This is a genomic window from Pseudoalteromonas sp. NZS127 (assembly GCF_015864805.1).
Lineage (GTDB): Bacteria > Pseudomonadota > Gammaproteobacteria > Enterobacterales > Alteromonadaceae > Pseudoalteromonas > Pseudoalteromonas nigrifaciens.
Genome location: NZ_JADYWN010000004.1, coordinates 1 through 115,343 on the forward strand (window position 1 = coordinate 1; position 115,343 = coordinate 115,343).

Consider the following 115,343-nt stretch of genomic DNA (forward strand, 5'->3'; position numbering starts at 1 on the left):
CGCATGCCTAAAAAATGAGTGAAAAGTAGATAAATACAGCGTTATTTGAATAAGCAAAGGGATTTTAAAAATTAAGGATGCTTTTAAGCCTAGCAATGTTTGTTTAGATAAACACCAAAGGGATTAATTATTAGGGTGGGTGTCATTCTATGTTTTCTATGCTCTGTGAAAACACAGTATTTCGCATGCCTAAAAATGAATAAAAACAGCGTTATTTGAATATTATTTAAATAAGCAGAGAGATTGTCAAAGCTAAGGGGATTTTAAGCTCAGCAATGTTTTTTTAGATAAACACCAAAAGGATTAATTATTAGGATGGGTGTCATTCTATGTTTTTTATGCTTCGTTTCATTATAATATTGCTAATTGTTAGAAACGGAAAAATATCAAATTAAAGGACTATAAATGAAATTTATTAATCACATAGTATTTTGTTTATCTCTACTTTTTACATCGAACACATTCGCGCTTGAGAAAAAATATCACGAGTTCATTTTACCTGTTATTGCTGCCTTTGAGGGTGACGATAAAGCAGCTATTGCCTCGCTTGTTTATTACCCATTAAAACGACGATATCCCATACCTGACATTAAAGATGAGGCTGAGCTTATTAACCGCTTTGATGAAGTGTTTGACGATGAACTCACCGCAGTTATTGCCAGTTCAAACATTGATACCGATTGGGATAGTGTAGGTTGGCGCGGCATTATGCTCAATAACGGCGTTATGTGGGTAGATACCGACGGTAAAATTATTGCTGTAAATACCCAAAACGCTAAAGAGCAGGCACTTGCTAAAAGCTTAATAGAACAAGGTAAGCAATCTTTGCATGCAAGTATCAATACTTTTGAAAAGCCAGTACTTGATTGGAAAACAGCTAACTACCATATTCGTGTGGATGATTTAGGCGATCATAATTTTCGTTATGCAGTATGGGGTATTGATAAAAAGCCAAGCGACAAGCCTGATATGGTTTTACTAAATGGCGATATTACATTTGAAGGCAGTGGTGGCAATCATAATTATACGTTTAAAAATGGTCGTTATAGTTATGTGTTACAGGTAACTATTATTGGTTGCGATACATCCCCGCCAGGCTGGCTCGAAGTATATAAAGGCGATGAGCTACTATTAGCTGAAGATGTGATAAGTGCTCATTAATGTTTGGCCAAAAACAAAACCGCCAACAAAGGCGGTTATTTTTAAGTAGCTAATAGCTAAAATTAATGGTCTTTTTCAAATTCATCAACTTCGCGTTCGGCTTCTTCTTTCGACTTACCGTATTGCTGTTGAATTTTGCCAACTAACTCTTTGCGGCTACCTTCAATTTTATCTAAATCATCGTCGGTTATGTCGCCCCATTTACGTTGCGCTTTACCTTTAAGTTCTTTCCAATTACCTTTGATACGATCGCTGTTCATAAGTAGCTCCTTACTTTAGATTAGTGAAATTAACAGTCAACTATAAAGTAGCAAGTCGTATACCAAAAAAAGCATAAATATTTTTTGTAATTAATATCAGTAGCTTAATATCAATCATAAATAGAGTAAGGCTAAAAGGTGGGTGTAATTATGTGGTCCTTCTTTAAATGCATACAAAATATACATAGCAGTTTGTAATAATTGCTTATCCAATATAGGTTTTAAGTTATTATGTTGCGATAAAACAGACGGTATGAGTGAGTTATGGATACTAAAGTGTGTGAATATGGCGTAGGAGATTGCTCTTACAAAATGGCGGGGGAGTTAGTAGGTATTACCCAGCTGGTTGATGCATTTTATGATTATATGCAACAGTTAAAAGAGGCTAAGCACATAAGAGATATGCACAGTAAAGACTTGTCGCAGTCGCGTAAAAAGTTAGCTTACTTTTTGTCAGGTTGGACGGGCGGACCTAAGCTGTACGCGGAGCATTTTGGCAGCATTAACATTCCCCAGGCGCATAAACACTTGGCGGTAGGCGTTGCCGAAAGTGAAGCTTGGCTATTATGCATGCAAAAAGCCGTAGATGATCAGCCTTATGCAGAGTCGTTTAAAGTGTATTTAATGCAGCAATTGCGCGTACCCGCAGAGCGAATTAGAATGGTATCGGGTAGCTAGTAGAGAGTTAATAGGTAGAAAGTGGGTAGCTAATGGGCAACCTATTGAGCTTAGTTGCTTGTAAAAGAGTATTAATTATTAAACATCAACCGCAGTCACGCTGCGGTTTTTTGTTACAATGCCGGTAAAGCAATTTAGGGTAAATAGCTGTGCTGCCGGTTCAAAACATATATCAACAACTCGTAATAACATTACAAAGCAACCCAATTACGCTACTGCAAGCGCCGCCGGGTGCTGGTAAGTCTACTTGGTTGCCGCTGCAACTTATGCGTGATGGGCACTTTAAACGTATTGTAATGCTAGAGCCGCGTCGTTTAGCTGCGCGTAATATTGCTAGTTACTTAGCAAAGTGTCAAAACGAGAGTGTTGGCCAAAGTGTTGGCCTGCGTATAAGAGGTGAGAGTAAAGTAAGTGTTAATACGCGCCTTGAAATAGTTACCGAAGGCATGCTTACTCGTATGCTGCAAAACGATCCTGAGCTTAGCGATGTTGATTTACTGATATTTGATGAGTTTCATGAGCGCTCTATTGCAGCCGATACTTCATTGGCATTTGCGTTAGAGACCCAAAGTGCGCTGCGCGAAGATTTAACCATAATGTTGATGTCGGCAACCCTTGATACCCAGCGCTACACTGAGTTTTTTGCTTGCCCTGTAATTCAATCAAATGGGCGCAGCTATCCAATAGATGAAGTATATATACCCATAAAAGATGAAAGCCGCTGGCTTGATGCAATCCCCACTATAATAAAACAAGCACTGAGTGAGCAAACAGGCAGCGCGTTGGTGTTTTTACCAGGGCAGCACGAAATACTCAGGGTACAACAAGCACTCACTGACTTACCAAACAATTGTATAGTGGCAACGCTATTTGGCGAGCAAGATAAAGCCAACCAGCAAGCAGCTATTGCTCCTGCGCCTGAAGGGATGCGCAAGGTGGTACTTACTACCAATGTGGCCGAAACTAGCTTAACCATTGAAGGCATAAGGATTGTGATTGATAGCGGTAAACGCCGCGCCGCGACCTTTAATTTAAAAACCGGTGTTACTGAACTCACAACACAAAGCATATCGCGCTCATCGGCAGTGCAGCGTGCAGGGCGTGCAGGGCGAATAGAGCCAGGTGTGGTTTATAGGCTTGGCTCTAAGCAAACTTTTGAGCGCCGTAATAGTCACGACAATCCCGAAATACTCACATCAGACATAAGCCAACTAATGCTAGAAGCTAAGCAGTGGGGGGCAAGCATTGAGGAGCTAACCTTGCTTGATAAGCCTACCGAGCAGCAAGGCATACAGGCAAGTAACTTACTTAGCATGCTTGAAGCCATAGACAGCAAAGGCAAGCTCACACCGCTTGGCAGTAAAATGTTAGGCTTTGGCGCTGATATTCGTTTGGCGCATATGCTATTAAAAGCGCAGGCATTAGAGCAAGCACTCCCCGGTATTTATCGACTCGCTATTTATTTGGTGGCATTACTTGAAAGCCGCGTAAATACGGCTAATGAGCTAAGCTTAGCGCTGCATAGCCAACAACAACGGCCACATCCGGTATTCAAGCAGCAATTAAAATATTGGCAAAGTCGCTTAAAAGTAAAAGAGTCAAATGGCGATTTAAATACCGAGCACTTAAGCTTGCTGGTGGCGCTTGCTTACCCCGATCGAATCGCGAAAAAGCGTGGCAGTGGATACTTACTTGCCAATGGTGCAGGCGCTGAGCTAAACCGCGATTACTGGCATAACGACGACTATCTTGCAATTGCCACTATGGGCGGGCACAAAGGCGGGCGTATTTTTAGTGCCACATCACTTAGCCCATTTGAGCTGCAAGCCTATTTGCCGCATTTATTTAGCATGCAAACTCGCTGTGAGTTTGATGAAAAAACCGCACGCTTTATCCATCAAGACGAAGTGAAACTTGGCGCTATTACGCTTACTAGCCAGCCAAGTGCGCAAAAACTCGATAAAAGTGAGCGCGCCAAAGCATGGTTAAATTTATTTACTAAACATGGCTTTGCACTGTTTAATGAACAAAAAGACGCTGAGCAACTATTAATTAGAATGAGCTTAGCAAGTAAGCTAATGAGCGAAAAGTTTCCGAAAATTAACGAGCAACAACTTATTCAAACGGCACCGCAGTGGCTAGGTGTATTTTTACAAGATATTAAAACCCTGGAGCAGCTTAAAAAGTTTAACTACTTTGAGGCATTACAAAATTGTTTTGACTGGCAACAACAAAGTGCCTTAAAAAGCTTACTGCCACTGCGTTTAACGGTAGCGAGCGGCTCTAATATTAGGATTGAATATCAGCTTGAAGGCCCTGCAAAGCTCAGTGTACGTATGCAAGAAGTATACGGTATGACCAGCACGCCGTTGTTGGCGCAGGGGAAATTGCCACTGCTGATGGAGTTATTGTCGCCGGGGAAACGCTCGTTGCAACTTACTCAAGATTTAGCGCACTTTTGGAATACCAGTTATCGCGATGTACAAAAAGAAATGAAAGGGCGTTACCCCAAGCATTTTTGGCCCGATAGCCCTGCAACCAGTATTGCAACTAACAAGGTGAAAAGTAAAATGTGAGCGTGTACTTAGTTGGAGTAATAATATTAACCTCACAGTTAAATTCGAGATTAATATTATTCAAATACGTAAATACTAACTAAGATGCTTTGCTAAATAGTCGACCAATAACCTTATTTTTGGCGATAAGTGACGATTATGAGGGTATATGGCCCAAATGCCTTCATCAGGCACCCGATAGCTATCTAATAAGGTAATTAGTTCACCACTTTGCAGGTGATTTTGCACGTAGTAATCGGGCAGTTGTACTATTCCTAATCCTTTTAATGCTGCATCCGCTAGGCTATAGCCACTGTTGTATCTTAGCTTACCGGCAACGCGAATGTTTTTTTCTTTTCCCGATTCCATAAAGTGCCAATAATCAAGCGTGCCTAGTAGGCAACTATGTTTACTCAGTTCAGAAATTGCATGTGGTATGCCGTGTTTTTCCAGATATTCTGGCGATGCGCACACATAACTGGTTCTGGTTCCGAGTTTTTTTGCCATCATTGACGAGTCGGCCAGCTTACCAATACGTATAGCTAAATCGTATCCGCCTTCAACTAAGTCAATTTGTTGATTACTCAAGTAAGCAGAAACCGCGACCTCACTATATTGCAGCATAAAGTCAGAAACCAAAGGCAGTACTTGCTGCTCTCCATAAGTTACCGAAGCCGTAAGCTTTATTTTACCTTGGGGCGTTGTTTGTAAATTAGTTATAGCCCGCTCTGCAGCATCTAAGCCATCAAGCACACTGCGGCAATGCTGATAAAACACTCGGCCTTCTTCAGTTAACGACACTTTGCGCGTAGTACGATAAAACAGCTTCACATTCAGCCGGTTTTCGAGCGCACTAATTTGCCTGCTTACTTGCGCTGTAGATATTGCCATTTTTTTTGAGGCTTGCGTAAAGCTGGCATTTTCAGCAACGTGTACAAATTCACTAATACCTTCCCACTGCATGATTGTTACCTATATGTACAAGTTAATTTCAAAAATAGCATATTATCATTTTTACAGAAACAAATATAATAGCAGCCATCAACACAAACATGCTGTGAATAAGTTAAATCGTCGATATAACGTTATCGACATTAATACAACAGCTCGCAAAATAAATAGGAAAAAATATGAGTTGGGTGTTTTTATTTTTAGGTGTTATTGCAGAAGCAATGTCGCATGTGGCATTAAAACAAACAGATGGCTTTACTAGGTTACTGCCCAGCATAGTGGTGTTATTGGGCCATTTGGCTGCGTTTGTTTTTTTAGGCCAAGCAATGAAAGGCATGCCTGTAGGTATTGTGCATGCGATGTGGGCAGGGTTAGCTATTGTTACCGTTACGCTACTATCTACCCTTGTATATAAACAGCATTTAGATCTATCCACTTGGTTAGGAATGGCATTGGTGGCCATAGGCATTGCAATGATTAACCTATCGCAAGGGCATAGCCATTAATTGCTTTAAAATAAATAGCATAATTCTAAGCCAAAAATAATATGCAGCAGCGCATTATTAAGGTAACTGAACTAAACTAAAATACGTGTTTACGTTCATTTATATTAAATAATTTATTAATTAAGAGAGAACGAGATGTCAGATAAGTTTATAAAATCGAAAGCCGCCATAGCATGGGGTCCAAAACAGCCTTTATCTATCGAAGAAATTGACGTAATGCTGCCGCGCAAGGGCGAAGTATTAGTTAAAGTTATTGCCTCTGGAGTTTGTCATACCGATGCTTTTACTTTGTCTGGCGATGATCCTGAAGGGATTTTTCCGGTTATTTTAGGCCACGAAGGCGGTGGTATCGTTGAGCAAGTTGGCGAGGGCGTAACGAGTGTAAAAGTTGGGGATCACGTTATTCCTTTATATACACCAGAGTGTGGCGAGTGTAAGTTTTGTTTATCGGGTAAAACTAACTTGTGTCAAAAAATTCGTGAAACTCAAGGTAAAGGCTTAATGCCTGATGGCACCACTCGTTTTTACAAAGACGGCCAGCCAATTTTTCATTATATGGGTTGTTCAACTTTCTCTGAATACACGGTATTACCAGAAATTTCGTTAGCAAAAGTTAATAAATCTGCACCATTAGAAGAGGTGTGTTTATTAGGCTGTGGTGTTACAACCGGCATGGGCGCGGTAATGAATACTGCAAAAGTTGAAGAAGGCGCAACAGTAGCCATATTTGGCCTTGGTGGCATAGGCCTGTCGGCAGTTATTGGCGCAACTATGGCTAAAGCGAGCCGAATTATTGCTATAGATATTAACGAAAGTAAGTTTGAATTAGCAAAAAAACTAGGCGCTACCGACTTTATTAACCCTAAAGACTACGACAAACCAATTCAAGATGTAATTGTAGAGTTGACCGATGGCGGTGTTGATTACTCGTTTGAGTGTATTGGTAATGTTAACCTAATGCGCTCTGCGCTAGAGTGCTGCCATAAAGGCTGGGGCGAGTCTGTGGTTATTGGTGTTGCTGGTGCGGGGCAAGAAATTTCAACCCGTCCGTTCCAATTGGTAACGGGTAGAGTATGGAGAGGTTCAGCATTTGGTGGGGTTAAAGGTCGCAGCGAATTACCTGATTATGTAGAACGTTATTTAGCGGGTGAATTTAAGTTAAGTGACTTTATTACCCATACAATGGGACTTGAAGATATTAACGAATCGTTCGATTTAATGCGCAGAGGCGAAAGTATTCGCACTGTTATTCATTTCGATAAATAACGATAAACAGCAGCACTATGGTTTAATTAAACCATAGTGCTTTTTTTGTTTAATTTATAGTTACTAATCAACAATCCATCCGTTTTAAAAAAGTAGATCCAGCCAAAAACACTTCAAAATATATAAGCATTGTTTTTAAATTTCTTTACCGCCGTGTGTTTCGGCTAAATCGTCAAGCTCTGCAACTGTGTAGTCAAAACCACTCTCGTCATAGTCATAATTAACCTTTACGCAATTGCCGCCATTAAATAATTTTGTTTTTACATCATTAATGGGCCAATTTTTAAGTAGATGTATAAATCGGTTGGCAACTTGAGAAGATTCAAAACGATAGCTAATTTCTGTTTTCATAAATAATAAGGCTCTGGCTAGTTTAACCCCCGTAGTTTGTGCATTTTTGCTAATTAGTCAAGTTTCGGTTACAAAAAATAAAGAGTAAGTATGTAATTTTTATGTTTCAATTGATGTGTTAATTGCAGTAAGCACTGTTGTGCTTTAATTAAAGGTGAGAACAAATTTACATGTACTATAGAACTTTTTTACTAGCAAGCTCTGCTTTGTTTATCAGTGCTTGCGGTGGCTCTGGCTCAGATGAGACACCAGTTATAAGCACAAATAAAATCCCCTCCCTATCAATAACCAATATCAAAAACGATATAGTTAAAGGTCAAACTATTGATTTAAATGCAACAGTTGGCGATGCCGATGGCGTTATCAGTAGTGTTGTGTGGGAACAAACTGCGGGGCTTAAAGTACTTAATGCGCCTGTAAATGCCAGTAGTATCACTATTACTTTACCAGATGCGCAAAGTCATGCAGCAATGGAGTACGCTTTTAGCGTAACGGCAACCGATAATGAAGGGGCTACCAACGTTAAAACTGTGAGTTTTGTTGCGCGTAATAGTATGGATGAAACTGCTGCCGCACGTATATTACAGCAAGGCAGTATGGGCCCCACATTAAGTGAAATACGCCAAGCTCAAGGGTTAAGCGAACAGCAGTGGCTTGAGCAACAAATGGCGTTACCAATTAACTACCATCGTAGTTATTTAGTGAAAAGCCCTGATGAAAACAAATTTCAGTATATTAATAGGATTGATGCGTGGTGGAAGGGGGTGTTGCATAGCGACGATCAACTACGCCAACGTGTTGCCTTTGCATTGAGTCAAATATTGGTTGTGTCGGATGCAAGTAGTAATGTAGGTAATCAGCCCGAGGGCATGATCACTTACTACGATATTTTGCTTAAACATGCTTTTGGTAACTATAGAGAGCTACTAGAAGACGTAACGCTGTCGCCAATTATGGGTACTTTTTTAAGCCATTTAGGGAATGAAAAGGCAAATGATGAGCTTAATATTCGCCCAGATGAAAACTACGCCCGCGAAGTAATGCAGTTATTTACAATAGGCCTTGAAGAGTTAAATTTAGACGCTACTCCAAAGCTTGATGCGCAAGGTAATACAATTGCCACCTACGGTCAGGCTCAAATAGAAGGATTTGCGCGCGTTTTTACTGGGTGGACATTTGCAGCTAGTGAAACTTTTAAGAAAAAAAAACGTGATTATGTAAATCCAATGAAAGCGTTTAGCGAGTATCACTCTAGTAAACAAAAAACATTGTTAAATGGCGAAATTATCCCCGAGGGCTACGGACCAGAAGAAACACTGCAAATAGCGCTCGATAACCTATTTAATCACAATAATGTAGCGCCATTTATTAGTAAACAACTCATACAGCGTTTAATTACCTCAAACCCAACACCGCAATATGTTACCCGTGTTGCTCGTGTTTTTAATGATAACGGCGCTGGAGTACGAGGAGATTTAGCCGCGGTAATAAAGGCTATTTATTTAGATGATGAGGCACGCCATTTTGGCAGTGTTTTAAATTATCAAGGGAAACTAAAAGAGCCACTGATAACCACAATACAGTTTTGGCGAAATCTAGATGCTAAAACCGGTAACGGTTATTACAACACGTGGGGTTTATACAATACCTATGGACAGGGGCCAATGAAGTCGCCCTCAGTATTTAACTTTTACAGGCCCGATTACCAACCTGTTTATTTACGTAGTGATGGCTTAGTTGCTCCAGAGTTACAAATAGCAAATGACTCTACAATAATTGGCATAATGAATAAGCACTTTGCAGATTTAGTGTGGAATGCGGCTGAAGGAAAAACATCTTTAAGTCCAAAATTACTATACGTCTATATTAAAAACGATATGAACCATCTAAAAAATTATGGCATAGAGTCGTTACTTGATCAGTACAATGTGTTGTATTTTGCCGGTTCAATGAGCCACGAAACACGCCAGGCGTTACTCGATTTAAGTGCCTATTTTATTGATAATCAAGATCGTCAGCGGGTATCGTATTTACTTTATATGATTGCTATTTCACCTGAATTTAATTTGCAGTATTAGGAGAGGCATAATGAGCATAAATAGAAGGCAATTTTTGTCATTATGTTTAAAAGGCGGGGTGTCGGCAGCGGCGCTAACCAGCTTACAACTTCAAGCATTAACGGGTTCAACAAATGCTATTGAATTGGGTGATTATAAAGCCCTAGTATGTATATTTTTATATGGCGGTAACGATTCACTAAATATGCTAATGCCGTTAGAGGGCGAGCAACGAAATTTGTATGAAAAAAGCAGGCAAAATTTGGCGGTTGCTTCGCCTATTGCGCTTAATACTAATTCGTCGTTTGCTGGTGGTGTAGGGCTGCACCCAGCGCTTGCACCCATGCAAAGTGTGTTTGATTCGGCTAACTTGGCATTTGTTGGCGGAGTAGGTACTTTGCTTGCACCAACCACGCTTGACGATTATAAAAATAAAGCAGTACCGCTGCCTCAACACTTGTTTTCACATAACAATCAACAAGCAGCGTGGATGTATGGTCGTGAAAAGGAATCGCTAAATAATGGTTGGGGAGCGCGTTTGCTAGAGCGCTTAAATCAGCAAGATCAGTTTGCTGCAAACATATCGCTCGATGGCACCAATCTTTGGCAAACAGGCGCGCAAACTAAGGCGTTTTCGCTTAATAAAAGCGGTATAAGTAAAGTAAACGCTTTTGGCGGTTATCAGCCAAGAACTGAGCATGTAACCAATATTATGAACCGTATAATGGGTAATACGAATCATCCATTAACGGGTGCTTACGCTAATAGTTTTAATTCGGCGATTAGAAATACCCAAACAATGAATAGTGCGCTTGAAGCCGCCCCTGAACTTATTACCTCATTTAGCGATACAGGGTTGTCGAAGCAACTAGCTGCGGTAACTAAGGCGATTAGTGTGCAAGCAAAGTTAAGTACGCAGCGCCAAGTGTTTTTTGTTTCTATGGGAGGGTTTGATACACACGATAATCAATTGAATACTCACCCTGCATTGCTTAGCACACTAGCACAAGGACTTAACGAGTTTAATAGTGCGATGAATGAGCTGAATATGGCTGACAAAGTAACGTCGTTTACTATGTCGGACTTTGGCCGTACGCTAACATCTAATGGCGATGGCACGGATCATGGTTGGGCAGGAAACCAAATCGTTATGGGAGGCGCAGTTAAAGGCGCCAATATATATGGGGAGTTATTAACTCAACATTTAGGCGGACCACAAGATACCGGCCGAGGGCGATTAATACCAAGTGTTGCAAATGAGCAATATTTTGCCACACTAGCTAAGTGGTTTGGTGTTCCTGCATCAGAATTAGGTGATATATTTCCAAATTTAAGATACTTTAATCAGTCGACATTAGATTTTATGGTTTAATTCGTTATTAATGTAACCCAAATTCCATCGCAAACAGTATAAAACTGTTTGCGAATAAAAAATTCATGTAATGGAGTAAATTAATGAAAGTTTTAGTAAGTTTGGTGAGTTTAATCGCCTTTTTAATGGTTGTATTGCCCGGGCCATTATATAAATTTGGCGTTGTTGAATTAGGCACTGCGTTTGCTGGATTTAGGTTTGGTGTTTACGTGGGAGGAGCTGCGCTTGTATTACTTTTAGTGCAGGTCATATTTATGCGTAAAACAGCCACTGTAAGTAGTACTATAGTGGCCGTTGTATTTGCGGGTATTGCTATTTTTATGCCACTTAATATGATGGATAAAGCGAAAAGTGTGCCGCCAATTCATGATATTTCGACAGATGTAGTTAATCCACCAAAGTTTGTAGCTATTGCACCACTGCGTGCCGATGCGCCAAACCCAGTGGCTTATGCCGGAGCAGAAACGGCTGCGCAACAGCTTAAAGCTTACCCAGAACTGACTACCCTTAATTATGCTTACCCAAAAAGTGAGCTAGTAGTGGCTACAGTGCAAGCGATTAAAAATTTGGGTTGGGAGTTAGTTAATAGCGATGCCAGTCAAGGGATTGTTGAAGCCACCGAGACAACCACCTGGTTTGGTTTTAAAGACGATATAGTGGTGCGTATTAAAGATGAAGGCTCTCAGCGTTTTGTTGATATTCGTAGTAAGTCGCGTATTGGTCGCAGTGATTTAGGTAAAAATGCAGAGCGTATTCATACATTTGTAGATGAATTAAACGCGGTACTGGCAAAATAATTAGGGCAAACCTAAATGTTAAGTTACTAACAATTAAGTTACCAACAATCAAATGGAACCCAAGCGTACGGCTTGGGTTTTTTATCATCAGTTAGTGTTCACAGCTAAGCAAGTATACTTATTTGGTATTTATATTTTTAACATACTATGGAGTTATTATGAAAACAGTAGGATATGCAGCAAAAAGCCAAGGTTCAGAACTCACCGAGTTTTCTTTTGAGCGCCGCGATTTACGAGATAACGATGTAGAAATTGAAATATTATACTGTGGAGTTTGTCATTCAGACTTACACGCGGTACGTAATGATTGGGGTGGTAGTCGCTACCCGTTAGTACCCGGACACGAAATTGTTGGTAAGGTTATGTCGGTAGGTAGCGACGTTACAAAATATAAGCAAGGCGATACGGTTGCTGTTGGCTGTATGGTCGACTCATGTAAAAGTTGCGATCAGTGCGATAATAACGAAGAGCAGTTTTGCCGTGAAGGCATGGTAGGCACATACGCAGGAACAGATCGTGTTAACGGCGATATGACCCAAGGTGGGTATGCTAAACATGTTGTAGTGCGTGAAGAGTTCGTACTCTCAGTACCTAAAAACTTAGAGCTGTCGCGTGTTGCACCGCTGTTGTGTGCAGGCATTACTACCTACTCGCCATTACATAAGTGGGGCGTTAAAAAAGACAGTCGTGTTGCTGTAGTTGGTTTAGGTGGTCTTGGCCATATGGCGGTTAAAAACGCTGTCGCTATGGGCGCAAGCGTTACGGTAGTTGGCCGTAGTGAGTCTAAAAAAGACGATGCGGTTAAACTAGGTGCCCAGCATTATTTAGTGTCGTCAAACGATGATGCAATGAAAAGTGCGCAGTCAGCCTTCGACGTTATTATTGATACCGTACCGGTAAAGCACGATCTATCTATTTACACACCACTGCTAGATATTGATGGTACGCTGGTTATTGTTGGTCAGGTTGGCCCGGTTGATGAGCTAAGCACAGTGCCATTATTAATGGGGCGTCGCCGTATTGCAGGCTCACTTATTGGTGGTATTGCACAAACGCAGCAAATGCTTGATTTTTGTGGCGAGCATAATGTCTTACCCGAATGTGAAATGATCAATATTGATGAAATAAATACAGCTTATGAGCGAATGGAAAAGTCTGACGTTCGTTATCGTTTTGTTATTGATATGGCATCGTTAAGTGTTTAATTACACTTAGTAATTAAAAATAAAAAGAGCCGCAAATTAGCGGCTCTTTTTAGTTAACTATTAAGCCTCTTTTGCTACAAACGATTTATTGCTCATTTGTAAGTAGCTAAGTAACCACATAATAAACCCACCAACAAAAAGAGCAGCGGCAACATAGCCTGTTTGATTTGGCGCGGCACCTTGCGCAATTGCAATGCCTCCAACCCAAGGGCCAATTGCATTAGCAACATTAAAAGCACACTGTACTAACGCGCCTATCATGGCATGCCCATTAGGAGACACATCCATTAGTAAGGTTTGTACTAGCGTTGCTAAACCTAAACTGCAGCCAATAAAAAATATAACCCCATAAAGCAGCCAAATGTTATGGCTTGCGGTTACATAAGCAAAGGCAAATACAATAGTGCAAACCAGTACTAAGCCAGTCGTTTTAATTGCTGATTTATCTGCCGCTTTACCTAATACATAATTGCCTAATGTTGAGCCAATACCAAACATCACCATAGCAATCGAAATGGTGTAGGGCGCTGTTTCGGTTACTTCTAAAATAGTATCGGCAACATAGGTATAAATACAAAATACCCCACCAAAACCAATAATTACAATCCCCAAAATAGACCAAACCAGCTTGTTTTTTAATACTCCAAACTCATTAAGTAAATTAGATGGTTTAGTGTTTTCAATATTTGGTACTACTCTATATACAAAAATAAAAGCAATAAAAGCTAAAACACCTGCACCGGCTAAGCAGTAACGCCAGCTTAAGTTTTGCCCTACTAAAGTTACCACAGGTACGCCAACAATGGTGGCAATGGTCAAACCCATAAAAACTTTCGACATAAAGCTTGCGCGCTTACCTGCAGGGGCAATTTCAGAGGCTAATAAAATAGCTGCACCAAAATAAGCACCATGGGGCAAGCCACTTAAAAAGCGAAACAATACCAATTGCTCAAGTGACGTTGCAAAAGCGCTTAAGCTATTAGAAATACACATTAAGCTTAAAAATATAAGCAGCGCTTTGCGTTTTCTCATATTCGCAGTAGTTAACATTAAAATGGGCGCACCAACAACAACACCTAAAGCATAAGCGCTTATAGCGTAGCCACTTTGCGAAGGCGTTGAGCCAAAAGTTTCACTGATCAGTGGCAGCATAGGCATCATCGAAAATTCAGATAACCCTAAAATAAAAGTACCGAGCGCAAGCACGATTAATATAGCTGTTCGGTTAAGTTGATTAGATGGCGGCGCTACATTAGCGGTCATAAAAATCCTTTGAGATTAATGTTTAATTCATAAAAACTAGGGCAACAAGCAAACTGTAAAGTGTTGTTGCTGCGAAAAAAGCAAAAGAAGTGTTGTTGTAAATGCTGGGAATAAATAGGCGGCCATTTTAAGCCAAATAACATAGGGCGTCATCTATTAGCTGGCCGTTAAAGGTAAATTAATTACTTTAATAAAATCTTAATGTCGTGTGGTTAATTTAGAGAGGCAAATAACCTAATATAAAAAGATAAGCTTGGCTAAAAATACTGATTATAGTTAATAAAGTGCGACATTATGTCGCGCATGCAAGTAAGGTGAATCCAGTATAATTACGTCATTAATAATAGCAGTCCAAAGAATAAAATAATGGCGCATAAAATAATATACCGTACACCTTACTTACTCTCACCTTTAGTGTTTTTAACAAGTGGGCTTTTATCACCTTTAGTATTTGCCGACGATACATCTTTAGAAGTGATTGAAGTACATGGGGATGCTCAAAATAAACATTTAGCACTTGGCTCTACAGAGTCGCTATTAAGTGATTTAGGTGTCGATTTTTCAGCTGCTGGTGGCGTATCTAATTTACCTATTTTAAATGGTTTAATGGGCGACAGAGTAAAAGTATTAGTTGATGGCGCAGAAATAACGGCGGCATGCGCTAATCAAATGAATCCGCCGTTGTCTTACATTTCGGCGAACCAAGTTACGTCTTATCATGTGGTTGCCGGTGTATCACCGGTAAGTGCAGGTGGCGATAATATAGCAGGTGTAATAAGTGTTAACTCTATTGCACCGCAATACACTCAAAATAGCGATTTATCATGGCATTCTGGTTATGTATCGGCAAAGTACAGCACTGCTGACAATGGTCGTAATTTTGGAGTAGGTGCACGTTTAGCAAGTAATACACTTAGCGTTAATTATCAGGGCTCGTTTAGTGATGCAAACAGCTATGAAGACGGGAACGGCGATGTAGTGCTTGATACGTTGTATCGCGCCCAAAATCACAGTTTAACCGCAGCTATACGCGACGATAAACAGCAGGTTGTAGTTAAGCTTAGTCATCAAAAAATTCCGTATCAAGGCTTTGCTAATCAGTATATGGATATGACAGATAACACCAGTTACGGGGTTACAGCGCAATACAAACGAGCATTTGCGAGCAGCGAGTTTGCAGGACAAGTAAATTGGCATAGCGTAAAACACGATATGGGATTTTTTAGTGCAGAAAAAATCGGCATGATGCCAATGAAAACCGACGCAGAAGATATAAGCAGCCAGTTAAAATGGCGTATAAATTTAGATAACGATAGCAGCATATTGCTAGCTCAAGAATATTACCATTATAGTATTGATGATTGGTGGCCAAGTATTACAGGCTCGGCCATGATGGGGCCAAACGACTATAAAAATATTAATAATGGAAAGCGTGAACGCATTGCACTTGTTGCAGAATATGAAAGCCAAAATAGTAAAAAACTATGGTTAAACACGGGTGTGCGTATTGAAAATATAAATACCCAAGTAAGTGAAGTACAGGCATATAACACAGGTATGCACATGGGCGGTATGCATATAGGGCCAAGTGACGCTATAGCAGCAAATACGTTTAATGCAGGGAGTAGAAATAAAACCGATACTGTAGTTGATGCAAACGTATTAATTAATTACCAAATAACTAACGTTGATGAACTGCAACTTGGTATTGCTCGTAAAAATCGCGCGCCAAACTTATACGAGCGATACAGTTGGGGGGGTAGCAATATGGCAACCACCATGATTGGCTGGTACGGCGATGGTAATGGTTATATTGGCACCCCAGATCTTGGCGTTGAAACCGCACATACAATGAGTGCTACTTATACTAAATTGGCAAAAGACGACAGCTGGCGTTTAAGCACTAATATTTGGTATACCGATGTGAGTGATTATATTGATGCTGACATAGTAAGGAACTTTAATAGTTCAGGCATTGACGGTAATAGTCGCAATATTTTGCAGTTTACTAATGTAGACGCCATTTTATATGGCGCTAAAGTAGATTTAAGTGCCAGTATTTATCAATCTGAACAGTTAGGTCAGTGGCAGTTAAAAGCAAATATAACTAACACCCGTGGCAAACGCGACGGTAACTCTAGCACTCAGCCGCTTTATCAAATTAAACCATTGCAAACCCAGCTTGGTATTAGCCAGCAAGTTGGTAATGTTGAAAACTCACTTTTATGGCAATGGGTCGATACTAAAACGAGAGTAGATAACAACCGCTTTGAAAACCAAACCGATAGCTATCATTTAGTTAATTTAAGTTCTAAAACAGTGTGGGATGCATTTACGCTAAGTGTTGAGGTAACAAATTTATTTGATCAGTATTACCAACTACCATTAGGTGGGGTTAGCATTGCTGGGTTTAAACAAGATAACGCAACCGGCTTTACACAATTAGCAGGACAAGGAAGATCATTAAATTTAGCATTAAGCTACGCGTTTTAAGGTTGAAACGGTAAATAGAAAGGCTATATAAATTTACTATGGCTTTTAAATTAATAGTTACCACTGTGGTAGTAGGTTATTGAGCGATACGCTACTTTTACCACAATAGATCCGTAAAAACTTAAAGCAATAAGCGCCTAAAAGCGCTTATTGTTGCTCAGCTTCAGCTTCAGCGGTTTGCTCAGTTGTTTGTTCTACTTTTTCGTCAGTAAGTTTTTCAAGTTTTTCGCGCTCAGCTTTTGATACATAACCTGGCTTTTTGCTTTTATGTAATTTGGCATTGGTGCGCTTGTCTTTCTTTTGAAATTTAGTAACGATTTTTTTGCGACGGTTCATGTTTAATACTCATAATTTTAAGGCGCGCATTATATAGCACCAAGTATAAAAGCAACTATATAAATATTTAACTAATTGCACTGGTTGTTATGTGACTTTACCGCAAAGCGCTGTTTGTGTGAGATGCACAAGGTTATAATTATGTTTCTTAGTGATTAATTAAATGGGAATTGTTTTGAAAAAGTTAGCGTTAGCCAGTGTTGCATTATTTGCGTTTAGTGCCCAAGCACAGTTAAATAAAAATATTGATAGTGTTGCCAATTATGCCGTAAATACCTACCAAAGCGCCCAGGTACATACACTAACCAATTTAGTATCATTTCCTACTGTGAATAAAAGCGATATTAGCGCACCACAAAATCCCGACTTTATTGGTTTTAAAGCCTTACTCAAAATGAAAGCGGCCGAGCTGGGTTTAGATTATCAGGATTTAGGCTACACAGTATTAATTGGACTTGGGGAGCAAAGCGATAAAGTAACCGTAGTAACACACGGCGACGTGCAACCAGCTAATGCGAGTAAGTGGCAGCAAAGCCCATTTATTATTGATACAACATCAGAGCCTGGGCGCTTAATTGGCCGCGGTACCGAAGACGATAAAGGCGCAATAGCGACAGCGCTTTACGCCATGAAAGCCATTAAAGATAAAGGCATAACGCTTAATAACCGTATTGAGTTAATGATTTACCTTGCTGAGGAGTCTGATTGGGGCCCGCTTACTGAGTTTATGAAAACCTATGAGCAGCCAAAGTACGCAGTAACAATTGATGCGTCATACCCGGTAGTGGTGGCTGAAAAAGGTTGGAGTTTAATTGCGCCAACGTTCAATGCTACCTCGGCAAAAACAGGCGTTTATGTTAGTGATGTTGCAGGTGGTGCATTTGTAAGCCAAATACCAGAAGACGCCAGCCTAGTACTGCATAATGCCGATGCTAAGTTACTTACTCAATTAAAAGCCAAAGCCAGTACGCTTAAGCAAGTAGAGTTTAACTTTGCTCAGCAAAGCGATACTGCTGTCGCAATTAGTGTAAAAGGCGTATCGGCGCATTCATCAGAGCCAGAGTCGGGTGTTAACGCAATTGCTTATTTAGCCGAAATATTTAAAGGTCTAGTGCTTGAAAATAATAGCGATGGGCAGTTAATTAACTTTGTAAATCAGCTGATTGGTTTAGGTATTCATGGCAAACAGTTTGGCGATATTGCCTATAAACATGATTTTATGGGGCCAATGACAGTGGCACCTACTGTGATTGAACGAGAGGGAAATGCCCTAACGCTTAGTGTAAATGCGCGCCGCCCTATGGGCAAAGAAGAGTTGGTGTTAAAGCAGCAAATAGACAGTGCACTAGCAAAATGGCAAGCCACTAACAATGTAACACTAAGTGATGTTAAAACTATTATTGGTACGCCTATGCTACTTGATGACGCGCCGCATGCGCAAAAATTACTTGATATTTTTAAGCACTTTACGGGTGATCAACAAGCCGGCTTTGTCTCTATTGGTGGCGGTACTAACGCTAAGTTATTTGATAATGCGGTATCGTTTGGCCCATCAATGCCAGGTAAGCGTTACACCGGACACTCTGAGCATGAGTTTATTACCCTTGAGCAGCTTAAGCTTAACTTGCGCATGTACACTGCGATGATGATAGAGCTAGGTAATATGTAACTTTACTCTCCTTAGTATAAAAGGAGCATAAAAATACCGGCTAAATATAAATATTAGCCGGTACTTAAATTACTGACTTAAGTTAGTAATTTAAGTCAGCAAAGTTTACATCTGGTAAGCTTTCAAATCCCGGTTTAGCAAACAAATACCCCTGCATAAGCTCAATACCCGCATTTTTAAGCCATGTATATTCTTCTAATGTTTCAATGCCTTCGGCCAATGTTATAACTCCCAGATCGCGAAACATATTTAAGCAATGAGTCACAATTGTTTGGCGTTTTGCATCTTTATCTATATCGCGTATAAGTGCCATATCAAGCTTAATAATATCGGTTTGAAAATCGGCTAATAAATTTAAGCCAGAATAACCCGATCCAAAATCATCAGTGGCTGTTTTAAACCCAAGAGACTGATAATAGTTAACAACGCGTTTTACATGGGCGGTATCTTCAATTTTTTCAACTTCGGTAAATTCAAATAAAATATTTTTTGTTGGGAAGTTATACTTTTCAGCGGCTTCTAATGTAGTGCGAATACAACGCTCAGGTTTATAAATAGCATTAGGAAGAAAGTTTATACTTAAAATGGAGTCTATTTTTAATTTTGCCGCTAATGCAATGGCTTTTATACGGCACAGTTGATCAAACGTATAGCGATTATCGACTGTAATTTTAGAAATAATAGAATAAGCCGACTCATTATTTAGCCCTCTAACTAATGCTTCATAACCGTAAATACTTTGGGTTTTACAGTTAATAATAGGTTGAAAAGCCATGGTAAAATCAAATCCGAGCTCATCTAAATCTGCGCAATTACTACATGAGACTTTTTCACAATTTATTGCTTTATCATCCATTATTATAGTCCTTTCAATTTAGAGGGGGTAATTACTGTGTTATGCTTTTATCTGTAGAAGAGCTGGTGGAGCAAGTGTAATAAAAATTGCTATATACGAAGGTTATTCGAAAACAGCTTTAATAAAAAGTAACAAATTTACTCAGTATTAGAAAGATCATTTTTATTTAAGTAAATCTACCTTGTATCAATTATAACTCCGCAAAACATAATAAAAGTACGAAAAGGTATTTACTACTTTAGTGAGTTAATTGTTTAATTAATCAAAAGGTTAATTAATAAGGTGATTAACTAGGAAGTAGACCAAGCATAATGCTTGGCCTATTGGTGTAATTATTTATGTAATTACTAGCAAGCTAGGTTAAGGGCTTTAAAGTAAGTTTGCTGTGAGTGATATTTCAGCATTCATTAGTTTAGAAATAGGGCAGCCTTTTTTGGTTTGATCGCATAAAGCTTGAAACTGCTCGTTTGCAATATCAGCAATTTTAGCATTAACTTCAAGCGCAATGTGGGTAACAGCAAAACCATCGTCTACTTCATCTAAGCTAACTACCGCTTTGGTATCAATGTTGTCGGCGGTAAACCCTGCTTCACCTAATGCTAGCGATAATGCCATACTAAAGCATGCACTGTGCGCCGCAGCTACTAATTCTTCAGGGTTTGAGCCGGGTTTATCTTCAAAGCGGGTATTAAATCCGTAGGGTTGATTATTAAGCGCGCCACTTTGCGTAGAAATACTCCCTTTACCTGTTTTAATATCACCAGACCATTTTGAGTTTGCAGATTTTTTAATTGTCATCATCTTCTCCTTATTGCATTGGCGGTAAGCTTTTCATACTAGGTGAGTGTTATTTGCAAAAATAATCACAAAATAGCTAAAAAGCGTTGTATTTATAAGGTTAATGCAAGATGAGCGCCAGCTATTATTGCTTATTGCACTTACAGCGCTTTGAGCAGTAAATAACATTGTCCCAGTCGCGTTGCCATTTTTTACGCCACGTAAAATGTTTATTGCAAATGGGGCATGTTTTTTGAGGTAAGCTTTGCTTTTTATGAGCCATCGTTAGTGGTTTTATTTTTTACTTGGCTTGTTTTTGCTGTAATTGCTACGTGCCTTCTAAGAATACTTCCTATGGCGCGTTTAACATCTGCTCGCTCGCGGTATTGCCATAAACGTTCGCGCGCTGCTTTTGAGGCTGCTGTTAAATCAAGCATGGGCTCGGGGTAATCTTCCCCTAGCTTAAAATCGTTAAATAGCGCTTCCATAGGAGTTTGTTGCCAAGGCTGGTGTAAATATTCAATAGGGAGTTTTTCAAGTTCGGGGCACCACTTTTTAATAAACGCGCCTGTTGGGTCTTGATCTTCCGACTGCTTTATTGGGTTGTAATGCCTAATGGTATTAATGCCAGTTACTGAGGCTTGCATTTGAATTTGCAGGTAGTGAATTCCTGGTTCAAAATCTAAAAAGTAATTAGCAAGAGGAAAGCTTGCTTGCTGCCAGCTTATATTTAAATGATGTGTTACAAAGCTTACAAGCATGGCGCGCATTCTAAAGTTTATATAACCTGTGGCTTTTAAACAGCGCATGCAAGCGTCAATAATTGGAATACCTGTTTGACCTTGCGCCCAGCGTTCAATATCGCTTTTTACATGTTCGTCATCACGATACGGAAATACGTGATAACCCGGATTAAGTGCTAAAAACTCCATAGAGCATTCGCTTTCAAACTTTTGCATAAAGTGGCAGTGCCAATGCAAGCGCGATACAAACGCAGCAAGTGGGCGCTTCCAGCCTTTTTTATCAGGATGTTTTGAATGATATTCGTCAAAGGCCATTTGGTACACTTGCCTAAGACTAATGTTCCCCCAGGCTAAATACGGCGAGAGCCGAGAGCAATGTACTTGGCTCAAACTTGGGCTTGATATTCCTTTTTGATAACCTTTACCGCGCTCGGCAAAAAAGCTCTGTAATACAGTGCGTGCTTGCAGCGGGCCGCCTTGTTGAAAACTGTCGTGATTTTGGGTGTAAGCGCTTGGCAGCTCAGGTGCTTGGTAATTATTGAGGGTAATTGTTTTTATACTTTTCCAATTAGGAACCGCGATAGGTGCTTGCATTGTTTGCTGCCAGCGCTCGTTCCAATTATTACGATTTTTTTTGCCGCGAATTACTGCGCCTGTTTGCGACTCCTGCCAATTAATGTGGTTATGTTGGCACCACACTTTAATGGCTTTATCGCGCTCAAAGGTATTGTTTAAACCTATTTCTTGATGGCTAAAAATATTAACTATTTCAAACTGCGTCTTTAACGATTCAAGTAAGTCACCCATGTTTAAATTAAATATATAAACGCAGGCATTAAAGCGTGTTAGTTGATTATTTAACTCAACTATTGATTGATATACAAAGCGCCAATGCCGCTCATTGTAGTGTGCATCTTCAAGCATTAATGGCTCAAAGTTATAAAGTAGTAGGGTAGGTAAGCCGTTACTAAATGCATTTTTTAATGGTTGATGATCGCTAAGACGTAAATCGCGTTTAAACCACACTATGTTTATTTTCATATAATTTGTTTATTGCTTTAAATGGAGATAAAAATTAGTTTGTTATTTAGCTAAGTCAGCCAAGCCTATACGTAACTACTTTGAATTAAGATTTAGTTTTAATGTATTAAAGGGAAAAGTATGTTTTTAGATCTCACCGAAAATACCAACCAAAATGTTTACTCTTACTTAGTAGGCGGTATCAGCCCAAGGCCTATCGCATGGATAAGTACATTAAATAGTGAAGGTATTGCAAATATTGCGCCTTATTCATTTTTTACTGTGGCTAGCTGCAAGCCAGCTGTTTTAAGTGTTACGCAAGTAAACCCTAGTGATAAAACGAATAAAGATACGCTCAATAATCTAATGGCAACTAAAGAATGCGTGGTTAATATTGTCAGCCAAGAGCTAGTTGAAAAAATGAATCAAAGTTGTGCAAATTATCCTAGCGATATAAGCGAATTTGATGCAGCTAACATCGCCCAAGCTCCAAGTAAGTTAGTTAATGCGCCAAGCGTTGCCGATTCAAAAGTACGGTTTGAATGTAAGTTGCGCGAAGTTATTAGTATTTCCAATGAGCCTGGCGGCGGAAAAATGATGTTATTGGATGTAGTGGGTATTTGTATAAACGATAGCGTGATGAGTAATGGCTATATTGACCCTGAATTATTAAATGCAGTGGGCAAAATGGGCGGCGATTACTTTAGTACAACCAAAGATAAATTTGTGCTCAAAAGGCCACAATTGTAATTTTAATGTAGATTCTTCCTTAGTTTGTGCACATTGTTTGCACTTTCACTTGTTAACTTTGTTTTATTAAACGTTAATGTAAAGGTTCAAACATTGAAAACGCACTCTAAAACAAAAACCTCGAATGTAGCTAAGTTATTCGCATTAAGTGCACTTTGCATCGCTTTAAGCGCATGTAATAGCGATTCAACAAGTGCAACTATTGAAGGCGAAATAGTCAGTAATGCAGCTCCAACAGTTAATGCGGGTATTGATCAAATAGTTAATGCGGGTGATACCGTTTATTTAAACGCTACGGTTGAAGATGATGGTGAAGTATCGGTTAGCTGGTCGCAAACATCGGGCACAACCGTTAGTTTATCTTTAAGTACTGCAACGTCAACAGAGTTTGTAGCACCTGAGGTATTAACCGACGAAGCACTGATATTTGAACTCAGTGCAGATGATGGCACTAATGATGTTGTTATAGATAGTGTAACAATTACTGTGCGTGCATCATCAGATTATACTAGCAATACCAGTGCAAAGCTTGCTAGTTGGCTAATTAACAAGGATACAACTTCTACTTATATACAAAATAATGGTGCAGTGGTTGAAGATGTGCAATCAGTTGAAGTTGTTAGCGTTGCACAAGATGATGCTGACGTTGAATACATGTACGTGCAAACCACAGATATTCCAAAATATGACGTAACGCTTACACAAGAGCAAGTAGACGCGCTAAATAACCGCCCACGTGCAGCCACCGATTTTTATAACGGTGTAACCTCAGCAGCAGTAGGGCAAACAATCTCTTTTGGTGAAGACATAGGTTATAACAGCAGCACTGAAAATTGTAATGATACAGGCGGTGCAGGCTATTGGCCTCCAGGACCTGGTTGTCCGACTGAACAAGCTGTAGAAGCGTACTTTCCAATAACACCCACCGATTTACCTGACACCGAAACCTGTGAAACTGGCCTAGGTACAGTTGGTTTAATGGTTAATGGCACCAGCATATTTAATTGGGGCGATGGTATGAGCTACGGTAATAATGTTTGGTATACGTTAGCGCCAATTGCCGAACAATACGATGTGGATGTATGTGGCGGACACGCTGCTAACGGAGAATATCATCATCATTTTTACACGAGCTGCTTAGCTGATTTACTTGAAGATGATGGCGATGCGCATTCACCAATTTATGGTTTTGCAGCTGATGGCTACCCACTTTATGGCCCTTATGAAAGTAACGGGCAACTTGCATTAAGCGGTTGGGAAATGCGCGATTATGGTGCATCAACAAGCGAGGGCGGTTGTGGTACGCAAGGTGAGCGAAGCTGTACTTTAGTCAATCAATACGATATTAGCCAAGGTACACAAATAAGCGATACAGGCCCAGCTATTGGCGCAGAAGTAACAACACTTTCAGGTAATACATTAAATGCCGACGACGGTTATTATTTTGAAGATTATTACTACGCCCAAAAAACAGTAGCAGGTGCACAACTTGATGAGCATAACGGCCACGATACCAACGATGGTAAAGGTTATCACTACCACATAACACTTTCGTTAGACAGCGATGGTAAATTACAGCCTTCGTTCCCTTATCAAATTGGGCCACGTTTTAAAGGTCAATTAGCTGATAATTCAATTGGTCGCTGTGATACGGGCGAAACAATGGGTCCACCACCAAGAAGGTAAGGAGTAACTATGCGTTATTTTAAATACGCATTGATCCTAACTACTGCTGTGCTATTGAGCTTTAAGCTCTTTGCGCAGCAGGAAATGATGGATCATAGCCATATGCCTATTGCAGTACCAAACGCTGCACCCACACCGGCACTGAGCCTTAAGTTATTAAAAGATAGTATGTCGGGTTATAACTTAATTCTAGATACACAGCGTTATGATTTATCAGTGCCTCCTGAGGGCGCCATGAACATGCAACAAATGATGAGCGCGACAACAAACGAAAATACCGGTTTTTTACAAGGCCACGCTCATTTATATATTAATGGCGTTAAAATACAGCGAATTTACGGACATGCATTGCATTTACCTGCTAACTTATTTAAAAGTGGTATAAATACCGTATCGGTTACTTTAAATAATCATGGTCACATGTATTGGACCGCTCAGGGCAAAAAAATAGTTGCTACGTTGTATGTTAATGATCAAACCAAAGAGTTTATAACATACCGATTTGAAAGCTTTCCTAGCAAGGTTAAAAATACGCATTAATGAAAATTCATAATAAACTTTTTTTAATACTATTTAGTTTTACCTTTAGTGTTATTGCAGGGATGGTAATACTTATACAGTGGAGTATAGGGCAAGGCGTTATTGATTTTGTTAATGCAAAAGAGATAAAAGCATTAGAACCACTTACGCTACAACTTGCAAAGCAGTATCAAAAAACGCCCTCGTGGGAGTTAGTTATTGGCGGCGACAAAAACTTTAGAATGCTTATAGAATCGCAACTAGAAAACAGCCAGTTTTTATCTAAGTTACCAAAAAGCCCTGATCCAAGAGGGCGAATGATGCGCCGGCCACCACCATCCGAGCATATTGTTTTAGGCGCGCGCCGACCACCTCCTGAAAATATTGCTCATTATGCTTTGCTTGACGAAAATAAACAGCGAATAGTGGGCAGGTATTTAAGTAATTTAAACTATATGACTACAGCCATTACAGTGAATAATAAAGCGGTTGGTTATTTAGCTGTATCCAAAAGAGATAGCTTAGTTGATGGCTACGAACTTGATTTTTTACAGCAGCAAACAAACTACTTATGGTTTATTGCTTTAGCGGCGGTACTGCTTACATTACTGGTTACCTTTTTATTATCTCGGCATTTAGTTAGCCCAGTAAAACAAATAGCTAACGGTATGCACCGCTTAACGCAAGGCAATTACGAGACTAAGCTGACCCTAGATCGAAAAGACGAACTAGGGCAGTTAAGCGAGGATTTTAATACGCTTGCATTTACGCTCGCCAAAGACGAGCAAGTACGTAAACGCTGGCTTGCCAATATTTCTCATGAGCTTAGAACGCCAATGAGCATTTTGCTTGGTGAGCTTGAAGCTATGCTACTTGGCATACGCGAGCCAAATGCAAAAAATATAAACTCGGCCAACGACGAAGCCCTGCATTTAAAGCGCTTAATAGACGATTTGCATATGCTCAATAGCGCAGAGTTAGGGGGCATGCATTACACTATGCAAGCTACTGATATGGCATTGTTATTAAATACTATTGAGCAAAAATATCAGGTTATACTTGAGCAACATAATATAAAGCTCTACCTATTAAATGCTGCAAAAAATATAACCGTTCAAGCAGATAAAACACGCCTTTTACAGTTATTCGATAATATTTTAATGAACGCAGTGCATTACGCACAATGCTCTACTATTTCATTAACGGCGAGTAATATAAGTATTAAAGGGCAAATGTATTTACAGCTTATTATTGAAGATAATGGCGTGGGGGTTGAGCCATCGCATTTATCGCACTTATTTGAGTATTTATACCGAGTAGATAGTTCGCGAAATCGCCAAGAGGGCGGTTCGGGTTTGGGGTTATCTATTTGTCAGCACATAGTTAAAGGTCATAAAGGCGAGATTAAAGCTGAAAAATCTAGTTTAGGCGGTCTTGCTATCATTATTAAATTACCCTTATTTAAAGCTTAGAGGACACTATGCAAGAGCAAATACTGATTGTAGAAGATGAGGTTAAGCTGGCTAACTTAATAAGCGATTTTTTAACAAGCCATCATTACATAACGCATCAAATACATCATGGTAATGAAGTACTACCTTGGCTTGAAATTAACAAGCCTAGTGTGATTTTGCTCGACATAATGCTACCTGGTCAAAGCGGAATTGAATTGTGTAAAGCAATTAGGCAGTTCTCTAATGTGCCTATCATTATGGTGTCGGCAAAGGTAGAGGAGATTGACCGATTACTTGGGCTTGAATTAGGAGCCGATGATTATATTTGTAAGCCTTTTAGTTATGCGGAGCTGGTGGCGCGTGTTAAAGCTATTTTAAGGCGCTTGAATAACGTTGAGCCAAAAACCAATGTTATGCAACTTGATGAAAGCACCTACAGTGTAAAATACAAAGCAGCAAGTATTGAGCTTACCAATGTTGAGTTTCAGTTATTTAAGCCCTTGTTTAACAACCCTAACCGTATTTATTCGCGCGATAGCTTAATGGATACTATGTACGCCGATCAACGTATTGTGAGCCAGCGTACTATTGATAGTCATATAAAAAAATTGCGTAAAAAGCTGGACGAATTAACCAAAACCGACAGCGTTATTCAATCGGTTTATGGTGTTGGTTATCGCTTTGTAAATCCACAGCAGTGTAATTAACAACAAAATGTTTGATTAATTAGCATAATACGATGCGTTAACGTAAGTAATTAATAACCACTTTAGCTTTTTACTCGCATTGGCATTTTGCTATCATTTTAAATTTATGCATTAGCGATATACATTATTTTGACTTCCTCATTATTTGCACATTATTTGCATTTTTACAGCGTAATCTTTTGTTATTAATTAAGCAAAAGGTTACGAGCATGAAACACTTATCATCACTTACAATTATTACACTATTGTCGGTTGCTTTTTCAGTAAATGTTGCAGCAAGAGGCAGTGATAGCAAACCACCTAAACCTGATTTTTCAAGCATGGATACCAATGGCGATGGCGTAATTAGCTATGCAGAGTTTAGCGCTAAAAAACCACCACACGGCGAAGACGCACAAACAATTTTTGACGAAATAGATTCAGATGGTAATGGCGAAATTAGTGAGCAAGAAGTAAATGATCATAAACCACCTCGTCGTAAGCGTTGAAAGGATACTGTAATGATTAATAATATTAGCAGTAATTCTGCAAGCCTGGTGCTGCAACAAAGTAGCCAAACCGCAAAGTTAACAACAGCACAAAGTGACTTTGTAAAACAAACACTCGCTGAATTCGATGCCGAAAATTTAACGGCAGAAAACGCGCTAAGTATTCAAGCTGCACTTAAAGAGCAAGGTATAGCGCCAACAAAAGAGTTGGCTGAGCTAATGGGCGAGTTGGAGTTTGACGCTAAAAGCATAGGTGATGATGCTCGACCTGAAGGTCAGCGCCCGCCACCACCGCCTAAAAATTCAATTGAGCAAGTAAATACTAAAGATGTAGTTAGTTATTTAGATGAGTTGTTAGCGCAGTATTCAAGCCAGTTAAATGACGAAGATAAAAGTTCTATTTTATCGGCGGTTCAAGAAAAGTTTGCTTTATCACAAGGTGATTCGATACTGAGTGTTAAAGCGTAATTATAAATAAGGCAACACCTAAACTAAAAAATCAGCTATTACAGCTGATTTTTTAGTTTATCAATAACAGCAAGGTTAAAAGTCACTACTACTGTGGCGCTCTGCTAGTTGCTCTTCTTCAGGTCCCCATGTGCGGTTAACGCGACGACCACGTTTTACGCCAGGGCGTTTTGAAACCTGTTTAGCCCAACGTACAACATGAGTGTATGAGGCAACATCTAAAAATTCAGCTGCATCATAAATGTCGCCAAGCACTAAAGAGCCATACCAAGGCCAAATTGCGATATCGGCAATTGAGTACTCAGCTCCTGCCATGTATTCGTTTGCACTTAAATGGCGGTTTAGCACGTCAAGCTGGCGCTTGGTTTCCATGGTGAAACGATCAATAGGATATTGCATTTTAGTGGGTGCATAACTATAAAAGTGGCCAAAGCCACCACCTAAGTACGGCGCTGAGCCCATTTGCCAAAATAGCCAGTTACGACATTCAGTTTTAGCTTTTAAATCTTTAGGTATAAGCACATCAAACTTTTCTGCTAGGTATTGCAGTATAGAGCCCGATTCAAAAATACGCGTTGGCGGCGTGGTTGAATGATCCATTAACGCTGGAATTTTTGAATTTGGATTAATATCAACAAAGTCAGAACCAAACTGATCACCATCACCTATGCTGATTAAATATGCGTCGTATTCTGCATCGGTTAAGCCCAGCTCTAACAGCTCTTCAAACATAATAGCGGCTTTTTGACCATTTGGTGTAGCAAGCGAATAAAGCTGAAATGCGTGCTCGCCAATAGGTAAGGTTTTGTCATGAGTTGCGCCGGCAATGGGGCGATTAATACTGGCAAATTTACCGCCACTCTCACTGTCCCATGTCCAAACTTTGGGTGGGGTGTATTGATTTTGATCACTCATAAAAATAACCTCTGTTTAAATGAAATACATATAAAAAAATATATGTATTAATAAATGTGGCCATTAAAATAAATTAAAGGCGAATTTTTTGACTTTTAAGTTTGTCGGATTTTGCTAATTTATAGCCTAAAAACAATCCGCTCAATGCTCCAAATAAGTGGCTTTCAAACGAAATATGCAAGCGCTGTGGTAGTACACCCCAAACAAATCCGCTGTAAAGTAGGGCAACGACAACAGCAATAACAATGGATTTAAATGAACGTCTAATTACGCCATAGCAAAGTATAAAACCCCACAACCCATATATAACGCCACTTAAACCAACATGAATATTACTACGACCAAATGCCCATACTAAAAAACCACCTACTAATGCGGTAAAAATAAATACGTTATAAAAACGCTTAACGCTGTATTGGCAAATCAACCAACTTAAAACCATAAAAGGCAGCATGTTACTGGCAAAGTGCCACCAACTGCCATGTAAAAATGGCGCGCTCAGTATGCCAATTAAGCCATTAATGCTGCGCGGATAAATGCCAAAACCATTAAGATTAATGCCAGGTAAGCTATTAATTAGCTGTAAAACAAAGCAAATTGTAACAATACTAAAAATAGCGAAGCGTTTGCTTGTTAGTAATGACCGTGTGGTTGGCTTGGTTGCCATATAATCGTCCTAGTTGAGCTTAATAGTTGCCAGTATAGGAATTGTATTTGCTAATGCAAAGCAATTAAAAAAGCACAGCATTAAATGCTGTGCTTTTTACTTATAAATCGTTATTAACCTAGTTTGGTTAGTAGCTTTTTAGCAGCAAGTTCTGAGCTTGCTGGGTTTTGACCGGTAATTACTAGGCCATCTTCGAGTACAAGTACACCCCAGTCATCCGTTTTTTGATAGTCGCCGCCTTTTTTAATCAGTTCGTCTTCTACTAAAAACGGCACTATGTCGGTAAGTTGTACTGCCGCTTCTTCACTGTTAGTAAAACCAGTTACTTTTTTACCAGCAACAAGTGCATTACCATCGGCATCTTTAGTATTCAAAAATACGGCACTGGCATGACAAACAGCCGCTACTGGCTTTTGCTCTTTAATAAAGCTTTCAATAAGTGCAATAGAGTCGGTGTTTTCTACTAAGTCCCATAGTGGGCCGTGGCCGCCTGGGTAAAATACCGCGTCAAAATCTGTCGAATTTACTTCACTAAGCACTTTGGTATTGGCCATTAATGCTTGTGCGGCGCTGTCTGCGTCGTAGCGTTTAGTTGCATCAGTTTGAAAATCAGCAAGAGTACTTGTAGGGTCTATCGGGGGCTGGCCGCCATTTGGCGATGCAAGAGTGACTTCAACGCCTGCATCTCTAAATGCGTAATAAGGGGCTGCGAATTCTTCTACCCAAAAACCTGTCTTTTCACCTGTGTTGCCCAATTCTGCATGTGAGGTTAAAACCATAAGTATTTTTTTAGCCATTAGAATATTCCTTTTGATGATTTAAATTAGTTAACTTTGCTACCAACTACTATATGCACTAATAATGCTTTAAACAACGATGATAAATTTAACTTTATTGATTCAATAATTGATACAATAATGCAGTGGATTTAGGAGATGTTATGAAAGTGTCGTTTGAGCAGTTAAAAAGTATGGTGGTGTTTGCACAAATTGTAGAGCAGGGTAGTTTAACCGCTGCGGCTAAGCATTTAGGTTTAACGCGTGCGGTGGCAAGTTACCATTTAAAAAAATTAGAAACCCAACTTGAAATTACCCTACTAAATCGCTCAACACGCACTATGGCATTAACAGAGGCGGGAGTGGCGTATTACGAGCGCTGCAGAATAATTACTGAGCAAGCCAATGCGGCAAATCAACAAATAGAAAATATAAAAAGTGAGCCTCAGGGGCTGCTCAAAATTAGTTGTCCGGTAAATGTAGGGATGCAATTAATAGTGCCTGCTATTAATAGCTTTAAACGCCAATACCCCAAAATTAACATAGACCTACAACTTAGCGATGATGTAGTTGATATTATAAAGCATGGTTTTGATTTTGCCATTCGTGGGGTGGCGCTAAGCGACTCTAATTTACAAGCAACGAAACTCACAACAATGAGTACCTGTATTTGTGGCTCGCCAGATTACTTTGCTCATTTTGGCAAACCTAAAAACCCTGTTGAGTTAGCTAAGCATCAATGGGTGGTGTATCAATTGGGCAGTAAAACGTTAACCCTTTCAAAAGAAGGTAAAAAACACGACATTACAATGCAAGGTGGTTTAAGTACCAATAACGCTGCTGCCCGTACTGCTTTTGTTGAAGCCGGGCATGGCATAGGCCGTATTCCGCTGTACGATGCGTGGCCTAAAGTGCAAGCAGGGTTGCTAGAAATTATATTAGACGATTACAAAAGCAAAGATATTGAGCTTTATGGGGTGTTTCCGCCAGGCGCAGCAGGCTCTAAAAAATTGCGGCTATTTATAGATTATTTAAAAGCCTACTTTGTAAAACAACATACTGCTTTAGGCATGCTAAAAAATATTTAACATGCACGCTGGTTAAAAGATTTATTATCCAGCGTTTGGATTAATTTAAACATCTAATTTATAAAGTGCGGTTAAATAATGCCACAGCTTGTTGATACATACTTATTGCAAGCGCTGCGTCGTATCGCTCACCTTCGTCGCGCATAAAGGCATGTTGTGCGTTTACTTCTTGCCATTGGTAATTTATACCCGTATTAACGCATTGCTGATAAATTTTAGTGCGGCCTTCTTGCGGCACATGTGGATCTTGTTTACCCCATACAAAGTGAATTTCGCCTTGTACATCAGCCATACGTTCAAATGAGTTATTACCTGGTTTTGCCGGTAATGTATTACTGTGAATATCGGTTGCGTATAAACAAAATGCAGCTTTAATTTCAGGGTTTAATGCGGCTCTATATGCTAAATGCCCACCAATACATACACCCATTACACCAAGCGTACCTGTGCAATAGTTTTGTTGTTTTACAAAGTCGATCATGGCTTGGGTGTCGCTATCGTGATGCTCTAAAGGTTTAGCCCATTTGTCGGCATTACCTTTGTCTTTACCTGCGTCGTCGTAAGCGAGCACAGTGCCAATAGGATTTAACTCATGAAATACTTCAGGTACTAATACTACAAAGCCATGGCTTGCTAAAATAGCGGCGCTGCGGGCAATAGGGGCGGTTTGCTGAAAAATTTCAGAGTAAAAAATAAGTGCAGGAAACAACCCTTGCGCCTGAGGGCGGTATATAGTGGTTCGCATCAACCCTGTAGGGGTAGGCAAGTCGGCGTTATGTTGTTCGATGATCATAATTGCGCTCAGTTATATAAATTTATATGGTAACTGAGCGCGATAAAATATACGACTAGTTAAAGACTAGCAGGCATTTTATTGCAACTTGCGTAGTAGCTTACGGTTGCTGGCCAGTCGGAAAATATAGCCATTACGCCAACATCTTGCGCAAGTACATCAACTACTTTCATCATGTCGCCATCGTTATTTATTACATCAGCAATTGATTGATAATAATAGCCACCACCTTGGTTAAGTGGACCTGAGCGCTCAAGGCTCCATGCAATAAGCTCTAAGCCTGCAGCTTTAGCGGCAATTGCGTATTGTGATGGCACAATATTGCTTTCTTTATCTATTTTTAACATCATCCAAATAGGTGGGGCTAAAATTTTCACCCCATTAGTAACCAGTTCATCCATGCTAGGTTGCCATGTTTGTGGATTACTTGGATCGAACCCAGCATCGCTATCGCGCCCGTCAAGATAGACACTTTGATCAGCAAAATCAGGATTGTTGTTTATCCAATATTTTACGTCATCAAGATTAAATGATTGCGGGTATACTCGCGATGCCGGTATACCCATTTGCATGTATTCATCTAACATTTTTTGCGCGTATTGCTCTTGTGTCATGCCTTTAAAAGGCATGCTAACTTCTGGTGATTTAAGCTCAGGAGTCATTTTTACCCCGAGTGCTTTAAATAACGCAATACTTTGTTTATGCGTCATTAATGTGCCATTAGTTGCGTATAAGTCGGTGCGCCAATTGGGAGTGCCCTGCATATACTGCTTAGCAGTAGTTGCTTGCATGTTTGCACCATCCATTTTGCCTTTAAGCGTTAAAAACTCGCTCAAGCTAATGTCGCTAGTACAGCACTTTGCAGAGGCGGTTACTGCATTTTTAGCGTCGGCGGGGATAAATGGTTCGCTGCATTTAGCCGCTAATTCAGGAATGGCTAAAATATTGGTTGTGGTGTGTAAATCGCATTGTGAATGGCGACATACAAGCTCATTATCGTTTGTAAATGTAACATCGCACTCTATAACACCTGCGCCCATTCTTGCTGCCGCAGTGTAGGCTTCTTTGGTATGCTCAGGGTACTGCATAGACGCACCGCGATGCCCAATTGAAAAGTCGGTGCGATAAAAAGGGCCTTCACTACACGATTCTAATTGTGCCTTTAAATCACCAGCGTCCATATCGTTAATTAAATAATAAGGACGCGTACCCAGTTGAGCATTTTGTTTGTTAATTAGTGTATTGCTACAGCCAGTAATTATAAAAATAAAACAGGCGACTAAAATTATTTTATCGAGCATTTAAAACAACTTTAAATTATTAAGATAATGTAAGTGTAGCGCTATTTTATGGCACTTTTATTAAAGTATTGATTCACCAATAATGCAGCTAAAATAATTCCAGCACCAATAGCTAGCCTGAATAAATCGGCATCTCTGTTCCAAATAAGCACATTAACAATAATACCAGCAGGGATCAGTAAGTTATTCATTACCGCCAGCGCCCCCACATTTACTAAGGTAGCCCCTTTGTTCCAAACAAAATAACCAAACCCAGACGCTACGATTCCTAAATAAATAAGCACGCTCCATTGAGTTGTGGTTGTCGGTAGTTTATCGGTATTGCCAAACAGCAGGTAGCACACTAAAGCAACGCACAAAGCGCCGATAAAAAACCAACCGAACACCGATTTGTGCTCAAGGGTACTGTTACTCATTAAGCGTTTATAGGCCACTTGGCCAATGGCAAAGCACAGGTTAGCCGCTTGGACTAATAATAAGCCAAGCAAAAAGTCGCTACTTATGCCTTCATACCTAATGGCTACCGCGCCGCCAATGGCAATAATAGCAACAATAAAAAAGCGAGGGTTAAAGTGTTTTTCTAAAGCATCGTTTAGTAGGGTGATATAAAGCGGGGTCATTACTGTAAATAGTAGTACTTCAGGCACGCTTAAATATAAAAAGGAGTGATAGTAAAAGCTGTACATAGCGCCAAGTTGTACTGCGCCAATAAGCATTAATTTTAACGCCAATGGTTTAGGAGTCTGTTTAACCTTTAAAAACGGTAAAAAGATTAATGCAGCCAGTGCAATGCGGATTAGCACACTAAACCATGCATCAACTTGGCCTGCTAAATACACACCAATTAAGCTAAACGAGAACGCCCATAATAGGGTGACGGCAAACAAGTAAGCCATGGTTTTTATAACTCCAAATAAAACAACGAGTTTAACCTAGATAATAAAAAAGGGTAATAGTCCACTTGATAAAACAAGTGGACTAAAAAGTAACTATTGTGAACTTACAAATTGCTTTGCTTGTAGTTTTAAATGCTCTAGCGCTTTTTTATTGTAGTAGCGGTTATGGCTAATAACGCCTTGTAATGATTGCGTGTTACGAATATCAACTAACGGATTGCGCGCTAAAATAATAATATCTGCCACTTTACCTACCTCTAAACTGGTAAATTGCTGCGTTTTACCTAAAAATTTAGGCCCAGCTATTGTGGCACTTTGTAGTGTTTGTAACGGGGTAAGCCCGTAATCACTAAAAATAGCGAGTTCTTGATGCAACGACAATCCCGGATAAATATAAGAATTTAAAAAACCGGCGTCGGTACCTGCAATAATTGATACGCCAGCTTGCTGCACCCAAGGGAGTAATTTTGCCGTTTTTATAAAGCGCTCTTTGCGTTGTGTTATTTGCTCAGGGGTATCTTTATTTGCGCGATCAACTCGCCATTGGTAGGTGGCTTTTAATCCTTTGCCTAAATAATTTAGGTACTCGTCTTGCTGATGGTCGTTTTCATCAATGTAGGCCGTAATTTGGCCGCCAATTAAGGTAGGCACAACAGCGGTATTATTTTTTGCGAGTACGCGATATTTTTTCATTGCTGTGGCTTTGTCAACATGCTCAGTAATAATTGGCAGCGCACTGGAGTAGCTCAGTACACCTGATTTTACCTGAGCAGAAATTTCTTGTTCGTTATCGGCTGCGGCTTTTAACATGTAGGTCATATGCTCAATCGCATCAAGCCCTGCGTTTGACACATCGGTTACCGAAAGCGAAAAAGGAATATGCCCCGAAATTTGATAACCGCGCTTTTTAACTTCTTTTACTGCTTGTAAGTATAACTGTGGCGTTAAAGCGCTGTCGGTAATTTTAATAAAATCGACATTCATGGCCTCAAGTTTATCAATGGCGGCGTGCATTTCTGCGCTGGTTTCTACTTCTAAGTCGCCAGGCCAAATTGAGTCCTTACCTTCGAGCTTTGGTCCTGAGGTATAAATAGTAGGGCCTATTATTGTGCCTTGATTAATTTGCTCGCGCCATTGCAATACCGATTCACTTAAATCAGCGGCTGCATCGCGCACTGTGGTTATGCCATAGGCTAAATATAACGGCAGTAACTGTTTGTTTTCTGTTATTAGTTGCTCACCGCCACCAAAGTGTACATGCATATCCCAAAGCCCAGGCATTACATATTGACCACTGGCATCAATTTGACTCGTAGCGCTGTAACGTAAATTTAGCTCATTGCCGCCGCGGGCTACAATAGTAGAGTTTTTGATAACAATGGATTGATTAGCCGTAATTTGCCCTGTCATCATATTAATTACATTGGCGTGGTTAATAATAATGTCGGCTTGTTGTTTTTGAGTCACTTGGTTACAAGCAGCTAAAATAAGCGTGATGGGGAGTATTAATATGAGTTTCATAGCGGCACCTGAATTTTTATTCAGATTAACATAGTTGTTTAAAGTGGTATTTTCTTTGAGTTAAAAGGTTATAAAAGTGGGTTAAGTTAATGGCAATAAAAAAGCCCGCAAGCGGGCTTTTTAAAAGGTGTAAATTAGTTAACTAATTAGTCTACTAAACCACGGCGCTTAAGAAGTGCGTCGGTAGTTGGTTTTTGACCTCTAAATTCAATGTAGCTTTGCATTAAGTCGCGGCTATTGCCTTTAGATAGGATTTCTTTACGGAACTTATCGCCATTTTTGCGTGTTAAGCCACCGTTGTTTTCCATATGGGCAAAGGCGTCGGCTGCAAATACTTCAGTCCAAAGGTACGCGTAGTAACCTGCAGAGTAACCACCGGCAAAAGTGTGGCTAAAGTAGTTTGATTTATAACGCGGTGGTACAGGGTAGTAAGCAATACCATGTTTTTCTAGCGCGCTTTGCTCAAACTCTTCTACATCAGCTATTTTTTTATCAGAACCAAATGAATGCCATTCCATATCAAGCAATGCCGCAGCTAAGTACTCAGTAGTACCAAAGCCTTGGTTGAATTTTTGTGATTCTAACATTTTGTTAAGCAAGTCTTGTGGAATTGGCTCACCAGTTTTGTAGTGCTTAGCGTAGTTAGCTAATACAGTCGGTTCAATCATCCAGTCTTCATTTGCTTGAGAAGGAAACTCAACAAAGTCACGCGCTGTTGCTGTGCCCGCTAGGCTTGGGTACTTAACATCTGAGAATAAACCATGCGCCGCATGACCAAACTCATGGAACAAAGTAGATACTTCGTCAAACGTTAATAATGTAGGCTGACCTGCTGCTGGTTTTGGAATGTTTTGCGCGTTGTAGATAACAGGTTTAGTGTTTTTTAAACCACTTTGTCCTACGTATGCACTCATCCAAGCACCGCCACGCTTACCTGCACGTGCGTATGGGTCCATGTAAAATAAACCAATTGCACTGCCATCAGCATTAAATACTTCAAAGGTAGTTACATCTTCGTGGTAAACCGGCAGATCTTTACGTTCTTTAAAGGTAATACCATATAGTTTTTCCATAGCGAAGAATAAACCATTATGAATTACCGATTGTAATTCAAAGTAAGGTTTAACTAGGGCTGGGTCTAGGTTGTACTTTTCAGCACGTACTTTTTCAGCGTAAAAAGCCCAATCCCACGGTTTAAGTTCAAAACTTTCGCCAGAATCGTTAATTACTTTTTGAATTGCTGCAGCTTCAATTTTTGCTTTTTCAACTGCTTTAGGTGCAAGATCATCTAAAATGCCGTAAACATTTTCAGTGGTTTGCGCCATACGCGAAGTCATTACATAAGAAGCCCAATCTTTATAGCCTAAAAGCTCTGCTTTTTGAGCGCGTAGGTTGGTTTCTTTAATAATAATAGGGCCGTTAGTTTTAGCCGCACGCTTAGTTGAAGCTGTAAACACTTGCTCGCGTAAGTCGCGGTTTTCTAGGCTACTTAAAATTGGCTGCTGCGTGGTGTTTACTAAAGTGATCATGTAACCGGTTTTGCCTGCTTTTTTAGCTGCATCGGCTAGACTTGCAATTTCGCCTTCAGAAAGACCGGCTAATTTACTTTTATCGGTAACAACAATTACGTCTTCTTTAAACGATTTTAAAACGTTTTGTGAAAATGCCGTTGAAAGCTTAGCAAGCTCAGAGTTAATTTCACGCATTTTTGCTTTTTCAGCGTCGTTTAATTTGGCACCCGCTTTAACAAACTGTTTGTAGTAAAAATCAACAAGACGCTGATCTTCTGCATTTAGTTTGCTTTTATTGTCGTAAATAGTTTGTACGCGTTTAAATAATGCGCCATTTAAGTAAATGTCGTCTGAGTGCGCTGAAAGTACAGGCGCCATTTTCTCATCGATACGTTGATATTCACTGTCAGAAATTAATCCTGATAAGTTATAAAACGCAGTAGATACGCGATTTAATAACTCACCCGAAAGCTCCATTTCAACTAACGTATTTTTAAATGTAGCTGGGGCAGGGTTGTTAGCAATTGCTAATACTTGTGCTTTATGCTGAGCAATACCGGCATCGAAAGCAGCTTCGTAATCTTTAGTAGAGAACTTATTAAATTCTGGTGCCATATATTGTAATGGGCTTGATTTGAACAATACATTGTTTGCGTTAATGTTTTGCACTTGTGTAGCGCTCTCTTTTGCCATGTTGTTTGAATCGTTTGATGTACAGGCAGATAATACTAAAACACTAGCAATAGTAGTGGCGATCAATGTTTTACGCATAGTAACTCCATAAAAATATTAGCCGAAATAGGCTGTGCGAGTCGAAAAACACAGTTAACTTATCAAATTTAGAGTTATATACAATCATGTTTATCGGTATTAAGCGGGATTTAAACGCAAATTAGCGAATAATAGAGGAAAAGGTGGGTAAAAGTAGCTCTAAATATAAACGTTTGAGCTACTTAGTTAAGTAAATAAGCAAAAAAAGTATCCAAATTTTAATTGTAACCTAGTACAAATTTTTTATCAGAGCTAAAGTTTACCGGTTGCTGTTGGCCAAATTCTTGATTAATAGTTGCCAGTGCTTGTTCTTGTTGAGCGAGTAAAGATAAAATTTTATTACGGTATTCGAGGCTAGTTTCAAATAAATTAAGGTCAACCTGCGGCTGCAAGGTTGCTAGTTTTTGAGCTAAAGTTAGTTGCGTCATAATGTTATCTCCAGTGCAAGTACACTATTTATATAGCACTAAGTACCATAAAAGGTTAGTTGATTGTATAAATTGATTTTATTCCCCTAATATTATGACGTGCTAAACTTAGCGAACCCTGAACCAGTTTTACTTTTATTTTAGACACACGTTTATAGAGCGGTATCTTCTTACTTATTTGGATAATAAATGACACTAGAACAATTAAATCAAATGCTTGCTTTTGTACTTTTTAGTTACAACGATGTGCAAATTACAGTGGTAAAAGTAATTCAGATCCCATTGATATTATTTACTATGTGGTTTGTGGTTACTCGTATTGGTAAGTTAATAAAAAAATCATTACTTAAACGTAAAATGAACCCTGATGCGGTGCTATTGTTTACGCGAATTTATTTTATTTTAAGTATCGCAATTTTAATTTTCACTTCTTTAGAGGTGTTAAATATACCGCTTACCGCTTTTGCTTTTGTATCGGGTGCTATTGCGATAGGTGTTGGTTTTGGTGCGCAAAATATCATTAATAACTTTATTAGTGGCTGGATATTAATGTGGGAGCGACCAATTCGTATTGGTGACTTTTTAGAAGTGGGCAATGCTAAGGGCGTAGTTGAAACGATAAACACTCGCTCAACCCGTATTCGCCGTAACGATGGCGTACATATGCTTGTACCAAACAGCCAATTATTAGAAAATACAGTAACTAACTGGACGCTAATTGATCGTAATGCACGTACCTCGGTTAATGTGGGTGTAATGTATGGCTCAGATGTTGAATTGGTTGAAAAATTGATGCAACAAGTGCTTGCAGATCATTCGGCAATATTACCCACCTTACCAAAAGCGGTGTTGTTAGATGACTTTGCTGAAAGCGCGATGATGTTTAGTGCTTATTTTTGGGTATATGCAGAGTCTGAAACGATGTTGCGCCAAGTTCGCAGCGATATTCGTTTTAGTCTTTATAAGCAGTTTAAGTTAAATAATATTAAAATTGCCTTACCACAACGTATTATTCATATTGATGATAAAAAATTCAATACGCCACTGTAATTAGCACCCATTAAATATAAAGAAAAGTGGCTTAGCATTTTGGTGCTAAGCCAACTGAATTAGCGGCTTTGATTTAATTTTTTTAATTTAAGCGCTAAACCAACTATAAGCGCGCCAAATACTATAGCGTATGCAGCAACTAACCAAAGCAAGGTTAAAATGCCTGCACCTGGGTTAAATACTAAGTACAGTCCAAATATTATAGAAATAAAACCACTAATAATTAAAATCCATTCGTTACTAATTTCATTACGTAACTTTTGGGCTAAAAATATTTCTACTACACCAATTGCAATCGCCCACGCAGCAACATAATAAAGTAACAATAAGGCGGTAAGGTTTGGTGCAAGTAAAGTGACAAAAGCGGCAATAATACTCAGTAAGCCACCAATTAATAATAACATCCAAAAGGGATTTGATTTTTTTGATGTTATGGCAACCCAAACTCTTAATATGCCATCAAATAAAAAGTAGCCAGCAAAAACTAATAACATAACTTGCAACGACGCCTCAGGTGCAAACCAGGTTATTAAACCAAACAGCATGGCTATAACACCACGAAGTAAAAGTAACGACCAGTTTTTGGTGAGTGTATTCGTAAGATTCATTTTAATCCTTAAGTAAATAGTATGAGCGCCCAAATAAGGTAGCTATTGTTATTAGCAGGGTCAAACAAGTTTAACACCAAGTCTATATAGCATAATTTTAATTTGAAACAGGTCAAATGTCCGCTATTTTTATTTTTTAAAGGGTTTATTTTTAATTATTTTAAGAGATGTATTTTTTTGCACAAATTGTTTTTTTTATGTTTCTTTTATGCAGTAAAAGAGCGTCAGGGTGTTATAATATTAACCACTCATTCAGCCTCTTTAATTCGTTTTGCACTCTCGAGAAAGAGGTCCGCGTAGCGTATCGCGAAAAATTGCCTGAGTCCGCTATTGTAAGTGGCGCAACACATCAACCGTTGAACAAGAGTGCACTAAAAAGGTTAATCCCCGACATGAAAGCAATGAAAAGATCTACGTTAGCAACCCTAGTAAATGCAGCGTTACTCTCTGCCGTAGCAGGCACTTCATTTTCTACTATTGCTGCTGAGCAAGCGCCAGCGGTAAAGAAAAATCAATTAGAAGTTATTCAAGTTACTGCTCGTAAACGTGTAGAAAATGCACAAGAAGTACCAGTAGCTGTTTCTGCACTGCAAGGCGATAGCTTGGATGCTTACAGCTCTGCTGGTATGGATATTCGTTTTATGAATGCGAAAATCCCAAGTTTATCAATTGAGTCTTCATTTGGTCGTTCATTCCCACGCTTTTATGTACGTGGTTTAGGTAATACAGATTTCGATTTAAACGCATCACAACCGGTATCATTGGTTGTAGATGAAGTAGTACAAGAAAACGCTATTTTAAAAGGCTTTCCAGTATTTGACGTTTCACGTGTAGAAGTACTACGTGGACCACAAGGTACTTTGTTTGGTCGTAACACGCCTGCGGGCCTTGTTAAATTTGATTCAGTAAAACCAAGCCAAGAATTTGAAGGTTACGGCTCGGTATCTTACGGTAGTCGTGGTGCTGTAGATTTTGAAGGTGCGGTAGGCGGTGGTTTAACTGACCGTTTATCAACGCGTGTATCAGTGCTTTGGCAAGATAAAGACGATTACATTGATAATCGTGCTCCAGGGTTTGAACAAAAAGATGCGCTAGGCGGTTACACAGATAAAGCAGCCCGTATTCAGTTTTTATACGAAGGCGATGACTTCACTGGTTTATTTAACTACCACGTGCGTGATATGGACGGTAAGCCAATTGCCTTTTTCGCAAACTCAATTAAGCCTGGCACTAACGATTTAGTTGATGGCTTTGAAAATGACGTGGTATATCACGATGCGGCGTCACGTGCGACGCAGCAAGTTGAGTCAGAAGGCGCGAGCTTAAAACTTGAGTGGGATTTTAATAACCACACACTAACGTCTATTTCGGCGTGGGAAAGTGCAGAAATATATTCTCGTGCAGATATCGATGGTGGTTACGGTGCATCATATATTCCTGGTTATATGGGACCAGGCTTTATCCCATTTTCATCAGAAAGTGCTGATGGTATTCCTGACCATGATCAGTATACCCAAGAGTTACGTTTATCGAGTAACTTTGCTGGCGACATAAACTACCAAGTTGGTGTGTTCTACTTTGATGAAGCGCTAACAATTGAAAATTACAGCTATGATACGTTTTCATCACCTGCGGGCGAGTTAAACGGTTACGTAATACAGCAGCAAGATACTAAGGCATGGGCAGTATTTGGCTCAATTGATTACACTATTTCTGATGATTTAAAAGTAACTGCTGGTCTGCGTTACTCTGATGATGATAAAGAGTTTTCAGCAAATCGTACTCTAGATCCAAGGTTTCCTCCTGTAGGTCCATTAGCGATTAAACGTGATGTTAGCGATGATCATATTAGCTGGGATATTTCAACAAGCTATAAAGTAAATGACGACGTAAACTGGTACACGCGTATTGCTAATAGCTTCCGTGCACCTAGCTTGCAAGGGCGTATTTTATTTGGTGATGAAGTAACCACAGCTAAATCAGAAACAGTAACTTCATACGAAACAGGTATTAAATCAGACGTACTAGACGGTCAAGGCCGTGTTAACGCCACTGTTTTTTACTACACAATGAATGACCAACAGTTAACAGCTGTAGGTGGTGGTGCTAACTTTAACCGTTTGTTAAATGTTGATAAAACCACAGGTTATGGTTTTGAGCTAGATTCTGAGTGGGTGTTAAGTGATGAGTTAAATGCTACATTCAACTTAAGTTATAACAAAACTGAGCTTAAAGATAACGATTTAGCTGTAGCTGTGTGTGCACAATGTACGGTAACTGACCCTATCAATGGTTCAGGTCTTGCTGTGTTAAATGGTAACAGCTTACCGCATGCTCCAGAGTGGATTTCTAACTTCACATTACGTTATACCAAAGAGCTAGCTGATGGTGAATTCTTTGCTTATGGCGATGTTTCTTATCGTAGCAAAATTAACTTTTTCTTATATGAATCAGTTGAGTTTGAAGGTAAGCCGCTTGTTGAAACTGGCTTACGTGCCGGTTACGCATGGGCAGATGGTGACTATGAATACCAAGTGTCAGCATTTGTGCGTAACTTATTTGACGAGCAACAATCTATTGGTGGCGTAGACTTCAACAATAATACTGTAATGGTTAATGAAGAGCGTTACGTTGGTGTAGAGTTTAAAGTTAACTTCTTTTAAGCTTAAACACTAATAGTAAAAATACTACAGAGCCCGCTTTTATAGCGGGCTTTTTCGTTTATATTCATTAATATTACTGCTAAAGTAGCGTTAATTGATTTGCAAAATAAAGAGATGAAAAATGGCTGGATTTTGGAACTACCGAGTGATTTTTTGTGAAGCCACAAAAGATGAAGCAGCGCAGTATCAAATACATGAAGTAGAATATAACCTTAATGGTAAAGTAACTAATTGGTCTGAAACCGGAGCAGCTCCTTTTGGTACATCGCTTGATGAATTAAAAGCTGATTCTGAGCGATTAAAAACAGCGTTTGAAAAACCTGTTTTAAAAGTGGCGCGTAAAGCGCGTGGTTATGAGTTGGTTGATGTTGAAACAGGTGAAGAAGCCACTGGTGAGCCACCGGCGGGTTTAACGGAGTAATTTATAAACATATTAAAGGCGCTTAGGCGTCTTTTTTAGCGCTGTGATAAGGAATAAAATGACTTTAAAAGCAGTATTATTTGATATGGATGGCACGTTAGTCGACTCTGAAAGTATGCACTTTGCATGTTGGAGCCAGGTACTTGCGCCATTTAATGTAAACTACGAAGAGAGTGAGTTTTGTCAGCGTTTTTCGGGGCGGCCAACGCTCGAAGCTGCAAGTGAAATAAAGCAACAGCATAACTTATCGGTTAGCAGTGACTATTTAGCCGATGAAAAATACCGTTTATTTGCACAATATGTAAAAACCAATTTACCAGCACTAATGCCTTTTGCAGAACAAGCATTAATAGCGGTTAAAAGCAGCGGCTTAAAAATGGCGTTAGTAACAGGCAGCGCTCGCCACGAAGCAGAACCAATATTAAAAGGGCTTGGCTTTTATGATTTATTTGACGCAGTAGTCACTAAAGATGATGTTATTAATCCAAAGCCAGCCGGAGATCCTTACTTATTAGCACTCAAGCAGATAAATGTAGCTGCTAAAGATGCCATTGCAGTAGAAGATACCTTTACCGGAGTAACTGCAGCAAACAACGCCGCTGTAAGTGTTGTGGCGATTGCTAATAGCCATACGCAAAACCATGACTTTAGCCAAGCCAGTTACCGTATGGATGATCTGCAAGAGTTTTGGCAATGGCTGCAATCTCAACTATAGTTTAAGCCACATTACCTTGCTTGGACGCGCTGATGTTTTATATAAAATTAATTACTTTAATCACAGCAGTACTTTTTAGCTCTATTGTGAATGCAACATTGCCCAAGGTGCTGCTTGCTAAAGTGTATGACGAAACTAAGCACAGCGATGTAAGTAACTATTTAGTTAGTGAAAAGTTTGATGGTGTAAGGGCTATTTGGACAGGCAAACAGTTTGTTACCCGACAAGGTAATGTAATAAACGCGCCTGAATGGTTTACAGCACCCTTACCTAAAGTATGGCTTGATGGTGAACTGTGGACTAAACATCAGCACTTTGCGGTGCTCAGTGGCATTGTGCGCACTAAAACTCCCAATAATCATGATTGGCAAAGTATTACGTATCAAGTATTTGATATGCCTGATGCAAACGTGCCTTTTAGCCAGCGCTACAGCAATTACAGCCACCTTGTTGCTGGTTTAAATTCACCTCATATAAAAGCTATAAAGCAGCATCAGTTTACTAATAACCAATTATTAACTAACTATTTTAAAAATATAACAGCGCAAGGTGGCGAAGGCGTTATGCTGCATTTAGCAAGCGCAAAACATGCCGATGGGCGCAGCGATGCGCTATTAAAATTAAAGCCCTACTTAGATGCTGAAGCAATAGTGATTGCATACCTACCGGGTAAAGGTAAATACCAAGGCATGTTAGGAGCGTTAAGAGTAAAAACAGCGCAAGGGCAACTGTTTTCAATTGGCACCGGATTTAGCGATGCCGAGCGTGCAAGCCCGCCAGCATTGGGTAGCACCATTACTTATCGATTCCATGGTTTAACAAAAAATGGCTTGCCTCGTTTTGCTAGTTTTTTACGCGTGAGAGAGTCACCCTAACAATTATTCAGCCCTATATGAGTATATATTTATTGCTAGGTATGCTAAATTGCGCGGCCTTTTTAGTGATGTATGGTGATATATGTTTGTTGGTTTTGATTATGGTAGTTCTAATTGTGCTATGGGTGTAATGAACGAGGGTAACGTTCAATTAGTGCCGTTAGAGCAAGGAAAACATTACCTACCTTCAACACTTTATACCCACCATAGTGCGTTGGTAGTTGACTATGTTGCCAAGCATTTACAACGTAGCAGCGATGAGCTTGCGTTTAAAACTCAACGCCAAGCATTGCTAAATTCATTACCACGAATTAAATCTGACTTAGATTTACACCCCACAGACGAAACCTTATTTGTTGGCCGCGAAGCAATTAGCGAGTATGTGCAATTTCCTGAAGAGGGTTATTTTGTTAAATCACCAAAATCATTTTTTGGCGCTACGGGTTTAAAACAAGGACAAATTAACTTTTTTGAAGACATTGCCACCGCAATGATTTTAAAAATAAAACAACGTGCTGAGCAATCACTAAGCAAAACGTTAACCCAAACCGTTATTGGTCGTCCGGTTAACTTTCAGGCGGTAGGCGGTGAGGAGTCAAATCAGCAAGCAATTGGTATTTTAGAGCGCGCTGCAAAACGTGCCGGCTTTAAAGATGTAGCATTTTTATACGAGCCACTGGCGGCCGGTATTGATTACGAGAGCAACTTAACACAAAACCAAAAAGTACTGGTTATTGATATTGGTGGCGGTACCAGCGATTGCTCGTTTGTGCAAATGGGGCCAAGCTTTCGGGATAAAAGTGACCGTGACGCTGACTTTTTAGCTCACAGCGGTAAGCGTATTGGTGGAAACGATTTAGACATAGCTTTAAGTTACTATGGCTTGATGCCGCTTTTAGGCTTAGGCAGTACGTTTAAATCAGGGCTACCTTTGCCTAATCAAGCTTTTTGGCAAGCCTGTAAAATTAACGATGTAAACTTACAAAGCCAATTTTATAGTGCTAACCATCATAGAGAACTTAGCGCACAATTGCGTGATGTAAGCGCGCCAGAGCTATTTAAACGATTAATACATTTGCAGCAAAATAGGCAAGGGCATCAATTAGTACAACAAGCTGAGGCTGCTAAAATAGCATTAACTTCAGCCACTAATTATAACTGCGATCTTAGCTTTTTAGATGCGTCATTAAGTAAAGATGTTTCAGTCAGTGATTTAGCATTAGCGGTAGATGATAGCATTAGCCAAATAGTCACTTTAGCGAAGCAAGCTATAAATGATGCAGATACTACGCCCGATGTTATTTATTTAACCGGAGGTAGTGCACAGTCGCCCCTTATTAAAGCAGCGCTTAGCCAACATTTAGGCGATATTAAAATGGTTAATGGCGATCACTTTGGTAGTGTAACCGCCGGTTTAACTAAATGGGCTAGCATGCTTTACAGCTAAGCCATTAAATATTAAATATCTATTTGTCGGGTTGCTAAATACTTTTCGTAATCTGGCAAGGTGCGCTCAAGCTCAACATTCATTAATGGCGAGCTTAGGAGCATGTCAGCACTTACTTCATTACAGGCTACTGGTATGTTCCACACTGCCGCTAAGCGTAGTAGTGCTTTTACATCTGGGTCGTGGGGTTGCGATGCCAGCGGGTCCCAAAAAAACACCAGCATATGTATTTCATGCTCAGCAATTTTAGCCCCTAATTGCTGATCGCCACCCATTGGGCCGCTAAGCAATTGAATTACATCTAGCCCTGTGGTTTTATTGATTAAATGCCCTGTGGTGCCTGTGGCATATAATGTATGCTCTCTCAGTGCGTTTAGGTGTTTTATACACCATAATTTTAAAGCCGCTTTTTTACCATCGTGCGCTACTAGTGCAATATTTTTTTTAGCCGGTAGCGATTGTATTTTTTGGTCCATAAAAAATTCTTTTTATTGTTAAAGTAATAAGTTAATAGCAAGGGCAATGAAAACAATGCCGGTGATCCTATCTATCCAAGTTTGGCTATTTGGGTTATCTCTAAAAAAGCGCGCAATTTTATCGCCAAAATAAATATAAGCGCAATCAATCGGAAAAGCAAAAAGCGGATACAGCAAACCAAAAAAGGCGAGCTGAAAAGTAGCCGAAGAAAGTGCTGGATCAACAAATTGTGGAATAAACGCGATAAAAAATAATGCCACTTTAGGGTTAAGTACTTCGGTCATCATAGCTTGAAACATTACATTTTTACTTTTCTTCGTAGTTATATGTGGTTTGTCTGATTGCTCAATAGGCTCTTTTATAAAAGTGCTTTTAAGCATCATTATCCCTAAGTAGCACAAATAAGCAGCGCCTGCATATTGCACTGCACTATAAGCTACCTCAGAGGCTTTAAGTATGGCGGTTAAGCCAACAACAGCAAAAAATGTATGTACTACTCCACCGAGAGCAAAACCAAACGCACTTTGCATTCCTGCCGTACGGCCATTAGCAAAGGTTTGTGCCATTAAAAAGGCATTAGAAGGCCCAGGGGCCACCGCAATTAAAAAGCTAGCCAGTAAAAAAGAAACTAAAAAATCAGGGTTTATCATGATCAGCCTTGAGTTGGGTGTAAAGCATGTCCTTTTTTACTTATTAAAATAAGCCAAAGAGGAAGTAACAATAGTAAATGAAAGGCTATTAGCCATGGTGTAGTTAACCCTAAAAACTGTGTTGCAAACACTAATATACTCGCACCACTCATTTGCATTGCGCCAAGTAGCGCTGAAGCGGTTCCGGCTTGTTTTGCAAAGCGAGAAAGTGCCATACCAGCTGCTGAGCCTAAACTTAAAGCAAAACCAAGTGCAGCAATAAGCATAGGTAACATAAGTGCCAGCGCGGTTTGTATGGTGCTAAGCGCAAGCATTAATAACCCCGAAAAAATCAATAAACCAACCCCAAGACGCAAAGCACGCTGGCTATTATTTTTAATATACATAGGCGCTATAAAACTCGCCACAATGCTACATACCGCATTGAGTGTAAACCAAAAAGTAAAGTCAGCAACTGTACCGCCTAAGTGAGTAATTAACCAACCCGGCGCAAGTGTTACGTACACCAGTATTGCCGACATTGCGACCATACAAAGTAAGCTATTAAATAAAAATATAGGAGTGCTAATAATGGGCATAAAACGGCGTAAATCTAAAATATGGCCTTGATAGTAGCTGTCTGCTGGGCGTGTTTCTTTAAAAAATAATAAGGTTATAACTAAGCCAAAAATGGCAAAAAAAGTTAAAAATAAAAAATTCATCCGCCAGCCAAACTGCACGGTTAACCATGCCCCTAAAATGGGCGCTAATGCTGGAATAAAACAAATAATACCATTTAAATAAGTGATCATTTGCCCACTTCGCTGTGCACCGTATTTATCACGTACTATGGCAAAAGCAACCACAAAAGTGGCACATGCTCCTAATCCTTGTAAAGCACGCGCGAGCAGCAATATATTAAATGAAGGAGCATAATAGGCTAACAAGGCAGAGCCCGCATACAGGCTAATACCAATGACAGCGACCGGTTTACGACCAAACTTATCGGCAAGGGGGCCTGCAATTAATTGCCCTAAGCCTACAGTGAGCATAAAAATAGCAACACTTTGTTGTACTTGCTGCTCTGAAACAGCAAATTGCTCAGCAATAGTTGGAAATGCAGGTAGGTAAATATCAATAGCCATAGGGCAAAAAATAACGAGTAACGCTAATATAAGTAATAAAGTTAAGTTTGGTTTAGCGGGCTGTGTTTGCATTAGTTCTCCTTTTGTCGCGTATTTTAGGGGGGGACTAATAAAAAAGAAAGGGCTTATGACCCTTAGTATCGTCGACATTGATATTTTTTAATTTAAATAACATGAACTCTGGGTAATAAATCTATCTCAAGCAGATATTTTCAGCGCTAACTGCGCTGAATTTACTTGCAATAGGTCAGCAGTTGACGCGTAAATTCGCCTTATTGTCACTGAAAATCACTGGTTAGAAAAAATAAATTTAAATATAACTATGATTCAATACGTTAGTAAATCTCTTCACCAAAGTTAAGGTTAAATAGCTAAAAGGGACTTTTAAAGACACTACCTCAAACTGGTCTGATGTGTTACTTTTACAAAAGAATGAACGATGGAAAATAATAATGAGCAATAAATCTTCAGTTTTAACAGCATGGCGCATTGTTAAAAAGCTACCCTTTGGGCACTGGCTATTTACTAAAATAGTCTGTTTTAAAGCGCCATACTTTGGCTCGATGAAGCCTTACATACTTAATTTAAAAGCAGGACATTGTAGTGCGCGGGTTAAAAACCGGCGTAGGGTTCATAATCACATAGGTACAATACATGCAATAGCGCAGTGTAATTTGGCCGAGTTATGTGCTGGAGTGATGGTGGATGCCACGGTACCGGTTAAAACTCACCGTTGGATCCCAAAAGGTATGACGGTACGGTATTTAGCTAAAGTAGATACCGATGTAACCGCTATTGCAGAGATTGATTTACCGCACCAGTGGCTAGATAAAGAAGACTTAGTGGTGCCAGTAAAATTATATAATACCCGCAATGAACTAGTATTCACTGCAGATATTACTATGTACATTACAGCTAAAAAGTAACTAGCTTTTATTAGAGGCTTGTTTATTTACGAATGACAAGCCGATATCGTCCTCGTTAATTAATGGTTTTACATCGCTCACCGGCTTTGACTCATCATTAATGAGTGTTAAGTTTTCTTTTTCAAAGCGCTGTTTTAAATTACCTTCAATAATTGCACCAGCTTCTATACTAAGCGTATCGTGAAAAATATCACCATGCACATGAGCGTTATTTTTAATGTTAACTTCACTGGCATTTAATGAACCAATTATTTTGCCCTTAACAATCACGCTTGTCGCTTCAACAATACCCTCAACTACGCCTGTAGTGCCAATTACTAAATGAGTAGCTTTAATGTCGCCATCAATGCGGCCATCAAGTTGCACTTCACCTTGGCTTATTATTGACCCGGTAAGGCGCATATCTTCTGAAATAATAGAAGGAGCGTGATTAACGCGTTTTAATGAAGCGTTATTTGTTACTTGCTTTTTTTTACCAAACACGAGAGAGCGCCTTTGTTATTTTAAGAGGATTGACATGCTTGCCATCAATAAGCACTTCATAATGTAAGTGAGTGCTGGTACTTCTGCCGGTGCTGCCCATTAAGCCTATTACATCGTGCTTAGTGACTGCTTGGCCTTTTTTTACTTTAACTTTATTTAAATGACCAAAGCGAGTGACTAAGCCATTTTTATGTTCAAGTTCTATAAAGTTACCATAACCGCCATTGCGCCCAGCGCGCAGTACAGTACCGTCGGCAGGAGCAAATATTTCAGTTTTATGCCAGCCGGCTAAATCAACGCCCTTATGAAAGGCGCGGCGACTATTCATTGGATCTTTTCGCAATCCAAAGTTGCTAGAAATATAATACTTTGCAGCTGGCAGCGGTAAGGTATTAGGCAGTTCATTTAAAAAGTTTTCTAAATTATTTAGTAGTAATAATTTATCGGCAATAGCTAAAAATGTGCCAGGAATTTTTGCTTCATCGAATACATCTAACGGACCACCTTGAGCGGTTGTTTGCTCGCTTAATGCTAAATGTTGCGCTAATGCAGACTCTAGCCCTGCACCTTTAAGCATGGCTAAAATGGCGTTATGACGTTGGGTAATTTGACTTTCAAGCGATAAAAAATTTTGCTCGTAGTATTGATTTAGCTGTGCATAGCGAGCAGCGAATGTACTAGGGAGCGTATTTTGCCCCTGTTTACTTTGAGCGCTGTCATCGACTAAAGGTTCATGAAACTCGCTTTGCTCTTCTTCAATAGGAGATTCAAGTTCGTCACCCAGCTTTATAACATCTTTACTAAGAGAAGCAGGAAGAGATTCGATCATGCTTTGGAGTAAAGCTTGTTTTTGTTCAAGCTCAGCTAATTGTGCTATTTGTTCGTCATGGCGTGTTTTTTGCTCGCTGACTTGCTGTTGCCATTGTTTTTGCTCATCGAGTTGAGTTTGCTCAATATCTGATATTTTTGTAGTTTGTGAGTAAACCCGAAAGCTCGAAATACTTACCCAACTAAGAGTAACTAATACAAGTAATACGATAAAAACTTGCAGCCAAGGCGCCAAAACCACATGCTTAACTTCACCATTTTGGCGAATAAGTAGTTGACGAGAGGGAAAAAACTGTTCAAAAAAAGACTTTATAAATATAGGCATGACACATAAATACTGGCTATTAACCAAGCTAAGATAGCAATTTGAGTTTAAAAAGCTAGAAAAAAATTGTAACTATGACTGAATTAATAAAAAAGGACGGCAATAAATGCCATCCTTTTTAGCAAAACAATTTATTCTTTAAATTATTTTGCAGCGAGTACAGTACTCTCTACACAGCCAAAACCAATGCGTGCGTAACCTTCTTTTTCACACCAGCCACGCATAATAACGTTATCGCCGTCTTCTAAAAAGCTACGTTGTTGGCCATTGCTCAGCGTGATTTTTTCTTTACCACCACGAGAAAGCTCAAGTAACGAACCCGCTTCTTCATGGGTTGGGCCAGATTGCGTACCCGAGCCCAGCATATCACCTGGCATAAAGTTACAACCATTCACAGTATGGTGCGTTACCATTTGCGCAACTGTCCAGTATGAGTGCTTAAAGCTTGAGGTTGATACACGCGTTGGTGTATGACCTTCATCACGCATTTGCTGAGTTTGAATTTTTACATCCATTTGAATATCAAACGCGCCTTGTTCACGGTTCGCTTTAGATTCTAAATAATCCAATGGTTGTGGATCGTTTTCATCTCGTGTCCAGCTTGTTCTAAATGGTGCTAGCGCTTCAGTTGTCACTATCCAAGGAGATACCGTTGATGCAAAGTTTTTAGCTAAAAACGGCCCTAACGGCTGATATTCCCACGCTTGTAAATCACGTGCTGACCAATCGTTAAATACACAAAAGCCAAATACATGGTTTTCAGCATTTTCAATCGCTATAGCATCACCTAACGCGTTACCTTTACCTAAGTAAATACCTACTTCTAGTTCATAATCAAGGCGTTTACACGGGCCAAACGATGGTACTTCAGCATCTGGCGCTTTGGTTTGGCCTTTAGGGCGATGAAATTGTTGGCCCGATACACCAATAGATGATGAGCGACCATGATAACCAATAGGTACCCATTTATAGTTAGGTAGTAGAGGGTTGTCTGGGCGAAACAAGCTACCCACAGCAGTTGCATGGTAAATAGAGGTGTAAAAGTCGGTGTAATCACCAATGCGACACGGCAATGCAAACTCAATATCAGCCTGTGCAATAAGCGCTTCGCTTAATTTAGCCTGATGCTCAGAGCCTTCACGCAGCGCTTTAGATAATGCTAAACGCAGTGCTGACCAATATTGCTGCCCAAGGCTCATAAATTCATTTAATGTTGTGTTACTTGCAGCAGCAATGGCTGTTTGCGCATCACCACTAAAAATAGCGAGTTCATTTAGTTTTGCTAAATCGATAACCTGATCGCCAATAGCGACAGCGCCACGAAAAGCTTCGTTGCTATTTTTACGACGAACTTCAGCAAAAGGTAGATTTTGAATAGGGAAGTCGCAATCTGCAACGTTTGCAGAGGCTACCCAGCTTGTTAAATTTATATCATGGGTTTCGTTAATTAAACTCATTACATTTCCTTTGGTTTAGTTGGTCGTGCTAATCAGTATAAATATCAATTTATTAAATAAGCATATAAAGATTAAAAACATCTATTATTAACAGCTTATATGGTGATGAATAGCACGATTTAAACAGACAGAGTAGAATTGTTACTCAATATCAGCGTAAAACGACAAAAAGCAGCGAGTTACGCTGCTTTTAAAATATAAATGCTAACTACTTATAAAACGCCACGGCGCTCTTGGTCGCGTTCAATTGATTCAAATAGTGCTTGGAAGTTACCTTCACCAAAGCCACCATCGTCAACTCGCTGAATCATTTCAATAAAAATAGGACCAAATAGGTTTTTAGAGAAAATTTGTAGTAAGTAACAGTTTTCACTTTGGCTATCTACTAGAATTTGATGCTCACGAATTTTTTCTTTGTCTTCAGCAACCCAAGGTACACGGTCAAAAATAGTATCGTAGTACTCAGGAATAATATCTAAAGTTGCAATAGTCGATTTATCAAGCTTATCAAGTGAGCTTACTAAGTCGTCAGTTAAAAATGCTAAATGCTGTACGCCAGGGCCATTGTATTCACCAAGGTATTCATCGATTTGGTTATTATCGTTGCCTTTACCTTCGTTAATAGGAATAGAGAAAGTGCCACAAGGCGATTTAAGCGCATACGAAATTAACGCTGTTTTTTGGCCTTTAATGTCGAAGTAGCGAACTTCTGTAAAACCAAATACATCTTTATAAAAGTTAGCCCATTTTTCCATGGTGCCTTTATAAACATTATTAGTTAAATGGTCGATGCGAATAAAGCCTTTATCGTCAACCACGTTTTGCTCGGCTAGATCTTCAAAGTCTTGTGCGTAAATAGAGCCTTTTTCGCCAAATTGCTCAATAAAGTAAATTAAGCTGTCGCCAATGCCATAAATTGCAGGGTAAGGTAAATCTTTATTTGCCGAGTCGGTTGCTGGTTTTGCACCGCGCTCTACCGCTGCTTCAAATGCTTTTTGTGCATTCTCTACTCGCCAACCCATAGAGCAAATAGCCGGGCCATGATCTTTAGCAAACTGTGCCGAAAAACCATCACGCTCGTTATTTAATAAAAAATGAATATCGTTTTGATTGTAATAAACAATGTCTTTACCTTTGAATTTTTTTAGCTTTGAAAAGCCAAAGTCGGTAAATACTTTATCCATGTAATCTGCATCAGGTGTTGCATATTCGGTAAATTCGATACCAACTAAACCTAAAGGGTTATTTACTTCACTCATTATCATTACTCCCGCAATTAAGCACTGCGATTATTTGTTGTCGTATTGCTGTAGATGATTAACTAAATTTGTACTTTGGGGAAGAGGGCGTTGTTATTTAGTAAACAGCGCGTGTGTAAATTTTATAGGACGGTTAGCAGTAAGTTACTTTTTTGCTGAGTGCTTTAAATACGCGTATGTATTAAAACGCTTGAATAAGTGCGGTATTTTAAGTTTTAGCTATTGATTTTGTTGTGGTTTATTTTTTATAAAGAGATTTAAGCTAACTTAAATCTCTTTTTTTACTCTAGTAAAAACAAGGTTTTTTGTATTTAATTGTTTACGGTTTGCTATTGTTAAAGAACTTGCTACGTTGCTCTAACCATAAATTAGGTTTTATTGCGGGTGCAAGTTGGTAATGGCGTTCAACACTTTGATTGAGCTCTCGGGTTGTTTGCTTAAAAGTCAGCTTTTGTTGCGCGTTACCCATACTTTTTATTTCACTGCGAGTCATTGCGCGACCAGCATAAAGCAGTGCGTTTAAATAACCCGGTTCGGTTTCGTAGTTATTATCAGTTAATAATAATACGGCTTGATCGAGTGCCCAGCGTTTACCTATTTCACCGTCTCTTTTAACACCCGCAAATTCACCATCAATATACACTTCAAATACGCCATTGCTTGGTGCGGTATAAAATACAAAAGCTATACGGTGCCAGGTATCAGGCTCAGATGTGCCAAAATAACCACTGTCGCTGGTTGATGCACCTAACCCACCAATAGGATTAATAAATATGTCAGCGTCGTTATTCAAATCATTTGTTGCATCGGTTTGAACTAGTGCTCTGTATATTTCTTTTGCTGCAAAAGGCCAATAAATGTCCATCACTAAAGTGTAGTCAGACACCATTCCTTGGTTTGCAAAATCCCCATTTGGCGCGGTATTTAACTCAATCTTTAGCCCTTCGTTAGGAGAGTGATCGGTAAATGCCATTACAGTTGATGCGCCATCAGCTAAATCACTAATATTAAATGCGCTAGTACTAGCAAAGGTGGTCTTTTTAGGACCCCAGCCTTTATTGTCAGGATCGAAGTAACTAAGAATTGATGGGCCTAAGTCGGCTTTAAGCGGATCGCTAACATCATCAAAGTTCCAAATAGTGATATTAGCAATGTCTTGGCAGGCATTGAGTGGCGTATTTGTATCAATATGCAAGCATTGAGTGGTTCTATGACGTGCGTATTGATCCAGAAGCCACCAAGCTTCGGCTATCGGTGCTACATCATTAAAAGTAACCCCATTAAAAAATAAATCAGGATTAAGAGCTACCCCTTTAAAAAGTGCGACACTGTAGTTATTTGATGCTTGAATATTTTCAGGCGCTAGTAAAAACCAATCAGCTTGATTGGCTAACATAGCATTTAAATCATTGCCGCTAACTGTAACTTTATATAAAGAGTTAAAGCCTGGAGTGTTAGATGGCTGCCTTTCTACGTAGTAAGCTTTATGAAAGTCCTCTTGTGTTAGGGTGCCAGGGGTCCAACGTTTTTGCACTAACTCAGGGTTGAGTAAAGCTGCTGAAATAGTGCTGCTTGAGTGCTGAGCGGCTGCAGCGGTTACTGCTGCTAATTGCATTGCATTTAAGTAGTTTTCTGATATTGCAATTTCAGTTTGTGCATCGGGAGCATAACGGCCCATAATTGTGTCGATGGCTTGTTGTGTGGTTGTGTCTTGCTCAGTAATGGTGTCGGTTTTTACTGTTTTGTAGTCAACATTTTTGAGCGTTTTATTACTAGTGTCGAACGTTAAGTTTAAGTCGGTTATGCCCTTAGCGTAAAAGTTAGGCTGAATAACAATAGCGTCATTATCAAGGGTATTAAAGCTCTCACCGCCATGGGTATGACCGCCTAAAACCAAATCAATACCACTCACACTTTGTGCGATTCTAGTATCAATGCCTTCACCTAAATGGCTTAACATCAGCATATAATCTACTTCATCACTGTACTGACTAACAATACTTTGTGCTATTTGTTGCCATTGCCAGCTCATTTTAAATTGTTTGATAAAATCAGGAATAGGGTCATCTTGTAGTGGTCTATCTAGCTCGTTCCACGGGACCGATGTCATACCAAATACGCCGAGTGTAATGCAGCCTACTTGTACTTTAGCAAAACCTACTGCTGCAAAATCTTGTGTTTGTTCGCCTTCGTAGCGTGTATTACTGGCAAGTACAATGGCATTGTCATCCTTTGAGAAGCCTAATAATTTTTCAGGCCCCCAAGCATAGTCATGGTTACCTATTACACGAAGATCGAACTTCATTGCTTTTACGGCTTCATCGGTCGCTAAACCTTGTGATATTTGCTCAGCTACAGTGCCTTTTTCGTAATCATCTCCACCATCGGTAAATAAAGTATGAGGTGATTCGCTCAAAGCCTTTTTATGATATGCCTTAATTCGGCTAAAAAATTGCTCTTGATAACCAAATCGAGCATGTAAGTCGGCAATATGTACAAAGCGAATAGATTGCTCAGTGCTGTTTTCATCACAGGTAGGGCCTATACTGGCAGTGCGTTCTTTACGCTGCATTTTTATGGCATATGTGCCTAACTGATTAACTTGAGCTGTAACAAAACCATTTAAAACACGAGAGTTCTCTATAGTCTCCCAAGTTGTAGCGTTTAAACGGGCAATATAAAGTTGGCCGCCTAATGCGTAATCGTCAGGGATTTTTAAGGAAATTGTAAAAGGATTACTTAGTGAAAGCCCTGCGGGAGTTAAGCTATGTAGATTAGAAATAATATTTTGATTCTGCGACGTTTCGTCTTGCTCAATACTAATATAAGTAAGCTCTGTATCAGAGTTAACACTATTGGCAGGAATTTCAATTTTAAAGTTATCGTTAATAGTGGCAGATAAACCTGCACCAGTAATAAGTAATACGTTAGCTTGGGGAGTGGAAGGGTTATTAGGATTAGGAGTAACTTGATCGCCAGCGCCACCACAAGCAGATAAAAAACCAATGAAAAAAACAACTAAAATTACTTTATATAAAGTGAACAATTGCATCTACCCGCTATCCCTAAAAATCTAATCAGTAATCAATTGGCTATATAATACCAGTTAACAACTAAGCAATAAAAGATTATCAAGAGGAAACTTCCCCATACTGCTATGGGGAAGTAATTAAAAGCTGGATAATAAGTATTAAATTAAAAGTATTTTAATAAAACGTGTTAATTATTAGGCTTCCTCGCTTAATCCCTGTCTTTCCCACACTTTAGATTTAAAGGTCATTAGTACTAAAATAATACCAACACCAATACTAAATAATGCTATTTGTAGGTATAAGTTAGGTATTTCATCAACATTATTAGGATCGAAGTTACCAGCAAGTAATCCTGCAATGATATTACCGATAGAATAAGTTAATACAAATACGCCCATCATTTGTCCAGAAAAACGCTTCGGAGATAAACGGCTCACAGCACTTAATGCTACAGGGCTTAAACAAAGCTCACCCACTGTATGTAAAAAGTAGGTAGTAACAAGCCAGTAAGGTGCTACTTTTAGACCTTCTGCTGCATAATGCGCTGCCATAAACATAACTAAGAAACCCGTTGCCATTATAATTAAACCAACAGCACATTTTGCACTATAAGATGGTGAAACAAGGCGCTTTGACATATTGATCCAAAGTGCTGCAAAAAATGGCGATAAAACAATAATAAAAATAGAATTTAGTGATTGAAACCAGGCTGTAGGCACCTCAAATGTACCAATAAAGCGATCGGTATAATCACGTGCAAATAAATTTAATGAAGAACCAGCTTGCTCAAAGCCAGACCAAAAACAAGCTGAAGCAATACAAACTAAAAATAATGCCCACATTCTTCTTTTTTCTGCTTCGGTTAATTTACCGCGAAAGTAAATAGCACCAAAGTAAGCAAAAAATATAGCAGTAAATGCTACGGCGACATAACCGGCAATAACCACAGGGTCAACAATAATGTAACCCGTCATGATTGCTGTTGTTATAGCAGCTGCGGTAACAACAAATAGAGCAATAGCAGCCCAAGTTCGAGTTGTACCTTCAGGAGTTAGAGGGTTTGCAGGCTTTGCACTGTGTTCAGGTAAATTTTTAAGTGAAAAGTGGTACTGAATTAAACCCAGACCCATACCAACAGCTGCAGCACCAAACGCCCAATGCCAACCTACATTCTCCATAAAGTAACCACATACATAGTAACCAATAATAGAACCTAAGTTAATTCCCATATAGTAAATTGCATACCCGCCATCACGGCGTTCATCTGCATCACTGTATAGTTGTCCAACCATAGCGCTGATATTTGGTTTGAGTAAACCTGTACCCGTTGCTACAAAAATTAAACCAATAAAAAATGAGTAATCATGTGGAATAGCCAAAATAATATGGCCACACATAATAATAATACCACCATACCAAACAGCTTTTTGACCGCCGAATAATCTATCAGCTAGCCAACCACCAGGTAAGCCTAAAAAGTATACTGCGCCTGTGTACAAACCGTAAATAGCAGCAGCTGAAGCAACGGTAAAACCTAAACCTTCTTGTTGTAAACTTGCTGTCATAAATAATACGAGCAGCGCCCGCATACCGTAATAACTCATTCGTTCCCACATTTCGGTGAAGAACAAGGTTGAAAGTCCTTTAGGGTGGCCAAAAAAGCCACTATCTGGAGCTGAACTCATATTTACTTCCTAACTTTAAGTATTGTTGTAATGGCCTTATATATTTTTGCTTTAGCTATTTAGCGCCATGTATTACACGCTAAATGCTCGACCATCAGTATTGTTTAATGCAGCTAAGGTAATGGTTTGCCGTTAAGGTAGTAAAGCTGTAGGTAAGAGTCACACCCTTATCCTAGCTACAATTGCGCATTAGTATACATAGACCTTAGTGCGAGGGGAAGTGTTAAGCTTTATGGTTTAAACACAATAAACCTTGTTAAAAGTCAGCATAAGGTATTATAGGTTTGCCTGGGAATGCTAATGTGCCGTAAACAGGATTGAAATAGTAACGTACATAAAGTTGTCCAAAGTTAGGTTCATAAAAGTCAGAGCGGTCAATTGCTAAGTAGCCTCCAAAAAACCAATGCGGGGTTACTCGGTACTCAAAACTGCCTTCTAAGTTATACGAAACACCGGCGCTAGTATCACCCTTAAAAGCAGGAACGACGCCTGTTTCAAGCTGGCTTACGAATGCTTGGGCTTGTAAGTCGGGATCGTTTGGAAAAAAGTCAATCGCGTTCGATTTAGTTTGTGAGTAAGAAATACCGGTTTTAATTCGATAAACAAAATCATCTCCCCAACGTGCGTCATAACTTAATGGTAATGAAATACCTATATAGTTTTGCGGGCTGTAATATCCACCATGACCATAGGTTTCTTCGCTTAAATTAAACTTATAAGACCAATGCAATAAACTGACACCTGCTGTAAATTCACGCTCTTGGTTACTAATAACGCGATAGTAACTGCCACCCATTAGCCGATAGCGTTGATTGTCTTTTACGTTTTGACCTTTATATAATTGAAAGTCGGCACTTGACCAAAACCCCCAATTACCACCCAAGTCGTGCGATAAATTGGCGGTTAGGCCAGTTGAGCGCACGCCACCCCAAACTTTACCTGAGTATATATCGGTTAAACCAGCATAGGAGAGTACCGAGCTGGTAACAGGGCGTTTTTCAAATTCGAGGCTGTATCCAAAGTCGCCAAAATCGTCTGCGTAGTTTATGCCCCACACTATGTCTTCAATTAAAAAACCAAGTGGGGTAGTACCAATATCAACACGCCAGTTTTCATTTTGCCAACCTATACCAATATCAACGCCACTTTCCTCAGGGCTTACTTCATCTAATGAACAGGTAAAAATACACAATGCACCTTGTCCATAGCGGCTACCTGCAAATTGCTCATCAAATCGTGTTGTTTGTGCGCTTATAGTTGTAGGGTCGACTTTAATAAATCCATGGCCTTGCCAAAGCGGAAAATAAGCTTCCATAGGCATTAAGCTAGCTCCCAGCGTTGCTTCGCTTTGGGTACTTGTTTGACCACTAAAGTTAACCCCGATGGCAATATAAGCTTGGTTTTTATTTTGTTGATTTATTAATTCACGTTTTGCACCATTAATATACCAAGGGTCAGTATCGTTAATACGCGCTAGGCTGCTGTATAGCTGTTCATCATTGAGAGCTTGGTTAGGCGACAGTGTTTGCTGATACCAGGTATTTGCTTGCTCGACATTGTTAAACTTATCGGCAACTTGAGCTCCTAAGTACCGAAGTTCTTGATCGTTTGGCGATTTATCAACTAATTGCTTCGCAAGATACAGCGCATCACCCGCGTAGTTAAACTCATTAAGGGATGCCATTATTTGTCGTTGTAAGTACCCCTCTTGAGATGAACTTTGATTTATAGCCTGTTGCGTAACCTGCTTTGCCTGATAGTCATCGCCAAGCTCTCTATAAGCGGTGGCAATAGCCATTAAAGCTTGGGGCTCAAGAGTTTGTTTACTTTGTATTTTTTGCTGATATAAAATAATTGCCGCTTCACGTTGCTCAAGTGCTAAGTTAGCATTTATAAGAGCGGTAGTTATTGCCGACGTATTTTTATATTTTTGATCAAGCTGGTTTAGCTTAGCGATTAAATCGCTACCGCTGTAATATTGATTTATATAATTATTATGTAATTGCACATATTGAGCGATTTCGTTTTCAGTTGCGCTCTCTGGCAATGTGTAACTTGTAAACCAGTTATGCGTTTTCTCTTCAATGCCTTGCTCTAAAAGCCATTCACCATAAAGCATATGCCAATATGGGGCGAGAGTTGGCGCGCTTGTTAAAGCTTTATTAAGTGAGTTAAGTGCGTATTGTTGCTCTGCAATTTTATACCAACTACTTGCTAGTTTTGCTTGCATTAAAGGTGTTAAATCTTGCGCTTCTAAACTACTTAAATGGTAAACCGCGACTGTTTTATTGTTAGTATTTAAGAGTTGCTCGCTTTGATTAAGCGACTCATTAATATGTAACTGTTGTTCGAGCACTAAAATATCGGCATCTCTATCTTTAACCGGAATATACTTTAACGTCGCTTGTGCACCTTTATAGTCATCTATAGAGCGCAGAAAAAGTGCATGGCTATAACGCAGTGAAGAGTTAAGTGGAAATTGCCATAACACATTGTTAAATAAAGATCGGGCTTGCTGAGTTAAACCTTGTTGCTGATAAATTAAAGCAAGATCATAGTATAACCAGGGTTGTTGAGGAGTTAACTCAATGGCATATTCTAAGGTTTTTCTAGCGGTGTTTAATTCGCCAGCATCATAAAATCGAGTCGCTTTTTCTCTTAGTTGCTTGCTAACAGCGGCCGCGTAAGCTGACTTTACTTGCTGTTTTTGCAAAGAACTAAGGTTATTATAAAAAGCATTTAACGCTTTTTCACTTTGCTCAAGTTCGGCTATTTTAAGTAAGCTTAATAATGCACTTGAGTTAAGCGGTTCATTTTTTAAAACACTTTGATAAAAAGTAGCAGCTTGAGAGTACTGCCCTTGAGCAAATAAAAGCTCGCCCTTATAAAATAAAATGGTGTTAGGGTTTTCTTGTAATGCAGCTGCTAAATTTAGTTTGAGTGCTGCCGTTCTGAACTCTGCGTTATTTATGGCTTCTTTAGTCTGGCGAATATACAGCCAAAAATTGGCAGTTTTGGCTAAGCCTTTGAGTATTTCACGCTCATTAAACTCTGAGGTGTATTTTAATGCGCGAGTAAAGTAGTTATCTGCTTTTTGATGCTCACCTGAGCGTAAGTAGAGCACACCTAAACTACGCATAACTTGAGAATCAGCTGGGCGGCCTTTTAACGCTCGTAATAAAAGAGGTTCAGCGGCATTTAACTTATTGTTTTCAAGTAGTTCATCACCTTTTTGCCAAAGTTGATAAGCAGGATCACCTAGCAAGGCTTGACGAGCGCTAAACTTCTTTTTGAAATCTTGATATTGTAATTCCCCTTTACTGCTAAAGGGATACACAAGAAAGTAACGCTGATACTGTTGCTCAGTACTACTCTCAATAGGCATAAATGCCAATGTTCTTAGCCAAGCATCCTCAATTTGGTTGCTAAAACGTCCAGTTACGCCATATTTACTAAAAACATCAGTCGCATGTTTATCGAGCGCAGAGCGTTTAAACAGGTGCGTCGCATAAGCTATTTCGATTAGGGCTACATCAGGGTATTGCTCTATTAAGCGCAAATAGCCTTTATTAACCTGCTGCCATTGGGCACTGTCTTGTGCATACCAGTTTAAATGTTCAAGCTCATAACTAAGCTCGGGGTAGGCTGTATCAAAAAGGGTGTTATAAATTTGCCGAGCTTGAACATATTGTCCAGCTCTTGCTAGTAATTTTGCTTGTTGTACTAATGGTTTGTCGGTTGTTTCAATACGGGCAATAACTCGAAGTTGCTCAATACATGGGTGTTGTTTTGCTGCGCCATTATCAAGCTGGTTTAGTAATAAGGTTGCTTCATTAGTTGCGCCGGTAGCAAAGTAATTACGTGCTAAAGCACATTGGGTTTCAATGCGCAGTGGGGCTATAGCAACGAGCTTACGTAAGCTATCTTCAACGAGCTTTTTATTTTCTTGCCCTTTGCCAATATTTATCTGCTTTAATAGCCATGCGACAGACTGAGTGTCTATATCCTCGACTGTTTTAGCACTTAACGTTGAGCACGCTACTAAGGCATAAACTAAGCTAAACCTTAACGACATTCATCGCTCCAGTTAGGTTGCAGCGTCCCGTCTGCTAAAATTGCAAAGCGTTTATCTAAGGTACTGCTACCAAATAAATTTAATACACTATCGTAATAACGCGATTTGCTAAATGATTTATCAACCATTAACTTTTGTTGAATCGACATTGTTACAGCGTCATTGTCATTATTTGCTGTTGCTAGTAAAGGCAGTAATGCGGCATTAAAGCCAACAGGTCCTCTTTTATCTGAGTTCCCCGTTTGTGCATAGGTATTTAAAGGCACATAACCACGCTTATTTATCGTTTTAATGAAAGGAGCAAACTGTGCGACTAATTGCTTTTTGTAAGGTGCATCCTCTGCCATCATACTTGCCCACAAATAGACTCTAATTGCATTATAGCTTCCCAAGTCGGTTACTTTTTTATCAAAGTAAAAGCCCTTGTTAGTATCAAACATAATCCAATCAGGGCTAACACCTTGCTTACTTGTTTCAAGAATTAGGTTGGCAGAACCGTCATGCAGCTCTTGCCATGGTGAATGAGGATAAAGTTTGCTAAATTGCTGATAAATAAACAGCGGCGAATAGCTTGGATTTAATTTATAGCGCTTGTTATCAAACTCAAAGCCGCTAGGTGCGGGTAATAAAGATAAACCAAGTCCTTTAATATACGCTGTTTCTTCGCGCATTATACGCTGTGCGAGCACAGCTGCTAAAATACGGTAACGGCGGTCATCCCAAAGTATAGCTGCTTGCGATAAGCTATAAGCAATCCATAAATCAGAGTCAGATGCTGGGTTTGAGTCAAGAATATTACCTACGTTGTTTTTATTAACTCCCCATAGCCATGCAGGTAGGCGAGTACTTAAATCGCCTTCGGCTAAATGCTCTTCAGTCCAGTTTAATACTTTATCAAAAGCGGTTTTATCATTGGCAATTAGCGCAAAAAATAGCGCATAGGATTGCCCTTCAGAAGTGGTAATATTTTGCTCGCTGCCTAAGTCGATTATTCGGCCATCATCACTCATAAAGTGTGTTTTAAACGTTTGCCATTGCTGCCAAGGCGCACATTGTTGTGCGTGGCTTAAAGGAGTAAATAAAATCAGCATAATAAATGCTTTAGTTATAAATAATTTCATTATTTATCTCCTTCAGCTAAACGTTTGTAGGTAAGGGCCTGTAGTAAGCGCCAAATTATAAATGAAATAAGTAACAGGGTTAAAATAGATAAAAAAGCTAGCCAAAATGGATGATCAGATAAATGAAACCAAATTAAAGTATACACAGGTACATACCCCACAAAATACGTATCATCTGCCTTAACAGAGCTTACGCCTTGGCTAGTAATAACGGCAGCGCTGCCTTTAATTTGCGATAACCATTGCGACTCGTTAAATGCAGTATCTAGTAGTGTGTACGCTTTATTAGTACTGGCGGTTAACGACACGATTGAGCGCTCAGAGTCAAATGGCGATTGAAACCCTGCAATAACGGCTAAGTCTCCGCTACTAACTAAGCTTACCTGTACATCTTCTGTTGTATCAGCATCATAGGCGCCATTATAAAAAGCTTGCTTTATAATTCTGTGGTTATTTTTTAAAAGCTTACTGGTGGGCGCGTTCTCATCAATGTCACTCACCGCTGTATTTGCGGCGGTAATAATCATAATATCTTTGTCATCATAATTACTATTATCGTCACTGACTGATTGTATTTCTAAACGGTGTCCAGGGTAGCCTGTGATAGCACCAAAGCGACCGGTTAAATTGAGTAGTAAAGTGATTGCTTCAGGTGTTGGATTATCATCTAAAATAACCAAGGTTTGATGTAAGTCGGCATATTTAGTAAATGGGAAACCGCTATTAGCAAATACATTTAAATCGGGTAGGGCAATGTAATGATGAAACCCACTAACATCAATATTTGAATTACCATCTATTACGCCATACTCCCCTCCTGCAGGTACAACAGAGCATTCTCCCTTTTTAAGTACACCAAAGCGAAAGTCAAAGTTAAGCTCATTTCTAATTGCTAAGTTAATCCCATTTAAGGAAAAATCTTCTGCGTTTTTTGTGGTATCTGTATTACCAATTAAAGGCATAATTGTTTTGGTTTTACTTAGTAATGAATCATTTTTACTGAGTAAAAAACCACTAATAAACTCTTGATTAATTAGCATGTTTAGGCGTGAGTCAAGCATGCTGCTCTCAGGCGTATTTCTATATTGCAGCGTAATTGGGATGCCTTTTTCGCGCCAAGTAAATAAATCGGGTGCAAGGCGTACGTTTAATTTTACCGGGCCATTATTTAAGCCCTGAGCTTGTAATTGTTTTGGGTAGTCAATTAACTCATCAAAATGTACGGGGCGATCGCCTCTTAACCAGCGAGGAGCATCATATGCTTCTCTTAGCGGGAGCTGATTAATAGCCTCTATACTAGCGGTGCGACCAGTCATCAGTTTATGACCAAATGCTAAACCCGTTACTGCAGTTTTTAAATCAGCAGTGTCTTTGCCCACTATAAGTAACATTTTTTTATAGCGATGGAGTGGGTTAGAAATAATTTCAATTGTTGGTTTATCAACATCAGGGTAGTCACGTAAAAAATCAGGCTTAGAGTCGTTAGTGATAAACACCACGCTATGTTCATTAGGTGCTTTATTTTTTAATAACGGAAATTGTGCTCCGCGCCAATCGGCTTGTGCACCAAACCAGCTAGATAAAGTGGCGGCAGCTTCAATGGCTTCTTTGTTTGGCGTTGTAGCAAATATAAATGGCAGGTTTAATTTACTAAAATCTTTACTATCAAAAAAGGGTTCAGGTAAATACTCTAAACGACTATCAATAGCCAGCTCAGTCTGATCAAGAGTAATATTGCTTGATTTACTTATTTCAACCCAAATAGAGCGATTATGGTAATCATGACAGGTCAAGTCGTAATAGCCCACTAACTCAAAACGAATTTGATTAAAGTCTTGTATGTATTTTGAATTGAGTTGAATGTTATGCGTAATTAAGTTTTCAACGGTACTAAGCTGTTTATTAACAGGTAATACTGTGACTAAGTTTTCATTAAAATATACTTTTAAGTGTGAAACATTAGCAAGCAATGATGGCGAGTTAGTATAAGAAAAATTAAGCATTAAGTTTTTGCTTAGTTTATCTATACTGTTGGTAAAATCGACGCGAGAATTATTGTTTACTCCATCTAGTTTATAGTTAGTAAAACCTAAAGCATTAAAATCAAGTTTTAAGCCCGATACGGCTGCACTTTCGGGGTAACCATTTGCAAAAAGTGATTTATTTGGCATAGGTTCGATAGCAATAACGTGCCACGCCGTACTAGTAAACAGAAGTAGGGTGAGTGTATTAAGCAACTTTTTAATCATAATTATTCTGCACTATCGGTTTTTTGGGAATGAATGAATTTACGTAAATAACTAAATTAGTCATAAACTTAATAATAGGTTGGAGTTGTCTTGGTGCGTGAAACAATATATTAGTAAACCCTCGTAAACTTGTTTTTTTAACTTCTTTAAAGCTATAAGATGGGCGATCATGTTTAAAATTGTTTTGCCAATCTAACCAAGCATCAGCTCTTGAAAAAGTACACTGAATAAACGCCAGTTGCTTTTCTATACTGAGATCTTTGAGTGTAAGACCAAATTGCTTCTCCCGAGTATTAGTTACATAGGTAGTAAACGAAAACTGCTTATTACCTCTGCTCATTAATAGCTCTATTTTATCGTTAACCCTGCATAAATGCGCATGCTCGGTTTCAATACCTACTCCGTTATCAGAGTAGTCGGTAATTTTAACTTTTAAAGTATGTCCATTCGCTAAACGAATACCCGCCGGAAAGTTTGCTTTTACGCGGTGTGAGTTTCTTACTTGACGAGCTTCAGCTGCTACCGCGACGGCAGCACCTAAAATAATAATATTATAGGTGGCCCATGCCATACTAATAATTAGCACTCCAATTTGATTTGGCTCACCAAAAAAGGCTCTTAAAGTACCCACAATAATGCCTAATAAGTTAATCGCGAGTAATACCATATAGGGTTTAGAAATCCCCCAATCATAATGCTCTTTATTATTAAGTCCCCCTTTTTCAGTTACATTAAACTTACCTTTATTTGGGTTAAATAAAGCAACTGTGGTGGGTTTTAATATATACCAAGCCAGTACTGTTTCGTAAACTTCACCCCAAAATGAGTACCTGTATTTACCTTGAATACGTGAGTTAGTCGCTTTTACTTGAATGAGTGTGGGTACAACATAAATAAATATGGCTAAAAATGGTGCATAGATAATATAAGCGTTGAAATAGATGAGTGCTAAAGGAGCGGTTAAAAATACAATGCGAGGAACCCCAGATAAAAAGTGTAGCATGGCATTTATATAGCACAGTCGTTGTGGCAGGTTTAACCCTTTGCCTAATAGCGGGTTATCAAGACGAAATATTTGCGCCATACCACGCGCCCAACGAATTCGTTGGCCAATATGAGCCGATAAACTGTCGGTGGCTAATCCCGCGGCTTGTGGAATATTAATATAAGCTGTTTTATAACCTGCGCGCTGCATTCTTAGTGCGGTGTGCGCGTCTTCAGTTACGGTTTCAAACGCAAAGCCGCCTATATCATCAAGTGCTTGGCGTTTTAATACCGCACACGAGCCACAAAAGAAGGTCGCGTCCCACATATCATTTCCATCTTGAATTAGGCCATAAAACAGCATGTTTTCGTTAGGGACTTGACTGTGGTTATTTAAATTTCTTTCAAAGGGATCGGCTGAAAAAAAGTGATGCGGGGTTTGCACTAAGCATACCTTACTATCTTTTAAAAACTGCCCCATGGTCATTTGTAGAAATGATCGAGCAGGAACGTGGTCGCAATCAAAAATAGCAATGTATTCGCCATCTGTATAGCGCATCGCACTATTCATATTACCCGCTTTGGCATGATTATTATCAGGGCGAGTTAAATAGCCTACGCCAACTTGTTCAGCAAATTGAGCAAACTCAGGGCGTTTGCCATCATCTAATATGTATACATTAAGCTTATCTGCGGGCCAATCAATGCTCATCGCCGCGAGTGTAGTGGGTTTCACTACGCTCAGAGGTTCATTATAGGTTGGAATATAAACGTCTACGGTTGGCCACAGGTCGGTATTTTTAGGCATGGCAATAGGTTTACGCTCAAGCGGGTTAATAGTTTGGAAAAAACCAAGAATTAGTACTAGCCAAGCATAGGTTTCAGCAAGCAATAAGCCCAAACCTAGGAATAAAGCGAGAGGATCATCCCAATTTAGTGTTTCAGTGTACCGCCACCATAAATAGCGCGAGGAGGTAGTGACTGATAATGTGATCATGATAATAGTCGCCATTTGTCCTTTCACTCGCCTTAGTGAATAGGCTACCAATAAAATAAAACTAATAAATACAGCTTGAGCCTCTAAGCTAAACGGAATAGTGATAAAAATAGCCATTAAAAATAATATAAATGTAATAGCGATATATTTTATAAGCTTATTTTGCCAGACACTCGCATCTGCCATTGTTTTAAAAGCACTTTTTTTTGTTTTTTTAGTGCTTTTAGATAATAAACTTTTTAGTAACTTTCCTAGCTTTAAGTCAATCCAGCGTAGTTGTCTAAATATATAGTTTACTGATGAGTAAAAATAATGAGTAATAGGCTCTTTTACAGCGCTATTTTTAGGCTCATATTTAAAAAACAATAAAAATAAACTTTGTAATACAAAGCGCAGGCTATTTGAGTAAATAGAGCTGCGATAAGGTAATTTTAAGTGTGGGTAATATGTACGCAAAAAGTTATGAGTAGTTAATTTATGAGGGTTAAACTTTATAAATAACGAGCTAATAAGCGTTATAAAAGGAAATGAAAACGCTTCTACTACATTCATTTTGTGTTGATTAAAATAACAATGAAATTTAAACATCACGAAGCGAGCTAGCTTTTCTGTAAATAAAAGGCGCAAAAGTAAATATAAAGTACGATCTAATGGGCGTCTATTTAAGGTACTCATAACTATAACGCTGCCTTGCTGACCAACCAGCCAGCAAGTGTTTCAAAGTCGTCATTCGCCACACTATAGGGGGCGCAATTAAATGCAACATTGCGATAAGCGGTCGACTCTTTAACAACTTCATCATGATTAATAAAAAATGGCGCTATTCGCGGCAGTGTTGTTTGCCACAAGGCAAATAAATCAAACTCAAGTAATGAAGCTGAATTGTATTTATTGACTAAAAAATAATGTTTCCAGTCAATATTAGACTCCTTAAGTGTTACTAAGCGCTTGTGAATTAAGCTGTGGCAAGTTGCATCACAGTTTACTAACTCAACAAAAATATCATCGTGATTTAAACTGTAATGCGTAATATCTATATGTGAAGGGCAGTCGTATAGCATCCATGTGCCAGGAGCAAGGTCTAATTGCTGGCAGCTATTTACTGTATCTATAACATCATTTGTTGTGGCTGAATTATCGCCAAAGGGCAGAAATATAATGCCATTACTATCTTGTTGAAACATTGATAGCGCATCATTAAATGTTTCAGCGTTACTCCAACCAAGAGTTTGTGTCCAAGGTAAACCAAAATGTAAGCTTAAATCACTTTTTGCGTCTAAGTCGATAGCAATAACATCAACATCTGATTTTTTAAGTGCGCATGCGAGGTTGGCTACAATAGATGTGCCTCCTGTACCGCCTTTTATCCCTTTTATAAAAACTCTTTGCACTTTATTAAGCTACCTATTTATTTTGTGGCATTAACTGCACTGTCTATTTCCTTTAATAAAGGATACTTATTTATTGTTTTTATATTTTGTTGTTGATTAACGATTTCGACATAATCGTCACTTTGGCCGCCAAAACGATGCGATAAGTTTTTAATGTCATTTGATGTTAACGTTTTTGACTCTTTAAAAGCTAAACTTCTCATTGATAGTTATACTGCTTTGTTAATAGACTTTATTTTTTAAAGTGGACTTTATTTAGCTATTATATATAGAATAGCGCTTAAAACTAGTGAAAAAGTATTTTAAAATAAGGGTTTTTAATTGCATCAGCTTAATATATCGGGATTAGAGCCTTTTGCCAAAGAGCTACAAACGGCCTCAAGCTATGCTGTTTTAGCGCCTCAAGACAATATAGTTATCGAATTTTCGTTACAAATAGTTAACGAAGGTTGCGCAGGCAATATATTTATTGCATCTGCGCAGATTGAATCTTTTTTTGAGCTTCCTTCCTCAACTAATTTAATTACAGCTTATGAAAATAACCAGGTGCATTCATTTTCATTTAGCGCACAAAATAAAGATTTTGGTATTAAAGAGTTAGTAAAAAAAATGCTCAGTGAACTAAGTATTTACTCAGAAATAACCGAATCCTTAGTGTTTATTCATTTAAGTACGATGCAATTAGAGTCTATAAAAGAGCCAGAAGTTGAACAGCTGATGGAGTACTTTACGAAGTTTACTAAGCGCACTAATGCAACTTTGTTATTATTAGTGTCTGGCCCTGAAGTTGTTAAGTATCGCTTTTTAATCAGGCGTTTAAATAAATTATTCGATGGCAGTGTTTTTATTGATAATGATGCTGCAATACGTACCATCGACTATGATTACTGGCGCCATAGCACAGGTATATTAGCTAACGAGCAATATCAGTTGGTTTTTAAACACAATAAATTAATAGCAAAGCAAGCTATAGGTAACGAAGTAGAAAAGCCCGGTAGTAAGAACTTTTTTGATGAAGACGATGTGTGGCTTGTACAAAATGCAGTTCCTGAGGGGACTAAGTTGCCAGCACATTATCGCATTGTGGATGATAATAAAGACCTATATAAAAAAGGTCCCAGAATAGAAGCTGCTACGCTTGTTTTTTCGGTAACCCGATATACTGATCTAAAACAACTAGCAACACATTGTTTTGAATTAAGAAAACACTGTGGTCGTTGGCTAAAGTTAGTAATTCAAAATGTTGATGGTATTATTCGTCATCAAGATGAGTGTTTATTTTTAACTCTTGGAGTAAACCTTATTTTATATAGTTTTTCTGAGCCGTCACGATTATTATCGCAAATTCAGTCAATTCAAGGTTTTCAATTCTCCAGACCCTTACCGCCTTCTGTTGAGCATGTACTGCAGTACACAGAAAATACTTTTTCGAAGGGGTATTTACCTTTTATAGAATTTACTCGCCAGGTTGAAATACACAGCAACTCCGCGGTTAATTTAGGAGTGAGTGGTGTGTTAGTCAAATTAGAGCTATTACCAAGAATAGACCCTATACATCCGCTGCATTTATTTCACATAAAGCGCGAAGGGGATGTGTTAAGTGTTGCTGAAAATACAATTTATTTATATTTACACGCGTGTAGAGAAAATGATGTAGATAATGCGATTAAACATTTATTTAAATTAGAAATTAGTGACTTTTTTGTACAGCAAAATTTGATGTCGGAGCATTTTTATATTCAACAAGAATGTAAGCAACTTAGGCGTTATTATAAAGACAAAAATGTAATTGATTACTCTAAACAATTAACTGAAAACAACAGTTATGAGTTTGCCCCAAGTTTTATTAATAATTCAGCTATTGATATAGACAGCCCCGAACTTGTTATTACAGAGCGCGCAGATGCAACGCCTATTATAATGAAACTAAGGATATAAATTATGAGTATGAATCAATTTATTATTACGACCTTATTGGCAATGTTGCTCGGTGGTATATTGTGCCTAGCGGGTTCGTTTATATTATCTAAATTAAAAACATACTATCTACAGCTCACTTTTAAACACCAAGTTTTAGAGCCGTACATGTTTAAAAAAAATGAAAAGGACAAACCGTGAAGTTATCGGGTTTAGGTATTTGGAATCTCTATTTTTTAGTAAAGTTTGTACTTTTTTATTATGGTGCCATAAAATTTGATTTTTTAAGTAATGCTGCTTTAGCTGCCTTATTTGCACTTACCTTTAGTAATTCACAAGTAGATAAGCTAAAGCACTTTATTGGCGCGGTGTTTGCGATTGTATTGCTTTATAAAGATTCATGGTTACCTCCAATTGATAGATTAACCAAACAAGCGGGAAATATTCAAGATTTTAGTTTAGGTTATTTTGTTGAGTTGTTTGGCCGCATAGTTAATTACGATATGCTGTTGGGCTTATTTATTATTGTTATTTGTTTTTGGTATACCTCGCAGTGGATCCGCTTTACTACAGTAACAATAGCTGGATTAATTTTTATAGGTTACCAAGGTGCGTTAAAGCCAAATGATATGGCAGTGTCGGTGCAAAATGCGCCTAATCAAGAGCAAGTGTTTAGCAATACTGCTGTAGTTACCCAAAAGCTAGATTCAGCAGATCAGCAATTAAATGATTTTTATAAGCAGCAGAGCCAATTAGTTAGCTACTTTCCAGATGAGTATAACGGCACGCAATTTGACGTTGTTGTTTTAAATATATGCTCCCTAGCTATTGCAGACTTAAACGCTATAGGCGTGAGTTTAGATGATGTTTATAGTGATTTTGATATTGTTTTTTCTGATTTTAATTCAGCTACGTCCTACAGTGGTCCTGCCGCTATTAGGTTACTACGGGCAAGTTGTGGGCAAACAAGCCAACCAGCACTATTTGATGATGCGCCAGAGCAATGTCACTTATTTAATAACCTAGAAAAGCTAGGATACGACAGTCATTTAGTTATGAATCATGATGGCCATTTTGACGGCTTTAAAGATTTAGTGAAAAAGCAAGGTAAGCTAAATAGCCCACTATTTGACACCACATCATTACCTGTTGCGCAGTATAGCTTTGACAGTAAACCTATTTATTCAGACGGGGCGGTACTAAATAGTTGGCTTGAAGAGCAAGGCGATAGCTGCGCACCATGCGCTATGTATTACAATACGATTAGCTTGCACGATGGCAATCAACTGGCTAATAGCAGGCGCATGAATAGTGATGAAAGTTATCCTGTTAGACAACAAAATTTATTTTCAGATATTAATCAGTTTATTAAAAACTTAGAAAAACGCGGCCGCAACGTGATGCTAATGTTAGTGCCAGAGCATGGCGCTGCACTGCAAGGCGACAAAGTACAATTTGCAGGGCTGCGCGAAATACCAAGCCCTTCAATAGTAACAGTGCCAGCGGCAATTAAGTTTATAGGTCCTGACTTGCCTCGTATGTCGCAAATAACAGTGGCAAATACAAGCAGCTACTTTGCTCTATCTGAGCTGATAACTAAGGTGATGAAGAGTAATTACTTTGCAGGGAAAAGTAATAATATGGCAGAATTAGTGAGCCAGTTACCCACTTCGCAAAAAGTAGCAGAAAATGCCGGAACAATAATGATGTATGTTAATAAACGTCCATATATTCAATTAGATGGCGGTGAGTGGACTTTATATCCCCGAGGGTGAGTTATTTTTTTATATTTAGCTCAAGCAAAAAAAATGCATATATGTCCAAATTTGTTTACATTAAACTATCCAGCTGATCAGAGTTAGCGTATTATTCAGCGCAAATAGTTTCCCCTTATTTGAGGCTGTATGCGTTTAGATATTCATTGTGCGGATCGAGTTGGTATTGCTCAAGAAATCCTTAATATTTTAGTTAACTATAATGTTGATTTAAAAGGGATTGAAGTCGACTCAGTTAATTGTCGTATGTATGTTAGCTTTCCTGAAATAGAATTTGAGCAGTTTCAAAAAATCATGCCATCAATTCGCTTAATTGATGGTGTGCATGATGTACGCACCACGGCATTTTTACCCTCAGAGCGTGAACATAACGAATTAAATACACTACTAAGAGCACTACCCGATGGCGTTATTTCAATAGATGCCAAAGGTTGGGTGCGTTTATGTAATGACGCAGCGTGCAAAGATTTACAACTAACAGAAAAAGAAGTTATTGGTGCCAATATTAATAACTTACTTAAAGGTTTTAATTTTACTCGCTGGCTTGAGGGTAAAGAAGTACTTGGCCAAACTACGCGCGTAGAAGTGGCAGGTGAAGATTTTATTGCGGATATTTTACCCATTGCTGTTCCGCAAAGTAACGAAGGCGATGTGCTAGCCGGTGCGGTAATAAATATTAAATCGCAAAGTCGCTTAGGCCAACAAGTAAGTGCTTTTAGACGCTATGGACAAGAGAGCTTTGCTACTATTCATAACTTTAGCACTGCAATGCGCCGAGTGGTGCGTGAAGCGCGTAAAATGGCGCAGTTAGAAGCGCCTATTTTAATTACTGGCGAAACCGGTACTGGTAAAGAGTTGCTCGCACGTGCATGTCATTACGCTTCTAATCGCTCTGTTAAGCCTTTTATTGCTTTGTCGTGTGCTTCGCTACCCGATGATGTGGCCGAATCTGAATTATTTGGTTATGCCGGTTACGAAGAAAACGCCGCGCCAAAACGTGGCGTACTTGAACAAGCCGATGGCGGTACTGTATTTTTGGATGAAGTGGGCGAAATGTCTACTCAATTACAAACCAAGTTACTGCGCTTTTTACAAGATGGCACATTTAGAAAAGTAGGCGATGAAAACGAAGTAAAAGTTAATGTACGTATTGTTGCTGCCACTCAAAAAGACTTGCCTGCTATGGTGCAAGAAGGTGTTTTTAGAGAAGACTTATATTACCGTATTAACGTTTTAACGCTAGAAATAGCACCTCTGAGAGATCGCAAAGCCGATGTGGGGCCGCTTGCTGAGCACTTTATTCAAAAGTACGCACAGCAAAATGGTCATGACGTGCCGTTGTTATCACAAGAGTGTTTAAGCTTTTTACAAGATTATCCGTGGCCGGGTAATGTACGCCAATTAGAAAACGCAATTTACCGTGCTGTGTCTTTGTTAGATGACAGTGAATTACGCGTTGAGCATTTACAACTCCCTACATTTACCCATGATTTAGGGTATTTAGAATCAGATTTTGAAGGCTCACTTGATCAAGCAGTTAAACGCTTTGAGGCTACGTTATTACGTAAGCTATATCCTGCTTATCCTAGCTCACGCCAACTAGCAAAGCGCCTTGGTTTAAGCCACACCGCGGTGGCAAACAAGTTACGTGATTATGGTATTAATCGTAAAACAGTAAAAGTTTAGTAACGCAAAGTAATAACTATAAGCTTAAACGTGCGCGGGTAGCTTATAGTTATTTACTTTAATAAAGTAAACTTTGGCTAAACGCGTGTGATACACTTAATTTAATTTTAACTGGTAAGACCTCTGCTGTGAACTTATACATTCGACTTATTTTATTGTTTTTTAAAATTAAACGTAACCATGACTATCAACACTTACTTGATACGGTAGATATTGATTACAAAGCCCTACCTACAGATTGCGATATAAACTTACATTTAACTAATTCACGTTACTTGGCTATGATGGATTTATCGCGCACTTGGTTGACAGAGCGGGTGGGTTTATTAAAGCACATATTAAAACGTCGTTGGTTTCCAATTGTAAACGCGACTGCTATTACTTATATTCGCGATATAAAACCTATGCAGCGTTATACAATTAGCACCCGTTTAGTGGGCTGGGATCATAAGTACTTTTATATAGAGCAAAAATTTCACTCTCAGCGTGGCTTACACGCAATTGCTTATGTACGCGGCGTATTTAAAAGTAAAAAGGGCATAATTAGCATTGAAGAAATGCTGGAAGTAGCTGACTTTAAAGGTGTAGCCCCTATTTTACCAAGTGAAGTAATGCACTGGAAAGAAATGTTAGAGCAGAAAAAAGTAACTAATTTACCACGATAATAATAGTTAACCTGAGCTCTGGTTAGTTATGAGTAATAATCAATAGTTGAAAAAAAAGGCCTTACGGCCTTTTTAACACACATGCTTATTACTATTAAAAGCTGTATTTAACCCCAAACATCGCCACAATTGGGTCAATTTTAACGGTTGACGTTAATGCTTGAGCGCCATCGGCATAGACAGTTGCATCAGTTTCAATATCCATAATTGAAACCATAGCGTGTAGGCCCCATTTTTCATCTATTTTATAGTTAGCACCCACTTGCGCTACAAAGCCAAACGAATCATCAAGTTTAACTTCTACATCATCTGTTCCAAGTACTGTTTTTAGTGCTTGAGAAGGTTGCTCATCAAAGAAAGTTGTATAGTTAACACCTACACCAACAAAAGGGCGAAACGCGTAGCTTGAATCTAAAAAGTGATATTGCGCTACTAACGAAGGAGGTAAATGCTTAATGTTAGCTATTTTATTGCCCGCTAAACCACCCGCGCCATTTATATCATGTGAAAACGGTGTAGCTGCAATTAACTCTAACATCCATTGCTCATTAAAAGCATAATCAACAGTAATACCTAACTGAGTATCTGAACCCGGATTAAGTCCTAGGGCAGAATTTTCGTTAATTGGTGAGCTAGTACTATCAGGGTTTACGTTTATAGCACCCACGTTTACGCTAAAGTTAGCGTGTGCAGCAGGAGAGAGTGCTAATAAAGAGGTGAGTAATGCAATGCTTAATTTAGTTTTCATGTTGTTCTCCAAGAACTACTTTGTGATTGCCGCTATTATTATTCATTAACACAAACAATAACTTGTTTTAGATCAAGGTTTCAGAAATGTTTGAAGTTAGCAAAATCATTTATTGATTTAGATTAAGTTTCTCCACAGTACATAACAAAAGCTATTGACTTATTTAGGTAATATTCAGAATAAAATCAGCCAAGTTTGTTAAACTTATCTTTATGTCTCCTTTTCAATATTAAGCAGGTTAAATGAACGCTACCCAGCAGCTGTTTCTTCATGGTTCAATTTCTAAAGCGCTGCTTAAGTTAGGTATTCCTATAATTTTAATCAATGTTTTACAGTCGGCGTATCAACTCACTGACGCTTTTTGGGTGGGGCGTTTAGGGGCTGCGCAAGTTGCTGCTGTGTCTATTAGTATGCCTGTTACTTTTTTAGTCATTGCCATAGGTGCAGGTTTGGCGATGGCAGGGGCTATTTTATCGGCGCAATATATGGGAGCAGGGCAGCAAGACAAAGTAAATCATGTTGCCGCGCAAACTATGTTAATGGTGACGCTAACAGCCATAGTGCTGGGGGGCATAGGTTATATGCTATCGCCTTATTTTTTAACCCTTTTAGGCGTAGAAGACGCTGTTTATGGCGATGCACTTAAGTTTATGCATGTATCGTTTATTGGGGTTATTTTTGTATTTATTTATGCCATGTTCCAATCGTTAATGCGTGGTATTGGCCAAACAAAAGTACCGCTAATTATTGTGAGCGTGACCGTATTGCTTAATTTTGTACTCGATCCGTTATTTATTTTTGGCTATGGCAGTTTTCAAGGCTTAGGGGTAATGGGAGCTGCACTGGCAACTTTAGTAACGCAGAGCTTAGCTGCACTTGCTGGGGTAATTATATTTTTACGCGGCCGTCATGGTATTCAATTACAGCTAAAAAGTTTTTACCCCGATTGGCAATATATAAAACAAGCCTTCTTTTTAGGCGCTCCGGGTTCAATTGAATTGTCGGCTCGTGCTTTTGGTTTAATTATCATGTCTTTTTTAGTGGCAAGTTTTGGCACGCAAACGATTGCATCTTACGGTGTTGGCTCCAATGTTTTACAAATGGTGATGATCCCAGCAATGGGTTTGTCGATGGCTGTGTCTACATTAGTGGGGCAAAATATGGGCGCAGGAAACCCCAAACGCGCTGCGCAAATAACTCAGCTTGCTAGTTTATGGGGCTTACTAGGCCTGTCGTTTGTGGGAGGGGTAGCCTATTATTTTGCCGAGCATTTAGTTGCATTTTTTATTCCCGATGATGGGGCTGTAATCGCTAAAGGCGCAAAATTTATTCGCATAATGTGTTTAACTTGGGGGGGAATTGGTGTACAACTTTGTGTCGTGGCTGCTTTTAGGGCATCAGGCAATATGCTTAATGCTATGTTAGTTGCCCTGTTATCACAGGGGGTTGTACAGTTTCCTGCGGCGTATATTTTATCTAAACATACGCAATTAGGAGATCACGGTATTTGGTATTCATTTGCCATTACCAACGTAGTTATTGCGCTTATTACCTATGCGTGGTTTGCTCAAGGTTCGTGGCAAAAAACTATTTTAACCAAAGAAGACAAAGACATAGCAAAAATTAGCCAAGAAGCTTTCATCGAAGAAGGCAGTCACTAAACATTGCGGTGGGGTTTGCTGCCGTATAATTAATTTTATAAGGAATAACTATGTCTGTTTTGGTTGCTATAGGGGATCGTGATAATTCTAAGCTGGTGTCGCAGTTACAAGCACGCTTACCTAATATACACATTGAGCAATACTCACAGTGTGAAGATTTCAGTAAAGTTGAGTTTGTATTAGCCTGGTATGCACCAAAAGAACTATGGGCACAATTACCTAATTTAAAAGTGGTGTCGTCGTTTGGTGCTGGGGTTGATAGCATTGATTTAGACTTGCTGCCAGAGCATGTTGAAGTAGTGCGTATTGTTGACTCCCAATTAGAAGTAGATATGGCCGAGTATGTACTTACTCACGTATTGGCGCAAAAACTACAATTAAAAGAATATTATCAAAAACAAGCCGCAACGCAATGGAAACCAAATCGGGTATTAAGTCACAACAAAGTGGCTATTTTAGGCTTTGGTCAATTAGGCAGAGCTTGTGCGCAAAGACTCGTTGATAATGGCTTTAGCGTGAGCGCGTGGGCACAAAGCCATAAAGACGTGAATAACGTGACCATGTATTATGGAGAACATGGGCTAAACGAAATGCTGCCTAATACAGATTATTTAGTGTGCTTATTACCGCTGACCGAAAACACGGCCGGAATTATTAACAAAGATTTATTGGCTAAATTACCCGCCCATGCAGTATTAGTAAATGCGGCACGCGGCCAGCACGTAATAGAAGCTGATTTATTACAGGCACTTAATAGTGACCGTTTACGCGCCGCCACGCTTGATGCATTCGATCAAGAGCCATTACCAAGTGAGCATCCATATTGGCTGCATCCTAAAATAACCATAACACCACATTGCGCTGCATTATCAGATGTTAACTGCGTTATTGAACAAATTGAAGTGAGTATTCAATGCTTAACTAATGGCACACCACTTAAAAACCGGGTTGATAGAACCAAAGGCTATTAGCCACAAAGAAAATGATTTGATAAACATCTTGTTAACAGGTGTAATTTTTATTATTGTATGAAACTTATTCTTACTAATAAAAATAATATCGAGAATACTATGAAGTCTAATCAGGGCGGCGTTAAATTAAGTTTAGTGGTTATATCTATTATAATTTTAGGAGTATCGGCATGGTTTAACCAAGCAAATGCTTGCGAGCTTGCGCTAATACTCTATTAAAACAAAACCTATGCTGAGTTTTTATCAAACCTAGCATAGGTTTTTTGCTATAAGCACTAAAATTATCTCCTTAATTAGTTATCTAATTTAAGTCCTCAGTATGCTGCTTGTTGTATCACACCACAATTTCATTCTTATATTGCTAATAGTTATCGGGTTAGTCCAGATTGACGATGATAGTTGCTCAGCGTCAGCCTTATGCTGGGTGCTAAATTAATAAGCACGACATCGGAGATAAGAATGACGACAGCACCTAAGTACGTAGAAGGGCATAACCTGTTACGCGGGAAATCGGTTTTAGTAACGGCCGCCGCAGGCGCGGGCATTGGCTTTTCAGCCGCATTACGTGCAGCCGAAGAAGGGTGCCGGGCATTAATGATATCTGACATTCATCCACGTCGTTTAGATGAAGCTGTAGCTAATATAAAAGCGCAAACAGGTTTGCAACAGGTATTTGGCCAATTGTGCGACGTAAGCCAAGAAGAACAGGTTCAGGTATTGATCAATGCAGCAGAGGATAAACTCGCAGGTGTTGATGTGCTTATTAATAATGCAGGACTAGGTGGTCAAACCGCTGTAGTAGATATGAGCGACGAGCAGTGGAGTAAGGTGATGGACATTACTCTTACCGGTACATTTCGTATGACCCGTGCAATGCTGCCATTTATGCAACAACGCAAGGCAGGTGTAATCATTAATAATGCTTCAGTATTGGGTTGGCGAGCACAAAAAGAGCAAGCACATTACGCCGCTGCTAAAGCCGGTGTTATGGCATTTACTCGCTGCTCGGCATTAGAAGCTGCTGAGCATGGAGTGCGAATTAACGCGGTATCGCCATCAATCGCTTTACATGAATTTCTTAAAAAAGCCTCAAGTGCCGACGTACTTGAGCAATTAGCCTCAAAAGAAGCCTTTGGTCGTGCTGCCGAAGTATGGGAAATCGCCAACGTGATGATGTTTTTAGCCAGCGATTACTCGTCTTACATGACGGGCGAAGTTGTGTCTGTTAGTTCACAGCGTGCTTAGGGGGGCAAAATGGCAAATAAAATAATTACTAGCAAAACGCAATTACTTGCTTCAACCGGACTTGATTTAGGCGTAAGCGACTGGATTGCAGTAGAGCAAAGCCGTATTGATATGTTTGCCGAGGCAACGGGAGATCATCAATGGATCCATGTCGATCCCATTAAGGCTGCAGAAGGCCCATTTGGCGCATGTATTGCGCATGGTTATTTAACCCTGTCATTAGTTAATTATTTTTTACCTCAGTTGGTAGATGTGCAAAATATAAGCATGGGAGTTAATTACGGCTGCGATAAAGTACGCTTTCCTAATGTGGTTACAGCGGGCAGTAAAGTACGCGGCACAGGGCAAATAATTAGTGTGGAAGAAGTTAAAGGCAGTGTGCAAGTGATCACGCGAGTAACCATTGAAGTGGCAGAGCAACAAAGGCCAGCCTGCGTGGTAGATACCATTAGCCGTTACTCGTTTGTCTAAATGTTTTGGTTAAGCACGACTAAAGCATAACACTTAAACAGCTAGCGGTTATGTTACAAATAATAGTATTAAATTGCTTAATATAAGAGTGCAATTTAAGAATAACGGTTATTGATAAAAGGTTGGATTTAATTACACAAACGAGGGGTAACATGGTCAATACTGATACGCGTTATATTATTTGGTTGCTGGATTTTTTATCTAGCTTGGGAATGGATACCAACACCATTGCTGCCAACAATGGTATCAGTCGCAGTGAGCTCCACAAACCTAATGTGCTCATTAATGCTAAACAGCATCGAGGTTTACTAACTGATGCACAGCAGTGTTATGAGGGCAGCGATCTTGGACTCATATTAGGTTTAAAACGCTCTATTGCTACCCACGACCAACTTGCATATTTAATGATGAGCAGCGCGACGCTGCGCGATGCCAGCCATATTGGGCTTAAATATCAAAATTACTCAGGCCGCTTTTCTGGTAATTTAGTAGTGACCTCCTTTAGTGAAATTCAAGCCGAAGGCTGTTATCAAATTGACGCTAAAACTGAGCTGGGTGAATTGCGTGTATTAGCAATAGAAGATTTACTTGCCAATATAGTCACTACTTGTCGTTGGGTGCTTGGTCAAGCATTGCCTATTACTAAACTACGTTGTAATTATCCGGCGCCAGTTCATGCTGAGCGTTACCAAGCCATTTTTAATTGCCCCGTCGAATTTGATGCCCCAGTAACCCAGCTATTTTTTGATGCTGCGATTTTGGATCAACGACTCCCGCAGTCGAGCCCAGAAAGTGTCAACTTTTATAAAAAACTGTGCGAAGAAAAAAGCATTACTCGAAATCATGGCGACATAGCATGGCGCTTGTCGCAAATTATTGTTGAAGATCCTGCCAGTCCTCCATCGCTGCACGATGCAGCACTAAAGCTGCATTGTAGTTGCCGTACCTTGAGCCGTAAGTTATTGGCGCAAGGTTGGCGCTATCAACAATTAATCGATCAAGTACGAGAGATACATGCGCGGCGACATTTGAGCGATCCTACGTTATCAATCACCCGCATTGGTCAGCAACTTGGGTATGCCGATAGTTCGGGGTTTCATCGCGCTTTTAAAAAATGGACTGGGTTGTCGCCAAGTGCTTTTCGCCATGCGTTATTTGCGGTGCGCTAATCGCTAGTTAATGGCCAGATCGGATAACAACTTGGCGCAATGAGACAAGCTTTATTAACCACTCAGACCTATTATTTTAACCATGATTTAACATGTTTATTTTGCACAGCAACAGGAAGGTATAATAATAATGAAAAAATATGATGGCCTTAATCAATCAATGCTAGAGCGCTTTGCAACTCGTCCGGGTCGCAAAGAATTATTACCAGAGTTAAGCGAAAAAGCGCAAGTTGCGCTTATGTGTCGCATGCTTATTCGTGAAGGATGGGATGAGCATATTGCAGGGCATATTACTTACCGATTAGAAAACGGTAATATTTTAACTAATCCATGGGAGCTCGCTTGGGGGGAGTTAACCGCCAGCGATATCGTTACGCTAGACCCAAAGGGGAATGTGCTTGATAGTGATTGGAATGTGACCCCAGCGATAGGTTTGCATTTACAGCTGCACGCAATGCGACCTGATGTACATGTTGTTATTCACAATCATCCGCATTGGAGTGGTATTTGGGCTTGTATGCAAAAAGTGCCGCCAGTATATGACCAAGCAAGTGCTTATTGTGGTGTTGAATTACCACTTTATGATGAATATGAAGGCACCTTTGAAAACGAAGCAACTAGCTTATCAGCAGTTGAAGCGCTCGGTGATGCTAAGTGGGCATTACTGGCAAACCACGGCTCGTTAGTGGTGGGTAAAAATCTGCGCCAAGCACACCTAAGAGCAATTACTTTAGAGTGGCGCAGTAAACGCGCGTATGAAGTGGAATTAGCAGGTGGCGGACGACCATTAAGTGATGAAGAAGTTAAAAAAGTGTCTATTGCTGACGACAACGGTTTCCCTTTTGTTTGGGAAGCAATGGCGCGTAAAGAATTACGCCTAGATCCAGGTTTAGTCGACTAAATTTGTCGGATTCACTTAGCTAAGTAGAAGGAATAAAAAATGAAGCTTACAGTAACTCCGCTTGATAATGTTGGCGTAGAAGTGTCGGGTTTCGATATTAACGAGCCACTTACCGATGAAATAAAAGCTGAACTAAAAGCACTATGGTACGAACACGCTATTTTAGTGTTTCGTGATCAGGATATTAGCCCTGAAAAGCAAATTGAGTTTAGTCGCATTTTTGGCCCGTTAGAATTACATCCGTTAAAAGTTACCACCAGTGATAAATATCCAGAGTTATTTGTGCTACAAAATGGTGGCCCTATGGATAAGTTTCAAACTGCTTTTTATAAAGGCGAAGAAATTGTGGGTCGGTTAGATTGGCACATGGATTTGCATTATACAGCGCGTCCAAATCATGGTGCACTGTTGCGCGCTGTGGTGGTGGCAGCAGAAGATGGCATGACCGGTTTTGGCGATTTAGCAAAAGCGTACGATGCACTCGACGACGACACTAAAGCTTTAATTGAACAGCTAGAAGTGGTTTACAGCTTTAGTATGCAGCGCCGTCATATGCGCTACGTTAACTTAGACGGTTATGAGCCTGGCCCTAACAGCCCAACAAAACCAACCGACATTGGCTTTCCTGACTTTTCAGACGCTGCTTACCCTATGGTAGTTACACACCCGATCAGTGGCCGTAAAGTACTTGAGGTGGTAGAGCAGTTTTTAGATAGAGTTGTTACTCCACAGCAATTTGGTTTATCGAATGATGAATCTATAGAGCTACTTGAGCGACTTGTTGCGCATGTACAAAAGCCGGAATTTACTTACTTTCATAAATGGCGCGAAGGCGACATGGTACTGTGGGATAACTGGCGTGCAATGCACTGCACTACCGGCACTAAGCCAGGGATCAATCGCGTTATTAACCGCACCACCATTGAGGGCGATATAACGCTTGGCCGTGTGTTAAAAACAGAATAACTTTACATCTATTGCAGCAGCTTAAATTAACCAGCTGCTGCTTTTTTATATCTTTCATTAATACTTACCAGCCTCTACACGACATTTCAATCTGCTAATTTTTAATCTATAGCATGCACTTAATATACTTGCTTTTAATACGCAGATTTATTACCTAAGCAGAATAAGTAAGTTAAACCGTTACGCAGTTTGCTATAACGGTTGTTAAATTAAGTGCTAGGGCGTGTTTATTTTTCGAGGTTAAATTGGCAGGTGCTTAGCGGCGCTGCGCCCAGCGAGCCTGCCAAAAAAAGTGGCATCTCCAACCGACATACCACTGGCATATCCCTTGGCTGTACGTGGTAATCCCGCGGTGGCTCGACCAGCTGCATAAAGCCCACTTATTATTTCATTGTCTAAATTAACCACTTCACCCGTAGTGAATGTTTTTAGCCCACCAAGCGTAAATATGAGCGGGCCTTTGGTGCCGGGCATAATTACAGCAGTCATTTCACTTGCAGAGTATTCTAATAAGGCAAAAGGGGGCTTGTTTAACGGTTTTAGCCACTCGGCGGTTTTATGAAATAGTGGGTCTTGTTTATTACTGGCGTGCTGATTAAAGTAGCTAACAGTTTGCTCAAGTATACCGGCCGGGAAGGGCGCTTCACTGGCAACTTCTGCTATGCTATCGCCAGTGGCAACAATGGCTGCACGTTGTAAATAATGCGACGCCTCAAAATCCTCTTCTTGTACTAACAAATAAAACTTTTGCTCAGCTTGTTGGCAAGAATAATGCGCCAATCTGGCTAAATACGCATCTTCATTTATATAACGCTGACCGTGTTTATTTAGTAAAATACCGTAGGTTAGCTTTGCTGGTGGATAGAGCGGAAACGACATAAAAGCCTGTTCCATATTAATTGTTTGCCCGCCGACTGCTTGGCCTAATTGAATACCATCCCCCATATCGAAGGTGTTGCCATAAGGTACGCAATACTCAAGTAGCTCAGGCATATATTGACGTGTCATGGTGTCGTTCATTACAAAGCCACCGGTGGCTAATACCACACCACGAGTTGCACGAATCGCAATTTCTCGGTTGTCGCGCTTAGCAATTACGCCGCAAACACGATTGTTTTTATCTACTAATAAAGCAATAGCGCGACAATCATTAATTACCTCAGCGCCCGCGCCTGCGATGCGCTGCATTATGGCATCCATAAATATTTTACCGCCTTCGTCGCCCACTTTAGAGGGCACGTGACCGCGTGGAACGGGCTTAGCAATGGTATTAAAAGGGTGAGCTTTTTCATTACCGGTAAATAATAACGACTCATCACTGAGTGGCACTACTGTACGCTCTAAAAAGGCTGCGCGTTTATAAGGTACACCAAGGGATTCAACCCAATCAAAATGTCCTGCAGCGCCTTGTGCATAACAACGCATCTTATCTTCATCGCCATACGGGCCAAGTGCTTCGCGTAAATAAGCCAGCATGTTTTCGGTGCTATCTTCTAAACCTAACTCTTTTTGTAATGCAGTGCCGCCACTGCCGCCTAAATACATTTCACAGCTTGATAATGCAGTCGAGCCACCCCCAGCACTGGCACGTTCTAAAATAGTAACCTTAGCACCTAAGGTTACAGCTTCTAGTGCGGCGGCGGCTCCTGCGCCGCCATAACCGCACACGAGTACGTCGGTGCTAATATCAAAGTGACTAATCGATTCAAAAGCGCGAACTTTGTGTGTGCTTAGTATTGGGTTCAAGTTATATCCTTATAAGTATTTAATATTTAGTGTTTAAAACTTGCCACTGCGCATCATGGCGTCCATACCACCATCTACATAAATAATGCTGCCATGCACAAAAGAGGCTTGGGCTGATTGTAAAAAACTGACCGCATCGGCAATTTCACTTGGCTGACCATTGCGACCAATAGGCGCAACAAAGTTACGTACGGCTTCGCCAAAACGTGGATCTTGCTTAGAGGCTTCGTGCAGTGGAGTTTCAATTGCACCAGGCGCAACTAAGTTAATACGTACGCCGGTACTCCCCGTTTTAACGGCTAAACGACGACAATGCACAGTGAGTGCATATTTAGACGCAGAATAGGCTATTTGTGGTTGGCCAAACTCATCTGCCAGTGCGCGAGCGGCTGGCTCATCATTGTTGAGCATTAACTCAATAATAGGATGTGGATCTGCCACTTGTTGACTAGCGGCCACTGAGCCAATAACGGTAATAGCTGGCTGCTCACCTTTAGCGAGTGCAGGTTGAAGTAATTCAATTAACTCGGTTGAGCCAAAATAATTAACCGAAACCACTAAACTGCTACTTGGTGCGGTAACGCCAAGGCCCGCACAACAAACTAGGCCATCTAGTTTACCATTGGCTAATTTGATAACTTGCTCTGCGGCATTAGCGCGACCTTCGGGGGATGATAAATCGGCATTAACCTCGGCTTGATGGCGGTCTATGCCGATCACAGTATGACCTGCTGCGCGTAGTTTTTCACAAACGGCGGCGCCAATCCCTGATGCTGAACCTGTAACTGCGGTAACTGACATAATAAACTCCTAGCATTATTGGTTAATAGTAATTAAAACAAAGTTTAATTTACTGAATGGGTTTTATGAGTTGTTTTGCTTGATAAGATTTTAATTTAAACAGTAAAAATACCGATATTAATGTTGTACTCGTACTAATAAGTAAAGCATAACGTAAGGATTCAACACCGGCCACCTCGCTAAATACTTCACTAAGCACGCCCACCAACATAGGCCCAACACCTATGCCTAAAAAAGTAATCAGCACGGTTTGCATTGAAATAGCCAATGCCCGCTGAGTGCCCGGTACAATTGAAGTGAGTAATGTGAGACAAGGGCTAACCCACCATACAGAAAAGAAACTCGCTAAGGTGCAAAACAGCATAGCAAATGGAATACCGGCAAAAAATAGGTCATCGCCTAAGCCTTTAGGCCATAAAAAATATATAACAATAAATACCCACCCCAGTATATGGCCTAGTATAGGTAGCCATAAAACACCTTTTCGTCTGGCGATTCTATCAGCCAAATAGCCACTAGAAAGAATTCCAATCGCTGCCGCACCGCCGCCAAAAAAGCCTGCCATCATGCCGGCTTGGCTCAGTGTTAAGTCGTGGCTGCGTACTAAAAAAGTGGCATTCCACATGCCAAACGCATTTGCGCCTAACGTTGCAATGGCGCTTGAGCAAACTAATAGTCGATAATCTTTGCGCTTTAACAATGCTTTTGTTGATGCTCTAAAACCTGTGGTTAGTGCAGGCTGCAGCGGTGAAGTTGGAGAGCTAATGGCATCATCGTATTGACCGCGTTTAGGTTCGGGCATCACAAAAAATAGCAAAAAAGAAATAAACAAAGCGGGAGTAGAGATAATAAAAAAGGTTTCTCGCCATCCATACAGCTCTACCCAATATGCACCTAAGGTAAGCGCAATAATGGCGGCAAAGGTAGCGCCAGAGGTAAAACAGCTAATCGCAAATGAGCGTCGCTCAACCGGGTAACTGTCCGAAAGTAACGATAAAGAGGCCGAAGTAACCGGTGCTTCAGCTACTGCCACCAACATACGCATTATTAGTAAACTAATAAAGCCTGCAGTTATGCCGCTAAGTGCTGTAATAATGCCCCACACTAATGCGCTGGCGGCTAACAAACGTGTGCGGCTCACTTTGTCAGCAAGTCTGCCGGCCGATAAACCGGTTAAAGTAAATACAATGGCAAAACCTAGGCCAGTTAATAAGCCCATTTGCGCATCTGAGGCGCCAAATTCAGCTTTGATGGGTTCAATCATCACCGCCATAATTTGTCGCCCAACAAAACTTTCTATATAAAATAAAGTAAGCACCAACAATAAAGCATGTTGGCGCCAATTAGATTTTTTTATGTTCAAGCTTTCGCCGCCTTTAAGGCCTTAGCCATAGTCATTGCGGTGTCGTCTATCATATCTTCTTGTCCGCCTACGGTTTTTAAGCGCCCGAGTTCAAGTAAAATATCACGTGCAGGTACACCGTATTTTTTCTCGGCGCGTTCTGCAAATAATAAAAATGACGAATAAACACCTGCATAACCCAAAGTTAATGAGTTTCGGTCAATACGAATAGGTTGATCCATCATTGGCATGACTAAGTCTTCAGCAACATCCATAATTTTGTATAAATCAATACCGTGATTAACTGCCATACGATCAAGTACTGCGGTAAATACTTCCAACGGCGTATTACCTGCACCGGCACCTAAACCGGCCACCGAACCATCGATGCGGTTAGCGCCCATTTCGATTGCCGCCAGCGAATTTGGAATACTCATGCCTAAATTATGATGACCATGAAAGCCAATTTCGGTCTCGCTGTTAAGTTCGCTGCGCAGTAACGCAATACGGGTACTTACGTCGTCGGGCAACATGTAACCAGCAGAATCCGTACAGTAAATACAGTTAGCACCGTAAGACTCCATTAGTTTAGCCTGTGCAAGTAGCTCCTCTGGGCTGATCATATGTGCCATCATTAAAAAGCCAACGGTATCTAAACCCATTTTACGCGCTGCGCTAATATGCTGCTCTGAAACGTCAGCTTCAGTACAGTGAGTAGCCACTCGAATTGTACTTACGCCATGATCATAAGCCATTTTTAAGTGATCAACCGTTCCTATGCCCGGAATTAATAACGCTGAGACTTTAGCTTGGGTCATTTTTGGCACTACAGCACTTAGGTATTCTTCATCGGTATGAGCAGGAAAACCATAATTAAGTGAAGAGCCGCCTAAACCGTCGCCATGGGTAACCTCAATTAAAGGAATGCCCGCCTGATCTAAGCCAGTGGCAATAGATACCATTTCATCTAAGCTAATTTGATGTTGCTTAGCATGCATACCATCACGTAATGACATATCGTGCAGGGTAACTTTTTTACCTTTTAAATCCATGATATTACTCCTTAAGATTGACTATCTGATGGCGATTGACCTAGCATTTGTAGTGCAAACATTTCTGCAGTACGCGCGGCCGACGCGGTCATTATGTCAAGGTTACCGGCATATTTAGGCAAGTAATCGCCCAAACCTTCAACCTCTAAAAATATAGACACTTTACGACCATCAAACACCGGGCCATTTTTTAGTTTATAGCCTGGAACATACTTTTGTACTTCAGCAATCATTTCATGCACAGATGCAGTGATAGCGGCTTGATCTGGCTCTGTTTCGGTTAAGCAATGGATGGTGTCGCGCATTAATAATGGTGGCTCAGCAGGGTTAATTATAATAATGGCTTTGCCTTTTTTAGCGCCACCAATTTGCTCCACTGCGCCTGAGGTAGTGCGAGTAAATTCATCAATATTTTGGCGTGTACCTGGGCCAACTGATTTTGATGAAACAGTGGCAACAATTTCACCATATTCAACCGGCTGTACGCGCGATACCGCAGCAACCATAGGAATAGTTGCTTGGCCGCCACAGGTCACCATGTTAACGTTTTTAATATCAGCATTAAGTTGATTTAGGTTAACCGGAGGCACACAAAAAGGGCCAATAGCCGCTGGGGTTAAATCTATCATCAACACGCCTTTTGCATTCACTTTAGCTGAGTTTTCACCATGCACGTAGGCTGAGGTTGCATCAAAAGCAATTTTGATTTCATCGGCTTCAATATGCGGTATTAAGCCATCGATACCGTCGGCGGTGGTTTTAATACCCAATTCGCGTGCGCGCGCTAAGCCTTCTGAGTCAGGGTCTATGCCTACCATCCAAACGGGTTCTAATATCTCACTGCGTTTGAGCTTATAAAGTAAGTCAGTACCAATGTTTCCTGAACCGATCAGGGCGCATTTAATCTTTTTCATGTTACTTCCCTCGTGGGTTAACTGTTAATCGCAAAAGCTGACAGAGCATGAACCGAGACCTTCGATCTCCATACTAAAATGATCGCCGCTGTTAGCATCTATTAGAGGAGCCAGAGCTCCCGACAGAATAATTTCGCCTTTTTTAAACTCTATACCATACTCGCCTAGCGTATTTGCCAGCCATGCAACTGCTTGCGCAGGATGCCCTTGTACTGCTGAGCCCACACCGGTTACTGCTTGTTTACCATTGTGTTTAACTACCATAGTGGCTGCAGCTAAATCGAGTGTGCTAGGGTCGGTATGTTTATCACCAATTACAAATACCCCGCATGAGGCGTTATCGGCCACGGTATCAACGATGGTGATTTGCCAGTTTTCGATACGCGAATCAACAATTTCAAAACACGGTGCCACCCAATCAGTCGCAGCAAGTACTTGCTCTGCGGTAACGTTTGGGCCTTGTAAGTCGTGTTTAAGGCAAAACGCAATTTCGCCTTCGGCGCGTGGTTGAATTAAATGTGATTTTTTAAGGCTAATATTACTGCCATCAGGGTGGTGCATAGTGTTGGTTAAAAAGCCAAAGTCGGGCTGATGCACATTAAGCATTTTTTGCACTGCTTCACTGGTAACACCAATTTTTTTACCAATGATTTTTTCGCCAGCCTGAGTGCGTATTGCCAGTGTTTTTAACGACACTTGATAGGCATCGTCGATTGTAAGCTCAGGGTTATTTTTAATTAATGGCGCAATAGGTGTGCGCTGTTGCTGCGCATCATAAAGAATTTGTGCTAAATGCTGTTGTAGTTCGCTCATGCGCTTTTATCCTCTGTAGACCAAAGATCAGGTAAGCCAGGATCGGTTTGATGAATAAGGCGTTTAAGTAATAGCTTTAATGCCATTACGTCGCCTGCACCAAGCTCTGTAATGAGCTCTTCTTCAATTACTTTTGCTTGCGCAATATGGTGTAGTGAGGTTTCTCGCCCAGCGGTGGTAAGTTGGTAATTGTCTTCGCTTTTTTGGCAAATAAGATCCTGCTTTTCTAAAAAGGCCATATCTTCAAGATTGACACTGTGGCCGGTATAATCAAGGTGGGTATTTAGCTGCTCTAAACTCAGATTTTGCTGAATATTTAATACCGATAATGCAAAAAAGTGTGAATCTTCCAGCGCTTGCTCATCGAGTACTTTACGCATGCGGTACAGCATTTGAAAATGTGAACGCCCAAGCAAGTAACCTAGTAAATCTTCGTTGTAGCTGCACTGTGGCGCTGTAGGTTCACTAGATAAGTTAACCGCTGCCCACGGTTTACGTGCAGTCATTGCGTACTGACCTTGCTGAAACACCAGTGGCGGTAGTGCTTGATGATCAAACCCCAGTACTTCACCTATAAAAATAAGATGATCCCCCCCATCGTGCGTTACCATATTACGACACTGAAAACGCGCGCTACAATCGGCAATAAGTGGTGCAGAGCTAATCCCCGCTTCGAGATTAGTGTCATTAAATTTGTCTTCGCCTTTTGCGGCAAATTTATTTGACAGCTCTTGTTGGTGCTGCGAGAGAACATGAACGTTCCAGTGCTCGGCCTCGCTAAAGGCAGCCACACTAAGAGAGGTTTTTGCCAAGCTCCATAGCACCATAGGTGGGTCTAACGAAACAGAATTAAAGCTGTTTGCGGTAAGACCAACAGGGGTGCCATCTGGAGCGGTGGCAGTAATAATTGTTACGCCAGTAGTAAAACTACCGAGCGCCTGTCTAAATGCCTGACTATCAAATTCTGCTTGTGCCATGTTAACTCGCCTTATTACTGTTATATAACTTCAGTATCATGATCTGGCTATTTTTCATCATCGTCTTAATGGACTAAACAACACAGGCATTTGCTATTTATATGATTACTCAGCAATTTATTTAGGTTATTTTATATTAAACAATGGCTAAGTTTTATTACGAAGGTTAGCTTTAAGTGGCCTATTTAAATAGGGCAAAATAGTGACTGCAGCAACCGTACATTAAATAATTTAAATACGAGAGCTCGTCCAAGTGGACGAGGTTTATTTGAGTAAAAACAGCTAGAAAGGAAGCACAGCTCAATTAGTTTACTTGCAATGCAAAAGCTGCAATATGGTGTGTAAGCAAATATTGTTCGCCAGGCAAGTGTAAAACCTAGTAAGGATATAGTGCATGAACAGCAAAGATTCAGGTTCAATGGCAGCTTTGCTGCAGCATCAGCAACAAGCGCATAAATTGCAAATGTTGGTAACTGCAGCGCAAAGGCGAGAGCGTATTCAACAAGTTATAAATTTACTTGTAGAGCATCACCAAGCATTTGCCGAGGCAATAGAAGCTGACTTTAATGGTCGCAGCCAAGGCTTTTCTATTATGAATGATGTGCTCGGCTCGCTAGCCAGCCTTAAATATACCCGCGACAACTTAGAGCCATGGCTTAAAAGTGAAAGCCGCGAAGTGTTTGCCCCTTATAATCAACTCGGTAGTACCGCACGGGTAGAATACCAACCCAAAGGCAGTGTGGGTATTATAGGTACTTGGAATGCGCCACTTTATACCTTATTTGCCCCGTTGGCGTGTGTATTAGGGGCGGGTAACCGCGCCATACTTAAACCATCTGAGGTCACGCCTAAAACAGCGGCCTTAGTAGCGCAATTATTTGCCAAACACATAGACCCATTACTAGTGAGTGTAGTTACAGGTGGCGCCGACACTGGTGCTAAATTTAGCGAACTGCCGTTCGAGCATTTAGTATTTACTGGTAGTACCCAAGTAGGTAAAAAAATTATGGCGGCAGCGGCTAAAAATTTAGTGCCAGTTACCTTAGAGCTTGGCGGTAAATCGCCGGCAGTGCTTAGCCAAGATTGCGATTTAAGCGAAAGTTGCAAACGCTTAGCCTTAGCAAAAAGTAATAATGGCGGCCAAGTGTGTGTTAGCCCTGACATTGTTTATGTACCGCGTAATAAGCTTGATCAAGTGGCTGCATTATTACTCGAAAATTTTCGTCACTTTTATCCAGAAATCACTCATAATCCAGATTTTGTACCTAGCGTTAACCGCCAACATTGCCAGCGAGTTGTCGATTTAGTTGAGCAAGCTCGCGATGCTGGATGCCAAGTTCTTAGTAGTCATGAGGTTGCTAATTTAGCAGAGTTGGTCACAAGCGATAAACGTTTACCACTGCAATTAGTTATATCCCCAGATAAAGAGCTGGATATTATGCAGCAAGAAATATTTGGCGCTGCATTAGTGCTACTTCCTTATGATGATATAGATGGCGTTATTAACGATATTAACAGCCGTGCTAAACCACTAGCGCTGTATTATTTTGGCGAAAATGACGCAGAGCTGAGTAAGCTTTTAGCAAACACTTCATCGGGTGGAGTAGCGGTAAATGATTGCTTAATGCATGCGGCAATGCATGATGCGCCATTTGGTGGCGTAGGTGCATCGGGTATGGGGCATTATCATGGTCGTGAAGGCTTTTTAGCCTTTAGCCATCAGCGTACTGTATTTGTTGCCCCAAAACACGACCCTCGTGGTGAGTGGGGCTTATTACCGCCGCATCATGAGCAATTTAAAGCCATGATGGTCGCGCAAGTAACGGCCGACTGACGTTAACCGGCACTGTTACTTTAATAATAACAGTGCCTAATATTACTTATTAATTCCTGCCTTTTAGTCTTTGTTATTTCTCATTATTTTTAGTTATCGTTCATGCGGACTATTTAGTTTTTGTAATAGTGTGCGAGGATAAAAACCTTACATTTATTGTTGATAAACACGCGATTATAACGTGATACAGCAATTTGCTTTTTGTAATTATGAAAACGCAATACGTTAAGTTTTTAGGCCGTGCAAAGCGGTCTCAAAATTAACTTATGTAGTGTTAGGTACAGCGCGCGTAACTGGCGATATTCCTGTTAGTTAATTTTACTCGCGTTCAATTTTAAACAAGGACTAAATAGTGAATATTAATAAAAAACCACTAAATGCAGCGATAGCGTTAGCCTTAATTAGCATGGCAAATTCGACACTAGCGGCTCAAGAGCAAAGTACTAAAAAAGAAGGTTTGGAAGTGATCCAAGTAACCGCGCAAAAGCGGGTACAAAACTTACAAGAGCTACCTACGGCAGTTACCGTGTTTAATGCCCAAGCATTGGCCGATAAAGGCATTACTGATGTTGAAGATCTCAGTGTATATACGCCAAACATGCAAATATCAGAAACTCCAGGCGGCAGTACTGGTGCTACAATTGCTATTCGTGGCTCGGTTACAATTAACCCTGCGGTTACCTGGGAGCCCACCACTGGTGTGTATATAGACGGGGTATTTGTATCTAAAAATGTCGGTGGTTTATTTGATGTAGCCGCTATAGAGCGCGTTGAAGTACTGCGCGGGCCGCAGGGGACGCTTTATGGTAAAAATACAATAGGTGGGGCGCTTAATATTGTAACGCGTAAACCCAGTGGTGAGTTTACCGGCGAAGTACGCGTAGGGGCGGGTAACTACGGTATGACAGATGTTTATGTTACTGCCGACTCGGCGCAAATTAACGACAAACTCAGTTTTAATTTTACCGCTAATAAAAAACAGCGCGACGGCTTTTACGATAACCTTTCGACAAGTTCTGATATTGATAAGTTTAAAGAGCTTGATTCTACCTCACTGCGTTTTGGTGCCTTGTATGAGCACAGCGATAATCTAGAGTTTTACTACACTTACGATAGCAGTAATAAAAAAAACACTCCTCCGTTGGGCCAAGTTTATATTGCCGGTGCAATGCCAGAAGATACAAAAGATCGCCAAGAAAGTGCTGCATTAGATGGCGCTATATTTGATCGCTCTAAAAGCTCGGGTCATGCACTTACAGTTACATGGCAGCAAAGTAATAACTTAACTATTAAGTCAATTACGGCACTACGTGAAATAGATTACGATGATGGCAATGACTACGATGGCGCTGATTTTCTTGGCTTTCATACCTACCGCCATGTAGAGCATGAGCAAGTATCACAAGAGCTACAATTTATTGGTGATATAGATAATTTAACCTACGTTGCAGGCTTGTTTTACTTTAAAGAAGAATCTGATGTAAACAACCCGTATGTACTGGGTTTTGGCACAGTGAATAACTATTATGGTGTTGAGTCTACCTCGGTTGCCGCTTATGGTAATGTAGAATATCGACTAAGCGACAAGCTAATGTTGGCAGGGGGTCTGCGTTGGACCACAGAAGAAAAATCATTTTATATAGAACACCCAGATGACTTTAGCTTTGCTTATTTTTTCCCACTGCCATACACCACAGCGGGCGATACTTGGAATAACACCTCGGCTATGGCATCACTTAACTATGAGTTAGCCGACAATATTCACAGCTATGTAAAAGTATCACAAGGCTGGAAAGCGGGTGGTTTTAACGGTGAAGCAGCAACTCAAGCATTAGCAGTAAAACCCTATGCACCAGAGGAAGTAATTGCCTACGAATGGGGCCTTAAATCGCGCTGGTTAGATCAACGCATTCAAGCCAATATAGCGGTGTTTTATAACGATATTACCAATATGCAAATGTCGGAATACTTAGGTGCGTACTCAGATATTCAAAACGCAGGCTCGGCAAAAGTGGCGGGGTTAGAGTTTGAATTAGTAGCGGCATTAACCGATGATTTAACGCTAAACTTTAATTACGGTTTGTTAGACCCTAAATACGACAAGTTTATTACTTACGATGTGTACACTGGGGTAGCAAACGATGTTACCGACAGTGCCGAGTTTCCCTATAGTCCAAAAAATAAATGGTCGCTTGGGTTAAATTACATTAGTGAAACAGCCCTTGGTGAATTTAGCGCCGGTGCCGACTACAGCTTTGTGGACGATCACTTTGCGTTTCATAATCAACCTTCAGCCCAATATACTCGGATTGAAAAATACAACTTACTTAACGCCCGAGTTTCACTTAAAAGAATTGCCGGCAGTGACTTTAGTGCCTCTATTTGGGGTAAAAACATGACCGACGAAGAGTACCGAATTAACGGTGTGCCGTTGGGTGATTCGTCAGGGGTATTCATTGGTGGCTTAAATTACTATGGCGACCCAGTAACTTATGGAGCAGAAATAACTTACTCATTTTAATAAAGAGTTACAGCTAAAAAGAGCCCCTACTTTTTAAGTAGGGGCTCTTTTTTGTATCTATAATTTATTTTAAAATAGATTAGTCTTGGGTATAAGCTACGGTGCCTTTAGGCACATATACGCCATTTACTTTGCTTTGGAACTCTTCTTTACGCGCTCTTGGATTAAAGAACTGTTTGTACCAAATACGCGCTTTCATAAACGGGCCATCGCTTGGTAAAAACAACCCATTAAAACAAGGTGCTTTATTTGTCCACACTTGGAAGTCTTGCATAAATGCAAACTTACTTGCGTCTTGGAACTGGCGTGCTGCTACTTCATCCTCTACTGTGGCTACTTCATTGCCACCCGGTGATTTAACTAATAATGCGTGCCAAACTCTAATTGAACCATCCTCTACAGGGGTATGCGTTATCATTAAGTAAGACTCGTAATAGCCAGTCAAATGTGAAATTAATACGCCCGGACCATGGTATTTAGTTATTGTATGCAGCACTGGGCTTGCGCCATCTTCGCCTACTAAAGTACGGTGCGGACCACATTGACGTTGAATTGCTTCGTGGCCATCAAATTCATTTTCGTAGCGCTGTACGGTAGAGCCGTGAATTGGTGCTAAATGGCTATAATCACAAATGTTATCAATAACTTCTTGCGGATGCTGCTCAAGTATTCCCAAGTCGTCAAAGCGCCAATGTACCCACGCTTTATCGTCCCATTGTGGCAAACTTGGGTGATCCCACTCAGGATCACCATTTTCAGGATCGTGCCATATCCAAATTGCACCCATGCTCTCGGCCACAGGCCACGCTTTAATACAGGCTGTTTTTGGGATTGGTCCGTCGTGGTAAGGAATGTCGTCACATTGGCCATCAGGGCCAAAACGCCATGCATGATAAGGACAACGAATGCTATCGCCTTCGATGTTGGTACCACCGCCATCAATAATAACGTAAGAGGTATCATTTTCGGCGGCTAAATGCGTTTTCATATGCGGGCAATATGCGTCGAGTAGTACCACTCGACCTGTTGCTCTACCGCGATATAGTGCGAAATCGCGACCAAAAAACCGTACGGCTAGGGGCTTATGCGTGTTGATCTCTTCAGCCGTAGCTATCATGAACCAACCTCTTGGGAATGTATAATCGCCGAGGCGATAATCTTGTGTAGTGGCCATAAGTATTCCTTTTTATATTTAGGTAGTAGATGTACTTGAATTATTGTCTGAGGTGCAATCTGCTTTATTATTATAAGATTGCGCTGTTTTATCGTTATCACTTACTTTACTTGCTATTCGTTGTTGATAAGGGCCAATGGCTTTGTAGTAAAACCAAACCGAAAACAACGATAAAGCAATCATCACTGCAATGGCGTACTTAAGGCCTTCACCCGCATCACCAACAGAAAATAAGTCACTGAGTGTACCGGTTAGCAATGGGCCAATACCGGCACCAAAAAAGGTTAAAAATAAACTTAAGATTGCAATGCTAGTAGCTCTTTGAAAGCTGTTAACTAAATGGCTCACTGCAGCGAATGCAAGTGTTGGCCACCAGCTATTAAAAAAGCTAAAGCCAGCAGCAAATATAATCGCGTGCGGTATTTTAAGGCTCCCTAATTGCCAAAAGGCGCCGGCAGGCCAAAGTAAAAAAGCCAAGCCAAAAGGAATACTAATTAATACGCCAATCGCAGGCATACGTAATTGCCAACGACAGTCTTTTTGGCTTAGTTTGTCGCAGTAATAACCGCTAAACATTGACCCAGTAGCAGCAAAAACACCACTGGCTATACCAAAGGTAAGGCCTGCATGTGAAAGTGACATATCGTAATTGCGTACCATAAAAGTAGGGGCCCAAATGGCGTAACCATAGCCGACCATGCCAGCAACGGCAGTACCCATACAAATTAAGAAAAACCCTTTTAGTTTCATAATATCGGCAACAGCACGGAAAAAGTTTTCTTGCGGTTGGGCACGAATATTACGCTCAGCATCGGTGTCATAAACACCTAAGCCAGGGTCTTTTGCAAAAACATAAAGTAGCAATGCTAGTAATAGCCCTGGAATACCGAAAAAGATGAATACTGCGCGCCAGCCGTGCTCTTGGGCTATCCAACCACCTAATGCCATGGCGGCTAACAAACCAATGTGTGGGCCAAGCATATATAAGCTAATTGCAAATGAGCGACGATGTGGAGGGTATAAATCAGATACCATAGAAATAGACGGTGATGTACCGCCTGCTTCACCAATGGCAACTGTCATACGGGCAACTACAAATTGCCAAAATTGGGTAACAACACCGCTGGCCATAGTGGCAAGGCTCCAGAGCCCACAACATACCGCAATAATATTTTTACGGTCGGTGCCTCTATCGGCCATACGGCTTAACGGAAAGCTAACCGCAGAGTATAAAACGGCAAATGCAAGGCCGCTCACCGCGCCCATAATAGTATCTGATACGCCAAACTCTAATTTAATTGGCTCAAGAACAATGGCAATTAAATTGCGATCGATATACGAAAAAACGTAAATAATAGAAAGCAATAATAGCGTCAGACGAGTCCGACCTGCGCTTAATGAACTTTGACCTACTTGCATTTATTGCACTCTCTTTTTGATATTGTTTTAAGCTACCTTAACTTTGCTAATAATTTCAGCATCGTCCTTTTGGACGTATTACAGAATCGCTAAATGGCTTCTTATTAAGTTAAGAAAATATAAACGCGCTGATCACTTATTTTTGGAGAAATAATGAAATCGATGATTTTACCCAAAGAATCACAAGGCCATCAGCTGCATAGCCTTTTAGAATATCCAATTACTCCACCCAATGCGGATGGTTCGGTAGTGGAGATAGCTGAAGGTTTGTTGTGGTTACGTATGCCTATGCCGATGTCGTTGGATCATATAAATCTTTATTTACTCGAAGATAACGACGGTTGGTATATTCTCGATACCGGGCTTAATAATGACACAACACGGCAATTATGGTTAACGGTAATAGAACAGCATTGCAACAAAAAAGTAATTAAAGGCGTTATTTGTACGCATTTTCATTATGACCATAGCAGCCTAGCTAGTTGGTTAATGGCCACGTTTAATGTGCCGCTATATATGACTTTTGGTGAGTTTTACATGCTAAAAACGCTGAGTAATAACACCGCAGCACTAGGCAGTGACAACCAGTTAGATTTTTATCATAGTGCAGGTTTACCACGAGATGAGTTAGACGTGATCATTACTAGTTGCCGTAAAGATCCCTTTATAAAATTTAGCCCGCCGTCATTTAATCGTCTGCGTGAAGGGGATGTGCTCACCATAGGTAAGCGCCGTTGGCAAATAGTGATAGGGGAGGGGCATTCGCCAGAGCATGCATGCCTTTATTGTGAAGCCGACAAGCTACTGCTAGCTGGCGATCAGTTATTGCCCAATATTAGTTCAAATATTTTAGTGTCTGAGTTAGAGCCGCAAGGTCAGCCATTAAAAAACTGGCTACGTTCGCTTGAAAAACTACAAACGCTCGACCCACAAACCTTAGTATTACCTGCCCATGGCCCAGTATTTCGCCACATGCATTTACGAGTACAACAGTTGATTGATCATCATTTTGAGCAGTTAGATATATTAAGAGCATTTGCACTGCAAGCTCCTGAATTTAATGCCTATCAGGCAATGAAGCATTTATTTAAACGCGCTCTTTCACCCATAGAAAGTATGATGGCATTGGGCGAAACCTTAGCGCACCTAAATTGGTTAGAAAGTAATGATGAATTATTTTGTCAGCGTAAAACTGATTCAGGCATTAATAGTTACTTACTCACGGACAAAAAATTAGCAGCTGGGAATACATTATGAGTTTATTTAATTTAGTCACTGCCACTAAATCACAATTAATGGCACCTGGCGCACCATTTGAAATCACTAATAAGCAAATCAATGGTCAAAGTTATCAGGTGTATTGCAACGCGCCGCTTAATTTAGCGCAAGTGATTAATGATGCAAGGCGCACTGATGAGCAATCATTTTTGGTTTATCAGGGAGAGCACTGCAGCTATAAACAGTTTTTTCAACACGTTGATAATGTTGCCAGTTACTTGCAGCAACATGGCATAAAGCAAGGGGATCGTGTTGCTATTGCAATGCGTAACCGACCTGAGTGGGTTATTGCTTTTTGCGCGATAGCATTGATAGGTGCAGTACCTGCACCACTCAACAGTTTTGGGATGCAGCAAGAGCTAATAACTGCACTTAATGGTATTACGCCTAAATTATTAATTTGTGATGGCCCAAGATGGCAGCGAATTAGCCAAAGTAATGAGTGGTTAACCGATACCTTAGTATTAAACGATACAGCATTAGATTTATCGCAATCTGCTGCTGCAATAGACTTTACAGAGGCGCTTAATTATTCAGCGCACAGCATTGAACCACCCACAATAACAGCGACCGATGCGGCTTTAGTACTGTTTACCTCAGGTGCGACCAGCGTGGCTAAAGCGGTTGAGTCGAGCCATATTGCAGTGTGCCAAGCACTTTATAATATTGACTTTATTGGTGCAATATCGGCAATGACCTCACCTAAAGCATTAGCGCTAATTATGGAAAAAGGACTGGTGCCTACTATTTTAACCGCGGTGCCGTTATTTCATGTAAGTGGTTTACATGCCCAGTTATTGTCGGCATTACGTGGCGGGCGGCGCTTAGTGTTTACCCATAAGTGGGATCCGCTAGAGGCAATTGAACTGATCAAAAAAGAGCAAGTAACACAATTTAATGGTGCGCCATCTATGGTGATGCAGTTATTACGAGAGCCGAGTTTTCATAGTGCAGAAGTTATGGCCTCGTTTAGTGGCTTAGGTTTTGGCGGCGCAGGACTACCAGCCAGCTTAATTGATAAAACGCTGTCTAGCCTACCTGAGCAAATGATAGGAATTGGCTTTGGTATGACCGAAACCAATGGCGTGGGCGCAGCAGCGTCTGGCGATTTATTTCGCCATGCACCCAAAAGCTCTGGGCTTATTTCGCCCATTATGGAAGTACGTATTTGCGCAGCAGATGGGCAGTCGTTACCTAGCAATAGCGTGGGCGAAGTATGTATGCGCGGTATTACTTTAATGGATCAGTATGTTGGCGACTTAACAGCAACTCAAGATGCAATACGCTCTGGGTGGTTACATACCGGCGACTTGGGCTATATAGACGACGCAGGCTTTTTGTTTATTGTTGACCGTATTAAAGATGTGATTAACCGCGCGGGGGAAAATATTCCCGCAGCCGAAGTAGAGTCGTGTTTGCTTGAACACCCTGCGGTAGCCGAAGTAGCAGTGTTTGGTATTCCAGATGAAGAAACCGGTGAGGCCGTTATTGCTGTTGTTTGCCCATTAGAAGGCGAGTTTATTGAAGAGCAGCAATTGCTCGCACATGTAGCACAACGACTGGCTAAATATAAAGTACCGCAGAAAATTCATCTTATGGAAGATAAATTACCGCGTAATCCAGCCGGTAAAATTTTAAGAAACAAATTAAAAACAAAACTTTATCAATAAATGTTAATCGCCGTTAAAAAAGCCAATAAAGCGCAGATTAGTCATTAGTGAATAAAAATAATTGAACAGGAGAAGGTAGATGACCACAGCCAATGATGTTGAAAAAAATTACGATGTAATTGTTGTCGGTTCGGGAGCGGGTGCAATGACTGCAGCACTGTTTGCCGCCGATCAGGGTAACTCAGTACTTATTGTTGAAAAAACCGATAAATACGGAGGCACCTCTGCAATATCTGGAGGTGGTATTTGGATCCCAAATAACGATGAATTTCGTGCACTTGGCGGCAAAGACAGCTATGAAGCAGCACTCACTTATATTAAAGCGGCCAGCCAAGGCAGTGTTGATGAGACGCGTATTCGTGCCTATTTAGATAATGCACCAAAAATGCTGCGCGAGCTGCAAGCTAATAGCCGCGTTAAATTTGCGGTTGCCGATAAGTACCCCGATTACTATCAACACCTTGAAGGCTCATTACCGGGTGGGCGTAGTATGGATCCAGAGCTATACGATACCACAGGGCTGGGCAATGAAATGGATAACCAACAGCCTGCTGCCGGTAATGCATTACTGATGGGGAAAATGTCGTGGACTGCGCGCCAAGCACATAAAGCAGTGTCGAAGGAGCGCGGCTGGATGCTGATGATAATTGGTTTAATGCTACGTTATAAATTGGACTTTAAGCAGCGTAAAAAAGGACGCCGCGATCGCAGAGCAGGGTTAGGCGCGAGTTTAGTGGCATCACTGCGCCACTCGTTATGCGATCGTAATATTCCATTATGGCGCGGTACAGAGTTTACCGACTTTGTTATTAATAACGACAAAGTGACTGGTATTAAAGTGCTACGCGATGGCCAAGAACTTACATTAAATGCGCGTTATGGCGTAATAATGGGCAGTGGTGGCTTTGAGCAAAATCAAGCATTACGTGAAAAATATTTACCGGCACCGTCACAACAAAGCTGGAGTGCAACACCTAAAGGCGGTAACACAGGCGCGGCATTAGAAGCGGGGCAAAAACTAGGCGCAGCCACCGATTTACTTGATTGGTGCTGGTGGACACCTACCTTAAATGTACCTAAAGAGCGCAACGCTCGTGGTTTATTTGCCGAGCGAGCCTTTCCTGGTGCTATTGTTGTTGATGGTGCAGGGCAACGGTTTTTTAACGAAGCAGCGCCTTATTTAGAATTTGGTGATGCTATGTATCGTAATCATCAAAAAATGGGTAATTCTATTCCTGCTTGGGTGGTTTTTGATGGCCATTTTCGCCATGAATACGCTATGGGACCACTGATGCCTGGCAAAATTATGCCAGATAGCAGAGCGCCCAAAGCCTGGTTAGGCTCGGTTTATTTTAAAGCCGATAGCTTAGCAGAGCTGGCAAAACTAGTTAATATTGATGCTGATGGATTAGCACAAACAGTACAAAAGATGAACCACTACGCAGCAACGGGTGTAGATGAAGACTTTGACCGTGGCGGTAATGTGTTTGACCGTTATTACGGCGACACCAAAGTAAAACCTAATCCTTGTTTAGCACCGCTAACAAAAGGCCCTTATTACGCATTAAAAATTCATCCGGGCGATATTGGCACTAAAGGTGGCTTGCTTACTAATGAGTATGCCCAAGTGGTGCGCCCATCGGGTGAGCCCATTGCAGGACTTTATGCCATAGGTAATAGTTCCTCCTCAGTTATGGGCACAAGTTACCCAGGCGCGGGTGCAACAATTGGCCCAGCTATGACCTTTGGTTACGTTGCGGCTAATCACATTACAGCTAACCGCGGCGCAGAAGCCAATGACTAGAGAATTGCATATGACGATCAATAATTCATTAGACCCTGGCATTAGCAGCGAAGTGGATAGTATTCCTAAATTAGTGTTTGCTGCTGCAAAGCGCCATGGACAACTTATTGCCATTGAAGATGGCGAAGCAAAAATAACCTATCAAGACTTACCTACTGAGAGTTTAAATGTTAGCCGTGCACTTATTGCTTTTGGAATAAAACCGGGCGATCGCGTGGCTATTTGGGGAGCAAACTCTGGGCGCTGGGTGCTTGCCGCGATTGGTTTGCAAATGGCCGGAGCAGTGTTAGTACCTATCAATACCCGTATGAAAGCAGTTGAAGCGGCTGAAATTATTAATCGCAGTGGCGCAAAGTTAGTGTTTAGTGTTGGTGACTTTTTAAAAAGTGACTACCCCGGCGAATTGGCAAAATTATTCACTCCACAGCAACTGTCGATTGTAACCTTAACCCCACGTAAAGGGGAGCCACTTGATATTTGTTGTGATTGGCAAAGCTTTTTAGCCAGAAAAGACAGCATAGATGAGCGCAGTGCCCGTGAAATTGCCTTAGGGGTTGGTGCAGATAATCTGTCTGATCTTATGTTTACCTCTGGCACTACAGGCAAACCCAAAGGTGTTATGAGCCGCCATGGGGCAATAATTAAAGCGTTTAGCGTATTTGTAAAAACCTTAGGCATAGTACCTGGCGATCGCTATTTAGTGGTTAATCCGTTTTTTCATGCCTTTGGTTATAAAGCCGGATGGGTAAGTTGTTTATTAGCAGGCGCGACTATTTTACCACAAGCAGTGTTTGACGCCGATGATGTACTTGCCCGAATTAGCCAAGATAAAATAACCGTATTACCTGGGCCACCAACACTTTATTTATCATTGCTTGCTCATCCACAGTTGGCAAGCGCTAACTTAAGTAGCCTGCGCATAGCCGTTACTGGCGCTGCAACTATTCCGCCTATTTTAATAGAGCGAATGCGTGATTTATTAGGTTTTAAAGTGGTAACCACAGCCTATGGATTAACTGAGTGCGGTGGTTTAGCAAGTATTTGTGGCATTGATACCGACGTTGCCACCATCGCCAGTACCAGTGGCCGTGCAATTGAAGGCACCGAAATAGCAATAATGTCTGAGCAGGGTGAAATACTCGGTGCTAATGAAACTGGCGAAATTTGTATTCGTGGTTTTCATGTAATGAAAGGGTATTTTGAGCAACCACAAGCAACCGCCGAAACCATAGATAAAGACAATTGGCTGCACACCGGCGATGTTGGGCATTTAGATAAAAATGGCTATTTAAGCATTACCGACAGACTAAAAGATATGTACATTTCGGGCGGATTTAATTGTTATCCGGCAGAAATAGAGGCAGTACTTATTGAGCACAGCGCTATTGCACAAGTTGCAGTGGTAGGAATTAAAGATGAGCGCATGGGAGAAGTTGGCTGTGCATTTATTACTTTAAAATCATCAGCAGAACTTGATGAGGCAACGTTAATGACTTGGTGTCGTGAGCGCATGGCAAATTATCGAGTACCCAGAAAAATCAAAATAATTGACGCAATGCCAGTAAATGCTTCTAACAAAGTAGTTAAAGCAGAACTGATAAAGCATTTTTTGCAACAGTAAAATTTTAGAAGGAGCAAACATTTGGAATTTTCATTTACCGAAGAGCAGAAAATGATCCGCGATACTGCGCAAGCCTTCTTAGCTGAAGTATCGTCATCGAATGCAATACGCAGCGCAATGGACACTGAGCAAGGCTTTGATCCACAAATATGGCAACGTATTTGCGAAGAAATGTACTGGCAGGCAATTCATATACCGGAAGAATATGGCGGCATGGGACTAGGCTATGTAGATTTGGTGGTTATGCTGGAGCAAATGGGACGTTATTTATTATGTTCGCCGTTTTTTTCAACCGTGTGTTTAGCCAGTAATGCCTTAATAGTTGCCGGCACTGATGAGCAAAAGCAACAATATTTAACGCAAATATGTGAAGGTAGTTTAACCGCTACGCTTGCCTATACCAGTAAAAATGGCCAGTGGGACGCAACAGCAGTGCAAGGCATTGTAACTGCACAGGGCGATGATTATGTACTTAATGGCACATATCGTTATGTACTAGATGGCCACACGGCGCAATTATTAATAGTTGCCGCACGTAGTGAAGGCAGTGAGGGCGAGCAAGGAATAAGTTTATTTGCAATAGACTCAGACACCCCTGGAGTAAAGCGCACTTGGTTGCCAACTATGGATCAAACACGTAAACAGGCAGAAATAGTGTTTGATAATGTGCGAGTGAGCAGCAGCCAATTAATGGGCGAGGAAAATAATGCTTGGCCACAGCTAAATAAAGTATTGCAACTAGCTGCTATAGCCATTGCAGCAGAGCAAGTAGGTGGCTCGCAACAAGTATTAGATTTAACTGTAGAGTACACCAAAGAGCGAGTGCAGTTTGGTAGGCCTATAGCGGGTTTTCAAGCAGTTAAACACCAAGCGGCAGATATGATGCTGCGTACCGAGGTGGCGCGCTCAGCCGTTTATTACGCTGCGTGCGTAGCAGAGGAGGCGCTCAGTGGTGGTTTGTTGGCCGATGAGTTAGGCGAAGCAGCCAGCGTAGCTAAGTCGTATTGCTCAGAAGGCTACTTTAAAAATGCCGGAGATGCGCTGCAACTTCATGGTGGAGTAGGGTTTACCTGGGAATATGACGTGCACTTATATTTTAAACGAGCCAAGTCGTCTGAGTTATTTTTAGGTGATGCAGCTTATCATCGTGAACACGTCGCAACATTGTTATTAGATTAAACGGCTGCTAAAAAAGGTAAAACAGATGAAATTAAGTTTTAGTGATGAAGACGAAAAATTTCGCGCCGAAGTGGCACTTTGGCTCTTTGAGAATTTAGTGGGTGAATTTGAGCAGCTTAAATTTCGCGGTGGCCCAGGGGATGAACACATGTTTCCTCTGGAGCGTAAAAAGTGGGAACAAAAGCTCGCGCAAGGAGGTTGGACCTGCATTGGTTGGCCTAAAGAATATGGTGGCCGAGGGTGCTCTATTGAGCAGCAAGTTATTTTTAATGAAGAATATGCTCGCGCCGGTGCGCCGGGTCGTGTTGGGCATATAGGTGAAGGGCTTGCTGGGCCAACGTTAATTGCCTTTGGTAGTGAAGCGCAAAAACAAAAATACTTGCCAGGCATTGCAGCCGGAACCGCACTTTGGTGCCAAGGTTATTCTGAGCCTGGTGCAGGCTCAGACTTAGCTAATGTTAATACCAAGGCACATTTTGACGAAGCCAAAGGTAAGTGGATTATTAGCGGGCAAAAAGTGTGGACATCGCTTGCGCATGAATCTGACTATATTTTTGTTATAGCGCGTACTAACCCAAATTCTAGCGCTCACAAAGGGCTAGGTTTTTTCTTAATGAAAATGGATCAGCCAGGTATTGAAGTGCGTGGCATAAGGCAACTTACCGGCACCTCTGAGTTTAATGAGGTATTTTTTGATCAAGCCGAATGTGATGCCGACGATATTGTAGGGCAACCAGGTGAAGGCTGGGCTATTGCTATGGGTTTACTTAATTTTGAGCGTGGCGTGTCGACCTTAGGTCAGCAAATGCAGTTTCAAAATGAGCTTAATCAAATTATTGATATAGCCAAAGCCAATGGTAAAAGCCAAAATCCAACTATTCGCCAACGCATTGCTGACGCTCATATAGGGCTTAAAATAATGCGCTACAACAGTATGCGTATGCTCTCAGATACAGGTGATGGCGGCTTACAAAAAGAAGCGCTGATCTATAAGTTATTTTGGGCAACATGGCACCGTGATTTAGGCGAACTGGCAATGGATGTACTTGGCCCCGAAGCCGAAATACTAGAGTCAGGCCCTTATACATTAACCCGTTTACAGGCTATGTATTTGTTTGTTCGCTCAGATACCATTTATGGTGGCACTAACGAAATACAACGTAACATTATTGCTGAACGTGGCTTAGGTATGCCCAAAGAGCCTAAAATAACCGCATAAAATAATTGTATTACTTAACCTGATGTAACGGATAAAAAATCGCTTAACCAGCACATCAGGTTACTTATTTTATTGCTCATTACGACTGGGCTGGTGGGGTTATTTTTAGCGAAGGCTGTGAGTTCAAAAATTAACTAAAGAGTAAGAAGGGCTGTAAAGCTAAGCCCGCTTAATCAGCGGGCTTTATTTGAATACAGTAAGGACGTTAAAAACTGCTGCGAGGCATAGGCATTGGCGCGTCGGTTAGTCCCCCATTAACACCAAAAATTTCACCAGTGATATAGCCCGCCGCCGGCGAGGCTAAAAATAGCGCACAAGCCGCTACATCTTCAGGCTGACCTAAGCGATTCATAGGTGTACGTTTAACAATAGCCTGCTCCATTTCATCATTCATTACGCCTTTAAGTGCTTCGGTAAGGGTTGAGCCTACGCTAATTGCATTAACGCGCACTTTAGGTGCAAAATCTTGCGCTAAATTAAGCGTCATAAAATTTAATGCCGCTTTGGCGATGCCGTAACTGATAAAGCCGGGCTGAGCTAACTGCCCAGCTACCGATGAAATATTAATAATACTGCCTTGGCCACTGGTATTTACCATGTGCGGGGCACTAATACGTGACAAATCAAACGCGGTAGCGGTATTGAGCTTAAAGCAATTTTCTAACTCTGCTGCGCTGCTGCTAAGTGTAGGCTTAATTGCGCCTGAGCCACCGACGTTATTGACTAAAATATCGAGTCGACCAAAATGCTCAATTGTTTTATCAACTAATGACTGTCGTTGTTGCTCATCAAGTACATCGCACGCAACGACTAAAGCGCGGCTGCCGCGTTGGCGTATTTGCGCTGCTGTTTGTTCAATATCTTCGATGGTTCTGGCAGTGACTACAATATCGGCACCCGCATCGGCTAATGCCAGTGCTATGGCAGCACCTATGCCACGCCCTGAGCCGGTAACAATAGCGACTTGGCCATCGAGGCGAAATCTATCGAGTATAGACATTAATATCTCCTTACTTAAATTAGACTAACATGTTGCTGTGCAAATTAAGGTTGCCTTACAGGCATACCTCAAATAAACCCGCAGCACCCATGCCACCGCCAATACACATGCTCACCACAACATATTTAACACCGCGACGCTTGCCTTCAATAAGGGCATGGCCCACCATACGCGCACCACTCATACCAAAGGGATGGCCAATGGCGATAGCGCCGCCATTAACGTTAAGTTTATTGTTATCAATACCTAGGTAGTCGCGCGAATAAATAAGCTGACACGCAAACGCTTCGTTAATTTCCCACAAACCAATATCATCAATTGATAAACCATGTTGTTTTAATAGCTTAGGAATAGCATACACAGGGCCAATACCCATTTCATCGGGCTCGCAACCTGCAACCGCCATACCACGAAACACACCCATTGGCGCTAAGCCTTTTTGCGCCGCTAATTGTGAGTCCATTACCACGCAGGCTGATGCGCCATCAGATAACTGACTTGCATTACCTGCTGTAATAAATTCACCTTGTGAAATAACGCGACCATCTTTCCACACCGGTTCTAAGCTTTGTAGGCTCTCAAGAGTTGTAGAAGGGCGGTTGCCTTCATCTTTAGCTAGTAATACGTCCTCAAAGGTCACTTCTTTGGTTTCGCGGTTAAATACTGATTTAGTAGATGCCATTGGCACAATTTCGTTATCAAACAGGTTGTTTTTTTGCGCCGCAGCTATACGCAGTTGCGACTGTAAGCTGTACTCATCTTGCGCTAAACGTGAAATGTTGTAGCGCTTAGCAACCACTTCTGCCGTTTCGATCATCTGCATATAGGCATGCTCTGAATGCGACAGTACTTTTTTTGAAATATTACGATAAGTATTTTTGTGTTTGTTTTGCACCATAGAAATAGATTCAACGCCACCGGCAACCACAATATCCATTGAACCAAGCATAATATTTTGCGCCGCAAAACCTATACTCATTAATCCAGACGAACACTGACGGTCAAGAGTCATACCCGGCACGCTATTAGGTAGGCCTGCAGCGGTCGCTGTTAAACGGCCCAAGTTATAGCCTTGAGTACCTTGCTGCGCTGCACAACCAATGATCACATCATCAACCTCAGCACCATCAATACCCGCGCGTTTAACGGCTTGCTCAACTGCATGACCTGATAATGCAGGCGCTTCGGTATCGTTAAAGGCACCACGAAAGGCTTTGCCCATAGGCGTTCTGGCGGTAGAAACTATAACTGCTTCGCGCATGATTATTCCTTTTTTATTTTGAAGTGCAAAGGCACTCTTACGGTTAAATTTTAGCTAGGTAATAATGCTGAGTTGCTGCAATAACACGTGTGTATTGGTTAAATTAGTCAGATTAATTGCAATTATTACCACGGGTGAAAATAGAGTTTTCCATATCTACATTAACCCTTATCGCGTCACTGTGAACATCGACCATTTGAGGTAGGCAATAACTAATTAGTAAAATAAAGAGAATTAGTAATTGGTTTGTACTGCTTATTAATTCGCTTATTGGGCGAGTTTAGCTTTAATAGTGATGAGTAAAGCAAGACAATATTTGCCGCGGATTTTAGAAAGGGAAACAGTTACAAACGGAATTAATTTTAATGAATTTACGTTGTGGTTCCTGCAATTTATTGAAAGTAGTTAGGGTATATTGACCGTTCATGGTTGAACCTTTTTCACTCTAGGGGGCTTTAATCGCGGTGCGAGATTTGTAACCTAGTATTCTCGGTAACTGTTTTTTCCTTATTCTACTAGCTTAAAACCAAGTAAAAATAAGTAAAAACGAGCAAAGCTTCCGCCGCTCACCTATACCCATGTAGATAAAAACAGTTCATCACCCTTGGCAAAACTACTCGATCAGCGTGTGTTTGGCATTTATACGTCGATATCACCTAGTTTGTGGGGAATAACGACATTACATAGGCTCTGTCTAACCTAAAAGCCAAGCAAATTGCTAAAAATTAAACCTTAGATGGTAAACAGGCTCTAATTAAAAAGAATTTTTTAAGTGGGAAAGTTGTTTTTTATTAATTAAACAGGCTAAAAAAACACATGAAATGAATGAAAAGTGAACGAGGTATTTAATTATGTTTAGCTAATAGAGTTTATAAAAGTTATTAGGATCAAATAAAGACAGTTTATTTTTTGTTTACCTAGTTTTACGTTGTTTATAAATTATAAACACATATTTTACACACAATTAAAACGGTTTTTAATTTATGGGTCGTTGAGGCTTGTGAATTGTTTAGTACGCATATTTATAAAAATTAAGTACTAATACTATTACATTTAATTGCAGGGTTGTTTGATAAGTAAGCAAATGAAAACTCACTAAACCGTTATTTTATCTTAAGATTAAATCGTCTTACCGAAGTTGCTCAAAGGAAATGGCAATAATGAAAAAATATCTAGGTTATTTATTATGTTGCTTTGCATGTAATGCATATAGCAACGATGAAGTAGCACTTACTTTAGTTGGGTACATTTCACCTAAATGTGAGTTCACGGCAGAAAATAAAAACTTAATTATTTCTTCAGATGGCTTCGCTAATACAGAGTTAGCAATTAATTGTAACTCACCTATGCGGGTATCTATGCTGTCAGAAAACGGTGGTTTGCGCCACCAGCAGGGTACTCACTTAAATGCTTATAACGTTAACTTGTCAATTGCAGATGCTAATCAAAGTATGTCTGTTTCGTCACAGACCCTAACAGTATCACAAACATTTAATGTTGATAAAATTTTATTTAACAGCGTAGCAAAACTACAGTTAGAGCTAGTAGACCCTTTAATTTATGCAGGAAATTACCAGGATGTTATTCGCATAGAAATGACGCCATCTGCAGTCTCTGGTGGCGTGCGGTAAACCATTAATTATTAAACATAAACATATATCACATGGAAAAGGAATATAACAATGAAAAAGTTAATCGTATTATCAGCAATCGCAGCACTTACATCAGGTGCAGCACTAGCAGACAGCATAAACTTAGGTGCGGCTGTACAGTCTGTGTGTGGAGTTAGCAACACGGATACTGTTAAATATTTTCCAGCTTTAGCGCTCGGTAATAGTGCTACTGTTAATTTTAATCTTCAGTGTAATGATGTAGACGGCGCAACAATATCGCTAACAACTTCTGAAGGGCATTTACAAAATTCAGATAATGAAGATATGGGCGTTGGTTATACTGCAGCATTAAGTGCAGGTCCATTTGCGTTTACTTTAACTGCAGATGATGGTGCAAATGATCAGTCAGCATCTCAAAGCCAAGCAGGCACAGCTGCACTTGCAGCAGGCAGCATAGCGGGTACAATTTTAGTTACTGTTACACAAACACCTACATGGTCAGGGACGTATGCGGATACGCTTACACTAGGTATAACAGCTAATTAATTCGTCACTTTAAAAGGCAGTTATTAACTGCCTTTTTATTATTTAGAGGGAATTTTATGCGTTTATTTATAATTTTTATTTTATTTACAGCTTCTTACTCGGCATTGTCTTTTCAAGTACAACCTATGGTTGCAGAGGTACAACCTATGGGGAGCCAATCGCAACAAACAATACGCATAGCAAATACATCAGTAAATCCTTTAACTATTGAAATTACAGCATATGATTTATTAATAACGGATCAAGGAGATGAGTCGTTACGTGAAAATGAAGATGACTTTTTAATTATACCTATGACAACTATTATTCCTGCAGGAAAAAGCCAGTCAGTTATTGTTAGGTATATTGGTGAGCCTGTACTTTCCGCTTCAAAAGCTTATCGTTTAATGATTGATCAAGTAAAAGTTAATTTACAAGATGATAATACATCAGGTGTTGGTATGAGCTTGAGCTTTAGAACGTTACTTAATGTGGTTCCGCAAGGAGCAGAAGCCAAGTTAATGATTAAAAGTAAAGCACAAGCAGCAACTGGTGAGTGGAAAGTATTATTAGAAAATACCGGCAATAAATATATTCGCTTATCGCAAGCACAGTGGGTAATTAAGGGTAATAATGAAAAATTTGTGCTTGAAGGAGAAAGCTTAAGTAAAGCGTTAAGTGGAAAGCTGCTTTTACCTAACTCAAGTCGAGAAGTAACAATAAAAATACCAGCGCAATTTAATGCAGAGCAAAGTGAGTTAGAGGTGCTGTTTTAATGTGTAGGCTGCTGAATTATTACTTATTATTATTTGTAATGTTAGCTTTGCCCGCCTACGCTTTAGAAGTAACGCCCATGGTAGTTACTTTTTCACCAAATGGCGTGTCAAATGGTGCATCTAGTTTAATACATAACCAGTTACCACGTGATATTGCCTTTGATATACAGGTATACGAAATTCAATTTACACAAGATGAACCACAATTAGTGCCGTTAGAAGATTCGCCTTTGTGGGTGTTTCCGCCGTCATTATTGCTACAAGCGGGGCAAAGTCAGCGTATTCAATTTAGATGGCTAGATAAAGTACTGCCAACCACAGATAAAAGTTACCAAGTTAGCTTGATTGAACAACCATTAAACGCTCATTTAGCAGATAAAGCATCGCAATTGACCATGCTGCTTAATGTGAACTTAATTGTGCATGTAGATCAACCACAGTTAACAGCAGATTTAGCCGTTGGAGAGTCTCATATTGAGGGAACAGACATTATGGTAAATATAATAAATAAAGGCCCAGGTGCGAGTCGATTAAGTGATTATGAGATCAAGTTAACTGATGAAAGTTCTGGAGTATTAATAGAACGCATTTTAAAGCAGCAATTAAAGGCACAAGGGTATGACGTGTTTTTTGCACCTAATAGTAGCCACTATATAAAAATACCTAAACCAAAATCGATAAAAGAGGATAGTTTTAAAAGCTTACGCTTAGAATTGATGAGGTAATAAATATGCGTATATTTATTTGTTTATTATTAATTGTATTCACTCAAGTAAGCCTAGCAAAAATAAATCCATCTAACCGAACCATTGAGCTAAGTGTTGAGGCTGAGCTTAATAAAACAGATATTGGCAGAGTAACACTTGCTGTGGAGCCAGGTGATAATTTATTACTTAAGTGGAACGAAGTTGAAACAGTATTAAAGGAAGTGTTATACCCTGAAGGCCTTGCCATATTAAAAGCTAAGGTTGTTGATGGTTTGCTTAGCAAGCAAGCATTAGAAAAGTTTGGCTTTGTGGTTAACTTTGACCTAAGCGATTTTAGTTTAAAAATAAATGCCCCTCTTAATTTAACCCGCCCGCAAACATTAAGTTTAAAACCAGACTCTAGGCGACTAAAAGCTTCAGAAGTGGCCAATTTAAGTGGCTTTGTTAACCTGTATTCTAGCTACTTATATCAACAAAATAACAATACAGATACGACAGACAAACAGCTAGCCTTTCGTGCTGAAATGGTAATGAATTGGGAGGGCTGGGTAGTAGAAAATGAACTTGAGTATTTATCAGATGTTGAGGCAACATCATCAAATGTTAAACGTTTAGGCACACGCTTAGTGCATGACTTACCGTTAAAAGGTATGCGTGTATCAATAGGCGATAACTACAGCTCAGGAAGTTACTTTCAATCTACATCACGTATTTTGGGAATTTCGCTTGCTCATGACTTCTCGCTAGTATCCGATAGGCCAATAAGACCCAGTGCCTCTAGAAGCTTTACTTTAGAAAGCCCATCTTCTGTAGAAGTATTGGTTGACGATAGGATTGTACAGCGATTAAATTTAACTGCAGGCATATATTCATTAGATGATATACCGTTGAATGAGGGAAGTAATAATATAAGTTTGCGGATCACTGATATTGCAGGGGTAGTACGATACGTTAATTTTGATGTAACCACGGGCTTAGATTTATTTGCAGAGGGACAGCTAGAATATGAGATTCATATTGGAGTGCCATCGACATTAACCGATCAGCTAAATTACGATAATGACAGCCCATTGATAAGTACCTATCTTGATTATGGGGTATCGCCTAGTTGGACTATTGGCTTTACAGCGCAGGCAGATGAATTTATACAACAAGCAGGCTTTAAAAGTATTTATGCTGCCAATATTGGCCAATTTGCATTTGAAAATGCAGTGAGTTTTGGCGACGAAACAGGACACGCTTACCGATTGGTATATAGTAGCTTTACAGACAGAAGTGAATTACCACAAGATATTAGTTTTGGTTATGAGTACTCTACTGAAAACTTCCGTGCTGTAGGCTATCGACCTGATCTACAAGGTAGTGCTCGACTACGAGAACACTTTATTCAGGCAAACTATAGCTTTTTTAATAGCCCTACTTTACGTACTTCTTTTTTTACCAACCTATCAAGAGCACATAATGAAGCTCAGTTTGATAAATCAGTAGGGTTAAGTTTATCTGGTGATTTAAGTAACAACCGTTGGCGTTATAGCCTAGGCGCTCAATGGGATGAAATAGCAGATAATGCAGAGTGGGGAATTAGGCTCTCTTTAACCTATAAGTTTAGTAATGATCGACGTTTAAAGTTATCTCACCAATCACGTAGAAACAAAACACGTTTAGAGTATACCCAAGATGCTAATCAACGCTATGTAGGTGCCTTTAGTTTAAGAACGGGAATTGAACATAATGACCAAAATGAAGCATTATTTGACTTAAACACACAATATAATGGCAACCGGTTCTTAGCTAGTTTAGACCATGCTAGCTTTTATGAGCAATTAAATGCAAGTTCAGCTTATCATCAAAGTCGGGTTAGTTTTGCATCCAGCGTAGCATTTGCAGAAGATGATTGGGCAATAGGTAAGCCTATATACGACAGCTTTGCTTTAATTAAACCCCACTCGAGCCTAAAAGATAAAAAAATAACCTTGGGCCAATACAAAGATCAATACAGAGCAAACAATGCAGATTTTGATACTA

General features: G+C 40.2%; 96 protein-coding genes and 1 other annotated feature (1 of these 97 running past the window's edge). Of the genes, 50 read left to right on the forward strand and 46 right to left on the reverse strand.

The annotated features are described in order from the left end of the window. Window positions 1–405: 405 nt before the first annotated feature. On the forward strand, window positions 406–1,161 hold the full coding sequence (locus I6E78_RS05005) for a hypothetical protein (RefSeq protein ID WP_197182090.1): 756 nt from the start codon (window positions 406–408) through the stop codon (window positions 1,159–1,161). 62 nt (window positions 1,162–1,223) lie between these two features. Here I6E78_RS05005 and I6E78_RS05010 read toward each other — a convergent pair whose 3' ends face one another. Then, complete coding sequence (locus I6E78_RS05010) at window positions 1,224–1,421, reverse strand: CsbD family protein (RefSeq protein WP_011328875.1); 198 nt, start codon at window positions 1,419–1,421, stop codon at window positions 1,224–1,226. A 264-nt stretch (window positions 1,422–1,685) separates the two neighbouring features. Between I6E78_RS05010 and I6E78_RS05015 the strand changes: the two genes are divergently transcribed. Both I6E78_RS05015 and hrpB read left to right on the forward strand, forming a co-directional pair. After that, window positions 1,686–2,099, forward strand: a complete 414-nt coding sequence (locus I6E78_RS05015) for a group II truncated hemoglobin (RefSeq protein ID WP_197182091.1) — start codon at window positions 1,686–1,688, stop codon at window positions 2,097–2,099. 149 nt (window positions 2,100–2,248) lie between these two features. Further along, a complete protein-coding gene (hrpB, locus tag I6E78_RS05020) occupies window positions 2,249–4,675 on the forward strand; it encodes an ATP-dependent helicase HrpB (protein WP_089368632.1) in 2,427 nt (808 codons plus the stop codon). 75 nt (window positions 4,676–4,750) lie between these two features. Here the strand turns inward: hrpB and I6E78_RS05025 are convergent, their stop codons facing one another. Beyond that, the gene (locus I6E78_RS05025) at window positions 4,751–5,617 is read right to left on the reverse strand and encodes a LysR family transcriptional regulator (RefSeq protein WP_011328872.1); all 867 of its coding nucleotides are present in this window, start codon (window positions 5,615–5,617) and stop codon (window positions 4,751–4,753) included. 167 nt (window positions 5,618–5,784) lie between these two features. Here I6E78_RS05025 and I6E78_RS05030 point away from each other — a divergent pair, with 167 nt between their 5' ends. Together I6E78_RS05030 and I6E78_RS05035 are read left to right on the forward strand one after the other, a co-directional pair. Further along, window positions 5,785–6,111 carry a DMT family transporter gene (locus I6E78_RS05030; protein ID WP_011328871.1) on the forward strand — a complete coding sequence of 109 codons (327 nt, stop codon included), beginning with the start codon at window positions 5,785–5,787 and terminating at the stop codon, window positions 6,109–6,111. A 135-nt stretch (window positions 6,112–6,246) separates the two neighbouring features. After that, window positions 6,247–7,377 carry an S-(hydroxymethyl)glutathione dehydrogenase/class III alcohol dehydrogenase gene (locus I6E78_RS05035; RefSeq protein WP_011328870.1) on the forward strand — a complete coding sequence of 377 codons (1,131 nt, stop codon included), beginning with the start codon at window positions 6,247–6,249 and terminating at the stop codon, window positions 7,375–7,377. A 135-nt stretch (window positions 7,378–7,512) separates the two neighbouring features. On the opposite strand, the gene I6E78_RS05040 is transcribed toward I6E78_RS05035, so the two are convergent. Next, window positions 7,513–7,728 (reverse strand): hypothetical protein, encoded by a 216-nt coding sequence (locus tag I6E78_RS05040; protein WP_011328869.1) that lies wholly within the window; start codon window positions 7,726–7,728, stop codon window positions 7,513–7,515. 170 nt (window positions 7,729–7,898) lie between these two features. Between I6E78_RS05040 and I6E78_RS05045 the strand changes: the two genes are divergently transcribed. The 4 genes from I6E78_RS05045 (at window position 7,899) to I6E78_RS05060 (ending at window position 13,159) form a co-directional block, all read left to right on the forward strand. After that, on the forward strand, window positions 7,899–9,806 hold the full coding sequence (locus tag I6E78_RS05045) for a DUF1800 domain-containing protein (protein WP_179807882.1): 1,908 nt from the start codon (window positions 7,899–7,901) through the stop codon (window positions 9,804–9,806). A gap of 10 nt (window positions 9,807–9,816) precedes the next feature. Further along, window positions 9,817–11,157: a DUF1501 domain-containing protein gene (locus I6E78_RS05050; RefSeq protein WP_197108254.1), complete on the forward strand. Its 1,341-nt coding sequence runs from the start codon at window positions 9,817–9,819 to the stop codon at window positions 11,155–11,157. A gap of 83 nt (window positions 11,158–11,240) precedes the next feature. Further along, window positions 11,241–11,954, forward strand: a complete 714-nt coding sequence (locus tag I6E78_RS05055) for a DUF1499 domain-containing protein (protein WP_182678333.1) — start codon at window positions 11,241–11,243, stop codon at window positions 11,952–11,954. Between the two features lie 158 nt (window positions 11,955–12,112). Beyond that, on the forward strand, window positions 12,113–13,159 hold the full coding sequence (locus tag I6E78_RS05060; protein ID WP_182684393.1) for an NAD(P)-dependent alcohol dehydrogenase: 1,047 nt from the start codon (window positions 12,113–12,115) through the stop codon (window positions 13,157–13,159). Window positions 13,160–13,219: 60 nt separating this feature from the next. Here I6E78_RS05060 and I6E78_RS05065 read toward each other — a convergent pair whose 3' ends face one another. Continuing rightward, window positions 13,220–14,422: an MFS transporter gene (locus tag I6E78_RS05065; RefSeq protein ID WP_197182092.1), complete on the reverse strand. Its 1,203-nt coding sequence runs from the start codon at window positions 14,420–14,422 to the stop codon at window positions 13,220–13,222. A gap of 366 nt (window positions 14,423–14,788) precedes the next feature. Here I6E78_RS05065 and I6E78_RS05070 point away from each other — a divergent pair, with 366 nt between their 5' ends. Continuing rightward, entirely contained in the window at window positions 14,789–16,915 is a 2,127-nt protein-coding gene (locus tag I6E78_RS05070) for a TonB-dependent receptor plug domain-containing protein (RefSeq protein ID WP_197182093.1), read from the forward strand. 147 nt (window positions 16,916–17,062) lie between these two features. Here the strand turns inward: I6E78_RS05070 and I6E78_RS05075 are convergent, their stop codons facing one another. Then, complete coding sequence (locus I6E78_RS05075) at window positions 17,063–17,251, reverse strand: DUF2986 domain-containing protein (protein ID WP_089368628.1); 189 nt, start codon at window positions 17,249–17,251, stop codon at window positions 17,063–17,065. A 175-nt stretch (window positions 17,252–17,426) separates the two neighbouring features. Here I6E78_RS05075 and I6E78_RS05080 point away from each other — a divergent pair, with 175 nt between their 5' ends. After that, on the forward strand, window positions 17,427–18,920 hold the full coding sequence (locus I6E78_RS05080; protein WP_197182094.1) for a dipeptidase: 1,494 nt from the start codon (window positions 17,427–17,429) through the stop codon (window positions 18,918–18,920). 82 nt (window positions 18,921–19,002) lie between these two features. Here the strand turns inward: I6E78_RS05080 and I6E78_RS05085 are convergent, their stop codons facing one another. The 4 genes from I6E78_RS05085 to I6E78_RS05100 form a co-directional block, all read right to left on the reverse strand. Further along, complete coding sequence (locus I6E78_RS05085; protein WP_011328860.1) at window positions 19,003–19,776, reverse strand: EAL domain-containing protein; 774 nt, start codon at window positions 19,774–19,776, stop codon at window positions 19,003–19,005. A gap of 369 nt (window positions 19,777–20,145) precedes the next feature. Next, on the reverse strand, window positions 20,146–20,574 hold the full coding sequence (locus I6E78_RS05090; RefSeq protein WP_197182172.1) for an OsmC family protein: 429 nt from the start codon (window positions 20,572–20,574) through the stop codon (window positions 20,146–20,148). 124 nt (window positions 20,575–20,698) lie between these two features. Continuing rightward, the gene (locus tag I6E78_RS05095; RefSeq protein ID WP_182678345.1) at window positions 20,699–20,836 is read right to left on the reverse strand and encodes a DUF2256 domain-containing protein; all 138 of its coding nucleotides are present in this window, start codon (window positions 20,834–20,836) and stop codon (window positions 20,699–20,701) included. Then, the gene (locus tag I6E78_RS05100; RefSeq protein WP_197182095.1) at window positions 20,826–22,337 is read right to left on the reverse strand and encodes a cryptochrome/deoxyribodipyrimidine photo-lyase family protein; all 1,512 of its coding nucleotides are present in this window, start codon (window positions 22,335–22,337) and stop codon (window positions 20,826–20,828) included. The genes I6E78_RS05095 and I6E78_RS05100 overlap by 11 nt, the downstream gene beginning before the upstream one ends. 120 nt (window positions 22,338–22,457) lie before the next feature. Here I6E78_RS05100 and I6E78_RS05105 point away from each other — a divergent pair, with 120 nt between their 5' ends. The 7 genes from I6E78_RS05105 (at window position 22,458) to I6E78_RS05135 (ending at window position 28,388) form a co-directional block, all read left to right on the forward strand. Beyond that, window positions 22,458–23,066: a flavin reductase family protein gene (locus tag I6E78_RS05105; protein ID WP_197182096.1), complete on the forward strand. Its 609-nt coding sequence runs from the start codon at window positions 22,458–22,460 to the stop codon at window positions 23,064–23,066. A 33-nt stretch (window positions 23,067–23,099) separates the two neighbouring features. Continuing rightward, window positions 23,100–24,752 carry a YHYH protein gene (locus I6E78_RS05110; RefSeq protein WP_197182097.1) on the forward strand — a complete coding sequence of 551 codons (1,653 nt, stop codon included), beginning with the start codon at window positions 23,100–23,102 and terminating at the stop codon, window positions 24,750–24,752. 9 nt (window positions 24,753–24,761) lie between these two features. Continuing rightward, entirely contained in the window at window positions 24,762–25,292 is a 531-nt protein-coding gene (locus I6E78_RS05115; protein WP_011328854.1) for a hypothetical protein, read from the forward strand. Continuing rightward, entirely contained in the window at window positions 25,292–26,743 is a 1,452-nt protein-coding gene (locus I6E78_RS05120; protein WP_011328853.1) for an ATP-binding protein, read from the forward strand. Before I6E78_RS05115 ends, I6E78_RS05120 begins: the two co-directional genes overlap by 1 nt. An 8-nt stretch (window positions 26,744–26,751) precedes the next feature. After that, on the forward strand, window positions 26,752–27,432 hold the full coding sequence (locus tag I6E78_RS05125; protein ID WP_089368620.1) for a response regulator: 681 nt from the start codon (window positions 26,752–26,754) through the stop codon (window positions 27,430–27,432). A 209-nt stretch (window positions 27,433–27,641) separates the two neighbouring features. After that, window positions 27,642–27,920, forward strand: coding sequence for an EF-hand domain-containing protein (locus I6E78_RS05130; protein ID WP_011328851.1), 279 nt, complete (start codon window positions 27,642–27,644; stop codon window positions 27,918–27,920). Between the two features lie 12 nt (window positions 27,921–27,932). Then, complete coding sequence (locus tag I6E78_RS05135) at window positions 27,933–28,388, forward strand: hypothetical protein (protein WP_011328850.1); 456 nt, start codon at window positions 27,933–27,935, stop codon at window positions 28,386–28,388. 75 nt (window positions 28,389–28,463) lie between these two features. Here the strand turns inward: I6E78_RS05135 and yghU are convergent, their stop codons facing one another. The 3 genes from yghU to I6E78_RS05150 all read right to left on the reverse strand — a co-directional run bounded on the left by yghU (window position 28,464) and on the right by I6E78_RS05150 (window position 30,767). Continuing rightward, the gene (gene yghU, locus I6E78_RS05140; RefSeq protein ID WP_192532113.1) at window positions 28,464–29,303 is read right to left on the reverse strand and encodes a glutathione-dependent disulfide-bond oxidoreductase; all 840 of its coding nucleotides are present in this window, start codon (window positions 29,301–29,303) and stop codon (window positions 28,464–28,466) included. Between the two features lie 73 nt (window positions 29,304–29,376). After that, window positions 29,377–29,970 carry a rhomboid family intramembrane serine protease gene (locus tag I6E78_RS05145; protein WP_197182098.1) on the reverse strand — a complete coding sequence of 198 codons (594 nt, stop codon included), beginning with the start codon at window positions 29,968–29,970 and terminating at the stop codon, window positions 29,377–29,379. A gap of 113 nt (window positions 29,971–30,083) precedes the next feature. Beyond that, window positions 30,084–30,767, reverse strand: coding sequence for a type 1 glutamine amidotransferase domain-containing protein (locus I6E78_RS05150; RefSeq protein ID WP_086998826.1), 684 nt, complete (start codon window positions 30,765–30,767; stop codon window positions 30,084–30,086). Window positions 30,768–30,910: 143 nt separating this feature from the next. Here I6E78_RS05150 and I6E78_RS05155 point away from each other — a divergent pair, with 143 nt between their 5' ends. Next, window positions 30,911–31,834 carry a LysR family transcriptional regulator gene (locus I6E78_RS05155; protein ID WP_197182099.1) on the forward strand — a complete coding sequence of 308 codons (924 nt, stop codon included), beginning with the start codon at window positions 30,911–30,913 and terminating at the stop codon, window positions 31,832–31,834. A gap of 58 nt (window positions 31,835–31,892) precedes the next feature. Here I6E78_RS05155 and I6E78_RS05160 read toward each other — a convergent pair whose 3' ends face one another. The 6 genes from I6E78_RS05160 to I6E78_RS05185 form a co-directional block, all read right to left on the reverse strand. Next, complete coding sequence (locus I6E78_RS05160) at window positions 31,893–32,627, reverse strand: dienelactone hydrolase family protein (protein WP_182684384.1); 735 nt, start codon at window positions 32,625–32,627, stop codon at window positions 31,893–31,895. Between the two features lie 59 nt (window positions 32,628–32,686). Continuing rightward, window positions 32,687–33,928, reverse strand: a complete 1,242-nt coding sequence (locus tag I6E78_RS05165) for a glycerophosphodiester phosphodiesterase family protein (RefSeq protein WP_197108247.1) — start codon at window positions 33,926–33,928, stop codon at window positions 32,687–32,689. A gap of 41 nt (window positions 33,929–33,969) precedes the next feature. Further along, a complete protein-coding gene (locus I6E78_RS05170) occupies window positions 33,970–34,824 on the reverse strand; it encodes a carboxylate/amino acid/amine transporter (RefSeq protein WP_011328843.1) in 855 nt (284 codons plus the stop codon). 93 nt (window positions 34,825–34,917) lie between these two features. Next, window positions 34,918–36,345 (reverse strand): amidohydrolase family protein, encoded by a 1,428-nt coding sequence (locus I6E78_RS05175; RefSeq protein ID WP_197182100.1) that lies wholly within the window; start codon window positions 36,343–36,345, stop codon window positions 34,918–34,920. Window positions 36,346–36,491: 146 nt separating this feature from the next. Continuing rightward, complete coding sequence (locus I6E78_RS05180) at window positions 36,492–38,627, reverse strand: M3 family metallopeptidase (RefSeq protein WP_197182101.1); 2,136 nt, start codon at window positions 38,625–38,627, stop codon at window positions 36,492–36,494. Window positions 38,628–38,845: 218 nt separating this feature from the next. Next, window positions 38,846–39,055, reverse strand: coding sequence for a hypothetical protein (locus I6E78_RS05185; RefSeq protein ID WP_011328840.1), 210 nt, complete (start codon window positions 39,053–39,055; stop codon window positions 38,846–38,848). A gap of 189 nt (window positions 39,056–39,244) precedes the next feature. On the opposite strand from I6E78_RS05185, the gene I6E78_RS05190 reads away from it, so the two are divergent. Continuing rightward, entirely contained in the window at window positions 39,245–40,105 is an 861-nt protein-coding gene (locus tag I6E78_RS05190) for a mechanosensitive ion channel family protein (protein ID WP_197182102.1), read from the forward strand. A 59-nt stretch (window positions 40,106–40,164) separates the two neighbouring features. Here the strand turns inward: I6E78_RS05190 and I6E78_RS05195 are convergent, their stop codons facing one another. Then, a complete protein-coding gene (locus I6E78_RS05195) occupies window positions 40,165–40,713 on the reverse strand; it encodes an HdeD family acid-resistance protein (RefSeq protein WP_182684381.1) in 549 nt (182 codons plus the stop codon). 392 nt (window positions 40,714–41,105) lie between these two features. On the opposite strand from I6E78_RS05195, the gene I6E78_RS05200 reads away from it, so the two are divergent. From I6E78_RS05200 to yegD, 5 genes are all read left to right on the forward strand, one after another. Then, window positions 41,106–43,376, forward strand: a complete 2,271-nt coding sequence (locus I6E78_RS05200) for a TonB-dependent receptor (protein WP_197182103.1) — start codon at window positions 41,106–41,108, stop codon at window positions 43,374–43,376. Further along, window positions 43,340–43,434, forward strand: a sequence feature (Trp leader region). (Overlaps the previous gene by 37 nt.) A gap of 63 nt (window positions 43,435–43,497) precedes the next feature. After that, complete coding sequence (locus I6E78_RS05205; RefSeq protein WP_011328836.1) at window positions 43,498–43,797, forward strand: hypothetical protein; 300 nt, start codon at window positions 43,498–43,500, stop codon at window positions 43,795–43,797. Between the two features lie 58 nt (window positions 43,798–43,855). After that, on the forward strand, window positions 43,856–44,512 hold the full coding sequence (locus I6E78_RS05210) for an HAD family hydrolase (protein ID WP_197182104.1): 657 nt from the start codon (window positions 43,856–43,858) through the stop codon (window positions 44,510–44,512). A 32-nt stretch (window positions 44,513–44,544) separates the two neighbouring features. Next, window positions 44,545–45,387, forward strand: coding sequence for a DNA ligase (locus I6E78_RS05215; protein ID WP_197182105.1), 843 nt, complete (start codon window positions 44,545–44,547; stop codon window positions 45,385–45,387). An 82-nt stretch (window positions 45,388–45,469) separates the two neighbouring features. Beyond that, complete coding sequence (yegD, locus tag I6E78_RS05220) at window positions 45,470–46,834, forward strand: molecular chaperone (protein WP_197182106.1); 1,365 nt, start codon at window positions 45,470–45,472, stop codon at window positions 46,832–46,834. 11 nt (window positions 46,835–46,845) lie between these two features. On the opposite strand, the gene I6E78_RS05225 is transcribed toward yegD, so the two are convergent. Genes I6E78_RS05225 through I6E78_RS05235 form a run of 3 tightly spaced genes read right to left on the reverse strand, consistent with a single transcriptional unit; the run spans window position 46,846 to window position 49,157 of the window. Continuing rightward, complete coding sequence (locus tag I6E78_RS05225) at window positions 46,846–47,310, reverse strand: methylglyoxal synthase (protein WP_197182107.1); 465 nt, start codon at window positions 47,308–47,310, stop codon at window positions 46,846–46,848. Window positions 47,311–47,328: 18 nt separating this feature from the next. Further along, complete coding sequence (locus I6E78_RS05230) at window positions 47,329–47,961, reverse strand: LysE family translocator (RefSeq protein ID WP_011328831.1); 633 nt, start codon at window positions 47,959–47,961, stop codon at window positions 47,329–47,331. A gap of 2 nt (window positions 47,962–47,963) precedes the next feature. After that, complete coding sequence (locus I6E78_RS05235) at window positions 47,964–49,157, reverse strand: multidrug effflux MFS transporter (RefSeq protein WP_011328830.1); 1,194 nt, start codon at window positions 49,155–49,157, stop codon at window positions 47,964–47,966. 380 nt (window positions 49,158–49,537) lie between these two features. On the opposite strand from I6E78_RS05235, the gene I6E78_RS05240 reads away from it, so the two are divergent. Then, a complete protein-coding gene (locus I6E78_RS05240; protein WP_058373868.1) occupies window positions 49,538–50,011 on the forward strand; it encodes a hotdog fold domain-containing protein in 474 nt (157 codons plus the stop codon). Here the strand turns inward: I6E78_RS05240 and I6E78_RS05245 are convergent, their stop codons facing one another. The 12 genes from I6E78_RS05245 to bcsR all read right to left on the reverse strand — a co-directional run bounded on the left by I6E78_RS05245 (window position 50,012) and on the right by bcsR (window position 70,100). After that, window positions 50,012–50,494, reverse strand: a complete 483-nt coding sequence (locus I6E78_RS05245) for a bactofilin family protein (protein WP_011328828.1) — start codon at window positions 50,492–50,494, stop codon at window positions 50,012–50,014. Continuing rightward, a complete protein-coding gene (locus I6E78_RS05250) occupies window positions 50,484–51,647 on the reverse strand; it encodes a M23 family metallopeptidase (RefSeq protein WP_197182108.1) in 1,164 nt (387 codons plus the stop codon). Before I6E78_RS05250 ends, I6E78_RS05245 begins: the two co-directional genes overlap by 11 nt. 143 nt (window positions 51,648–51,790) lie before the next feature. Continuing rightward, window positions 51,791–53,104 carry a fumarylacetoacetase gene (gene fahA / locus I6E78_RS05255; protein ID WP_086998865.1) on the reverse strand — a complete coding sequence of 438 codons (1,314 nt, stop codon included), beginning with the start codon at window positions 53,102–53,104 and terminating at the stop codon, window positions 51,791–51,793. Window positions 53,105–53,316: 212 nt separating this feature from the next. After that, window positions 53,317–54,363, reverse strand: a complete 1,047-nt coding sequence (gene hppD / locus I6E78_RS05260; RefSeq protein WP_011328825.1) for a 4-hydroxyphenylpyruvate dioxygenase — start codon at window positions 54,361–54,363, stop codon at window positions 53,317–53,319. Window positions 54,364–54,682: 319 nt separating this feature from the next. Beyond that, a complete protein-coding gene (locus tag I6E78_RS05265) occupies window positions 54,683–57,415 on the reverse strand; it encodes a metallophosphoesterase (RefSeq protein ID WP_197182109.1) in 2,733 nt (910 codons plus the stop codon). 174 nt (window positions 57,416–57,589) lie between these two features. Continuing rightward, entirely contained in the window at window positions 57,590–59,080 is a 1,491-nt protein-coding gene (locus I6E78_RS05270) for a peptide MFS transporter (RefSeq protein ID WP_197182110.1), read from the reverse strand. A gap of 256 nt (window positions 59,081–59,336) precedes the next feature. Next, the gene (locus I6E78_RS05275) at window positions 59,337–63,155 is read right to left on the reverse strand and encodes a cellulose biosynthesis protein BcsC (RefSeq protein ID WP_197182111.1); all 3,819 of its coding nucleotides are present in this window, start codon (window positions 63,153–63,155) and stop codon (window positions 59,337–59,339) included. Further along, window positions 63,146–64,276 carry a cellulose synthase complex periplasmic endoglucanase BcsZ gene (bcsZ, locus tag I6E78_RS05280; protein WP_197182112.1) on the reverse strand — a complete coding sequence of 377 codons (1,131 nt, stop codon included), beginning with the start codon at window positions 64,274–64,276 and terminating at the stop codon, window positions 63,146–63,148. Before bcsZ ends, I6E78_RS05275 begins: the two co-directional genes overlap by 10 nt. Then, complete coding sequence (gene bcsB / locus I6E78_RS05285) at window positions 64,276–66,525, reverse strand: cellulose biosynthesis cyclic di-GMP-binding regulatory protein BcsB (protein WP_089368601.1); 2,250 nt, start codon at window positions 66,523–66,525, stop codon at window positions 64,276–64,278. The genes bcsZ and bcsB overlap by 1 nt, the downstream gene beginning before the upstream one ends. After that, window positions 66,518–69,181 (reverse strand): UDP-forming cellulose synthase catalytic subunit, encoded by a 2,664-nt coding sequence (bcsA, locus tag I6E78_RS05290; RefSeq protein ID WP_197182113.1) that lies wholly within the window; start codon window positions 69,179–69,181, stop codon window positions 66,518–66,520. The genes bcsB and bcsA overlap by 8 nt, the downstream gene beginning before the upstream one ends. Window positions 69,182–69,183: 2 nt before the next feature. Then, window positions 69,184–69,897 (reverse strand): cellulose biosynthesis protein BcsQ, encoded by a 714-nt coding sequence (bcsQ, locus tag I6E78_RS05295; protein WP_197182114.1) that lies wholly within the window; start codon window positions 69,895–69,897, stop codon window positions 69,184–69,186. Window positions 69,898–69,914: 17 nt separating this feature from the next. Next, entirely contained in the window at window positions 69,915–70,100 is a 186-nt protein-coding gene (gene bcsR / locus I6E78_RS05300; RefSeq protein ID WP_011328817.1) for a BcsR/BcsP family cellulose biosynthesis protein, read from the reverse strand. 118 nt (window positions 70,101–70,218) lie between these two features. Between bcsR and bcsE the strand changes: the two genes are divergently transcribed. The 4 genes from bcsE to I6E78_RS05320 all read left to right on the forward strand — a co-directional run bounded on the left by bcsE (window position 70,219) and on the right by I6E78_RS05320 (window position 75,940). Next, window positions 70,219–71,835 carry a cellulose biosynthesis protein BcsE gene (gene bcsE / locus I6E78_RS05305; protein WP_197182115.1) on the forward strand — a complete coding sequence of 539 codons (1,617 nt, stop codon included), beginning with the start codon at window positions 70,219–70,221 and terminating at the stop codon, window positions 71,833–71,835. 176 nt (window positions 71,836–72,011) lie between these two features. Beyond that, entirely contained in the window at window positions 72,012–73,589 is a 1,578-nt protein-coding gene (bcsG, locus tag I6E78_RS05310) for a cellulose biosynthesis protein BcsG (protein WP_197182116.1), read from the forward strand. Between the two features lie 129 nt (window positions 73,590–73,718). Then, window positions 73,719–75,275 (forward strand): transcriptional regulator TyrR, encoded by a 1,557-nt coding sequence (tyrR, locus tag I6E78_RS05315; protein ID WP_011328814.1) that lies wholly within the window; start codon window positions 73,719–73,721, stop codon window positions 75,273–75,275. A 128-nt stretch (window positions 75,276–75,403) separates the two neighbouring features. Continuing rightward, the gene (locus tag I6E78_RS05320; protein ID WP_197182117.1) at window positions 75,404–75,940 is read left to right on the forward strand and encodes a thioesterase family protein; all 537 of its coding nucleotides are present in this window, start codon (window positions 75,404–75,406) and stop codon (window positions 75,938–75,940) included. Between the two features lie 94 nt (window positions 75,941–76,034). Here the strand turns inward: I6E78_RS05320 and I6E78_RS05325 are convergent, their stop codons facing one another. Further along, a complete protein-coding gene (locus I6E78_RS05325; RefSeq protein ID WP_197182118.1) occupies window positions 76,035–76,688 on the reverse strand; it encodes an OmpW/AlkL family protein in 654 nt (217 codons plus the stop codon). Window positions 76,689–76,930: 242 nt separating this feature from the next. Between I6E78_RS05325 and I6E78_RS05330 the strand changes: the two genes are divergently transcribed. The 7 genes from I6E78_RS05330 to I6E78_RS05360 all read left to right on the forward strand — a co-directional run bounded on the left by I6E78_RS05330 (window position 76,931) and on the right by I6E78_RS05360 (window position 84,072). Then, on the forward strand, window positions 76,931–78,349 hold the full coding sequence (locus I6E78_RS05330; protein WP_011328811.1) for an MATE family efflux transporter: 1,419 nt from the start codon (window positions 76,931–76,933) through the stop codon (window positions 78,347–78,349). Window positions 78,350–78,399: 50 nt separating this feature from the next. Then, window positions 78,400–79,320: a 2-hydroxyacid dehydrogenase gene (locus I6E78_RS05335; RefSeq protein ID WP_192532602.1), complete on the forward strand. Its 921-nt coding sequence runs from the start codon at window positions 78,400–78,402 to the stop codon at window positions 79,318–79,320. A gap of 459 nt (window positions 79,321–79,779) precedes the next feature. Then, window positions 79,780–80,565 carry an SDR family oxidoreductase gene (locus I6E78_RS05340; RefSeq protein WP_058373853.1) on the forward strand — a complete coding sequence of 262 codons (786 nt, stop codon included), beginning with the start codon at window positions 79,780–79,782 and terminating at the stop codon, window positions 80,563–80,565. Between the two features lie 9 nt (window positions 80,566–80,574). Next, the gene (locus I6E78_RS05345; RefSeq protein ID WP_179807452.1) at window positions 80,575–81,036 is read left to right on the forward strand and encodes a MaoC family dehydratase; all 462 of its coding nucleotides are present in this window, start codon (window positions 80,575–80,577) and stop codon (window positions 81,034–81,036) included. A 152-nt stretch (window positions 81,037–81,188) separates the two neighbouring features. Then, complete coding sequence (locus I6E78_RS05350; protein ID WP_197182119.1) at window positions 81,189–82,205, forward strand: AraC family transcriptional regulator; 1,017 nt, start codon at window positions 81,189–81,191, stop codon at window positions 82,203–82,205. A 130-nt stretch (window positions 82,206–82,335) separates the two neighbouring features. After that, window positions 82,336–83,106 carry a class II aldolase/adducin family protein gene (locus I6E78_RS05355; protein ID WP_011328805.1) on the forward strand — a complete coding sequence of 257 codons (771 nt, stop codon included), beginning with the start codon at window positions 82,336–82,338 and terminating at the stop codon, window positions 83,104–83,106. 39 nt (window positions 83,107–83,145) lie between these two features. After that, window positions 83,146–84,072, forward strand: coding sequence for a TauD/TfdA dioxygenase family protein (locus I6E78_RS05360; protein WP_011328804.1), 927 nt, complete (start codon window positions 83,146–83,148; stop codon window positions 84,070–84,072). 240 nt (window positions 84,073–84,312) lie between these two features. Here I6E78_RS05360 and I6E78_RS05365 read toward each other — a convergent pair whose 3' ends face one another. The 7 genes from I6E78_RS05365 to I6E78_RS05395 are packed head-to-tail and all read right to left on the reverse strand — an operon-like array spanning window position 84,313 to window position 91,717. Then, on the reverse strand, window positions 84,313–85,818 hold the full coding sequence (locus I6E78_RS05365) for an FAD-dependent oxidoreductase (protein ID WP_197182120.1): 1,506 nt from the start codon (window positions 85,816–85,818) through the stop codon (window positions 84,313–84,315). A 33-nt stretch (window positions 85,819–85,851) separates the two neighbouring features. Continuing rightward, window positions 85,852–86,619, reverse strand: coding sequence for an SDR family oxidoreductase (locus I6E78_RS05370; RefSeq protein ID WP_197182121.1), 768 nt, complete (start codon window positions 86,617–86,619; stop codon window positions 85,852–85,854). Between the two features lie 49 nt (window positions 86,620–86,668). Continuing rightward, window positions 86,669–87,982, reverse strand: coding sequence for an MFS transporter (locus I6E78_RS05375; RefSeq protein WP_041454514.1), 1,314 nt, complete (start codon window positions 87,980–87,982; stop codon window positions 86,669–86,671). After that, window positions 87,979–89,013, reverse strand: coding sequence for a 4-hydroxy-2-oxovalerate aldolase (dmpG, locus tag I6E78_RS05380; RefSeq protein ID WP_011328800.1), 1,035 nt, complete (start codon window positions 89,011–89,013; stop codon window positions 87,979–87,981). The genes I6E78_RS05375 and dmpG overlap by 4 nt, the downstream gene beginning before the upstream one ends. Window positions 89,014–89,024: 11 nt before the next feature. Further along, complete coding sequence (locus tag I6E78_RS05385) at window positions 89,025–89,927, reverse strand: acetaldehyde dehydrogenase (acetylating) (RefSeq protein WP_011328799.1); 903 nt, start codon at window positions 89,925–89,927, stop codon at window positions 89,025–89,027. 24 nt (window positions 89,928–89,951) lie between these two features. Beyond that, window positions 89,952–90,740 carry a fumarylacetoacetate hydrolase family protein gene (locus I6E78_RS05390; protein WP_011328798.1) on the reverse strand — a complete coding sequence of 263 codons (789 nt, stop codon included), beginning with the start codon at window positions 90,738–90,740 and terminating at the stop codon, window positions 89,952–89,954. Further along, a complete protein-coding gene (locus I6E78_RS05395; protein WP_011328797.1) occupies window positions 90,737–91,717 on the reverse strand; it encodes a flavin reductase in 981 nt (326 codons plus the stop codon). Before I6E78_RS05395 ends, I6E78_RS05390 begins: the two co-directional genes overlap by 4 nt. Before the next feature lie 394 nt (window positions 91,718–92,111). Between I6E78_RS05395 and I6E78_RS05400 the strand changes: the two genes are divergently transcribed. Further along, complete coding sequence (locus I6E78_RS05400) at window positions 92,112–93,551, forward strand: coniferyl aldehyde dehydrogenase (protein ID WP_197182122.1); 1,440 nt, start codon at window positions 92,112–92,114, stop codon at window positions 93,549–93,551. A gap of 352 nt (window positions 93,552–93,903) precedes the next feature. Next, window positions 93,904–96,072: a TonB-dependent receptor gene (locus I6E78_RS05405; RefSeq protein WP_011328795.1), complete on the forward strand. Its 2,169-nt coding sequence runs from the start codon at window positions 93,904–93,906 to the stop codon at window positions 96,070–96,072. Between the two features lie 79 nt (window positions 96,073–96,151). Here I6E78_RS05405 and I6E78_RS05410 read toward each other — a convergent pair whose 3' ends face one another. Further along, window positions 96,152–97,246, reverse strand: a complete 1,095-nt coding sequence (locus tag I6E78_RS05410) for a Rieske 2Fe-2S domain-containing protein (protein ID WP_011328794.1) — start codon at window positions 97,244–97,246, stop codon at window positions 96,152–96,154. Window positions 97,247–97,264: 18 nt separating this feature from the next. Next, entirely contained in the window at window positions 97,265–98,665 is a 1,401-nt protein-coding gene (locus tag I6E78_RS05415) for a spinster family MFS transporter (protein WP_011328793.1), read from the reverse strand. Window positions 98,666–98,818: 153 nt separating this feature from the next. Here I6E78_RS05415 and I6E78_RS05420 point away from each other — a divergent pair, with 153 nt between their 5' ends. From I6E78_RS05420 to I6E78_RS05445, 6 genes are all read left to right on the forward strand, one after another. Continuing rightward, entirely contained in the window at window positions 98,819–99,922 is a 1,104-nt protein-coding gene (locus I6E78_RS05420) for an MBL fold metallo-hydrolase (RefSeq protein WP_182677278.1), read from the forward strand. Further along, window positions 99,919–101,613, forward strand: coding sequence for a class I adenylate-forming enzyme family protein (locus I6E78_RS05425; RefSeq protein ID WP_182684182.1), 1,695 nt, complete (start codon window positions 99,919–99,921; stop codon window positions 101,611–101,613). The genes I6E78_RS05420 and I6E78_RS05425 overlap by 4 nt, the downstream gene beginning before the upstream one ends. Before the next feature lie 79 nt (window positions 101,614–101,692). After that, window positions 101,693–103,417: an FAD-binding protein gene (locus I6E78_RS05430; protein WP_197182123.1), complete on the forward strand. Its 1,725-nt coding sequence runs from the start codon at window positions 101,693–101,695 to the stop codon at window positions 103,415–103,417. A gap of 10 nt (window positions 103,418–103,427) precedes the next feature. Then, window positions 103,428–105,038: a FadD3 family acyl-CoA ligase gene (locus tag I6E78_RS05435; protein ID WP_197182124.1), complete on the forward strand. Its 1,611-nt coding sequence runs from the start codon at window positions 103,428–103,430 to the stop codon at window positions 105,036–105,038. A gap of 21 nt (window positions 105,039–105,059) precedes the next feature. After that, window positions 105,060–106,217, forward strand: coding sequence for an acyl-CoA dehydrogenase family protein (locus tag I6E78_RS05440; protein WP_089368585.1), 1,158 nt, complete (start codon window positions 105,060–105,062; stop codon window positions 106,215–106,217). Between the two features lie 25 nt (window positions 106,218–106,242). Continuing rightward, window positions 106,243–107,436, forward strand: a complete 1,194-nt coding sequence (locus I6E78_RS05445; RefSeq protein ID WP_011328787.1) for an acyl-CoA dehydrogenase family protein — start codon at window positions 106,243–106,245, stop codon at window positions 107,434–107,436. A gap of 205 nt (window positions 107,437–107,641) precedes the next feature. Here the strand turns inward: I6E78_RS05445 and I6E78_RS05450 are convergent, their stop codons facing one another. Continuing rightward, a complete protein-coding gene (locus I6E78_RS05450) occupies window positions 107,642–108,436 on the reverse strand; it encodes an SDR family oxidoreductase (RefSeq protein WP_011328786.1) in 795 nt (264 codons plus the stop codon). A gap of 55 nt (window positions 108,437–108,491) precedes the next feature. Beyond that, window positions 108,492–109,697 (reverse strand): acetyl-CoA C-acyltransferase, encoded by a 1,206-nt coding sequence (locus I6E78_RS05455; RefSeq protein WP_011328785.1) that lies wholly within the window; start codon window positions 109,695–109,697, stop codon window positions 108,492–108,494. A 1,160-nt stretch (window positions 109,698–110,857) separates the two neighbouring features. Between I6E78_RS05455 and I6E78_RS05460 the strand changes: the two genes are divergently transcribed. The 5 genes in view from I6E78_RS05460 to I6E78_RS05480 are tightly spaced (at most 56 nt apart) and all read left to right on the forward strand, a layout consistent with a single transcriptional unit that may run on beyond the window. Next, window positions 110,858–111,328, forward strand: a complete 471-nt coding sequence (locus I6E78_RS05460; RefSeq protein ID WP_011328783.1) for a hypothetical protein — start codon at window positions 110,858–110,860, stop codon at window positions 111,326–111,328. Between the two features lie 51 nt (window positions 111,329–111,379). Beyond that, a complete protein-coding gene (locus I6E78_RS05465; protein WP_011328782.1) occupies window positions 111,380–111,856 on the forward strand; it encodes a hypothetical protein in 477 nt (158 codons plus the stop codon). A gap of 56 nt (window positions 111,857–111,912) precedes the next feature. Beyond that, the gene (locus tag I6E78_RS05470; protein ID WP_179807442.1) at window positions 111,913–112,611 is read left to right on the forward strand and encodes a fimbrial biogenesis chaperone; all 699 of its coding nucleotides are present in this window, start codon (window positions 111,913–111,915) and stop codon (window positions 112,609–112,611) included. Further along, window positions 112,611–113,336 carry a hypothetical protein gene (locus tag I6E78_RS05475; protein ID WP_041454511.1) on the forward strand — a complete coding sequence of 242 codons (726 nt, stop codon included), beginning with the start codon at window positions 112,611–112,613 and terminating at the stop codon, window positions 113,334–113,336. Before I6E78_RS05470 ends, I6E78_RS05475 begins: the two co-directional genes overlap by 1 nt. A 5-nt stretch (window positions 113,337–113,341) precedes the next feature. Further along, window positions 113,342–115,343, forward strand: partial view of a fimbria/pilus outer membrane usher protein gene (locus I6E78_RS05480; RefSeq protein WP_197182125.1) — the 5' portion only. Its footprint extends 404 nt past the window's final position; 2,002 of the gene's 2,406 nt are visible here — the first part of the coding sequence; its start codon is at window positions 113,342–113,344; the stop codon falls past the right edge of the window.

Coding starts and splice junctions, on each gene's coding strand:
- I6E78_RS05065 (WP_197182092.1), bottom strand. CDS start 14,422: ATGACCGCTAATGTAGCGCCGCCATCTAATCAACTTAACCGAACAGCT.
- I6E78_RS05200 (WP_197182103.1), top strand. CDS start 41,106: ATGAAAGCAATGAAAAGATCTACGTTAGCAACCCTAGTAAATGCAGCG.
- I6E78_RS05265 (WP_197182109.1), bottom strand. CDS start 57,415: ATGCAATTGTTCACTTTATATAAAGTAATTTTAGTTGTTTTTTTCATT.
- I6E78_RS05100 (WP_197182095.1), bottom strand. CDS start 22,337: ATGAAAATAAACATAGTGTGGTTTAAACGCGATTTACGTCTTAGCGAT.
- I6E78_RS05235 (WP_011328830.1), bottom strand. CDS start 49,157: ATGCAAACACAGCCCGCTAAACCAAACTTAACTTTATTACTTATATTA.
- I6E78_RS05455 (WP_011328785.1), bottom strand. CDS start 109,697: ATGCGCGAAGCAGTTATAGTTTCTACCGCCAGAACGCCTATGGGCAAA.
- I6E78_RS05150 (WP_086998826.1), bottom strand. CDS start 30,767: ATGGCTAAAAAAATACTTATGGTTTTAACCTCACATGCAGAATTGGGC.
- I6E78_RS05070 (WP_197182093.1), top strand. CDS start 14,789: ATGGCGCATAAAATAATATACCGTACACCTTACTTACTCTCACCTTTA.
- I6E78_RS05215 (WP_197182105.1), top strand. CDS start 44,545: ATGTTTTATATAAAATTAATTACTTTAATCACAGCAGTACTTTTTAGC.
- I6E78_RS05270 (WP_197182110.1), bottom strand. CDS start 59,080: ATGAGTTCAGCTCCAGATAGTGGCTTTTTTGGCCACCCTAAAGGACTT.
- I6E78_RS05085 (WP_011328860.1), bottom strand. CDS start 19,776: ATGGATGATAAAGCAATAAATTGTGAAAAAGTCTCATGTAGTAATTGC.
- I6E78_RS05395 (WP_011328797.1), bottom strand. CDS start 91,717: ATGGCACAAGCAGAATTTGATAGTCAGGCATTTAGACAGGCGCTCGGT.
- I6E78_RS05030 (WP_011328871.1), top strand. CDS start 5,785: ATGAGTTGGGTGTTTTTATTTTTAGGTGTTATTGCAGAAGCAATGTCG.
- I6E78_RS05415 (WP_011328793.1), bottom strand. CDS start 98,665: ATGCAAGTAGGTCAAAGTTCATTAAGCGCAGGTCGGACTCGTCTGACG.
- bcsZ (WP_197182112.1), bottom strand. CDS start 64,276: ATGAAATTATTTATAACTAAAGCATTTATTATGCTGATTTTATTTACT.
- I6E78_RS05425 (WP_182684182.1), top strand. CDS start 99,919: ATGAGTTTATTTAATTTAGTCACTGCCACTAAATCACAATTAATGGCA.
- I6E78_RS05125 (WP_089368620.1), top strand. CDS start 26,752: ATGCAAGAGCAAATACTGATTGTAGAAGATGAGGTTAAGCTGGCTAAC.
- I6E78_RS05195 (WP_182684381.1), bottom strand. CDS start 40,713: ATGAATCTTACGAATACACTCACCAAAAACTGGTCGTTACTTTTACTT.
- I6E78_RS05010 (WP_011328875.1), bottom strand. CDS start 1,421: ATGAACAGCGATCGTATCAAAGGTAATTGGAAAGAACTTAAAGGTAAA.
- I6E78_RS05445 (WP_011328787.1), top strand. CDS start 106,243: ATGAAATTAAGTTTTAGTGATGAAGACGAAAAATTTCGCGCCGAAGTG.
- I6E78_RS05400 (WP_197182122.1), top strand. CDS start 92,112: ATGAACAGCAAAGATTCAGGTTCAATGGCAGCTTTGCTGCAGCATCAG.
- bcsR (WP_011328817.1), bottom strand. CDS start 70,100: ATGAGAAGTTTAGCTTTTAAAGAGTCAAAAACGTTAACATCAAATGAC.
- I6E78_RS05225 (WP_197182107.1), bottom strand. CDS start 47,310: ATGGACCAAAAAATACAATCGCTACCGGCTAAAAAAAATATTGCACTA.
- I6E78_RS05135 (WP_011328850.1), top strand. CDS start 27,933: ATGATTAATAATATTAGCAGTAATTCTGCAAGCCTGGTGCTGCAACAA.
- I6E78_RS05130 (WP_011328851.1), top strand. CDS start 27,642: ATGAAACACTTATCATCACTTACAATTATTACACTATTGTCGGTTGCT.
- I6E78_RS05345 (WP_179807452.1), top strand. CDS start 80,575: ATGGCAAATAAAATAATTACTAGCAAAACGCAATTACTTGCTTCAACC.
- I6E78_RS05025 (WP_011328872.1), bottom strand. CDS start 5,617: ATGCAGTGGGAAGGTATTAGTGAATTTGTACACGTTGCTGAAAATGCC.
- I6E78_RS05370 (WP_197182121.1), bottom strand. CDS start 86,619: ATGTCAGTTACCGCAGTTACAGGTTCAGCATCAGGGATTGGCGCCGCC.
- I6E78_RS05330 (WP_011328811.1), top strand. CDS start 76,931: ATGAACGCTACCCAGCAGCTGTTTCTTCATGGTTCAATTTCTAAAGCG.
- bcsB (WP_089368601.1), bottom strand. CDS start 66,525: ATGATTAAAAAGTTGCTTAATACACTCACCCTACTTCTGTTTACTAGT.
- I6E78_RS05175 (WP_197182100.1), bottom strand. CDS start 36,345: ATGAAACTCATATTAATACTCCCCATCACGCTTATTTTAGCTGCTTGT.
- I6E78_RS05350 (WP_197182119.1), top strand. CDS start 81,189: ATGGTCAATACTGATACGCGTTATATTATTTGGTTGCTGGATTTTTTA.
- I6E78_RS05465 (WP_011328782.1), top strand. CDS start 111,380: ATGAAAAAGTTAATCGTATTATCAGCAATCGCAGCACTTACATCAGGT.
- I6E78_RS05335 (WP_192532602.1), top strand. CDS start 78,400: ATGTCTGTTTTGGTTGCTATAGGGGATCGTGATAATTCTAAGCTGGTG.
- I6E78_RS05095 (WP_182678345.1), bottom strand. CDS start 20,836: ATGGCTCATAAAAAGCAAAGCTTACCTCAAAAAACATGCCCCATTTGC.
- I6E78_RS05430 (WP_197182123.1), top strand. CDS start 101,693: ATGACCACAGCCAATGATGTTGAAAAAAATTACGATGTAATTGTTGTC.
- I6E78_RS05045 (WP_179807882.1), top strand. CDS start 7,899: ATGTACTATAGAACTTTTTTACTAGCAAGCTCTGCTTTGTTTATCAGT.
- I6E78_RS05325 (WP_197182118.1), bottom strand. CDS start 76,688: ATGAAAACTAAATTAAGCATTGCATTACTCACCTCTTTATTAGCACTC.
- I6E78_RS05120 (WP_011328853.1), top strand. CDS start 25,292: ATGAAAATTCATAATAAACTTTTTTTAATACTATTTAGTTTTACCTTT.
- I6E78_RS05210 (WP_197182104.1), top strand. CDS start 43,856: ATGACTTTAAAAGCAGTATTATTTGATATGGATGGCACGTTAGTCGAC.
- I6E78_RS05240 (WP_058373868.1), top strand. CDS start 49,538: ATGAGCAATAAATCTTCAGTTTTAACAGCATGGCGCATTGTTAAAAAG.
- I6E78_RS05190 (WP_197182102.1), top strand. CDS start 39,245: ATGACACTAGAACAATTAAATCAAATGCTTGCTTTTGTACTTTTTAGT.
- I6E78_RS05250 (WP_197182108.1), bottom strand. CDS start 51,647: ATGCCTATATTTATAAAGTCTTTTTTTGAACAGTTTTTTCCCTCTCGT.
- yghU (WP_192532113.1), bottom strand. CDS start 29,303: ATGAGTGATCAAAATCAATACACCCCACCCAAAGTTTGGACATGGGAC.
- I6E78_RS05470 (WP_179807442.1), top strand. CDS start 111,913: ATGCGTTTATTTATAATTTTTATTTTATTTACAGCTTCTTACTCGGCA.
- I6E78_RS05450 (WP_011328786.1), bottom strand. CDS start 108,436: ATGTCTATACTCGATAGATTTCGCCTCGATGGCCAAGTCGCTATTGTT.
- I6E78_RS05005 (WP_197182090.1), top strand. CDS start 406: ATGAAATTTATTAATCACATAGTATTTTGTTTATCTCTACTTTTTACA.
- I6E78_RS05115 (WP_011328854.1), top strand. CDS start 24,762: ATGCGTTATTTTAAATACGCATTGATCCTAACTACTGCTGTGCTATTG.
- I6E78_RS05155 (WP_197182099.1), top strand. CDS start 30,911: ATGAAAGTGTCGTTTGAGCAGTTAAAAAGTATGGTGGTGTTTGCACAA.
- I6E78_RS05050 (WP_197108254.1), top strand. CDS start 9,817: ATGAGCATAAATAGAAGGCAATTTTTGTCATTATGTTTAAAAGGCGGG.
- I6E78_RS05420 (WP_182677278.1), top strand. CDS start 98,819: ATGAAATCGATGATTTTACCCAAAGAATCACAAGGCCATCAGCTGCAT.
- yegD (WP_197182106.1), top strand. CDS start 45,470: ATGTTTGTTGGTTTTGATTATGGTAGTTCTAATTGTGCTATGGGTGTA.
- I6E78_RS05015 (WP_197182091.1), top strand. CDS start 1,686: ATGGATACTAAAGTGTGTGAATATGGCGTAGGAGATTGCTCTTACAAA.
- fahA (WP_086998865.1), bottom strand. CDS start 53,104: ATGAGTTTAATTAACGAAACCCATGATATAAATTTAACAAGCTGGGTA.
- I6E78_RS05145 (WP_197182098.1), bottom strand. CDS start 29,970: ATGGCAACCAAGCCAACCACACGGTCATTACTAACAAGCAAACGCTTC.
- I6E78_RS05090 (WP_197182172.1), bottom strand. CDS start 20,574: ATGACAATTAAAAAATCTGCAAACTCAAAATGGTCTGGTGATATTAAA.
- I6E78_RS05180 (WP_197182101.1), bottom strand. CDS start 38,627: ATGCGTAAAACATTGATCGCCACTACTATTGCTAGTGTTTTAGTATTA.
- hppD (WP_011328825.1), bottom strand. CDS start 54,363: ATGAGTGAAGTAAATAACCCTTTAGGTTTAGTTGGTATCGAATTTACC.
- I6E78_RS05460 (WP_011328783.1), top strand. CDS start 110,858: ATGAAAAAATATCTAGGTTATTTATTATGTTGCTTTGCATGTAATGCA.
- tyrR (WP_011328814.1), top strand. CDS start 73,719: ATGCGTTTAGATATTCATTGTGCGGATCGAGTTGGTATTGCTCAAGAA.
- I6E78_RS05385 (WP_011328799.1), bottom strand. CDS start 89,927: ATGAAAAAGATTAAATGCGCCCTGATCGGTTCAGGAAACATTGGTACT.
- dmpG (WP_011328800.1), bottom strand. CDS start 89,013: ATGGATTTAAAAGGTAAAAAAGTTACCCTGCACGATATGTCATTACGT.
- I6E78_RS05160 (WP_182684384.1), bottom strand. CDS start 32,627: ATGATCATCGAACAACATAACGCCGACTTGCCTACCCCTACAGGGTTG.
- I6E78_RS05390 (WP_011328798.1), bottom strand. CDS start 90,740: ATGAGCGAACTACAACAGCATTTAGCACAAATTCTTTATGATGCGCAG.
- I6E78_RS05435 (WP_197182124.1), top strand. CDS start 103,428: ATGACGATCAATAATTCATTAGACCCTGGCATTAGCAGCGAAGTGGAT.
- I6E78_RS05360 (WP_011328804.1), top strand. CDS start 83,146: ATGAAGCTTACAGTAACTCCGCTTGATAATGTTGGCGTAGAAGTGTCG.
- I6E78_RS05055 (WP_182678333.1), top strand. CDS start 11,241: ATGAAAGTTTTAGTAAGTTTGGTGAGTTTAATCGCCTTTTTAATGGTT.
- I6E78_RS05040 (WP_011328869.1), bottom strand. CDS start 7,728: ATGAAAACAGAAATTAGCTATCGTTTTGAATCTTCTCAAGTTGCCAAC.
- I6E78_RS05185 (WP_011328840.1), bottom strand. CDS start 39,055: ATGACGCAACTAACTTTAGCTCAAAAACTAGCAACCTTGCAGCCGCAG.
- I6E78_RS05035 (WP_011328870.1), top strand. CDS start 6,247: ATGTCAGATAAGTTTATAAAATCGAAAGCCGCCATAGCATGGGGTCCA.
- I6E78_RS05165 (WP_197108247.1), bottom strand. CDS start 33,928: ATGCTCGATAAAATAATTTTAGTCGCCTGTTTTATTTTTATAATTACT.
- I6E78_RS05410 (WP_011328794.1), bottom strand. CDS start 97,246: ATGGCCACTACACAAGATTATCGCCTCGGCGATTATACATTCCCAAGA.
- I6E78_RS05230 (WP_011328831.1), bottom strand. CDS start 47,961: ATGATAAACCCTGATTTTTTAGTTTCTTTTTTACTGGCTAGCTTTTTA.
- I6E78_RS05060 (WP_182684393.1), top strand. CDS start 12,113: ATGAAAACAGTAGGATATGCAGCAAAAAGCCAAGGTTCAGAACTCACC.
- I6E78_RS05075 (WP_089368628.1), bottom strand. CDS start 17,251: ATGAACCGTCGCAAAAAAATCGTTACTAAATTTCAAAAGAAAGACAAG.
- I6E78_RS05205 (WP_011328836.1), top strand. CDS start 43,498: ATGGCTGGATTTTGGAACTACCGAGTGATTTTTTGTGAAGCCACAAAA.
- I6E78_RS05170 (WP_011328843.1), bottom strand. CDS start 34,824: ATGGCTTACTTGTTTGCCGTCACCCTATTATGGGCGTTCTCGTTTAGC.
- I6E78_RS05475 (WP_041454511.1), top strand. CDS start 112,611: ATGTGTAGGCTGCTGAATTATTACTTATTATTATTTGTAATGTTAGCT.
- I6E78_RS05355 (WP_011328805.1), top strand. CDS start 82,336: ATGAAAAAATATGATGGCCTTAATCAATCAATGCTAGAGCGCTTTGCA.
- bcsA (WP_197182113.1), bottom strand. CDS start 69,181: ATGAGTACCTTAAATAGACGCCCATTAGATCGTACTTTATATTTACTT.
- I6E78_RS05105 (WP_197182096.1), top strand. CDS start 22,458: ATGTTTTTAGATCTCACCGAAAATACCAACCAAAATGTTTACTCTTAC.
- I6E78_RS05340 (WP_058373853.1), top strand. CDS start 79,780: ATGACGACAGCACCTAAGTACGTAGAAGGGCATAACCTGTTACGCGGG.
- I6E78_RS05275 (WP_197182111.1), bottom strand. CDS start 63,155: ATGTCGTTAAGGTTTAGCTTAGTTTATGCCTTAGTAGCGTGCTCAACG.